Raw genomic sequence first — 114,007 nt, forward strand, 5'->3', positions numbered from 1 at the left:
GTCACCTGCCACCCCTCCTCGGCAGGCGTTGCAACGATCACGAGATCTGACCGTGAAAGTCCGGTACTCACCACGGCAGATCTGCCGTGGTCAGCAGGGGTCTTTCACGTAAACGTGAAAGTCCTGGGACGCGAGGGACGGCTAGAGCGAGGCGTTCATGCGGAGGAGCCGGACGATCGTGCCGAAGCCGCCCAGGACGCCGAACAGCACGAACAGGAAGATCGTCCGCGAGTACTCCTTGAGCACCGGGCCGTAGAAGAGGTTGTCCGCGACGAAGGCACCGCGGCCGGCGTACGAGGACGAGATCTCGGGGTCGAGCTGAGGGAACACGTCGTAGAGGTCGACGGCCACGGCGGCGAAGAAGCTCCCGGCGATGCCGACCGCGACGATCAGGGCGATCACGGGGATGCCCTTCTTGATCCGGCCGCCGGAACCGCGGGCGTAGAGCACCGACGCGCCCGCCGCCACGACGACGCCCGAGAGCGACGCGACGAACCCCAGCTTCCAGATCAGCGCGGACAGCACCACGCCGACGGGGATGGCGACCAGCGCGAGCAGCGCGCCGTGCCCGACCCGCTCGGGCGGGAGCACGGGGGTCGAGACCAGGCCCTCGGAGGTCCAGTGCTGCTCCTGCTCCCCCGGCTGCGCCGGCGGCTGCCCGTACGCGGCGGGCGCCGGGACCGGCTGACCCGCGTACGCCGGCGGCGCCTGTCCGGCCTCCGGCGAAGCGGGACCGGCCGGCTGGACGGGCTGCGCTCCGTACGCGGCGGGCCCGGTCGCGGGCTGGGCCGGGGGCACGAAGCCCGGGCCCGGGATGCCGGTCTCCGGCGAGTGTTCGGTGGCTGCGGTCTCGTTGCTCACGTCGGTCCTTCGGCGCGCAGGGGCGGTGGTCGCGAGCAGTGGACCATGATCACGGACCGCCTCGAGGGCGATCGAGGAGTTGTCCACCGGCCTGTGGAGAAGTTTTCTGCCGCCCTCAGCAACGCTTAGGCCGACGAAGCACTCCAGCGGGTCCGCAGCACCTCAGGACTTTCACGTTTACGTGAAACCCGGGTACTGACCACGGCAGATCTGCCGTGGTCAGTACGGGACTTTCACGTTTACGTGAAAGTCCTGGGGCGCGACGGACGAGCCCCCAGGCCAGCAAAGCCGACGAACCCCCGGAGCCGCAGTACGACGGGCGGGCGAACTCAGCTCGGCCAGGTCCAGCTGGAGACGGCCGGGTCGTCGATGCCGTGCTCGCGGGTGTAGGTGCGGGCGCGGAGGCGGGCGTCGGCCATCTCCTGGCGGAGGCCGGCGCAGCTGGCGCCGAGGGTCGGGACGCGGTCGATGACGTCCATGACCAGGTGGAAGCGGTCGAGGTCGTTCAGCATGACCATGTCGAACGGGGTCGTCGTCGTGCCGCGCTCCTTGTAGCCGCGCACGTGGAACTGGCTGTGGTTGGCCCGGCGATAGGTGAGGCGGTGCACGAGCCACGGGTAGCCGTGGAAGGCGAAGATCACCGGCTGGGTGGCGGTGAAGAGCGTGTCGAACTCCCGGTCCGCGAGCCCGTGCGGGTGCTCGTCCTCCGGCAGCAGCCGCATCAGGTCGACGACGTTGACCACGCGCACGCGCAGGTCGGGCAGCCGCTCGCGCAGGATCGCGGCGGCGGCCAGCACCTCCAGCGTGGGGATCTCGCCGGCGGCTGCGAGGACGACGTCGGGCAGCGTGTTGAGGTCGTCCTTGTTGCTGGCCCAGTCCCAGATCCCGGCGCCGCGCGCGCAGTGCAGGGCCGCGTCCTCCACCGACAGGTAGTCGAACTGCGGCTGCTTGCCCGCGACGACCACGTTCACGTAGTGCCGCGACCGCAGGCAGTGGTCGAAGGTCGACAGCAGCGTGTTCGCGTCCGGCGGCAGGTAGATCCGCACGATCGACGGGTCCTTGTTGAGCACGACGTCGAGGAAGCCCGGGTCCTGGTGGGTGAAGCCGTTGTGGTCCTGCCGCCACACGTGCGAGCTGAGCAGGTAGTTGAGGCTCGCGATCGGGCGCCGCCACGACACCTGCGCGCTGGCCTGCAGCCACTTCGCGTGCTGGTTGAACATCGAGTCGACGATGTGGATGAACGCCTCGTAGCAGGTGAACGCGCCGTGCCGCCCGCTCAGCAGGTAGCCCTCCAGCAGCCCCTCGCAGATGTGCTCCGACAGCACCTCGACGACGCGGCCCGAGCGGTCGAGGCGTTCGTCGTCCGGCCCGACCTCGACCTCCCACTTCCGCCCCGTCACGTCGAGGATGTCCTGGAGCCGGTTGCTGGCGAGCTCGTCGGGCGCCATGGTCAGGAAGCTCGTCGGGTTGGCCTGCGTGACGTCGCGCAGCCAGGCGCCGAGCACCCGGGTGGCCTCGTGCGACCGCGTGCCCGGGTTGTCGACCTCGACGCCGTACGCGCGCCAGTCGGGCAGCTGCAGGTCCCGCAGGAGGCTTCCGCCGTTGGCGACGGGGTTGTCGCTCATCCGCCGGGTGCCCCGCGGCGGCAGGTCCAGCAGCTCCGGGACGGGCCGGCCGTGCTCGTCGAAGAGCTCCTCCGGGCGGTAGGTCTTCATCCACTGCTCGAGCACCGCGCGGTGCGTGCCGTCGGTGCGGGCGCCGGGCAGCGGCACCTGGTGCGCCCGGAACGTTCCCTCGACCCGCTGGCCGTCGACCTCCGGCGGGCAGGTCCAGCCCTTCGGCGTGCGCATGATGATCATGGGCCAGGCGGTGCCCGCGCCGTCCGGCCCGGGCGCCTGCGCCGCGCCGCGCGCCTGCTGCTGGATGGCGTTGATCTTGTCGAGGCAGGTGTCGAGCGTCTGTGCGTACGCCTGGTGCACGGTCCCCGGGTCGTCGCCGGAGACGACGTGCGGGTCGTAGCCGTACCCGCGCATGAGCTCGAGCAGCTCGCTCTCGGGGATGCGGGCGAGGATCGTCGGGTTGGCGATCTTGAACTCGTTGAGGGCCAGGATCGGCAGCACGGCGCCGTCCCGCGCCGGGTCGATGAACTTGGCCGCGTGCCAGCTGGTCGCCAGCGGACCGGTCTCCGCCTCGCCGTCGCCGACGACGCAGAAGACGGTCAGGTCCGGGTTGTCGAGCGCGGCGCCGTACGCGTGCAGCAGCGAGTAGCCGAGCTCGCCGCCCTCGTGGAACGACCCCGGCGTCTCGGGCGCGCAGTGGCTGGGGACGCCGCCCGGGAACGAGAACTGGTGGAAGAACGCCTCCATCCCCCGCTCGTCCTGGGTGATGTGGCTGTAGAGCTCGGAGTAGGTGCCCTCGAGCCAGGCGCAGGCGTTCGGGCCGGGGCCGCCGTGGCCGGGACCCGCGACGAACACGGCGTCGAGGTCGCGGGCCTTGATCGCCCGGTTGGCGTGGGCGTACGCGAGGTTGAGCCCGGGCACGGTGCCGAAGTGGCCGAGCAGACGCGGCTTGACGTGCTCGGCCTGCAGCGGTTCGCGGAGCAGCGGGTTGGCCATGAGGTAGATCTGGCCGACGGCGAGGTAGTTCGCGGCCCGCCACCAGGCGTCGACCACGCGCAGCTCGTCGGCGTCCAGCACACCCTCGGGGGTGCCCAGCTCGTACGGCGTGGGCGGGACCGTGGGGCCGCCCCCGGCCGACTCGTTGTCCGAGGCGGTGTCGCCGCCCATGCTCGCCAGCTGCGTCATGGACTCACGTTAGGGCTCTTCGGCGGTTGCGCCGGGGGCGGGCGGGTGAACCCCCGGCGACGTCTCGGGGCGTGCCGGTCAGGCCGTCAGCACGATCTTCGGGTGCTGACCCGAGGACTCCAGCAGCGCGTGCGCACGCGAGGCCTCGGCGAGCGGGACGGTCGTCCGGGGCTTGAGCCGCAGGGCACCCGACGCCAGCATCGGCATCGTCACGTCCAGAGCGTCCGGCGCCCGGTCGGGACCCGGCTGCGAGAGGCGCACGCCGAGCGCGGCGGCGGTCGGGTCCACGAGCGTGACCACGCGCTCCGGGCCGCCGGCGAGCCGTACGGCAGCGTCGAGGCCGCCGGCCCCGGCGGCGTCGAGGACGGCGTCGACCCGGCCCGCGGAGGAGAGGGACGCCTCGAGGGAGGCGCCCTTCGCCACGAAGGTCGCGCCGAGCGAGGTCAGCAGCTCCTGGTCGTGGTCCCCCGCGACCGCCGAGACCCGCAGGCCGGCGGCGAGCGCCAGCTGGACCGCGATCAGGCCCACGGAACCGCCGGCCCCGAGGACGACGAGGTGCTCGCCGTCCCGGGCCCCGAGCTGGCGCAGCACGCCCACCGCGGCCTCGGCCGAGGCCGGCAGCGCGGCGGCGGCGTCCCAGGCGACGGAGGCCGGCTTGCGCACCCAGACGCTGGCGACGGCCCGTTCCGCGTAGCCGCCGAGGGCCGGCAGCAGCACGGCGACGTCGTCGCCGACCGCGACGCCCGTGGTGCCGGCACCGAGCGCGTCGACCGTCCCCGCCGCCTCGAAGCCGAGGACCACCGGCGGGGTGATCCCGAAGACGCCCGCCAGCTGCCCCGACCGGAGGTGGAGGTCGGTGGGCCCGACCCCCGCGCCGCGGACCTGGATCCGGATCTCCCCCGGACCGGGCTCCGGGTCGTCGACGTCGGCCCACCCGAGCATGTCGGGACCACCGAAGGCGGTGAGGACCGCGGCGCGCATCAGCGACCGGCCGTCGGCTGCGTCGGGCAGGGGGTGGGGACGGGCATCGGGATTCTCCTCGCGTGAGCAGACGGGCGGCACTCGCCCACGTGGCTCAGGATAGGTGATGTGTCACCTATCCGGCCAGAGGTGCTGGTGGCCGTCCCTATCCGGAGCCTCGGTCAGGGGTGGTCGACCGGGCGCGGCAACGTGCCCTGGGCGATCACCGACTCGTAGACGCGGTCGAGCGCGGCGGTCAGCGTGGCCAGGCCGTCGGCGTCGAGCGACGAGGTGAACATGGCCCGGACGAGGTCGATGTGCGCGGGCGTCGCGTCGCGCAGCACCTGGGCTCCCTCCGGCGCGAGCCGCACCTCGCGCACCCGGCGGTCGGTCGCCGCGACCGCGAGCACGACCAGCCCACGGTCGGCCATCCGCTTGAGGTGGTGGGACAGCCGCGAGCGCTCCCACCCGATCCGCGCGGCCAGGGCGGACACCCCCATGACGCTGTCCGGGTCGCTGGTCAGGGCGACGAGCACGTCGAAGTCGGCCAGCGAGACCCCGCTGTCGGTCTGGAGCTGGCGGTTCAGCTCGTAGCGCAGCCGCAGCTGCAGCCGCATGTAGGAGAACCAGGCCGCCCGCTCGACCGGCTCGAGCAGCGCGAAGGGCGAGTCGGGGTGCAGGGGGACGTCTGCTGGTGTCTCACGCATGGGGGAGCTTCCGGGATCCTGGAGGAGGACCGGTCGGGCGCACCGGCTGGCCCGATCCTCTCCCGAGCACCGCGAGCGCCACCGCATCGACGCCCAGGTCGGCCAGGCACGCGGGGTCGCCGCCGGTCAGCGGGCAGCGCGCCGACCACCAGCACTCCTGCTCGGTGATCGCGAGCGGGCGACGGACCTCGCAGCCGGGCAGCCCCTGCAGGGAGGTCCCCGCCCGCGGGTCCAGGCCGTAGCGGCCGGTGACGGTGGGGCCGAACAGCCCGACCGCGTACGCGCCCACCGCCGTCGCGAGCCGGACCGGGCCGGTGTCGCCCCCCACGACGACGCCGCCGTGCTCGCCGACGACGGCGAGGTTCGCGGCGAGCTCGCGGAGGTTGCCGGGCGGGAGCAGGGCGGTTCCGGGGACGGGCGTGCTGCCCGCCGCTCCCACGGTGAGGACCGGTCGCCCCGCGGCGGCGGCCCGGGCGGCCAGCTCGGCCCACCACTCGGCCGGCCACTCCTTCACCCGCATTCCCGACCCGGGCACCAGGACGACCGGAGAGCTTTCCTCCGCCTGACCGCCTCCCCGGTGGTCGGACGGCGGAAAGCTGAGCCGCGACCGGGCGGCAGCGAGCTCGGGAGCGGTGAGGGTGACCTCGAGGGGTTCGTCAAGGTACGCCGCGTCGACGACGCCGTCGGCGACGAGCAGCCGCAGGAACCGCCGGTCGATGCGCTCGTCGGCGGGCGGGTTCCGCCAGAGGTTCGTCACCGCGCGCGGCACCCGCGCCGCGCAGAAATCGCCGATGCCGTCGTAGGTCGTCGTGGTGACGACGAGGTCGTAGGGCCGTCCCTCGCCGGCGGCCGCGTCCAGCTCCGCCTCGACCGCCCGGCGCGGTGCCCCGTCGGCGTGGTCGCCGGTGGCGACGACCCGGGCGACGAGCGGGTCGTGGGCGAGCAGGACGTCCCCCGGCGTGAAGGTCAGGACGGTCAGCTCCGCGGCGGGGTGGCTGCGGGCCAGCGCGTGCACCGCGGGCAGGACGAGCAGCACGTCACCGAACCCGCCGAGCAGCTCGACGACGAGGATCCGCCGGACCGTGCTCATGCGCGGGCCCCGAGCGCGGAGGCGTAGACCGCCCGGTGCATCGCGGCGATGCCCGGCCAGCCGCGCCGGCCCGCGAGCTCCTGCCCGCCCCGGCCCACCGTCGCCGCCAGCCCGGGGGCGTCGAGCAGCCGGCGGATCGCCGCCGCGATGGCGGGCGGGTCGCGGCGCGCGTCGACGTCGAGGACGGTCACGCCGTCGACGAGCGCGGGGTCGCGGACGTCGGCCACCGTGGCCAGCACGGGCGCGCCGTGCTCCAGCGCCGCGAGCAGCGAGCCGCTCTTCGTCGTCACCCCCGCGGTGAACGGGAGCACGACCGCGTCCGCCGCCGACAGCAGCTCCGACACCTCCGTCCCGTCCACCCAGCCCGTCAGGTGGACCCGGTCGCCGACGCCGCGGTCGGCGACGCGCCGCTCGACCTCGGCCCGGAACGAGCGGGCCTCCTCCCCCGGCAGCGCGAGCGACGCGAACCCGCCCGCCACCTCCACGTGCACGTCCACCCCGGCGTCGCGCAGCAGCGCGGTCGCGTCGATCAGCTCGCGCACGCCCTTGACCGGGTGCACGAACCCGAAAAACACCAGCAGCGGGACCCCGTCGGCCAGACCGAGGCGGCGTCGTACGCGGTGCCGTGCGCCCGCGGCGTCGGCCCCCGGTCCAGGGACGTTCGGCCCGATCGGGATGAGAGTGGGCTCGCGTTGCAGCCGGGTGCGCACGACGTCCGCGTGGCCCTCGTTCGTCACCACCAGCGCCCGGCTCCGCGGGCCGAGCAGCCCGCTCTCCCGGTCGAGCCGGCCGCCGCGTTCCAGCAGCGGCCAGGCGGGTCCCGGCACCCAGCGCGGCCAGCCCCACCAGCCGTACTCGTGCAGCGTCGTCACCACCGGCGTCCGCAGCAGCGCCGGCAACCAGCCGACCGCGCCGGACCAGCCGTACGCCGACGGGGCCCACTGCACGTGCACGACGTCGGCCCCCAGGGCGTCGAGCGCGCGGGCGGCGCGAGGCAGGTCGCGCAGCGACCAGGTCGGGGTGACGGCGACGGCCCCGTCCGGCAGCGAGGCCTCGGGGTCGTCGCGGGCCGCGACCACGACGTCCGTCCCCGGGTCGCCGGTCCTGAGCTCGTCGGCCAGGCGCCGCACGTAGTCGGCGACCCCGTCGCGCTCGGGGGCGTACGTCCCGCAGACCAGGGCGACCCGCACCGAACTCCCCTCCTCGCCGGTCGGACGCGCACCGTCCGACCCGTCCGGCGTGCCACGATGCGCGGCGTGCCGGCCCCCGATCCTGCCTCGTCCCCGAACCGCACCGCGGCGGCGTCCGCGCGGCTCGGGGCCGTGCCGCACCGCGACGACCTCGACGTGCTCATCCCGACCCGCGACCGGGCGTCGGCCCTGGCGGTCACGCTCGCCGGGCTGCTGTCGCAGGACCTGTCGGCCCGGCTGGTGCTCGCCGACCAGACGCCGGGGTCGAGCTCGGCCGAGCAGCCCGAGATCGCCAGCCTCCTCCGCGTCATGCGGCTGCGGGGCTGGGAGGTCGAGGTCGACCACCGCCAGGGCCCGGGGCGCGGGGTCACCGAGCAGCGCCAGCACCTGCTCGACCGGGCCGAGCGGACGTACGTGCTGATGCTCGACGACGACGTGCTGCTGGAGCGGTGGGTGCTCCGCCAGCTGATCGAGGCCATGGACGTGCTGGGCTGCGGCTTCGTCGGGATGGCCCACGCGGCGGCGTCCTACCTGGACGACGTGCGGCCGCACGAGCTGGAGACGTTCGAGCTGTGGCCGGGCGGGAAGGTCGAGCCCGAGCGGATCCGCAAGGGCGACCCCGGGTGGGAGCGCTGGCGGCTGCACAACGCCGCCAACGTGCAGCACCTGCTGGACCGGCTGCCGCCCGGCGCGCTCGACGCGCGCGGGTGGGCGGCGTACAAGGTCGCCTGGGTCGCCGGCTGCGTGCTGTTCCGCGCGGACGCCCTGCGCGACGTCGGCGGGTTCGGGTTCTGGGCCGACCTCCCGCCCAACCTGCGCGGCGAGGACGTCGTCACCCAGCTCCAGGTCGCCGAGACCGCCGGCGGGGCGGGGCTGCTGCCGTCCGGCGCCTGGCACCTCGAGCTGCCGACCTCGATCGAGGACCGCTCGGTCGACGCGTACGCGGCGGTGCTCGAAGACTGAGCCGGGAGCGTGATCCGTCCGCCGGTCCGGGTATGGGTGGGGGAGGTGCGGCACCGTCCGGCGGCGCCGTGACCCAGCTCAACCAGACCAGCGAGAAGGAGATCAGCGTGACCGACGTCGCCAGCCAGGGACCTGCTGCAGGCGAGGAGGACCGTCCGGTCCTGACCAACCGGCAGGGCCACCCGGTCTACGACAACCAGAACCAGCGCACCGTCGGAGCCCGCGGGCCCGCGACGCTGGAGAACTACCAGTTCCTCGAGAAGATCAGCCACTTCGACCGCGAGCGCATCCCGGAGCGCGTCGTGCACGCGCGCGGCGCCACCGCGTTCGGCGTGTTCGTGGCCGACGGGACCGTGGGCGACGAGCCGGTCTCGAGGTACACCCGCGCGAAGCTCTTCCAGCAGGCCGGGAAGGAGACCGAGGTCGCGGTGCGCTTCTCCACCGTCGCCGGCGGCCGGGACTCCTCCGAGGCCGCGCGCGACCCGCGGGGGTTCGCGGTGAAGTTCTACACCGAGGACGGCAACTGGGACCTCGTCGGCAACAACCTCGGCGTCTTCTTCATCCGGGACGCGATCAAGTTCCCCGACTTCATCCACTCGCAGAAGCCGGACCCCGTGACCTTCGACCGGCAGGTCGCCAACCGGGTGTTCGACTTCGCGAGCCAGACGCCCGAGTCGATCCACATGTTCAGCCTGGTGTTCAGCCCGCGCGGGCTGCCGGCGAGCTACCGGACCATGCAGGGCTTCGGCGTGAACACGTACAAGTGGGTCAACGAGGCCGGCGAGACCCGGCTCGTGAAGTACCACTGGCTGCCGAAGCAGGGCGTGAAGTCCTGGACCGCGGCCGACGCCGCCGTCGCGCAGAGCCAGGATCTCGGCGTCCACACCAAGGACCTCTACTCGGCGATCGAGAACGGCGACCACCCGTCGTGGGAGCTGCACGTGCAGCTGATGAGCGACGACGAGCACCCCGAGCTCGACTTCGACCCGCTGGACGACACGAAGGTGTGGCCGGAGAACGACTTCCCGCTGCGCAAGGTCGGCACCATGACCCTGAACCGGGTGCCGGACAACTTCTTCCTGCAGAGCGAGCAGATCGCGTTCGGCACGGGCGTGCTCGTCGACGGGCTCGACTTCTCCGACGACAAGATGCTGGTCGGGCGGACGTTCAGCTACTCCGACACCCAGCGCTACCGGGTCGGCCCGAACTACCTTCAGCTCGGCGTGAACGCGCCGAAGACGCGCGTCGCGACCAACCAGCGCGACGGGCAGATGGCGTACGGGGTGGACCTCGGCGAGGGCCAGAACCCGCACGTCAACTACGAGCCGTCGACCCTCGGCGGGCTCCGCGAGGACGCCTACCCGACGCACGACGAGCAGGGCCCGGAGATCGCCGGGCGCGTCACCCGCAAGCGGATCCCGCGGACCGACGACTACACCCAGGCCGGCCAGCGCTACCTGCTGAGCGAGCCGTGGGAGCAGGACGACCTGGTGACGAACTTCGTCGACGCGCTGTCGCAGTGCGACCGGCACATTCAGGAGCGGATGGTCTGGCACCTGTTCATGGCCGAGGACGAGCTCGGCCGCCGCGTCGGCGAGGGCCTGGGCATCACGGCGGACGACGTCCGCGGGCTCGAGCCGCTGCAGACCCAGACGCTGACCGAGGCCGAGCTCGAGCGCGCGGCGAACCTGGGCAAGAACGGCCCGCGCGACGTGACGGGTCTGGTGATGACCCACTGCGTCCCGAACGAGCACGTGTCGCTGACCTAGGCCGCGCTCCCCGCCGCACGGACGCTCGTCCCACCTGTCCGTGGAGTTTCACGTTTACGTGAAACTCCCGTACTCACCACGGCAGATCTGCCGTGGTGAGTACCGGTCTTTCACGTTCACGTGAAAGACCGGGGACAGGTGGGACCGGTCTGCCGCTCGCGACGGTTCCGGGATCGTGCCCGTGTCCAGGGACTCAAGGCCCGCCCGGGCTCCACCAAAGGTCCTGGTGACGGTCGTCGCTCCTCTGCTAGACCCGGAAGGTCGGTCTCGCGGAAGGAACACACGATGAGCGCTCGTCGGACCCTGGGGCTCTGGGCCTCCACGCTCCTGCTGACCAGCTCGGCCGCCGGGCTCGGGACGCTCCCCGCCCATGCGGCAGCCCTGCCGGCGCACGCCGGCCCGCTCGACGCCGTGGCGCAGGCGGCGCCCGCCCCGCCGGGCCGGGTCCACCGCGGGACGCCGAAGGTCCTCGGCTACGAGCACCTGGTCGTGATCTACCAGGAGAACCACAGCTTCGACAACCTGTACGGCCGCTGGGGCAAGGTCGGCAAGAACCGCGTCGAGGGCCTGTCCAAGGCCGACCCCGCGCACACCGTCCAGGTGCGGCAGGACGGGACGCCGTACGCCTGCCTCCCGCAGAACGACGTGAACCTCACGTCGCCGCCGCTCCCGGGCACCTGCACCGACCCGCGGCTCCCGGCGCCGAGCGCCTTCACCAACCGCCCGTTCTCGATCGACGACCTCATCAGGCCGACCGACACGACCTGCCCCGAACCGGGCGTCTCCTCGGGCAAGGGCACCCTCAAGGGCACGGGCCGCCCGGGTGGGTGCACCCGTGACCTGGTGCACCGCTTCTACCAGGAGAAGTACCAGATCCACGGCGGCCGGCAGGACCGCTACGTGACGGGTTCCGACGCCGTAGGGCTCGCGATGGGCTACTACGACACGAAGCAGCTGCCGATCTACACCTACCTGCACTCCCCCGGAGCGCCGCACTACGTCGTCGCCGACCACTTCTTCCAGGGTGCCAACGGTGGGTCGTTCCTCAACCACCAGTGGCTGGTCGCGGGACGCGCACCCGTTGCGGATCCCCTCGGGCACCTGCCGCAAGGGCTGACCGAGCCGAAGGCCACGGTCGTCGACGCCAACGGGATGCCGAGCACGTACGACCAGTACACACCGACGAGGCCGGACGTGGTCAACGGACAGCTGACCGTGGCGTGCCCCGACCCCGCGACGGTCGCCGACGAGGCCCACGCCTGCGGCAGGTTCGCGGTCAACACGGTCCAGCCCGCGAACGCGCCGTTCGAGGAGGGCGACCCGGGGATCCCGCCGATCGACGACCGGACCTACCCCAACATCGGCGACCGCATGAGTGCAGAGGGAGTCAGCTGGGCCTGGTACGCGGGCGGCTGGGACGACGCCGAGGCCGGCCACCCGGGTGAGCTCTTCCAGTACCACCACCAGCCCTTCAACTACTTCGCCGACTACGCGAAGGGCGAGCCCGGTCGTGCCCACCTGCAGGACGAGCGCGACTTCCTGAACGCCGCAGCGATCGGCAACCTGCCGACCGTGAGCTTCGTCAAGCCGTACGGCTCCGAGAACGAGCACCCGGGCTACGCCAGCGCCAGCACGGGCAGCGACCACCTCGTCGACCTGCTGAAGGCCGTGCAGAGCGGGCCGGAGGCCGACGACACGTTGGTGATCGTGACGTACGACGAGTTCGGTGGGCAGTGGGACCACGTCCCGCCGCCCGGAGCGGGCAGCCCGACGAAGGGTGCCTACGACGCCTTCGGACCCGGCACCCGGATCCCGACCCTCGTGCTGTCCTCCCGGATGCGGCGGTCCGGGGTGGACCACAGCGTCTACGACACGACGTCGATCATCCGCACCCTCGAGCGCAGCCTCGACCTCGCGCCCGTCGGCATCCGGGACACCCGGGTGGCGGACCTGCGCGCAGCGGTTCGCAGGGGCCGCGGCTGAGGCTGGTGCCGCTCGTCCCACCTGTCCGCGGAGTTTCACGTTTACGTGAAACTCCCGTACTCACCACGGCAGATCTGCCGTGGTGAGTACCGGTCTTTCACGTTTACGTGGAAGACCGGGGACAGGTGCGACCGGCCTCCGGAACAGGACCCTCGAACGAGAGCGAGGGGTGGGGCTCGGCGGCGCGGCTAGCCTGGCCGCCCGTCCCAGGCCGCAGGAGTTCCCGTGCTCGACGCCCTCTCGCCGCAACGGCGGCGGCTCGTGCTCGGCGTCGTGGTCGCCGTGGGGGTCCTCGTGCTCGCGCTCGTCGCGGCGGCGGTGGTCCGGTCGGTGTCGCAGGCCGGCCCGGTCCCGCAGGACCGGCCGGGCCCGGTGCTGCTCGTGCCCGGCTACGGCGGGCGTACGGCCTCGCTCGACCCGCTCGCGGCCGCGCTGCGGGCGCAGGGCCGGGCGGTCACCGTCGTCAGCCCGCCCGGGGACGGCACGGGCGACCTCGACGCGCAGGCGGAGCACCTGGCCGACGTGGCGGACGACGTGCTGCGGACCAGCGGGGCGGGTTCCGTGGACGTGGTCGGCTACTCGGCCGGCGGGGTCGTCGTCCGGCTCTGGGTCCGGGACCACGGCGGCGACGCGCAGACCCGCCGCGTGCTCACGCTCGGTTCGCCGCAGCACGGGACGAGCGTGGCCGCGCTCGGGGCCGAGGTCGCGGGCGGGTGTCCCGAGGCCTGCGAGCAGCTCCTGCCCGACAGCGCGCTCCTCCGCCGCCTCAACGCCGGCGACGAGACCCCCGACGGGCCGCTGTGGGCCACGGTGCGCTCCGACGCCGACCAGGTGGTGACCCCGACCGCCTCGGCCGCCCTCGACGGCGCGCTGAACCTCCGCGTCCAGGACCTCTGCCCCTCCGCGACCACGCCCCACGGAGGCCTGCCCGGCGACCCGGTCGTGCTGGCCGCCCTCAGCACCGTCCTCGGCGTCGCCCCGCCGACCGCACCCGCCCCCACCTGCGGCTGAGGCCCGAGGCCGGCGCCAACACCGACACAACGATGCGGATCCGACCGCGTCTGCCCGGTCAGATACGCATCGATCCCAGCATCGACCTAGTCGTCCACGTCGGACGTCGCGAAGTTCGCCCAGGCGGCGAGGCTGAACACGACGAGGTAGCCGAGCTGGACGAGCGTCCCGCGCACCACGTCGTCCCAGAGGACGGGATCACGGAACAGGTCCACGAACGCGAGCCAGTAGCGCGTCGGCAGGTAGGGGTGCAGCGCCTGCGCGGCGTCCAGGCCGAGCAGCACGGTGGAGGCGATGAGGACGCCGACCGTGCCGAGGGCCGCGCCGATCGCGGAGCTGCTGACCGTCGACAGGAACAGCGCGACCGCGGCCACGCCGAGCATGCAGACGACCATGTACGCCAGCGCGAGGGCGGTGCGCCAGGCGAGCTGGGTCGGGGTGAGCGTGGAGCCGCTGAGGCTGACGGTCCCCGCCGCGGGGGCCGTACCGAGCAGCAGCCGGCCCTCCACGTACGCGACGACGGCGACGACGATCACGGCGATGACCACGAACGCGACGACCGTCACGAGCTTGGCCACGAGCAGCCGGAGCCGGCTCGCGGGCCGGACGAGCAGGTAGCGCAGGGTGCCGGACTGGACCTCGCCGGCCACGGCGTCGCCGCCGAGCACCGAGACGGCGATGGGCAGGAACAGCGGCAGCACGACGCCGAGCGCCGCGAGCGGGAAGAGGGTGCCGTCGCTCAGCACGGCCGACAGGAACGGCGGACCCTCGCCCGGACCCGGCGCGATGTCGGTGACGGCCAGCAGCACGGCGACGAGGGTCGGCAGGGCCACGAGCATGCCCAGGATCACCCAGGTCCGCGGCCGCAGGACCAGCTTGACCAGCTCGACCCGGATCACGTCAGCACCTCCACGCGGTTCGAGGGGACGGGCGGCTCGACGTGGCTCGCCTCGAGCACGACCTGCTCGAGGTCGCGCTCGTACGGGCCGAGCCGCGCGACCCGGACGCCGGCGCCGACCAGGTGCCGGTTGAGCCCGGCCGCGTCGTCGGCGCGGACCAGCAGCCGCTCGCCGGCCACCTCGACCACGGCCTCGCCGAGGAGCATCGCGGCCGAACGGGCGTCGGGGCTGTGCACCTCGACGAGGCCGGTCGGGCGGAGCAGGGTGTCGAGGCGCTCCTGCAGGACCAGCCGGCCGCGGTCCAGGACACCGACCGTCGTGCACATCTGCTCGATCTCGGCCAGCAGGTGGCTGGAGAGGAAGATCGTCGTGCCCGCGGCGTTCAGGGCCAGCAGCAGCGTGCGGATCTCACTGATGCCCTGCGGGTCCAGCCCGTTGGTCGGCTCGTCGAGCACGAGCAGCCGGGGCCGCCGCAGCAGCGCGGAGCCGAGCCCGAGCCGCTGCCGCATGCCGAGCGAGTAGGACCGCACCGGCCGCCGGTCACGGGGGTCCAGCCCGACCTGCTCGAGCACCTCGTCGATGCGCCGGCGCCGTTCCGCCCGCGGCAGCGCGTCGGGCCCCGCCGCGTCGAGCAGGGAGAGGTTCAGCCGGCCGGACAGGTGGTCGTACGCCCCCGGGCCCTCGACCAGCGCGCCGACCTGCGGCAGCACCGTCGACCGGGATGCCGGCATCGGCTCCCCGAGCACCTCGACCTCGCCGGCGGTCGGCAGCACCAGCCCGAGCAGCATCCGGACGGTCGTGGTCTTGCCGGAGCCGTTGGCCCCGAGGAAGCCGTAGACGTCGCCCTCGCCGACCTCGAGGTCGACGGCGTCCACGGCCCGCAGCTCGCCGTAGCGCTTGGTCAGCGCACGGGTACGGATCACCGGCCGGTCGCTCACGGCTGCTCCTGCAGGTCGGCCGCCGCCGCGGTCAGCGTCTCGGGCGTGACGGTCCCGGCCAGCAGGAACCCGCCGCCGCGTCCCGGCAGCCGGGTCAGCAGCACGGTGATCGGGCCGATCGGCGCGAGGGTCCCCGCCGCGGTCTGGGTGGTGCCGGCGTTGCGGTCCAGCTGCTCGCGCAGCGGGCGCGCGACCGACCCGCGGAGCGGGAAGACGATCATGGTCGTGGGCCCGCGCCCGTAGACGCCGACCGCACCGGGGTCACGGCCGTCGCGGGTCGCCAGGCCCGCGACGCTGACCGGCAGGTCGAGCTGCTCGAGCGCGTTGGCGGCGGCGGCCACGTCGGTCGACTCCTCGTAGGCGAGCGTGACGCCGGCGGGCGCCGAGAAGCGCACGGCGTCCGGGTCGGGCGCGTCGAGCGTGAGGTCGGTGAAGGCGGTGGTGAGCACCGGCAGGTCCGCGCCCTTCGCGTAGAGGTCGACCCGGAGCGGGAGCCCCGTGGCCGGCTCGAACCACAGGTCGACGTGGTCGACGGTCGTCTCGGTCCCGGAGGGGTGCAGCGTGAGCCCGACGGCGTCCACGCCGGCGACCCGTCGGCCGGCCAGCGCGGTGAGCTCGTCGAGCCGGGCGCCCTGGAAGAGGTCCCGGCCGAGGGTGGCGGGCAGCACGTCGACGGCGTCGGGGAGGCGGATCCGGGAGACCGGCGAGAACGTCGCCCGCTCCGACTCGAAGATCCAGCGCACCTGCCCGCCACCGTCACGGAACGTGTCGGTCTCGCCGGTGCTGCGGATCCGGTCGACGCGCCAGCTGCGCGGGCTCCGCCACCACGCCCGGAGGTCGACCTGCTCGCCGAGCAGCTGGCCGAGGGTGGCGAAGGAGTCGCTGCTCGGCAGGGCGAGCGAGCCCCGGCTGGTCGCCCGGCCGGACCAGCCGACGTCGCCGGAACCCTGGACCCGGGCCAGCAGCTCGGCGGTCGGCCGGGTCGGAGGACCACCCCCGGGCCGGTGCCGGACGGCGACCGGGAGGCTCACGAGCAGCACGGCGGCGAGCACCACCACGAGCCAGCGCCTCACGCGCGCCACCGTACGTGGGGACGCCTAGGGGGCTGCTGGACAACGATGTCCCGGCTGCGGCGCACCCGGACGGGCGACCGCAGCAGCCTCCTGGCGTGACGGCGGACTCAGCTGCGGGTCGGCGGGCGTGGGCAGCCACGCAAGCGCTTACAGTTCGAGGCGTGCAGGTCCACGTCGAGACCGAGGTCGGCGGTGCTGATCTCGACATCCTGCACCCCCTCTACCTGCGGGCCATGGCCCCTCTGGTCACCCGGGCGGCCGCCCGCCACGTCCTCACCCGCGACGAGTTCGACGGCGAGATGGCGGACGGGCGGATCCTCAAGCTGCTCGTCCGCGACGACGACGGCGTGCCGGTCGGGCTCACCACCCTGACCCGTGACCTCAGCGCGGTCCCGTGGGTCAACCCGTCCTACTTCTGGTCCCGCTTCCCCGACGCCGCCGGTCGCGACGCGCTGTTCTACCTCGGCTACACCCTCGTCGACCCCGACCGGCGCCGCTCGCAGGCGCTGCTGCTGATGGCGTCCGAGGTCAAGCACCAGCTGGAGTCGACCCGGGGCGTCGTGGGCTTCGACACCTGCGCCTACAACGACGAGCACGGGATCGGCCGCTGGACCGGCTGGCTCTTCGGGCCGCGCAGCACCGTCTCCGGGCTGGACACGCAGACCTACAGCGTGGCGGACTACCGCCACGGGCGGCTCCCCGCCGAGCCCGTCGTCGCACCCCAGGCGGCGGTGGACGACCTGCGGATCGTGACGCTGGCCGAACGGCCGGACCTCGTCGGCGAGATCGGCGCGCTGCTGCAGTCGCGGTGGCCCGTCTTCATGCTGGCCGGCCAGCCCGGCCACGACGAGGACCTCGAGGACCTGGTGCAGGCCTTCCCCGAGCACCAGCTGCTCGCGGTCGACGCCGACGACCGGGTGCGGGGCGTCGCCTCCTCGCTGCCGCTCACCTGGGACGGCACGCCCGAGGGGCTGCCGTCGGGCTGGGACGACGCGGTCAGCCGCGCCGCTGAGCTCCGCCGCACCGGCGGCACCCCCGACGCCGCGTCCGCGCTGTCGATCACCGTGGCCCCCGACGCCGCCCGCCGCGGGCTCGCGGTGCGGTTCATCGAGGCGCTCGCCGACGCCACCGCGCGGGCCGGCGGCCGCGCCCTCATCGCCCCCGTCCGGCCGGTGCTCAAGGAGCACTACCCGCTCGTCGACATGGCGGAGTTCCTGACGTGGCGCACGCCGGAGGGCGAGGCGTTCGACCCGTGGGTCCGCACGCACCTGCGCCTCGGGGCGCGGCTGATGGGCGTCGCACCCGTGTCGATGACCATCTCGGGCACGGTCGAGGACTGGCGCACCTGGATCGAGGACCCGCTGCCGGGTCCGGGGTCGTACGTGGTGCCCGGCGCCCTCGCGCCGCTCGTGATCGCGGACGGGGTCGGGACCTACCTCGAGCCGAACGTCTGGCTCGTCCACGACGTGGCGCCGCGCCCCACGTGATGCCCGCCGCCTGACGCCCGCCCCCTGACGCCGGCTCCCGCCGGGGAGGGGCTACCAGCCGACGGCGGCGTACGGGACGACGACCAGCGCGCACACGGGGTCGCGCTCGCAGCGGACCCCCTCGAGCACCCACTCCACGGGCCCGAAGGCGGGCACCTCGTCCTCGGTCATGTCGGCGAGGCTCGTCCGGATCTCGAGGCGCACCTCGTCGGCGGTCGCCCCGTGGTGCTCCACGAAGTAGCCGCCCTGGCCGTCGACCCGCTGCACCCAGCCGACGCCGGCCCAGACCTCCTCGCCGGGCACGTCGGTGCCGTGCTCGGCGTAGACGCAGTAGACCCGGTCGCCGTGGAAGCCGTCGACGAACCCGTCGGGCCGCGGGCCGTGCCAGCGCGCGGGCAGGGCCGGGCCCTGGTCGGACCGGCCGGGCCCGACGTCGGTGCCCGGCGGGATGACGCTGGACAGCCGGACGAGGTTGTAGTGCCCGAGCCCCACGGCGACGAGCGCGCGGTGGAACGCGGCGAGCCGGGTCCGCGCCGACGCCGTCGCCCCGAGCACGGGCAGCCGGAGCGGGACGAGGCCGGCGCCGGGCGGCCGGTCCGCGGGCGAGCGGGACGCGCCGGGGAGGGACGCGGCGGTGGGAGCCGCGCTCACGCGGCCCGGCCCGCGATGGCGTCGAGCTCGTGCACGGCCAGCTCGAGCTCGGTGGCCAGGTCGTCGAGGACGCCCGGCCGCAGCCGCACCACCCGCGAACCGCCGTGCTCCAGCTCGCCGCACAGGGCGGCGACCCGGACGGCGCCGATGGTGGCGGCCGAGCCCTTCAGCTCGTGCGCGGCCATGGCGAGCGCCTCGTCGTCGGCGCGGGCGGCGCAGTCGCGGATGGTGTCGAGCCGGTTGCCCGCCCGGCGCGTGAACGACGCGATGAACGTGGCGAGCAGGCTCGAGCCATCCGCCGTACGGAGCTCGGCGAGACCCTCGATCTGCCCGGCGTCGATGTGGCCGCCGTCGCGGACGACCGACAGCTCGGGACCGCCCGAGCCGCCGGAGGCCCCGGTCGTGCGGACCGCGGGCGCCCAGCGGTCCAGCACCGAGGCGAGCGCGTCGGGGTCGATCGGCTTCGCCACGTAGTCGTCCATCCCCGCCCCCAGGCAGCGCTCCCGGTCGGACACGAGCGCGCTGGCCGTCAGGGCCACGACGGGGGTCCTGGTACGGCCGCGCTCGACCTCGCGGATCCGTTCCGTGGCGGCGAAGCCGTCCATCACGGGCATGTGGCAGTCCATCAGCACGACAGCGTAGGTCGAGGCCGCGAGCGCCTCGAGCGCCTCCACCCCGTTGCGGGCGACGTCGGTCGTGAAGCCGAGGCGCTCGACCATGCCGCGGGCCACGAGCTGGTTGAGCTCGTTGTCCTCCACGACGAGCACCCGGCCGCGCTCGCCCCGGGGTTCCGGGGCCGCCACGAGCGCGCGGCGCCGCTCGGGCTCCGCCTCGTCCGTCCGCCGGCCGTGGTCCGCGACCAGCCGCACGACGGCGTCGTAGAGGGCGGCGGCGCGGACGGGCTTGTTGAGCCAGCGCGCCACCCCGACCTCCTGCAGCGCCTGCTGCGGCAGCCGCGGGGCCGAGCTGAGCATGATCATCGGCAGTCCGACGGTGGCCGGGTTCTCGCTGACCAGCCGGGCGAGCTCCAGGCCGTCCACGTCGGGCATCAGCATGTCGAGGATCGCGAAGTCGTAGCGCCGCCGCGAGGCCCGGGCGGTCCGCAGGGCGGCCAGGGCGGAGGCCGCCCCGTCCACGACGTCGACGGTGACGCCCCAGGAGCTGAGCTGCGCGGTGAGGATCGTCCGGTTGGTCGCGTTGTCGTCGACGACGAGCGCCCGGAGCCGGGGCGGCAGCGCGCCGGCGGCCGGCAGGTCGGGCACCAGCTGCGCCGGGGACTGCGCGCGCGGGAGCCGCAGGTCGAACCAGAAGGTGCTCCCGACGCCCGGCGTGCTGCGGACGCCGAGGTCGCCGTCCATCGCCTCCACCAGCCGCCGGGTGATGGCCAGGCCCAGGCCGGTCCCGCCGTAGCGGCGCGTCGTGGACGCGTCCGCCTGCGAGAAGGACTCGAAGACCCGGGGCTGGTCGGCCTCGGCGATGCCGATGCCGGTGTCGACGACCTCGACGTGCAGGCCGACGAGGTCGCCGGCGGCCGGCGCGCTCGTGACCTTGATCTGCACCTCGCCCTCGGAGGTGAACTTCACCGCGTTCGAGGCGAGGTTCAGCAGGACCTGGCGCACCCGGACGTGGTCGCCGCGCACCGAGCGCACCGCGGCAGGGTCGAAGTCGACGAGCAGCTCGAGACCCTTCGCGTACGCGGCGGGCGCGAGCAGGTCGCCGACCTCCTCCACGAGGCGGCGCAGGTCGAAGTCGTCGGAGTCGAGGACGAGCTTGCCCGCCTCGAGCTTGGAGAAGTCGAGGATGTCGTTGATCACGTCGAGCAGCGCCTGGCCCGCGTGGTGGACGCCCTCGGCGTAGTCGCGCTGCTGGGCGTCGAGGTCGGTGTCGATGAGGAGCGACACGAGCCCGATCACGCCGTTCATCGGGGTGCGGATCTCGTGGCTCATGGTCGCCAGGAACTCGGACTTGACCCGCGACGACTGGAGCGCCTCCTGGCGGGCCTGCTCGAGGATCTCGGCCTCCCGCTTGCGCTCGGTGATGTCCTGCGCCGAGAACGAGATGCCGATGACCTCTCCGCACGCGCTCCGGACCGGCGAGACGGTCATGGCGATCGGGACGGACGTGCCGTCGGGGCGGACCCACTCGTCCTCGATGCTCGGCAGCTCCTCCCCGCGCGCGGCCGACTCGAGCATCGCCCCGAGGATCTGCTGGACCGGCGCCGGGAGGAAGTCCGCGGTCCGGCCGATCACGTCGACCGCGCGGTGGCCGAAGAGCTCCTCCGCGGCCGGGTTCCAGGCGGAGACGGTGCGGTCCAGGTTCCAGCCGACGACGGCGTCGCGGGAGGAGGTGACGATCGAGCCCACCGTCGCGAGCTCGGCCGTCCGCTCGTCGACCTTCCGCTCGAGGTCACGGGTGAGGGTGAGGTTCTCGTAGACGATCATGACCTGCCGGCCCGCGACCGTGACCAGCAGCAGGACCCCGCTCAGGAGCAGGAAGGGGTCCTGGCTGAAGGGCCGCAGCGTCAGCACGACGGCGGCGCCGAGCACCGGCACGTACGGCACCAGCTGCGAGGCGAGGTCGAGGTTCCAGTGCCGGCGGGCCTCCTGGTGGCCGGCGGTCTGGGACGCCAGCCCGATCAGCACCGGGGCGGCGACCCAGCCGAGCACCAGCGGGGTGCCGGTGGCGCCGCTGACGCCGTCGGCGAGCAGCCGCACGTAGACACTGTCGGTGACCGCCAGGCTCAGCAGGCCGGTCCCCATGCAGAACCAGACGAGCCGGTCGGCGGGAGCCTGCCGCATGCCGAGCGTGAGGACGACCGCGCAGATCGCGACGTCGGCGACCGGGTAGGCCAGGGTGGCCAGGCCGCCGGGCGACGACAGGTCCATGGTCCGCCGCAGCACGCCCAGGACGGTGCCCTCGCTGACCAGCAGCACGGCCGTGGTGATGACGACCGCGTCGACGACCCCGCGGAAGCGCGAGATCAGCCGCTCCGGGGGGCGGGGGAAGAGGAAGAGCGCGACCAGCAGCGGCAGGGAGTAGCCGAGGTAGCTGAGGGTGTCCGTGAGCGGTGACGGCTTCGGCGGGGCGCCCTGGGCGATCGCCAGGGTGAACAGCACCTGGCCGAGCGCCCCGAGGCCCAGGGCGACCGAGATCATCACCCAGGCGCGGCGGTCGGGGGCCGGCCGCCGGGCGGCCAGCACGCAGCAGCCGACGCCGAAGACCATCGCGACGAGCAGCGCGACGTTGCCGACCAGGAGGCGCTGCCCGCTCTCGGGCGGACCGCCCTGGAGGTAGAGCCCGACCACGACGGCCACGACGACCCAGGCGGCGAGCTGGGCGACGACGGGCAGCCAGCTCGCGGAGGCCGCGCGCGGCAGGACCACGGGACGGGCGGCGACGGCGGTCACGCGGACCGGCCGGAGGCGCAGGTGGGGATCTCGGAGAACATCGGTGCTTTCTTTCGTCCATCCCCCGAGGACGGCGCACGCACGAATCTACTGCACCGGGCGACGTCGCACGTCCCCCGCGCTCAGGCCCGTGGCAGCGTCCGGACCCGGTCCCACCACAGCGACAGGCCGAGCGCGACGGCGACCAGGAGGCCACCCGCCCCGGCGAACCACGCCGCGACGTCGACGTTCTCGCGGGCCACGGTCACGTGGCTCGGCAGGTCCCCGAGCGCCTCCGTGAGCTGGTCGGCGTTCTCCGCGCGGTAGTAGGTGCCGCCGGTCGTCTCGGCGACCTGGCGCAGCGCCGGCTCGTCGATGACCAGGGGGCTCCGGCCGCCGCCGCCGAAGCCGCGACCGCCGCCACCACCGCCGTAGCCCCCGGCCCAGCCGCCCGCCTGCTGGCCGGTGCAGGCCATCCGGGTCGGCGTCGTGGTGCCGAAGCCGATGGTGAAGACGCGCAGGCCGCGTACGGCGGCGGTCTCGGCGGCGGTCGCCGGCTCGGGACCCTGGGTGTTCGCGCCGTCGGTGAGGACCACGATCACGTCGGGGGCGAAGCCCGAGCGTTGCGCGGACTCGGCGTCGACCCCGCTCGGCGCGACGGTCGGGTCGATCGCCGCGATGCCGTCGACCGAGGTCAGGATGGCCGACCCGATCGCCGTCCCCCGGGCCGTCGACAGGCCGTTGATCGCCGTCACGAGGGTGTCGGTGTCGGTGGTGGGCGGCACCTGGAGCCCGGCCACGCCGGCGAAGGCGACCAGCCCGATCCGGGTGTCCCCGCCCTCCGCCTCGATGAACTTGATCGCCGCCTGCTGCGCCACGGTGATGCGGTTCGGCTCGACGTCGGTCGAGCACATGGAGCCGGAGACGTCCATCGCGAGCATGATCGTCGTGGAGTCGGAGGCCACCGGGACGCGGGCCTGCGGCCGGCCCGCCGCCAGCCCCAGCGAGGCGAACCCGAGCAGCAGCAGGAGGCTCGGCAGCAGCCGCACCCACCGCGTACGCCGCGGCAGCGCGGCCCGCACCAGGGCGATCGAGGTGACCCGGACCGCGGCACGCCGCCGACGCCGGCGGAGCAGCCAGGTCAGCGCGAGCAGCAGCGGGACGACGAGCAGCGACAGCAGCGCCCACGGCCAGGTGAAGGTCATCGGTCCCCTCCGAGGGTGCGCATCAGACGAGCCGGCCGGTCCGGAGGGCGGTGAGCGCGGCCCCGGCGACGAGCAGCGCGAGCGCGAGCGCGGCGACCCCGCCGGCCAGCGGGACGTCCTGCTTCGCGACCGTCAGCCTCAGGTCGATCGTCGACGCGACCCCGTCGAGCTGGGCGGCGTCGGAGGCCGGGTGGTACGCGCCGCCCGTCGCCTCGGCCAGCGCCGTCAGCCGGTCGGTGTCCAGGGCGGTGTGGAGCTGGTAGCCGTCGACCTCGACGTTCGCCCCGGCCGCGGTGCCGACGCCGACGGTCTCGATGTGCACGCCGGCGTTCTGCGCGAGCGTCGCCGCCGCGGTCGCGTCGTCCTGGCTGCCGCCGCCCGAGGCACCCCCGTCGGAGAGCAGCACGATCGTCGCCGAACCCCAGTAGCCGAGGTCCGGGAGCGCGCCGTCCTGGCCGATCGTCACCGTCCGGCCGGTGATCGCGCTGAGCGAGCCGAGGATGGCGGCGGAGAGGGAGGTGCCGCCGGAGAGCCGGAGATTCTGGACGGCGGCCTTGGTGACCGTGCGGTCTGCGGTGGGCAGCGAGGTCGTCAGCGCACCCTGGTCGAAGCCGACGACGCCGATGTCCACGGTGCCCGGCTGGGCGTCGACGAAGGCGTCCGCCGCCTGCTGGGCCGCGGCCAGCCGGCTCGGCGCGACGTCGGTCGCCCCCATGCTGCTGGACACGTCCATGGCCAGCACGACGGTCCCGGCACTCCGCCCGACCGGGAGCGCGGCCGCCGGTCCGGCCCACGCGACCGCCAGCAGCAGGACGCCGCCGAGGCTGAGCCACCGGGCGACCGGCACCCCGCGGCGGCCGGGAGCGGCGACCCCGGCGGCGGCGAGGGCCGCGGACCGCCGCCGGACCAGGAGCACGGCGCCGGCGACCAGGGCCGCGACGACGAGCAGCCCCACGACGAGCAGGACCGGGTGCGCGAGGCTCACCGGGACCGCCCCCGTACGGGCCGGTTGGTCTCGGCGACGACGCCCACGAGGGTGGTCACGAGGTCGGTGCCCGTCTCGACGCGGTGCAGCGGCACCCCGGCCCGGCGCATCCCCGCCTCGAGCCCGGCGTCCCGCTCGTCCACGCCCTCCCGGAACCGCGCCCGGAACCAGGGGTCCGCCGAGTCGACCAGCACCTGCTCGCCGGTCTCGGCGTCCTCGACGACGACCAGCCCGACCTCCGGCAGCGCGTCGTCGGCCGCGTCGACCACCCGGAGCGCGACGACCTCGTTGCGGTGGGCGAGCTGCAGCAGCGGACGCTCCCAGTCGCCGGTGCCGATGAGGTCGGAGACGACCACCACCAGGTTCCGTCGCGCGAGCGTCGCCACGCTCGCGAGCATGGCGGCGAGGTCGGTGGTCGCGCCGGTGGCGGCCGCCGCACCCTTCTTCACCGGCGCGGCGGTCTCGGGCGGACGCTCCAGCTCCCGGCCGATGCGCAGGGCCTGACGCCGACCGGTGCCGGGCGGGACGATGCGCGGCCGGCCGCCGTCGTAGAGCACGGCACCCACCCGGTTGCCGCCGCGTCCGAGCAGGCGGGCGAGCACGAGCGCGAGCTCGGTCAGGACGGCGGCCTTGCCCCGCCCGCCGTTCGCGCCGCCGCCGACCTCCATGGAGGCGGATCGGTCGAGCACCAGCCACGAGGTCAGCTCGCGGTCCTCGCTGAACTCGCGCACCTGGGGTTCGTCGAGGCGGGCCGTCACGTTCCAGTCGATGTGCCGGGCGTCGTCACCCTCCACGTACGCCCGCAGCCCGGCGAAGTCGAGCCCGCTCCCCCGCCGCGCCGTCCGGTAGCCGCCCTGGACGCGCCCGTCCAGCTGCCGCACGACCCGCCACTCGAGGCGGTGCAGCAGGGCGTCGGACGTGCCGGTGGGCGTCACGGGGTCGGCTCCTCCTCAGCCCTGGAGGACGACGTCGGGCGAGCGGACGGCGCGCAGGACGCGGACGAGGACGGTGTCGGCGTCGAGCCCGTCGGCCAGCGCCTCGTACGAAAGCACGACCCGGTGGCGGAGCACGTCGAGCGCGAGCTCGTCGACGTCGTGCGGGAGCACGTAGTCGCGGCCGCGCAGGTGGGCCAGGGCACGTCCGCCGAGGACGAGGGCGATGGTGGCGCGCGGGCTCGCCCCGTACGTGACGTAGCGGTCGAGGTCGCCCTGCCCCACCGAGGCGGGCGAGCGCGTGGCCGCGACGAGGCGGACGGCGTAGTCGACGATCGCCGGGTCGACGTAGACCTCCGCGACCCGCTCACGCATGGCGACGAGGTCCTCGGGGCTCAGCATCACCTGGAGCGCCGGGCTGGGCACGAGCGCGCGGTCGACGATCGCGTGCTCCTCGTGGGCGCTGGGGTAGCCGACGACGACCTTCATCATGAAGCGGTCGACCTGCGCCTCGGGCAGCGGATAGGTGCCGTCGGACTCGATCGGGTTCTGCGTGGCCATGACGAGGAAGGGTTCGGGGACGCGGAAGGTCTCGCGCCCGATCGTCACCTGGCGCTCCTGCATGACCTCGAGCAGCGCGCTCTGCACCTTCGCGGGCGCGCGGTTGATCTCGTCGGCCAGCAGCAGGTTCGCGAAGACCGGGCCCAGCGACACCTCGAACTCGCCGGTGCGCTGGTGGTAGACCCGCGTCCCCACGAGGTCGGCGGGCACGAGGTCCGGGGTGAACTGGATCCGCTGGAACGCGCCCCCGATCGCCTCGGCGAGCGACTTCACGGCCAGGGTCTTGGCCAGCCCGGGCACACCCTCGACGAGCAGGTGCCCGCCCGCGAGCATCGCGACCGCCATGCGTTCGAGCAGCACGTCCTGGCCGACGATCGTGCGCTTGACCTCGAAGAGGACCTGCTCGAGCGGGTTCGTGCTCGACGCGTTCGTCTCGGCCGCGCTGCTCGGGCCGTCGGGGCGATCGCCGTCGGGGCGGTCGCCGGGCGGGCGCTGGTCGCCGGGCGGGCGGTGGCCGCCGGTCTCCACGCTCTCGCGCGACCACGGGTTCTGGGGGTCGGGGCTCATATCTGGGGTCCTCCTCCTGGGCCTGGCCCGTCGCCGCCACCGCCGAGGGCGGCGCCGATCGGCACGGCGAAGCCGATCCCGGCGAAGGCGTCGTCCTTGCCCGGGTCGGCGATGGACACGACGACCCCGACCACGAGGCCCTGGGCGTCGAGCAGCGGGCCGCCGGAGCTGCCGGGGTTCACCGCGGCGTCGAACTGGATGAGCCCGCGGACCGTGCCGGTGTCGGTCCGGCTCGTCCGGCCGAGCCCGGAGACGATCCCGCTCGTCGTGCTGTCCTGCAGGCCGAGCGGGTTGCCCAGGGCGACGACGTCCGCGCCGACCACCACGCCACCGCCGAGCGCGGCCGGCACGACGACCTCGGGCAGCTTCTGCGGCACGAGCGTGGCGGTGTCCTGCGCGGGGTTCGACGTGGCGACCGTCGCCGGCGCCTTCGTCCCGTCGGCGAAGACGACCGTCAGGTCGCCCCCGCCCGAGACGACGTGGTTGGCCGTGAGGATCGTTCCGGTGTCGGTGACGACGGTCCCGGACCCGAGCGACCCCTTCGAGGTCGTGATCAGCACGACCGACGGCACGACGCGGGTGTAGAGGTCGGGCACCGCGAGCGGCGTCGCCGTCGGCGCGGGCGTCGGGGTCGGTGACGGGCTGCTGGCGTCGGACGCCGCCGTCACGGACCCGAGCCGGAAGGCCAGCGTCGCGATGACCACGACGGCCACGACCAGCGCCGCTCCGGCCACGACCAGCCAGCGCCAGGAGCCCTTACGCCGCGACCTCTCCTGGACCGGCGGCCCGGCCTCGACGACGTCGACCCCGGCCACGTCCCCCGCGCGATCAACGACGTTCCCTGAGCCGGTCGACGGGCCCGGCACCTCGTCCGCGGCGGGCGCACGGAACCCCCGTAGCCGCCCAGCCCCGGTGGGGTCCATGCCGACAGCCTAGGGACGCTGCCTAGCAGCTGCCTGTGAGACCGCGGGCCGGCCGTAGACGGGAGCAGCACCGGCCGACCGGGGAAAAGTCGTTGCCCCGCGAGCGGCGGGACGCGTACGTTCGCGGGTTCACCGGCCGTCGACGGAAGGAGGACCTCATGACCCCACACCCATGACCCGGAAGGAGTCCTGCCGTGCCCAACCGCTACTACACCCGTCGCTTCCTCAACCGTCGCGGTCACCACGCCGGTGCGTACGTCCTCGCCTCCGTCGAGGACACCTCTCGGCGGCCCGACGACACCACCTGGACCGACGTCGACTTCGTGCTGTCCGACTGCGGCCGGCAGATCCAGCTCGACTTCGACGTCGACACCGACAGCCTGGCCAACTCGCTGCACAAGGTCGACGTGCTGCTCGAGACCCTGACGAAGTTCCGTGCCGCGCTCGTCGAGGAGGGCCGCCTCGCCGCCGAGCGCGACCGCCGGGTCAGGGCGGCGAAGGCCGAGGCCGCGGGAGTTGGCGTACCCCGGCACCCTGGGCAGGCCCGCTGATCGACACCGCCGACCAGCCCCGCCCGAAAGGCACGACCTCCTGATGCCCAGCCAGACCATCGTCATCACCGGGGCCAGCGACGGCATCGGCGCGGCCGCGGCCCGCCGGCTCCACGCCGACGGCCACGAGGTCGTGCTCGTCGGCCGCTCCAAGGACAAGACGTCCGCGGTGGCGTCCGAGCTGGGCGCGCCCTTCCACGTGGCCGACTTCTCCGAGCTCGACCAGGTCCGCCGTCTCGCCGACGAGCTCGCGACCGCCTACCCGCGGATCGACGTCCTCGCGAACAACGCCGGCGGGATCATGGGCCACCGCCAGCTGACGGTGGACGGTTCGGAGCTGACCTTCCAGGTCAACCACCTGGCCCCGTTCCTGCTGACGAACCTGCTGCTGCCGACCCTGACGGCCAGCCGCGCCAAGGTGATCCAGACCGCCAGCATCGCGGCACGGATGTTCGGCCACGTCGACCTCGACGACCTCGACCTGGAGCGCGGCTACAGCCCGGACCGCGCGTACGGGAACGGCAAGCTCGAGAACATCCTCTTCACCCGCGAGCTCGACCGCCGCTACGGCGACCAGGGCATCGCCGCCGCGGCCTTCCACCCGGGGGTGGTCGGCACGAACTTCGCCAGCGACACCACGCACCCGATGCGCTTCCTCTACCACACGCCCCTGGTCAGGAACCTGTTCACGATCAGCCCGCAGAAGGGCGCGCGCGGCCTGGTCTGGCTGGCCGAGAACGAGCCCCGGACGACCTGGCCGACCGGTGAGTACTTCGAGCACAACAAGGTCGCGCGGTCGAACCCGCAGGCCCGCGACGCCCAGCTCGCCGTCGGCCTCTGGGACCGCAGCGCCGAGCTCGTCGGTCTCTGACCCGGTCCCGCTCGATCCCGCCCCCTCGATGACCAGCCGGACGGCCCGCTGAGCGTGGGCCGAGGGCCCGGAGGTCGACGAGGGGGCGGAATCGAGCAGATCAGCTCGGCACCCGCTCGGGGCGCGACGGCTCAGGCGTCGAAGTCGGTGCTCCGGCTGAGCGTCTCCCACGTGTCGACCTCGTCGAGCAGCGTGTGCAGCGCGGCGCGGAACCCGTCGGACGCGTCGTTGCCGAGCAGCAGCATGAACGGCGGGCTCGCGGACTCGACGGCCTCGATCAGCGCGGTCGCGGCCTTGGCCGGGTCACCGGGCTGCTTGCCGTGCACGGTGTCGTTCTCCTTGCGGCGCTTGCCCGCCGTCTCGGCGTAGTCGGCGATCGGCTCGGCCGACTGGGTGAGCGAGCGGCCCGCGAAGTCGGTGCGGAACCCGCCGGGCTCGACGACCATCGCCGTGATCCCGAGCGGGGCGACCTCCTTGCGCAGCGACAGCGTCAGCGCCTCGACGGCCGCCTTGACGGCCGCGTAGTAGCCGGAACCCTCCGGAGAGATCCGCGCGCCGATCGACGAGAGGTTCACGATCGTCCCGGAGCGCCGCGCACGCATGCCGGGCAGCACCGCCTTGGTCGTGCGGACCGTGCCGAAGACGTGGGTCTCGAAGAGCGTGCGGACCGCCTCGTCCTCGCCCTCCTCGAGCGCGGCGCGGTAGCCGTAGCCCGCGTTGTTCACCAGGACGTCCACGCCCCCGAACCGCTCCTCCGCGGCCTTCACCACCGAGGTCACCTGCGCGTCGTCGGTCACGTCGAGGGCCAGGGCGAGCACGTTGTCGGGGTGCGCCTCGGCGAGGTCGGCGACCTTGGCCGCGTCGCGGGCGGTGGCGACGACGTCGTCGCCGTGGGCCAGGACGGCCTCCGCGAACGCGCGGCCGAGGCCGGTCGAGCAGCCGGTGATGAGCCAGGTGGCCATGGGGGTTCTCCTTCGTGCAGCGAGGGTGCGAGGCGGGCGACCGCGATGTCGGTCGAGCCCGCCGTGCCCCACGATGCCTCATCGGGTCAGACCGGCACCGCGCGCTCCTCCGACGCACGCCGGACGTCGATGTCGCCGAACTGGGTCCGGACGCGTACGGCCACGCTCGGCTCGCCGTCCGCGGGGGCCGCGTCGGCGTCGAGCCCGTTGCGGACCCGGCCGTTCTTGGACGACAGGTCGAGCCAGGCGGGCACGCCGGCGCGGACGCCGACCTCGACCTCGCCGTAGCCGCTCTGAGCCTCGACCGAACCGCTGCCGACCTCCTGCAGCCGGATGCTGCCGTACGCGGTCCTCGCCACGACCGACCCGAGCGCCCGGGTGACCTCGAGGTCCCCGTACGAGAGCCGGGCCTCCAGGTCGCCGCCGGCCTCGGTCACGCTGACGCTGCCGTGCGACGCCTTGAGGGTGGCGTCGCCGGCGACCCGGCCGACCCGGATCTGCCCGTGGTCGGCCACGACCTCCGCGTCGCCCTCGACCGCGGCCACCGTGACGGTCCCGTGGCCGGCCCGCAGCCACAGGTCGCCCACGACGTCGAGGGTGGAGCCGCCGGACGACGCCTTCACCCGGGTGGCCCCGAGGCGACCCGAGGTGCGGACCCAGCCGGCCGCGATCTCCGCGGTGAACCGGGAGCCGGTCGGCAGCTCCACGCGGACGTCGACCGACTCGTTCGGGCCGAGGATGCTGATCCGCGGCTTCGGCCCGACGACCGTGAGGCGCCGGCCGTCGAACGCGACCGTCGTGGCCTCGGCGCCGCGGCGGTCGGCGTCCTTGGCCGGGTTGGTGGGCGACACCGTCACGACGGCGTCCTGGCGGTCGCTGGCGACGACCTCGACGGCTCCGACGGCCAGGTCGACCGCGAGGTCGACGGGGCCGGGGGTGGGGTAGGTGGGCATGCTGACGCCTTCCTGTGGGCGTGCGGGTCCGACCGCGCGGGTCCGCGCGGCGGGTCGAGAGGGGCCGGTCCGGGTGGACCGGTCGTGGTTCCGGGCCGGCTAGCGGGCCCAGCCGGCGAAGCCGTCGCCGGTCCGTGCGGTGCGCTGGGCGGAGCGTCGCTGCCGGGGCTGGAGCGCGGCCGCGACCGCGCGGACCAGCCAGGCGTTGACGGACAGGCCGTCCGCCGTCGCCGCCTCGTCCACCCGCGCCTTGAGGGCGTCGGGCAGGCGGAGCGTGGTGCGGGAGGTGCTCACGTCGTCGAGCTCGAGCGGCGCCGCGGCGCGCTCGTCCCCGTCGGCCTCCCCGGCCGGGGCGTGGACCACGAGCTCGACCTCACGACCCCGCAGCCGCAGGTCGACGGACCCGGGAGCGAGGTCACGGGTGATCTCGCCCGCCGCGGCCGAGAGCAGGTCGAGCAGGACGACGCGGGTCGCGGCCTCGAGGGCGGCGGCGAGCCGCTGGGCCGCGACCTGCGTCTCCTCCGGCCCGTTCTCGGCGGCCAGCACCAGCTGCCGCTGCAGGTCGTCCACGTACGGGCTCAGGTCCATGGCACCATCGTGACACCACGAGTGGTGTCACGTCAAGACTTCGTGGTGTCACTGCGCCTCCCACTCGGCTGCGACGAGCGGGTGGGAACGATCCCGCAGGCGGTGCGACGCGGCGCGGTCGAGCCGGAGGGCGATACCTTGGCGCCCGCAGGACGACCGCACGACGCACGGACCCACGAGGAGCAGGCATGAACGATTTTCCGGGCGACTTCGTCTGGGGTGCCGCGACGGCCTCGTACCAGATCGAGGGCGCGGCGACCGAGGACGGCCGCGGCCCCAGCATCTGGGACACGTTCGCGCGGGTCCCGGGGGGGATCGTCGACGGCTCGAACGGCGACGTGGCCGACGACCACTACCACCGCTACGCCGAGGACATCGCGCTGCTCGCGAGCCTCGGCCTCACCGCGTACCGGTTCTCGATCTCCTGGTCACGCGTGCTGCCGACCGGTGCCGGCGAGGTCAACCAGGCCGGCCTCGACTTCTACCGGCGCATCGCCGAGACGTGCCACGAGCACGGCGTCACCCCGTACGCGACCCTCTACCACTGGGACCTCCCGCAGCCCCTCGAGGACGCGGGCGGCTGGCTGGTGCGCGAGACCGCCGAGCGGTTCCGTGACTACGCGGTGACCACCGTGGACGCGCTCAGCGACGTGATCACGCACTGGACGACGCTGAACGAGCCGTGGTGCTCGTCGCTGCTCGGCTACGGCGCCGGCGTGCACGCGCCCGGCAAGCAGCTCGGGTCGCGGTCCCTGCACGCCGCGCACCACCTGCTGCTCGGCCACGGCCTCGCGGTCGCGGCGCTGCGCGAGCGGCACCCCGAGCTCGCGCTCGGCATCACGGTCAACCTCTACTCGATCCTCCCGGCCAGCGGCTCGGACCTCGACGCCGAGGCCGTACGCCGCTCCGACGGCCTGCAGAACCGGCTGTTCCTGGACCCGCTGCTGCTCGGCCGCTACCCCGCCGACGTGCTCGAGGACACGGGCACGACCGCCTGGTTCGCGGAGCGCGAGGGCGACCTGGCCGTCATCGCCACGCCGCTCGACTTCCTCGGCATCAACTACTACAGCCGCCACACCGCCGCAGGGCCCGAGGACGGCGTGTTCGCGGACCCGTCGCAGGCGAGCATGCTGCCGGGAAGCGAGCGGGTGCGGTTCGTCGACACGGGCGCCCCGAAGACCGACATGGGCTGGGAGGTGCACCCCGACGGCCTCGTCGACGTGATCGAGATGGTCCACGAGCGCGCGCCCGAGCTGCCCGTCCTGATCACCGAGAACGGCGCCGCGTACCCCGACGTCGTGGAGGCCGACGGGTCGGTCCAGGACAAGGACCGTCAGCACTACTTCGAGCTGCACGTCGACGCCTGCCGCGAGGCCATCCGGCGCGGGCTGCCGCTGCGCGGCTACTTCGCCTGGAGCCTGATGGACAACTACGAGTGGGCCTTCGGCTACACGAAGCGCTTCGGCATCGTGCACGTCGACTACGACACCCAGGTCCGCACGGTCAAGGCCAGCGGACGGTGGTTCGCGGAGCTGCTGGCCTGAGCGGCGGGAGGGTCACGCCCTCTGTTCCCTGAGATCCCCTCACTCGATGGTCGAGGCAGCCGGGCTCCACGCTCGGGGAACGCCCGTCACGCCGTCGAGCGAGCGGATCTCAGGGCCGCGACGGTCGCCGGTCGGTCCAGTCGAAGACGAGGTCGCGCCGCGCGATGCGCCAGCCCTCGTCCGTCCGCCGGAACGTGTCGAGGTAGCGGATCGCCATGACGATCAGCACACGCTCGCCGTCCTCCTGCGTGAGGTGGTGCGCGAGGCAGTACGACTCGGCGCTCGCGGCGTCGCCGTCGACCGTGATCGTGCTCTGCCCGTTCAGGTAGGTCGTCGCGTCGTACTGGCTGATCAGGTGGTCGAACGTCGACGCCAGGTCGGCGCGGCCGGTGATCACCTGTTCCGGCTCGTGCGTCGACGGGTCGCCCTGGAACAGCCGGACCTGGCCGTCCTCGGCGAACACGTCCGCCTGCGCCTGCGGGTCGCGGCGGTCCGCGTGGTGCGCGTACGCGTCGACCAGGTCCTTGATCGACTTCCAGTCGGCGAAGGTTACCCCGCTCACGATCAGTCGCCCAGCAGCAGCGTGTAGACCTTCGTGATCAGCCCGTCCTCGACGAGCGCGACGTCGACGCCGCTCACCACCGGCGGCTGGCCCTCGGGGCCGAAGTCCCACGCCAGGTAGCCGAGGTCGTGGTTGACCCGGACCGGGCCGGCGGCGCGGAAGACGAAGCCGGGCGACGAGTCGAGGATCTGCTGCGCCTTCGCGCTCAGCGCCTCGTGGCCCACGACCGCCTCGTCCGGGTCCGCGAACGCGACGTCCGCCGTGTAGGTGCGTCGAACCGCGGCCATCCGCCGCTCCGGGTCGCGCTCGGCGAACACCTCGAACAGGTTCGCGTGCATGAGGTCCTCGATCGTGGCCATCGCCCAGCTCCGTCCGGTCGTCCCGCCGGTCCACCCGGCCTGGGCGTCGAACGCTAGAGCCCGGTGCATGACACGTCAAGCATCTGTACGCCGACCCGTTCGCTACCGTCGGGGCGTGGAGGAGCCGACCGACGGGCGCGACGGCGCGCTCGACCCGCTGGAGCTGCGCGCCTGGCGCGGCCTCATCGAGACGACCGCCCTGCTCCGACGACGTTCCGACCAGCTCCTGCTCGCCGACTCCGGGCTGTCCGGCAGCGACTACCCCGTGCTCGTGACGCTCCACGAGCTCGGCGACGCGACCGTCCGGTCGACCGAGCTGGCCGAACGCATCGGCTGGGAGCAGAGCCGCCTCTCCCACCACCTCGCCCGGATGGAGCGCCGCGGCCTCGTCGGCCGGCGCCGCCACGAGCCGGACAACCGGGGTTCCGAGGTCTTCATCACGGACGAGGGCCGGTCCGTGTTCCTGGCTGCGGCAAAGGCCCACTCGCAGACCGTCCGGACGCTCTTCGCCGACGTCCTCAGCCGCCAGCAGCTCGCCGCCCTGGCCGACGCGATGGAGACGCTGGCGCGGAACCTGACGGTTCCGGGGGCGGGCACGACGGAGGGCTAGCGGAGTTCGGCCGTCGGGTGGGCCCCGTGGGGATCGAACCCACAACCCGCGGATTAAAAGTCCGCTGCTCTGCCAGTTGAGCTAGAGGCCCCGGCCGCTCAGCCTAGGCGAGGGCCGGGACGGCTGCTCGCCCCCGGGACGCACCGGTCAGCCGCGCGGGGCGCCGAGGTCGGCGGCCCGGACGACCGCCCCGGGGCGGGGACGCACCGAGCGACGCAGGGCGGAGCCGGCGAGTGCGCCCAGGCCCACCGGGACACCGACCATGACCAGGAAGAAGGCGAGCTCGGACGGCAGGTCCTCGAGCGTGAGCTGGACGGCCTCGGCCCAGGTCGACCACTCCGACCCGTGGAGGACGTGGTCGAGCACCGGCTGTGCGACCAGCAGCAGGGCGAGCACGACCGTCGTGACCGACCAGACGAGCAGGAGGGGCCGGGTCCGGAGCACCAGGCCGTCGCCGAGCGAGAGCAGGAACGCCAGGGCGACGACGACGAGGAACGCGAGGAGGCCGGCGCCCAGCCCGTCGTCCTCCGTGCTGGCGACGAGGTTGCTGAGCAGCAGGATCACCGCCGGCCAGAGCAGGAGACGCAGAGCGATCGCCGCGGGGTGCCGGAGGAACGAGGAGGGGGTCATGACTCCAGGGTCGGGATCGTGAGCCCCCGCCGGATCCACCCAGGGGCGGATCTGACCCGACTGCGGGTGGAGCGGGTCCGACCGCGGTCGCAGGTCAGCCCGGGGAGGTGAGGCCGCTCCCGTACGCGAGGATCACCAGCGCGACGCGGTCGCGGCGTCGGGTCTTCGCGAGCAGGTGCCCGACGTGCGTCTTGACCGTGGCCTCGGACAGGAAGAGGTCGGCCGCGATCTCGGCGTTGCTCCGACCCCGGGCGATGGCGTCGAGGACCTCGCGCTCGCGGTTGGTGAGGCCCGCCACCACGCTGACGTCGGCGGCGGAGTGGGCGCGGTCGAGAGTCGCGGCGGCGTACCGCTCGACGAGGCGGCGGGTCGTGCTGGGCGCCACGACGGTCTCGCCGAGGTGGACCGTACGGATGGCGGCCAGCAGGTCCTCGGGCGGCGCGTCCTTGAGCAGGAAGCCGGACGCCCCGGCCTGGAGAGCGGCGAACGCGTGCTCGTCCAGGTCGAAGGTGGTGAGCACGAGCACCTTCGTCCGACCCCGACCGTCCTGGACCACGCGGCGGGTCGCCTCGACGCCGTCCATCCGCGGCATCCGGACGTCCATCAGCACGACGTCGGCCGGCTCGGCGCGGAGCCGGCTGACCGCCTCGGCCCCATCACGGGCCTGACCCACGACGAGCAGGTCCGGCTGCGAGGCGACGACGAGGGCGAGCCCCGCCCGCACCAGCTCCTGGTCGTCGACCAGGAAGACGGTGATCGGGGCGCTCACCGCGACACCACCGGAGCAGCCGCCGCGGGGTCGAGGGGCAGGCCGACCTCCACGGTGAACCCGCCGCGGGGATCCGCCGCCGCGCTGGCCCGGCCACCGGCGGCGGCGACCCGTTCGCGGAGCCCGACGAGACCGAGCCCCGGGGGGCCGTCGGATCCGTCCTCACCAGTCCGGCCATCGTCGTGCACCCGGACCACCAGCTCGGCCGCGTCGGCCACGAGGTCGACCTCGACGTGGTCCCCGCCGTGCCGCCGGGCGTTCGTCAGGGCCTCCTGCACGACCCGGTACGCCGTGAGCGCGACGACGGGCGGCACCCGGCCGAGGTCGCCCGCACGGCTCAGCACCACCGTCGCCCCGGTCGTCCGCGCCTGCGCGACGAGCGCGTCGAGGTCGTCGAGCCCGGGAGCGGGGAGCGTCGTGCTCGCCGCTTCCCCGGCGGGACCCGACCGCAGCAGCCCGAGCAGCTGGCGCATCTCGCCGATCGCCGTCCGCCCGGTCCGGGCCACCTCCTCGAGCGCCGCGCGCGACACGGTCGCGTCGGCCGGGAGGGAGTAACGGGCACCTTCGGCCTGCAGCACCATCACGGACAGCCCGTGGGCCACGACGTCGTGCATCTCCCGCGCGATCCGGGCCCGCTCGGCGGCCGCGGCGAGCTCGGCCTGCTGCTCCCGCTCGCGCTCGATCCGGGCCGCCCGCTCGCGCAGCGCCGCCGCGCCCTCGCGCGCGTGGCGCACCTGCTCCCCGTACGCCCACGCCGCGGCCAGCAGCACGAAGCCGCCGAGCATCCCTAGCACGTGCGCCGTCCGCGGGTCGGGGCCGACGCGCACGTCGATCCAGGACCACCACGGGGTGAGCGCGGCGCCGGCGACCAGGAGCACGGCCACCCCGAGCCCGACCAGGCCCTCGCGCCGGCTCGTCCACCCCGTCAGCGTGGCCAGCGCGACGAGCAGGGCCGCGTCGTGGAACCCGACGGGCGAGCCGACGACCACCTGGACCGCCACGACGACGCCCACGAGGACGGCGCAGGTGCGGGGCAGCCGGCGGCGGACGGCGAGCGGCAGGCCGACGAGCAGGACGAACCACCAGTCCACGGCGTCCGCCCCCGGCGACAGGACCTTGAGGAGCACAGCGGAGGAGCCCAGGACGATCGCGGCCATCACGAGGTCGCCGACGACGACGGCGCGCGGAGGTGCTTCCTTCGCGGTCGTCGGAGCACGTCGGCGCACGACAGGACCCTACGGGCGCGGGCTGCCCGCGGACCCGACGCAGCGCGGCGGTTCAGTCCCCCGTCTCGAGGAGCGCGAGGTCGCGCTCGGCGTAGCGGCGGTGCTCGTACTCCTCGTTCAGCACCACGCCGAGGCACTGCCGGACGCTCTCCCCCGGCGGCGGCCAGGCGGTGTCGTGCGCGACCTCGGGCACCGCGTCGAGCCGGGCGTCGGTGAGGTCGGCCAGCACGCGCCGCACCGTGGCCTGCTGCTCGGCCCGGACGGCCAGGACCTCGTCCAGCGTCGGCCGGGCCTCCCGGTCGCGCGGGAGCCCCCAGTCGTCGGGCGCCTCGTCCCACGGCAGCCCGAGCCGGTGCCAGGGCGCGGGGTCGTCGAGGATCCCGCGCCCGACCCACGACTGGGTGGCGAACACGAGGTGCCGCAGCGTCTCGACGAACGACCACTCCCCGTCGACCGACACGTGCAGCTGCTCGGGCGGGAGCTGCCGGGCGTGCGCGACGGTCTCGGCCCACCGCTGCTCGAGCAGGGCCCAGCCCCGACGGAAGCCGTCGGCGTCCTGCGGGTGCGCGAGCGCCCGGTCGGGGTCGCGACGGCTCAGCTCCGCGTCCACGAGCGGACCGATCTCGACGTCGTTGATCACGACGTTCTCGAGGTCGCCGGCGGTGATCGAGACGTCGACCAGGTCGGACTTCGTGATCGTCACGCGGCGGAAGTTCGCGCCCCGGAACGTCGAGCCGTCGAGGTCGACGTGCGTGAACGCCGCACCCGTCAGGTCGACCCCGTCGAACCGCGCCCCGAGCATCCGACGCCGTGCGAAGTGCGGCACGGCGGGCTCGTGCCCCTCGCCGTCCTCGACGGCCCCGACCGGCACCCAGTCCTCGGGCGGGTCCTCGCCGATCCGCCCGTCGACGGCCTCGCTGAGCAGGTCGGCGTGACCGGTGTGGCGGGCGTACTCCTCGAGCAGGTCGAAGAGGAGGCGACGCAGGCTCATGACGGGGCGCCCGGGTCCCAGGTCGAGCGGGGCGTCCAGGCCGCCCCGCTCCAGCGCGGCGGTGTACCGCCCGCGCGCCCGGGCGACCGCGCCGTCGTACAGGGCGTAGAGCGCGGCGGGCTCGAGCCCGGCCGCGGCGGACCACTCCAGGTCCGGGTCGTCGGGCATCGCGTCCCAGGGCTCGCCGAGCGGGGCCCCGAGCAGGCGCCGGGCCGAGTAGACGTCCTCGACCAGGGCGAGGTGCATGAGCAGCCCGCCCAGGGTCATGGTCGAGGCCCCGACCGTCGTGGTCAGGCCAGCGCGCCCCCGACCGTCCGCCTTCCACCGGAACGTCGCCCGCTGCCGGTCGAGCGCGCCGAGCAGGTGCTCGACCTCCGTGCCGCGCAGCGGCGGTTCCCAGGGGGCGGTGTCGGCCATGACGCGACGCTAGGACCGACCAGCGACACCGGGGAAGACCCTGAGCAGAAAACGCTCCTTGAGCCTGCCGAGAAGAGAACGCTCCCTGAGCCTGTCGAAGGGCCTCGAAGAGGTTGGCGCCTCGATCACCAGAGAGCCGACCCGTTCCGGGCCCTTCGACAGGCTCAGGGGGCGGTTCGCGGGGAGTGTTGCCTAGACGGAACGCTCGTCGTCGCGCCGGTGCTCGTTGGCGTCGGTGATCGCCTCGACCTCCTCGTACGAGACCACGTGCGGCGGCGTCGCACCCGGGTCGTCGACGTGGTGCGGGAGCGTCTCGTCCGCCGGCGGAGCTGTCTCGGTGGTGGCGACCGGCGTCTCGTCGGAACCCTTGCCGCTGGCGGCCACCGCCGCGACCCCCGCCGCAGCCGCGGCCGCGACACCCACGCCCGTGGCGACCGCCGCACCGGAGACCCCGGCCTTGCCGCTGTCCCCGCGGGACGCGGCCGCGTCACTTGCGTCCGGAGCGCCGACCGTCCCCGGAACCCGCGTCCCCTCGTTGATCGACCCGCGCCAGGCGCCGGAGGCGTAGCCCTCGTCCTCGATGAACGCCTTGAAGCGGTCGAGGTCGGACTCGGCCTGGTTCTCGACGATGTTCAGCTTGTCGCCGACCTTCTCCACGAGGCCCTCGGGCTCGTACTCCAGCGACAGGTGCACCGAGGTCTGGCCGCCGCCGACGTCCTCGAACGTCACCTCGCCGGCGTTCGTCGCCCCCTCCGTCGCGGCCCACGACACGCGGCGGTCGGGCACCTGCTCGAGGACCTTCGCCTCCCACTGGCGCTTGACGCCGGCGATCTCGGCGACCCACTCCAACCGGTCGTCGCTCAGCTGCGTGACCTTGGTGACGCCCCCCATGAAGCGGGGGAAGTCCTCGAACTGGGTCCACTGGTTGTAGGCCACGCTCACGGGAACGTTGACCAGGACGGACTTCTCGACCTTCGTCGTCATCGCATCTCCTTCGAGAAGAGGCGGCAGGCCCGAGCGGCGCTGCCCGATCCTGCCGACGATAGGACCGGAGAGCCGGTCGTGACGGTGCGCGGGCGACGGCCCGGCCGGCCGTCAGCGGGCGCTGCGGCGCTCCCGCCACCGGGCGACGACGGCGTCCACGTCGAGCGCCGCGGTGATCACCGGCGGGCCGTCGACGCGGCGTCGGTGGGAGTCGAGGATGCGGTCGTTCAGGGCGTCCACGACGTCGCGGACGGCGGCCTCGGTGCGGAGGTCGGCGACGGTCTCGTCGATCTCGCGGGCCTCCCGCCGCAGCTGCAGCGAGGTGGGCAGCGGCATCTTGATCTGCTCGCGCTCGAGGAGGCCCTTGACCCACCAGTTCGGGTCGCGGTCGCCGAGCTTGAGCGGCTTGCCCTGACCGGGCAGGTCGTCGAACTCGCCGCGCTCCATCGCCTCGCGGACCTTTCGCTCGGCTATGGACTCGACGTGCTGCGCGGGCTTCCCGAACCACCATCTCGCCACCCCTCCAGCCTACGAGCGGTGTGACAGGCTGGCCGGGTGCAGACCTGGGTCCTGGTGATGATCGCCGTCGTCGCCGTGGCCCTCGTCGCGACCGTCTACGGCGCCCTGTCCGACCGCGCGAAGAACCGCCGGAGGGCGGCCGAGATGCTCGGTCCGCCGCAGCGCGACATCCCGAACCTGCCCGCCGGCGCCCGGTCCCCGCGGTACGTGACCGAGGCCCAGGCCCGGCGTCGTCCCGCCACGGCCCCGACGCCCGAGCAGCTCGGCGGCCGGATCGAGGAGCTGAGGTCCCGGCTCGAGGTCGCCACGACCGAGCCCTTCCGCGCGTACGCCGAGCGGGAGATCGCGGTGGGCTGGGCCTCCGCGAGCTTCGCGACCGAGCCGGGCGCCCGCGAGGTCGTCCTCGACGACGCGCTGGTGCTCGTCTGCAGCGACGGCGTCGAGACGATCCGGGAGCTGCTGCCCGCCGTCGAGCAGGCGTTGAAGGCCGCCCGCCCGCTCGTCGTGGTCGCACCGACGATCGCGCCGGACGTGCTCGGGACGCTCGAGGTCAACGCGATCCAGGGGCTCGTCCCCGGGATCGCCGTGCTGGCCGACGACGCCGTACGCGCGCAGGTCCTCGAGGCGACCGGTGCGCAGCCGGTCGACGCCACGGACCGGCGTTCCGGCTGGCTCGACCCCCAGGCCCTCGGCTTCGTCGCCCGCTGGACCAGCTCGAGCCGGACGACCCGTGTCGTCCCCGCGTCCCGGACGGCGGCCGCGGAGTGAGCGAGCAGACCGAGGGCAGCCGCTTCGCCTACGTCAGCGCGCTGACCCCGTTGATCTTCGGCACCACCTACCTGCTGACCACGAACTTCCTGCCGCCCGACCGTCCCCTGCTCGCGGCCCTGATGCGGTCGCTGCCCACGGGCATCGCGCTCGTGATCGGCAGCAGGCTGCCGAGCCGGGTCTGGTTCTGGCGCTTCCTGCTCATGTCGGTGCTGTGGGCATCCGCGGTCTTCCCGCTGCTCTTCTTCGCCGCCTACCACCTGCCCGGCGGTGTGGCCGCGGTGATCAACTCCCTCGGCCCGATCTGCGTCATGATCGTCGCGGTGCCGATCCTCGGTACGGCGATCCGCCGTGTTCAGCTCATCGCCGGTGCGCTGGGCGTCGTCGGCGTCGCGCTGCTCGTCCTGCGCTCGAACGCCAAGCTCGACGTGCTCGGCATCCTGGCCATGGTCGCCGTCGTGATCATGATGGCGTTCGGCACCGTGCTGATGAAGCGCTGGGGCAACCCGCCGGGCATGGGCCCGATCCGCGTGACGGGCTGGACCTTCCTCTTCGCCGGCATCACGCTGCTGCCCTTCACGCTCGCGTTCGAGGGGCTGCCCCGATCGGTCACGCCCAAGGAGGTCGGCGGCCTCGTCTACCTCGTAGTGATCAGCGGGATCTTCGCGTACGCGCTGTGGTTCTGGGGGATCCGCCAGCTCACGGCGGCGTCGGTGACCTTCCTCGGCCTGCTGAACCCGATCATGGCCGCGCTGCTCGGCTGGTGGGTGCTGGACCAGCGCCTCAACGCCCTGCAGCTGGCCGGCGCCGCGCTCGTGCTCGTCTCGGTCGTGCTCGGGCAGCAGCGCCGCCGGCGGGTGGCCGAGCCGGAGGACCGGCCGGTCGAGGTCGCGGCCGGGGGCTGACCGCTCCTCCCCGCGGCGGGCCCGGCCGCCCGGACGCGGCCGTTACGCTGCGCCCGTGGACCTGGACGAGGGTGACCGGCGCTGGCCGCGGAGCCTCTACGGGGTCGGGACCGAGCCCGACCCCCGGTTCACGTTCGCCAACGAGCGCACGTTCCTGGCCTGGATCCGCACCGGGCTTGGGTTCCTGGCCGCCGGGGTCGCGATCGCCGCGGTGGCCGGGCTGAACGAGCGGCTGAGCCTGGAGGTGCGGCTCGCCTCGCTGCTGCTGGTGCTCTGCGGGCTCTCCTGCGCGGTGGGCGCCTGGCGCCGGTGGATCGCGAGCGAGCGCGCCATGCGCGAGGGCCGCGCCCTGCCGTCCTCCCCGCTGATCCTCGTGCTCGTCGGCGTTCTCGTGGTGGTCGCGCTGATCGCCGTGGCCGTCCTCGTCCTGGGCTGAGCCGATCGTGAGCCAGGACGAGGAACCCCTGCCCTGGGACGCCGGCCTGCAGAACGAGCGGACCGGGCTCGCCTGGCAGCGCACGATGCTGTCCGGCCTGGCCTCGGGGCTGATCCTCGCTCGGCTGCTGGCCGAGGTGTCGCTGACGCTGGCGATCCTCACCGGCGTCGTGTCCCTGGGCGCGGCCGCGGCCTTCGGCTGGGTGGCGCTGCGGCGGTTCCGGCTGAACGCCCGGGCCCTCGCTACAGGTCGGCACCTCGACGACGCGCGGCCCGCCGCGCTCGCGTCGGGGCTGCTCGTGCTCACCGCGCTCGCCGCCGTCGGCTACGTCCTCCTGGCCTGACCCACCCCGCAGGGCTCAGGCGTACCCGAGCTCGTGCAGCCGGTCGTCGTCGATGCCGAAGTGGTGGGCGATCTCGTGCACGACCGTGATGTGCACCTGCTCGACCACCTCCTCGTACGTCCGGCAGATCGCCAGGGTCGGCTCGCGGAAGACGTAGATCCGGTCCGGCAGCACCGCGGAGTAGAACTCGCCGCGCTCGGTCAGCGGGATGCCCTCGTAGAGCCCGAGCAGGTCGGACGGGGCGTCGTCCGGCGGACGGTCCTCGACGAGGACCACGCAGTTGTCCATCAGGTCGGCCAGCTCGGTCGGCACCTGGTCGAGCGCGAGCGAGACGAGCGTCTCGAACTGCTCGTCGTCGACGTCCACGAGCGGCTCGGCGTCCATGCCCCGAGCGTACGAGGGCTGGTGAGCGGCAGAAAGACGTCGCGACGAACCCCGAATAACAACCGTGAAACTACTCCGACGTCATCCGCGTGTCGCCTTGCAAAGTCTCAACCTGAACTACTCACACCCTTGCTGTTGTGCCTGAGACGTGATTAAAGTCCTGCGCAGTTTGTGGTTGTTGTGACAAAAGTGACCAGTTCGTCATCTATGGCGCACCACCTGAGCGACGCAGCCTCATGCACTCGGGATCGACGGAGGAAACCCCTACATGCGTTCGACCCTGATCCGCGCCGTCCTGGTCGCGGTCCTCTCCATCACGACCACCCTCGGTCTGATGGGCTCGATGACCGCGACGGCCAGCACGCCGGTCACCGCGACCACCGAGCTCAACGTCCGGGCGAAGCCCAGCACCAGCGCCAAGATCGTCGGCAGCCTGCACCGCGGGCAGACCGTGAAGGCCAAGAGCGACACCAACGGCTGGACCAAGATCACGTACAAGGGCAAGACCGCGTACGTCTCCAGCCGTTACGTCACCAAGGGCGAGGAGATGCCGGCCGGTGACGACGTCGACAAGGGCGCGACCGCCACGACGACGACCCAGGTCAACCTCCGTGAGGGCCCCGGCCTGACCGAGGACGTGATCACCGTCCTCGACGAGGGCACCAAGGTCACGAAGACGGGCAAGACGTCGAAGGGCTGGACCGAGGTCGAGGTCGGCTCCGAGCAGGGCTGGGTGAGCACGCAGTACCTGACCAAGGCCACGAGCGGGCTCCCCGAGGTCACCGGGACGCGCAAGGCCACGCGGGACCTGAACGTGCGGGAGACCAGCGAGGAGGACGGCGCGCTCGTCGGGCTCGTCCGCGAGGGCGACAAGGTGTCGATCACCGGCACCACGAAGAACGCCCGCGCCCAGGTGGTCTTCGAGGGCAAGGTCGGCTGGGTTCTGGCCAAGTACCTCTCGAACGGCGACACCGACGAGCCCACCGCCCCGCCGCTGCCCGCCGTGACCGGTACGCGCTACGCGACGGCCGACCTGACCATCCGCACCACGAGCGGCAGCGACTTCGAGGACCTCGGCGACATCCCCGAGGGCACCAAGCTGTCGATCACCGGCGTCACGGAGAACAAGCGCGCGCAGATCATCTGGGACGGCGCGGTCCGCTGGGTCACCGCGCAGTACCTGTCGAAGACCAAGCCCTCCAGCGGCGGCGGCGGCAGCACCGCCGGCTCCACGAAGGGCCTCAAGCCCAACGGCGTGAAGGTCCTCGAGGCGGTCCGCAAGAACTGGCCGCAGATCAAGACCATCGGCACCGTGCGGCCGGACGCGCTCCCCGACCACCCGTCGGGCCGCGCGCTCGACCTGATGATCCCGAACTACAAGTCGGCGGCCGGCAAGAAGCTCGGCCACGACCTGTCGCGCTGGCTCCAGAAGCGCCACACCGAGCTCGGCATCAACTACATCATCTGGGACCAGCACATCTGGAACGTGCAGCGCGACGGCCAGGGGTGGCGCTCGATGGCCGGCCGCGGCAGCGACAGCGCCAACCACAAGAACCACGTGCACGTCACGGTGCTCGCGAAGGGGTACGCGCCGATCTGATCGGAGCGTGCGAACGCCCCCTGAGCTTGTCGAAGGGCCCGGAACGGGTCGGCCTCGGCACGAGAGCAGGGCCGCTCGGCAACGACGCCGGACGGCCCGCCCCGCTAGAGTTGGGGCGGGCCGCAGGGCCCAGGGTCCCCATCGTCTAGCGGCCTAGGACTCCGCCCTTTCAAGGCGGCAACGCGGGTTCGAATCCCGTTGGGGGTACGACCGGCGGCTCCCGCTCAGCCCTTGCGGTCGACGACCCGGGTCGCCGTGAGCGTCTGCCCGTCGCGGGTGGCGACCACGCGGACGTGGTCGCCGACCGCGACGTCACCGATCGCGGCCTCCTTCTTGGCCACGCGGACCTTGGTCTTCGGCCCGACGACGTACGTGCCGTCGAAGCCGTCGGCGCTGCGCACGCTCACCGAACCCGCGCTGACGGCCGACACGGTGCCCCGCTGGACGTCGACGACCCGGTGCTTCTTGCCGCCGAGGGTGACCTCCCCGTGCAGCGCACGGCCGGCGAGGTCACGGTGCTTCTTCTTGGCCGGGTCCTGGCTCGGCTTCGCCTTGGCCGGGGTCGACGGTCCCGCCTGCGGGGTGGCCGAGGCACTCGGGGTCGGCGTCGGCGACGGGTCGGCGCTGGCGATCCCGACGCCGGCCGCGGCCGCGAGGGCGACGGCGGACGCGGCGGTCGCCAGGAGGACGATCGGCTTCTTCATGTGGTCTCTTCCATCCCGCAGGGACGGTCGTCCCTGCCTCCGCCGACAGTCTTGGCGCGCCGTCCCCCGGACCGCGACGACGGCGTCCGCACCTTCAGCGGGCCTTCAGGAGCCGGACGCCCGTGAGCGGCCTCCGGGCCGACCCGGGCTGGGGATGATGGGCGCATGGAGGCGACACGGATCCTCGTGGTCGAGGACAGCGAGACGATCCGGGTCGCGGTCCGCACCGCGCTGCGCGCCCAGGGCTTCGTGGTCGACTCGCGGCCCGACGGCGAGGACCTCGAGGTCGTGCTTGCAGCCTTCGGCCCCGACCTCGTGGTGCTGGACGTGATGCTGCCGGGACGGGACGGCTTCGCGCTGCTGCCCGTCCTGCGGGAGCGGAGCCAGGCCGCCGTGCTGATGCTGACCGCGCGCGACCAGCTCGACGACCGGCTGGCGGGACTCGCGGGCGGTGCGGACGACTACCTGGTCAAGCCCTTCGCCATGGCCGAGCTGGTCGCCCGGATCCAGGCCGTGCTGCGCCGCGCGGCGCCCGAGGGCGGGACGACCGCCCTCGGCGACCTGACGCTCAACCAGGACGCCAGCGTGGTGCGCCGGGCCGGACGGACGCTGGACCTCACCGACACCGAGCGGCGGCTGCTCCGCCACCTCGCCGCGCACCGGGACCGCGTGGTGACCAAGACCCAGCTGCTCGTCGCGGTCTGGGGCTACGAGGGCTTCGACCCGAACGTGGTGGAGGTCCACGTGTCCTCCCTGCGGCGCAAGCTCGAGGCCGGCGGGGAGGCCAGGCTCGTCCACACCGTGCGCCACCAGGGCTACCGCCTGGCGACGGCCCCGTGAGCGACCCCGGGCGGCCCGTACGCCCGGAGCCGTCGGCCGAACCCGTCGCCGCCTCGCCGGACGCGGGCCCTCGGCCCCGCGCGACCGGCCGCCGGGCGATGGGCTCGGTGTCCATCCGCGTGCGGGTCGTCGCCGCCGTGATGGCGGTGCTGGCCGTCGTGCTGGTGGCCCTGTCGTTCTCCGTGCAGGCCGTCTTCACCGCGCAGTCCGACCGCAACGTCGACGCGCTGCTCAGCGGCCGGGCCCAGCTGGCCCGTCAGCTCGCCCGCTCGGGCGTACGGCCGCAGCAGGTCGTCAACCGGGTCGGGGTCGACGGCGTCCTGGCCTCGCTGCAGCTGCGCGACGGCACCGTGCTCGGCAGCGCGCTCCCGGTCGGCTCGGGCGTGCAGACGGTGACGACGCGGCTGGTCGGGCCCGGACGGGCCGACGGCGCCCAGCTCACGCTGAGCGTCAACTCCTCCCTCGTCGACGGAGCACGCCAGACGCTGCGGCGCATCCTGCTCCTCGGCGGGATCGCGGCCCTGGTGCTGAGCGCGCTGCTCGTGTCCTGGGCCGTCCGCCTCGCCCTGCGTCCGCTGACCTCGATGGCCGCGCTCGCCCAGCGCATCACCGCCGGCTCCCGCGGCGAGCGCCTCTCCCCCACCCGGACCGACACCGAGGTCGGCGGAACGGCCCAGGCGCTCGACACGATGCTCGACGAGCTCGAGGGGGCCGAGGCGCACGCGCTGCGGGCCGAGGCGCAGGCCCTCCGCGCCGAGGCGCAGGCCCTCCAGGCCGAGCAGCGCACCCGGGCCTTCCTGGCCGACGCGGCCCACGAGCTCCGGACGCCCCTCGCCGGGATCCGCGCGGCGACCGAGACCCTCGTGCAGCACGGGAGCTCCCTCGAACCCGCCGACCGCGACCGCCTGGAGCTCCTCCTCGTGGGCGAGGTGCAGCGGGCCGGACGGCTGGTGGAGGACCTGCTGGCGGTGGCGCGGCTCGACGCCGGGCTGCCGGTCGCACTCGCGAGCGTCGACCTCGGTCAGCTCCTCCGGGAGGAGGTCGACCGGTCCCGGCTGCTGTCACCCACCGCGCAGATCTCGTCGCGGGGAGAGGCCCCGCCCGTCGACGGCGACGCGGCGGCGTTGCGGGGGCTCGTCCGCAACCTGCTCGACAACGCCCGCCGGGCCGCCGGACCCACGGGTGCCGTCGAGGTCACCCTCGCGACGTCCGGACCGCTCGTGGTCGTCCACGTCCGCGACGACGGTCCGGGCGTACCGGCCCACGAGCACGAGCGCATCTTCGACCGGCTCGTCCGCCTCGACGCCGCCCGCGGGGCGGACGACGGCGGGAGCGGTCTGGGGCTCACCATCGCCCGCGCGACGGCGCGGGCCCACGGCGGTGACCTCGTGAGCCTGGCGGTGGAGCCACCCGCCCGCGGCGCGGACTTCCTGCTGACCCTGCCGTCGCCCCCCGTCAGACCTCGCCCTGCAGATGGGGCTGGATGCTGACGGAGCCGACGCCGTCCGAACCCGTGTCGGTGGCGTCGTCGCCCGGGTCGGTCTGCACCGGACCGGCTCCCGGCTCGGAGCCGCTCCCGCTGGCGGTGCCGCGCGAGGAACGCTCGGGGTCGTCGACGTCGGTGGTGGTCGGTGCGGAGCCGATCCGCTTGGCCGCCTCGCCGGTGCCGACGTCCTCGAGGTCGCCCCGGCCGGCGTCGTCCGCGTCCTGCGTCATGGTCGCTCTCCTTCGTTCGAGGTTGTCGCGGTGCCGACCCGGACGCGCGGTCCTCAAGCGGTCGGACGACCACCGCGGCGCCGACGTCAGAGCCGGCGCCGCGGAGGCCTGTCCTCAGGCCTCGGCGACCAGGACGACGACCTTGCCGGAGATGCCGCCGGTCAGGGCGCGCGCGTGCACGGACGCCAGGTCGGCCAGCGCGACCCGCTCCGCCACGTCGACGTGGAGCTCGCCCCGGTCGACCCGGGCCACCAGCTCGGACAGCTGGTCGGTGTCGCTGCGGACGAAGAGGTCGACGCCCCGGACGGCGCGTGCCTCGTCGGACGGGGTCGGCATCCACACGGTCGTGCTGACCACGACCCCGCCCGGGCGTACGAGCGAGACGAGCGCGGCGAGCTGGTCGGGATTGACGGGCGCGAGATTGAGCACGACGTCCACGGGCTCGGTCACGGCCGTGCGCACGTCGGTCGTGGTGTGGTCGACGACCTCGTCGGCGCCGGCCGCCCGGACCCGCTCGGCGCTGCGGGGGCTCGCCGTGGCGACGACGTGGACCCCGGCCGCCTTGGCCAGCTGCACGGCGTAGCCGCCGACCGCTCCTCCGGCACCGTTGACCAGCACACGCCGGCCGTCCGTGAGGCCGCCGTGGTCGAAGAGCGCCTGCCAGGCGGTCAGTCCGACCACCGGCAGGGCGGCCGCGTCGGCCAGCGGGATGCTCGTGGGCGCCGCCGCCAGGACGTCGGCGGGCACGACGACGTGCTCGGCCGACGCCCCGTCGGCCACCATCGGCAGGAAGCCGACGACCGGGTCCCCGACCCGCAGCCCGGTGACCCCCTCCCCCAGCGCGTCGACCGTCCCCGCGACGTCGATGCCGGGCGTGTGCGGCAGCTCCACGGGGATGGGCCCCTGCATGTAGCCGCCGCGGATGTTGCCGTCGATGCCGTTGAACGACGTCGCCGCGACCCTGACGCGGACCTGGCCGGCGCCGGGCTCGGGGACGTCCACGTCCTCCTGGCGCAGGACCTCGGGGCCGCCGAACTCGTGGAACCGCACTGCCTTCATGGCGTACCTCTTCTTGTGGTCGTGGTGGGGGTGGAGCGAGGCGGTCGTGCTCGGCGGGGACGCCGGGCTCAGCCGAGGAGTCGGGACCGGGCGAGGCGCCGTTCGGGGTCGACGGCGTCGGCGACGGCGCGGGCCCGCTCCCGTACGTCGACGGGGAGCGCGTCGGGCACGGAACCGGCGCCCTCGACCCAGGAGCCGGGCGTGAGGCCGGTGTCGGCCGCCTCCCAGACCGACCGGGCCCGCGCGAACCCGGCGTCGATCTCGGGACGCGGGGAACGGCCGAGGGCACCGACCGCGTGGAAGATGAACGCTCCCGGCGGCGTGACGACGGCGCCCGCGCGTCGCGTCGGTGCGCCGGCCAGGTGGCGCAGCTCCAGCATCACGATCGGCGAGTCCGCAGCGGCGGCGGTGCTCAGCAGGTCCGCGGCCAGGGCGGGCGTGGTGGCGTCCAGCCAGCGCGCGTCCCCGATCGCGGGCGTGGCCGTCGGCGGGTCGAGGTGGATCCGGGCGAGGCCGGCGGCGTCCGTACGCCCCCAGCCGTCGGCGACCGGCGTCGTGGCCGCCCGCACGGCCTCGAGGAGAGGCGTCGCGGCGTCGGGCCCGTCCGGCGCGGCGACCGCGAGGTGCACGGCGACGGAACCCCGCAGCGCCTCCGGGAAGGTCGGCAGGGGCGGCACGTGCAGCACCGAGACGCTCGACGAGACCCCGGGGCCGAGGCCGGGGACCGTCCTCGACCACGCCTCCAGCACGGCGGGCAGCGCGTCGGCGGACCACAGCAGCGCCCCCGCGTGCAGGTCGGGCGCCGGGACGAGGTCGAGCTCGAGCGTGTGGGCGACCCCGACGCCGCCGGCCCCGCGGAACGCCCAGATCGCGTCGCGGTCCACCGGGTCGGGTGCGTCGTCCGCGGCCCGGCGCAGGCGCCCGTGACCGTCGACGTAGCCGACGGCCCGCAGGCTGCCGCTGGCCAGGCCGTCACGCCGGACGAGCCAGCCGACGCCCCCGCCGAAGGTGTAGCCCGAGACGGACACGCTCGGGGCCGAGCCGGCCAGCCCCAGCAGCCCGTGCTGCTGGGCCACGGCGTTCACGTCCGACCAGGTCGCGCCCGCGCCGACCCTCGCCACCCGCGTCTCCACGTCGACCTCGACCGAGCGGAGGCCGGACGTGTCGAGCAGGACCACGTCGTCGTCGACGATGGCTCCGGCGCCGTGCCCGGTGGCCTGCGGCACGACCGTCAGCGCCCGCCCCCGGGCGCGCGCCAGGGCCGCGACCTCCTCGAGAACCTCCGGCAGCCGGTCGGGCTGGTCGACGACGGCGACGCGCGCCGGGCGTTGGGTGACGGAGGAGGTGTGGGGCTGGGTCGCCCGGGTGTAGACGTCCGAGCCGGCGTCGAAGAGCATGCTCCTAGACTACGCACGATCCGGACGATTTCGTCCGGATCGTCTCGTCCTTCTCCTTCGGAGGCCTCATGCCCAGCTCGGACACCCCGCCCGTCGCCGTCGTCGGCGCCACCGGTCAGCAGGGCGGTCGCGTCGTCGACGCGCTGCTCGAGGCCGGCGCCCCCGTACGCGCCCTCGTCCGCGACCCCTCCTCCGCCGGCGCCCGCGCGCTGCAGGCCCGTGGCGTCGAGCTGGCGACGGCCGACCAGGAGGACGGGGACGCGCTCGCCCGCGGCCTCGGCGGGGTCGGCGCCCTCTTCTTCCTCACGACGTTCGCCGGGCCGGACGGCACGGACGGCGAGGTCCGGCGCGGGACCGTGGTCGCCGAGGCGGCGGCGCGGGCCCGGGTGCCGCACGTCGTCTACTCGTCGGTCGGCGGGGCGGAGCGGGCCACGGGCATCCCGCACTTCGAGAGCAAGCGACGGGTCGAGGAGCGCCTGACCGACCTGGTGCCGGCGACGTTCCTGCGCCCGACCTTCTTCATGGAGAACCTGGCCGCGCAGCTGGCACCGGGCCCGGACGGTGACGTGGTCGTCCGGCTGCCGATGCCCGGCGACGTGCCCCTGCAGATGGTCGCGGTGCGCGACATCGGCGCGGCGGCCGCACGGCTCCTGCTCGACCCGGACGCGCTCGCGGGCGACGCCGTGGAGATCGCGGGCGACGAGCTGACCCTCGACCGCGTCGCCGCCGAGGTCCGGGACGCGACGGGCCGGGCCGCCCGCTTCGAGGAGGTGCCGCTCGCGGCGCTCGGCGACGACACGGACCTGCAGGCGATGTTCCGGTGGTTCGCGAGCCCGCCCGCCTACCGGGCCGACCGCGCCGCGACCCGTCGGCTCGTGCCGGACGTGAGCGACCTGCGGACCTGGCTGGGCCGGCAGGCCGGCGCGGGTTCCGGGAACTAGGCGGAGTCCGCCGGACCGATCCCGGTGGCGATGCCGCGCAGGAAGACGGCGCGCTGCTCGGCGGCGGCGGTCGCCCAGCCGGGGACGTTCGACATCGGCTGGGCGAGCATCGCGCCGAAGCGCACGACCGTCCCGGCGTTCACCTCGGGGCGGAGCGTGCCGTCCTCGTGCCCGCGCCGGACGATCGCGCTCATCGTCTGCTGCATGCGTCCGCGGAGCTCCGCGGACTCGGTCCCCTCGGTGACCGGCGCCCCGTGCAGGGGGAGCACCAGCTCGTCGCGGTGGACGAAGGTCTGGCGCAGGAAGCGCCCGACCGCGTCCAGGCCGGACGTCCCGGAGGCCAGCGCGTCCTCGGCCTCGGCCAGGATCAGGCGGTAGGCGCGGACGGCCATGGCCTCGAGCAGCGCCTCGCGGTTGGGGTAGCGCCGGTAGAGGGTGCCGACCCCCACGCCGGCGTCGGCCGCGATCTGGGCCATCGGGACGAACCTGCCCTCGGCGAGGCCGGAACGGATGGCGGCGGCGATCACGCGCTCGGCGTTCTGCTCCGCGTCTTTCCGGGGCTTGCGGGGCGGGTCGGCGGGCATGTTCCGGCCGATCGTACGCGGGTCGTACGCGGGGCGCCCGGTGCCGGGACGGGGCCCCGGCGACCACCCCGTGGCCACCGTGACGTGTTCTGGTTCGGAGTGCCCCCGCTCCTGCGCTATAGTTTCGCGGGCGCCTGGAAGGGCGTTCAGGGCCATGAGGCCCCGTAGCGCAGTTGGTTAGCGCGCCGCCCTGTCACGGCGGAGGTCGCGGGTTCGAGTCCCGTCGGGGTCGCGGAAGGCGACATCAGATTCAGGTCTGGTGTCGCGGCGGTCAGGGCATCCGGCCTGACTTTTGGCCAGGTAGCTCAGCTGGTAGCAGCGTTCGCCTGAAAAGTGAAAGGTCGCCGGTTCGAACCCGGCCCTGGCCACGTACAGTCGCGGTGCCCACCGCACCGGGAGGAACCACACGCGTGACACTCGCGCCAGACGAAGATCGCGACGCTCTCGTCGCCGCGTTCCTCGCGGGTGACGAGCGGGCGCTGGAGCAGGTCTACAAGCGCTACTCGGCTCTGGTCTACAGCGTGTGCCTCCGTTCGCTCGGTGAGGTCACCGAGGCCGAGGACGTCACCCAGAAGGTGTTCGTGGCGGCGTGGGACAAGCGCCACAACTACAAGCCGGAGCGGGCGAGCCTGTCCGCCTGGATCATGGGCATCACGCGGAACAAGATCGTCGACGCCCACCAGGGCCGCGCCCGGCAGCGCCGGATCGCCGACCAGGTCGCGTCCAACTACGACGCCCCGCGCGAGCCGCTGGACGTCGCCGAACGGCTGATCGTCGCGGACGAGATCGCGCGGCTCGACGAGATGCCCCAGCGGGTGCTGCGCCTCGCGTTCTACGAGGACCTCACCCACATGCAGATCGCGGAACGCCTGCAGCTGCCCCCGGGCACGGTCAAGAGCCACATCCGGCGGAGCCTCATCAAGATCAGGAAGAGATTGGAGGAGTCCTACGATGGCTCATCCGACTCCTGACGACCTCGCCCTGGTCGCGCTCGGCGAGGACCCCGACGCCGGCACCACCGCGCACGTCGCGGAGTGCCTCGCCTGCGTCGCCGAGGTGGACGCCCTCCGTCACGTCGTCGACGTCGGCCGGTCGCTCGGGCCCGACGACGCGCTCGTCGCGCCGGACCCCCGGGTCTGGCGACGCGTTCTCGCCGAGGTCGGCGGCGCGCCGACGCTCGCTCAGGGCGGGTCCACGGCCGGCACCACTGACGCGACGCCCGACGAGCTGGCGGCCCGTCGGGACCGCTCACGTCGAGGCCGCCGCTGGCGCACCGCCGCCGTCGCGGCCGCCGCGGCCCTCGTCGTCGGTCTGGGCGGCGGGTTCCTGCTGCGCGGCGTCCTGACGCCCGGCCCCTCCAGCGACAGCGCGATCCAGCTCAACGCCCTGCCCGGCTGGCCCGGCGCGAACGGCACCGCCGCGGTCGAGGACGGCCCCGGCGGGCAGCGCACCCTGGTCGTCTCCATGGCCATGCCCGCGGGCACCCCGGTCGACGGGACGTTCGAGGTCTGGGTCAGCGACACGAAGGCCGAGGACATGGTCCCGATGGGGTCCATGACGGGCGACTCCGGACGGTTCCCGATCCCGGCGAGCATGGACCTCGAGACGCACCCCGTCGTCGACGTGTCCCTCGAGCCGCCCGGCGACACCGACCCGCACCACTCCGACGTCTCGGTCGTCCGCGGCCGGCTCCGCGTCTGACGGACGCCCGCGCGCCGATGCCGGAGCCGTACGTCAAGCACGCGTCGCCGAGCACGCCGCCCGACTACTTCCCGGTCGAGGCCGCCGGCCTGCGCTGGCTCGCCGCCGCGCCCGACGGCGCCCGCGTCGTCGGGGTCCGGGCGGTCGACGCCCGCCGGATCGAGCTGGAACGGCTCGACACCGTCCGTCCCACCTCCGAGGCCGCCGATGCCTTCGGGCACGCCCTGGCCCGCACCCACGCCGCGGGTGCCCCGGCCTTCGGCGCACCACCCGCGGGCTGGGAGGGCGAGGGGTTCATCGGGCGCCAGCGCCTGTCGCTGCGCCCCGACGACCGCTGGGGCACCTTCTACGCCGAGCAGCGCGTGCTCCCGTACGCCCGCGAGGCGTACGACGTCGACCACCTCTCGGCCGCCGCCCTGGCCGCCGTCGAACGGGTCGCCGAGCGCCTGCGCGCCGGTGACTTCGACGACGACCGGCCGCCGGCCCGGATCCATGGGGACCTCTGGTCGGGCAACGTGATGTTCACCCCGGACGGGGTCGTCGTCATCGATCCCGCGGCGCACGGCGGCCACGGCCTGACCGACCTGGCGATGCTGCACCTCTTCGGGGTCCCGGGGCTGGACCGGATCGACGACGCGTACGCCGAGGAGGCCCACCTCGAGCCGGGCTGGCGGGAGCTGGTCGGCCTGCACCAGCTGCACCCGCTCCTCGTGCACGCCGTCAGCCACGGCCCCGCGTACGGGCGCGAGGCGGCGTCGGTCGCCCACGGGTACCGCTGACGGGTCAGCCCTGGTTCAGCGGGTAAGAAGGTCCGTGGCGCCGCGCACCCGAGCGGCGCCCGGAACTGGAGACGCCCCATGAGCCTGGTCAACCCCGTCACGCAGTACCCGGACAACCCGGACAAGGAGAGGCAGGCCGGCACCGGGCTGGACGCCGACCTCGACGTCAAGGCCGAGCACGGCGAGGGTTCCTACGTCGGCAGCGCCAAGCTCGTCGGCCGCCGCGCGCTGATCACCGGCGCCGACTCCGGCATCGGCCGGGCCGTCGCGATCGCCTACGCCCGCGAAGGCGCGGACGTCGCCATGAACTACCTCCCCGCCGAGCAGGAGGACGCCGACGCCGTCGTGGCCGCCGTCGCCGACACCGGCCGCAAGATGGTTCAGCTGCCCACCGACATCACCGACGAGCAGGCGGCCCGCAAGGTCGTCACCGACGCCGTGGAGCAGCTCGGCGGCCTGGACGTCCTCGTGATCGTGGCCGGCAAGCAGCAGGCCGTCGAGGACATCCTCGACATCACCTCGGAGCAGTTCGACGAGACGTACAAGACGAACGTCTACGCCATGTTCTGGATGATCCAGGAGGCGGTCAAGCACCTGCCGGCCGGTTCCAGCATCATCACGACCTCGTCGATCCAGGCCTACAGCCCCAGCCCGCACCTCGTGGACTACGCGTCGACCAAGGCCGCGATCAACACGTTCAGCAAGGCCCTCGCGCAGCAGCTGGCCCCCAAGGGGATCCGCGTGAACGTCGTCGCCCCGGGCCCGGTCTGGACCCCGCTCCAGGTCTCCGGCGGCCAGCCGACCGACGCCCTGGACAGCTTCGGCGAGGACACCCCCCTCGGCCGCATGGGCCAGCCGATCGAGATGGCCCCGGCGTACGTCTTCCTCGCGTCGCCCGAGTCGAGCTACGTCGTCGGCGAGACCCTCAACCTGAACGGCGGCATGCCCACCCCGTGACCCCTGGTCCTGCGGCGCGGTGAGGGCTCCCTGCTCGTCCCTCGCGTCCCAGGACTTTCACGTTTACGTGAAAGACCCTTGCTCTGCACGGCAGATCTGCCGTGCAAGGTAGGGGTCTTTCACGTTTACGTGAAACTCCCGAGGCTCGACCCGCGGACGCGCGCCCCGGTCAGACGGAGGCAGGGCGTACGAGGTCGCGCCACCAGGCGGTCGTGTCAGGGGGGAGCGTGCGTCCCGCGTGGGGGTCGCTGCTGAGCAGGACCTCGGCGTCGCGCGGGAGGTCGACGTCGGTGGTGCCGATGTTCGCGGTGACGCGGACGTCGCCCAGGGCGAAGGCCAGGACGTCGGAACCGGGCTCAGAGGTCCAGCGCAGCTCGGCGGCGCCGAGGCCGAGCTCACGGCGGAGGCGGAGCGCGGCGGTGTAGAGAGCGAGCATCGACGTCGGGTCCGCGCGCTGGCGGTCGCGGGCGAGGGCGCGGTACGCCTCCGGGTGCGGCAGCCAGGGACGTCCGTCCCCGAACCCCAGGTTCGGCGCGTCGGCTTCCCACGGGAGCGGGACGCGGCACCCGTCGCGGCCGAGGTCCTCCCCCGCCGTCCGCCGGAACGCCGGGTCCTGGCGGTCCGCGTCGTCGAGGGTCGTGTGCTCGGGCAGGCCGAGCTCCTCGCCCTGGTAGACGTACGCCGACCCGGGCAGCGCGAGCAGGAGCAGGGCGGCGGCACGGGCCCGACGGAACCCCAGCGCGACGTCCGGCTGCGGGGACCGCGGGCCGACCCGGCGCGGGGCCTGCCCGGGCGCGTAGCCGAAGCGCGTGGCGACGCGGAGGGTGTCGTGGTTGCCGACGACCCAGGTCGGCGCCGCCCCGACCCCGCCGTACGCGGTGATCGACTCGTCGACGACGGCCCGCAGGGCGACCGCGTCCCAGCCCGTGACGAGGAACGGCCAGTTGAAGACCTGGTGCAGCTCGTCGGGGCGCACGTAGCGCACGGCCCGCTCGACGGGGACGTTCACCTCGCCGCAGAGCATCCGCGGCCGGTCGGCGTAGGAGTCGGTGATGCTGCGCCAGCGGCGGTGCAGGTCGTGCACGCCCTCCTGGTCCCAGTACGGCGCCTGCTCCTTGGCGCCCGAGGCCAGCGGCGAGCCCGGGAACGAGGGGAAGGTCGGGTCCTTGACGAGGCCGTGCCCCACGTCGATGCGGAAGCCGTCGACACCGCGGTCGAGCCAGAAGCGGAACACGGCGTCGAAGTCGGCCAGGACCTGCGGCGAGGTCCAGTTCAGGTCGGGCTGGGCGGAGTCGAAGAGGTGGAGGTACCACTGCCCGTCGGGCACCTGGGTCCACGCCCGGCCCCCGAAGACGGACAGCCAGTCGGTCGGCTCGTCGCGGAAGACGTAGCGGTCGCGCTCCGGCGAACCCGGTCCCGCGGCCAGCGCCGCCTGGAACCACGGGTGCTGCGACGAGGTGTGGTTGGGCACCAGGTCGGCGATGACCCGCAGGCCGAGCGCGTGCGCGCGCTCGAGCAGGGCGTCGAGGTCGGCGAGCGTCCCGAGCAGCGGGTCGACGTCGCAGAGGTCGCTGATGTCGTAGCCCCCGTCGACCTGGGGCGACGGGTAGAAGGGCGACAGCCAGACGGCGTCCACGCCAAGGTCGGCGATGTCCCCGAGGTGCGCGGTGACGCCGTTCAGGTCACCCACGCCGTCGCCGTCCGCATCCGCGAACGAGCGGGGGTAGACCTGGTAGACGACGGCCGTCCGCCACCAGCCGCCGTCACCGGTCAGGGCGACGGCGGCGGGACCTGCGGTGCTCAGCGGCGGTCGACGGCGCCCGCGCGGAGCTTCGGCGTCTCCATGACGTCGCCCACGATCGCGTTGCTGCGACGCGGGAGCAGGTAGCGCGAGGTCAGGCTGAGCAGGGTCTGGAGCCGGTTGCGGCCGCCCAGGATGTAGACGATGTGCAGGCCGATCCAGCCGAGCCAGGCCAGGACGCCCTTGAGCTTGAGCCCGAACGGCGTCTGCAGGACGGCGTCGCCGCGGCCGATGGTGGCCATCGTGCCCTTGTTGTGGTACTCGAACTTCTCGGTCGGCACACCGCGGTGCAGGCGCGCGATCTGCTTCGCGGCGAACCGGCCGGTCTGGATCGCGGGCTGCGCGAGCTGCGGCAGCGGGCTGTCGACGGTGAGGCTGATGTCACCGATGGCGAAGATGTTCTCCTCGCCGAGCACACGGAGGTCGGAGTTGACCTCGATGCGGCCACCTCGGCCGATCGGGATGCCCCACTCGCGCAGCGCCGGGTTGCCGGAGACGCCGGCGGCCCAGATGACCAGGTCGACCGGGATCGACTCGCCACCCTTGAAGTCCACGCGGTCGGCGTGCACCTCGGAGATGGCGGTGTTCAGCCGGACGTCGACGCCGCGCTTGATCAGCTCGGCCAGCGCGTACTTGCGCAGCGAGTCGTCGAACGGCGCGAGCAGGAAGGGGGCCATCTCGACGAGGACGACGTGGACCTGCGCCGGGTTGAGCTCCGGGTAGGTCTTGGGCAGCGCCTCCTGCTTGAGCTCGGCGAGCTGCCCGGCCATCTCGACGCCCGTCGCGCCGCCGCCGGCGACCACGACGGTGAAGCCACCGCTGTTGGGGTCGGAGCGGCCGGCGATGATCTCCATGCTGCCGAAGATCGTGTCGCGCACCCGCAGGGCCTCGGCCCGCGTGTACATCGACATCGTGAACTCGGCCGCCCCGGGGATGCCGAAGTGGTTCGTCGTGATGCCGGTCGCGAGGACGAGGTAGTCGTAGCCGACCTTGACCCCGTCGTCGCAGAGGACCTGCTTGGCCTCGTGGTCGATGCCGGTCACCGCCGCGCGACGGAACCGCACGCCCTGGTGCCGCGCCGCGAAGTAGCGCAGCGAGTAGGTCACGTCGCCGGCGTTCAGGCCGCCGGTGGCGACCTGGTACAGCAACGGCTGGAACGTGTTGTACGGGTGCCGGTCGATCAGCGTGACCCGGAACCCCTCCTTGGCCAGCTCGCTCGACGCCGAAACGCCACCGAACCCTGCGCCGACCACGACCACATGCGGCATCTCACTCACAGGCATCATTCAACCAGCCGCAGTGTGGTGCCCGACACCACGGTCGGTCCCGGGGCTGCGAGAAGGGCCACACCACGGCTCCGGATGCAGCCGCCGGACCCGCCCGATGTGGCGAGCGCCACTCCGCAGAAGGGTCTTCGACGGGAGAACGAGCGCCGACGCGCGAGGGTTCCGGAGCCGGTCAGGGGGCCGAGGGCGGGACGTAGCCGCGCGTGAAGCGCGCCATCTCCGCGAACACCTGCGCGCGCACGGGCGCCGCCGAGAGGACGAGGTCGTGCATGCCCTCCTCGATCCGCACCACGACCACGCAGCGCCCGAGCCGTACGGCGCGCGCGGAGATCTGCTCGACGTCGAGGACCGTGTCGACGGTCCGCAGGTCCTCGCTCCACCGCCGCGCGAAGCTCGTCCGGGCCGACGCGAGGACGAGCACTGGCACGCCGATGGCGAGCCCGGCCGCGACCCGGCGCTGGCCCTGCAGCACGGCGCGGAGCCAGCCCACCCTGACCGGCGGGCCGGGCGAGAGCTTGATGTCGAGGTCGTAGTCCCACTCCCCCTCCAGGGAGCGGTGCAGCGTCCGCGCGTAGTGGCCGGGGTCGGGCGCCCGCAGCACGCTCGTGGGCGACCGCGCCCCGAGCGCCTCGATGACGGGCGCGCCGACCGCTCGGACGAGGGCCGAGCCCTGCAGGTCCAGCCAGGGCGAGTTCAGGACCAGCGCGTCGACGCGGCCGGGCCGGCGGGCGGACCACAGCGACGTGATGAGGCCGCCGGTCGAGTGCCCGACGAGCACCAGCTGGTCGTGGTCAGCGGCGATCAGGTCGGCCGCGGCGTCGAGCTCCTCGTCGTACGCGCCGAGGTCGGTGGTGAAGCCGGGCAGGTGGCCCCGCCGCAGGCTGCGGCCGTAGCGGCGCAGGTCGAGGGCGTAGAAGTCGAAGCCCTGGTCCGCCCAGAAGTCGGCCAGGTGGGTCTGGAAGAAGTAGTCGTTCCAGCCGTGCACGTAGAGCACGGCCCGGCGTGAGCGGCGCGGCTCGTCCCGCCGGACCAGCGTCGCGACGACCTCGACGTCCTCCGGCTCGCCCGGCATCCGCGGGGCGTCGGGCAGGGCGATCTCGGTCGAGACGTACCCGTCCAGCAGGTCGGCGTCCCAGACCACCGCCGTCGGCGCGGCTACTTCACCACCCGCCAGCTGAGCGGGTAGCGGTAGACCTCGCCCTTGTTGCCCGCGATCGCCGCGAGGACGCACAGCACGATGGCGCCGATGTAGACGACCGGGAGCAGCACGTAGCCGACGAGGATCACGGTGAGGATGCTGCTGACGAGGATGGCCAGGGTCGTCGTGATCGAGAAGTTCAGGGCCTCGGTGGTCGCCCCCTTGAGGAACGGGCTGCGGTCCTTGAGGAGGAGGTAGGCCACGAGCGGGCCGATGAACCCGACCACCAGGGTGCTGATGGGGGTCAGCGTGGCCCAGAGGCGCTGGTCGCTCTCCGACATCGGCGCCTGGGCGGCGTAGGGCTGGGGCGGGTAGCCCTGGCCCGGGTAGGGCGGCTGACCGGGGTAGGGCTGCTGCCCCTGCGGCGCGTACGGCTGCCCGGCGTACGGCGGCTGGCCCGGGAAGGGCGGCTGGGCCGGCGGCTGCCCGGGGTAGGGCTGCTGGGCGTAGGGCTGCTGGGGACCGGTCTGCGGCTGCTGCTGCGGCGGGTAGGGCTGCTGGCTCCCGTAGGGCTGCTGCTCGTAGTCCGGGGCCTGGGGCGCGAACCCCTGGTCGGGTGCGCCGTAGCCCGGGGCGCCGCTCACCGGCGGCTGCCCGTAGCCGGGCGTCGACGGCTCGTAGCCCCCGACGCCGGTCCCGGGTGCGGGGAAACCCTCCTGGGCGTACGACGCCTGCCCGTGCTCGGGCTGGCCGTACTGCTGCGGGCCGTTCCCCTGCACGGGGGCCCACTGACCGGGCTGGTCGGTGTCCGGCGGGAGGTAGCCCGTGGCCGGCGGCTGACCGTACTGCTGCGCACCGGTCGGCACGTCGTACGGCTGCTCCGGGCTCGGCTGCGTCTGCTCGGCGGCCGACCAGCTCTGCTGGTCCGTCTCCGGGTGCGCCACCGCTCCGCCCTCGGCCGACCCGTTCTCGGGCACGTCAGCAGGGCGGGAGCCGGAGGGGTCGCTCATGGTCACCAGCGTAGTGGTGGAGCGGCTCGACGGCGCCGCCGGTCAGCCGGACTTGCGCAGCTCGGTGTAGCGGTCGTCCTCGTCGTCGTCGCCCTCGGCCTGGTAGGCGGCCGGACGCTCGTCGTCGTCGGTGTCCGGGCCCGGGGTCACCTCAGCGAGGTCCGCGTAGGCCGGGGGCACCTCGGTGCCCTCGTGACGCAGCTCGGCAGCAAGCGACCCGAAGTCGGTGCCGAAGGAGCGGTACTTGAGTTCGCGAGCGACCTTGGTCTGCTTCGCCTTTGCACGGCCGCGCCCCATATCGGGTCGACCCCCTCGCTCTGGTCAGCCGCCGGCGTGGCCGCGGCTCCTCTTGGTCAATGTCGTGGGTCAGACACTACCCAATGGACGAAGCCTGGCAAAGCAACTCTCACGCGGTCGTCCTCGGACGTGGCGAAGGTCGCACGCGACCGACCTCGTCCGACCCCGGTCAGCGGTGCCGGCCGACCAGCTCCACCCGCGCCGCCGCAGCGTCCGTGGACGCCTCCACCGACCCGCAGGCCCAGGCCCGCAGACCGCGTCCGGCGAGGAGCTCGACCGCCGCGTCCACGGCGTCGGGCGGGAGCAGCGCGACCATGCCGACGCCCTGGTTGAGCGTCGCCTCGAGGTCGGGCTGCGGCACGCCGCCGAGAGCCTGCACGACGCCGAAGACGGGCGCGGGCGACCAGGTGCCGCGGTCGACCGTCACGTGGCAGGAGTCGGGGACGACGCGGGCCAGGTTGTTGGCCAGCCCGCCGCCGGTGACGTGGCTCATCGCGTGCACCTCGACGGCCTCGATCAGCGCGAGGCAGTCGCGCGCGTAGATCCGCGTCGGGACGAGCAGCTCCTCCCCGATCGTCCGACCGAGCTCGTCGACGTGGCGGTCCAGGGACCAGCCGGCGCCGGCGAGCACGTGCCGGACGAGGGAGTAGCCGTTGGAGTGCAGGCCCGACGACTCCATGGCCAGCACGACGTCGCCCGGCCGGACGCGGTCCGGGCCGAGGATCAGGTCGCGCTCGACGACGCCCGTCGCGGCGCCGGCCACGTCGTACTCGTCGGGGGCCAGGAGCCCGGGGTGCTCCGCGGTCTCGCCGCCCAGGAGGGCGCAGCCCGCCTCGGCGCACGCCTCGGCGATGCCCTTGACGATCGCGGCGATGCGCTCCGGCACGACCTTGCCGCAGGCGACGTAGTCGGTCATGAACAGCGGCTCGGCCCCGGTCACGACGAGGTCGTCGACCACCATGCCGACCAGGTCGAAGCCGATGGTGTCGTGCACGCCGAGCGCCTGCGCGATCGCCACCTTGGTGCCGACCCCGTCCGTGGACGTCGCCAGCACCGGGTGCCGCATGCCCTGCAGGGCGGAGGCGTCGAAGAAGCCGGCGAACCCGCCCAGCCCCCCGAGGACCTCGGGGCGCCGGGTCTTGGCGACCCAGGTCTTCATCAGCTCGACAGCGCGGTCTCCCGCCTCGATGTCGACGCCGGCTGCGGCGTACGCGCTGGTCATCGCCCCGTCCTCAGGGCCGGCCGAGGGCGTCGCCGCCGCCGACCCCGGCCACCGCCACGGCGAGGCCGTCGACGTCGGTCCGCGAGGACTCGAGCCGCGCGCCGTCCTCCAGGATGCTCTTGCCGAGGCGCTCGGCCAGCGGGAGCTCGATCGGGTAGATCCCGTCGAAGCAGGCCCGGCAGAGCTGGTCCTTGGGCTGCTCCGTGGCCGCGACCAGGCCGTCCAGGCTGACGTAGGCGAGCGAGTCCGCGCCGATGGACCGGCAGATCTCCTCGACGTTCAGCCCGGTGGCGATGAGCTCGGCCCGGGAGGCGAAGTCGATGCCGTAGAAGCACGGCCACTTCACGGGCGGCGACGAGATCCGGACGTGGATCTCGGCCGCCCCGGCCTCGCGCAGCATCCGCACCAGGGCGCGCTGCGTGTTGCCGCGGACGATCGAGTCGTCGACGACCACGAGGCGCTTGCCCGCGATCACGTCGCGCAGCGGGTTCAGCTTGAGCCGGATGCCGAGCTGGCGGATGGTCTGGCTCGGCTGGATGAACGTGCGCCCGACGTAGGAGTTCTTGACCAGGCCCTGCCCGTACGGGATCCCCGACTGCTCGGCGAAGCCGATCGCGGCGGGCGTGCCCGACTCGGGCACCGGGATGACCAGGTCGGCCTCGACCGGGTGCTCCTTGGCCAGCGTGCGACCCACCTCGACGCGGGTCGAGTGCAGACGACGGCCGCTGATCATGGTGTCGGGCCGCGCGAGGTAGACGTACTCGAACAGGCAGCCCTTGGGGTCGGGCTTGGCGAAGCTGCGGGTGCGCAGCCCGTTCTCGTCGATGCTGATCAGCTCGCCGGGAGCGACCTCGCGGACGAAGGAGGCGCCGACGATGTCGAGCGCCGCGGTCTCGCTGGCGACGACCCAGCCGCTCTCCAGCCGACCCAGCACCAGCGGGCGGACGCCCTGCGGGTCGCGGGCGGCGTACAGGGTCTCGTCGTCCATGAAGACCAGGCAGAAGGCCCCGCGCAGCCGCGGGAGCACTTGCATCGCGGCCTCCTCGGTGCTCGAGCCCGGGAACGTGGCCATGAGCGCGGTGATCAGCGAGGTGTCCGTGGTGGCCTCGGAGAGCAGCGAGCCGGGGACGAGCGAGTCGCCCTCGTCGTCACGCTCGGCCAGCCAGGACTGGAGCTCGAGGGTGTTCGTCAAGTTGCCGTTGTGGCCGAGCGACAGGCCGCCGGTCGCGGTGGAGCGGAACGTCGGCTGCGCGTTCTGCCAGACGCTCGCGCCGGTGGTGGAGTAACGGCAGTGGCCGATGGCCAGGTGCCCGCCGCCGAGCGACTCGAGGGTGGACTCGTTGAACACCTGCGAGACCAGGCCCATGTCCTTGAAGACCATGGTCTGCGAGCCCTTGGCGACGGCGATGCCGGCCGACTCCTGCCCGCGGTGCTGCAGGGCGTAGAGACCGAAGTAGGTGAGCTTGGCGACCTCCTCGCGGGGGGCCCAGACGCCGAAGACCCCGCAGGCGTCCTGCGGACCTCGATCCTGGGGGTCGAGATCGTGGTTCAGCAGACCGTCTCCACCAGGCACTACGCAATGGTAACGGGCCGGGCCCGTCACGTCGTCGTCACGCGGCTGGGTCAGAGTGCCCTGATGAGCGCCGAGGGCACGACGATCATCGAGCACGCCCACGTCTACACAGCCGACGCGGAGCGGCACGAGCACGCGGACGGGCACGTGGTCTGCGCGGACGGCGTCGTGGTGGCCGTGGGCGACGGACCCGCGGACGCGTCGTGGTCCGGGCGGCGCGTGAACGCGCAGGGGTGCCTGGTCACGCCCGGCCTCGTGAACACCCACCACCACCTCTACCAGTGGGTGACGCGGGGGTTCGCGGTCGACGGGACGTTGTTCGAGTGGCTGACCACGCTCTACCCGGTGTGGGGCCACCTCGACGAGGACACCACCCGTACGGCGGCCACGGGCGCGCTCGCGACGCTCGCCCTGAGCGGGTGCACGACGACGACGGACCACCACTACGTCTTCCCCACCGGCGGCGGCGACCTGCTGGCGGCGGAGGTCGACGCGGCGCGCACCGTCGGGCTGCGGTTCCACCCGACGCGCGGTTCGATGGACCTCGGCCGGAGCCAGGGCGGGCTGCCGCCGGACTCGGTCGTCGAGGACATCGACACGATCCTGGCGGCGTCGTCCGACGCGGTCGACCGCTTCCACGACCCTTCCCCCGGCTCGATGCTCCAGGTCGCGCTCGCCCCCTGCTCCCCGTTCTCCGTGACGGCCGACCTGCTCCGGGCCTCTGCCGGGCTGGCCCGCGAGCGCGGCGTACGGCTGCACACGCACCTCGCCGAGACCCTCGACGAGGAGGACTACTGCCGCGAGCACTTCGGCTCGACGCCCGTGCAGTACATGGAGTCGCTCGGCTGGCTCGGTCCGGACGTGTGGTTCGCGCACGCCGTGCACCTCGACGACGCGTCGATCGCCACGATGGCCGCGACCGGGACCGGCGCCGCGCACTGCCCCTCGTCGAACGCCCGCCTCGGCGCGGGCATCGCCCGGGTCCGCGACCTGCGCGACGCGGGCGTCCCCGTCGGGCTCGGGGTGGACGGCGCCGCCTCGAACGAGGCCGCGTCCCTGTGGGAGGAGGTCCGCCACGCGGTCCTCTTCGCCCGGGCGCGCGGCGGCCCCCAGGCGCTGTCGGTGCGCGACGCGGTCGACCTCGCGACCGTGGGCGGCGCGCGGGTGCTCGGGCGTCAGGACGACATCGGTTCGCTCGAGGTCGGCAAGCAGGCCGACCTGGCCGTCTGGGACCTCTCGACCCTCGCGCACGTCGACGTGGCCGACCCCGTCGCCGCGCTCGTCCTCGGCGGACCACCGCCGCTGCGCCTCCTCCTCGTCCGTGGCGAGGCGGTGGTCTCCGGCGGTGCCCTCATGACGGTCGACCCCGACGCGGTGGCCGCCGAGGTCGCCGCCTCCAGCCGGGCCCTCCTCCAGCGCGCGGGGTTCGTCTCGTGACGCCGCCCCGGCCCCTCGCCCCCGCCCCGCACCTTGCGCGAGCGGTACCTCCTCCCGCTCTGCGGGTGGTCAGGACCGGGAAGGGGTACCGCTCGCGGAACCCGCGTACCGGTCGTTCCCTAGGGTCGGGCACATGAGGCTCACCGAGGACGACCTGGCCGCCGTCGACCGACGCCTGGCGGCGTCTGACGCGCAACGCGTCGCGACGTACCCGGGCGACCGTTCCGACCGGCAGCCGGTGCACACCGTGTACGTGCCCGCCGACCGGTTCGTCGCGCAAGGTGGGCCGGAACTGCCCGCGGCCTGGGGCGCCGAGGCCACGGCCGTCCTCGCCCGGCACGCGCCGCGGGCCGACGACCTCGCCCGCGCGTGCGACCTCGACGTCGAGGAGGTCCGCGAGGTCTGGGGCGCGGTGGTCGCCAAGCTCGAGACCGAGCCGGTCGAGGACCTGCGCGTCGACCTCGAGGACGGCTACGGCACCCGGTCGGACGCCGACGAGGACACGGACGCCCTCGCCGCCGGCCGGGCACTGGGGGCCGCGGTCGCCGCCGGGACCTGCCCGCCGTTCGTGGGGATCCGCTTCAAGTCGCTCGAGGGCTCCACCCGGCGCCGCGGCCTCCGCAGCCTCGACCTCGTCCTCGGCGAGGTGCTGGCCGCGGGCGACCTGCCTGCGGGCTGGGTGGTCACGCTGCCCAAGGTCACGTCGGTCGACCAGGTCGAGGCGATGGTCGACGTCTGCGGGCGGCTCGAGGCGGCGTACGGGCTGGCCGAGGGGCGGCTGCGGTTCGAGGTGCAGGTCGAGACGCCGCAGGCGGTCCTGCTGGCCGACGGGACCGCCGGCGTCGCACGGATGGTCCACGCGGCGTCCGGGCGCTGCACCGGGCTGCACTTCGGCACGTACGACTACAGCGCCGCCCTCGGCATCTCCGGAGGGCAGCAGGCCCTCGACCACCCGGTCGCCGACCACGCGAAGCAGGTCATGCAGCTCGCGGCCGCAGGGACGGGCGTACGGGTGAGCGACGGTTCGACGAACGTCGTCCCGGTCGGCGACGCCCACGCGGTCCACGCGGCCTGGGCCCTGCACGCCCGGCTCGTCCGGCGGGCGCTGGAGCGCGGGCTCTACCAGGGCTGGGACCTGCACCCGGCCCAGCTGCCGACCCGGTTCGTGGCGACCTACCTGTTCTTTCGCAGCGGCCTCGAGCGGACCGGCGACCGGCTTCGCGCCTACCTGGCCCGCGACGAGGGCGGGGTGCTCGACGAACCCGCGACCGCGCAGGCGCTGGCCGCCTTCCTGCTGCGCGGCGTGCACTGCGGCGCCGTGAGCGAGGCGGAGGTCATCGACCTCACCGGCACCGATCTGGCGACCGTCTCCAGCCTTGCCGCCCGACGCGTGGGCTGACCGCGAGGAACGGGGATGATTCGGCACCTCAGGGGTGCCGGATCATCCCCGATCAGTCGGCCAGGAGGGCCCGGGCGGTCGCGACGTCGGTGACCAGAACGTTGACCCAGCCGCCGAGCAGGGCGGCACGGACGGCCTGACGCTTGCGCTCGCCGCCGGCGAGGCCGACCCGGCGCGGGATCTCGCGGAACGTCGTCGGGTCGATGCCGACCACGCGGTCGTCGAGCTCGCTCGCGACGAGGGAGCCGTCGGCGGCGAAGAAGCGGTTGCACACGTCGCCGACGGCGCCGGCCTCGCGCAGGTGCTGCTGCTCGAGCGGACCGCCCGCGTTGCCGCTGTCGAGCAGCAGCCGGGACGGCGCGAGGCTGCCGATCCCGACGAGCGCCATGGTCAGCTCGCGCCACTGGCTCGCGATAGACCCCATCGCCGGGTCCTGCAGCAGGCCGGCCCGGACGTCCGGAGACCCGACGAGCCCCGGCGCGGGGACGAAGGTCGGGCTGGCGCCGACGACCGACGCCAGCTGGCTGAGCAGACGGTTGGCCTCGGCCTGCACCGAGGCCACGCCGACGCCGCCGACGAGCTGGATGATGCTGTCCGCCCCCGGCGTACGGAAGGGGTGCAGCCGGTCGGCCACGGCGAGCAGGGTCGCGCTCCACGAGGAGATGCCCAGGCGCTCACCGCCCGTCAACGTCGTCTCGAGGTAGCCGGCCCCCGCCGAGCCGAGGGCCGCCAGGACGTCCTGCTCGTCACCCTCGGCGTCGACGACGACTGCCTCGAGCAGGCCGTAGCGGGCCTCGAGCTGCTCCTCCAGGTCGGTGTGCACGCCGGCGGTGACGACGACGACCGTCCGCACGATCCCGAGCTCCGCCGCCCGCTTGAGCAGGCGTGACACCCGGGCCTGCGACAGGTGCAGCATCGAGGCGATCTCGGTCTGCCGCACCCCGCGCTCGTGGTAGAGCCGGGCGACCTTGGTGAGCAGGCGGACCTGACCGTCGGCGCTGAGCCGTGGCCCGGTGCCCGGTGCTGGTGCCATGTGTCCCTCTCGTGCCGCCGCGTCCGAGGAACACCCTCGCACCCCGGCACGCCCCTGCGCCCCTCCGTCACGCCCGACGAACGCGAGCGGCTTGACACCTGACCGCTCACTGATACGTTATGCACAACTGAATGGTTATGCTCATCGCTGAGAGAGGTCGACCCCGTGTCTGACTTGCCCGTCTTCGGTGCCGGAATCTGGCACTTCGCGACCTACGTCGACCGCTACGCCACCGAGGGCTACGGCGAACCCGTCGGCCTGCTCGAGCAGATCGACAAGGCGGGCGCGGTCGGCGACCTGTCCGTGGTCGACCTGAACTGGCCGTTCGCCGGCTTCGACGGCACCCTCGACGACGTCAAGGCCGCCCTAGCGCGCAACGGCCTCCGTGCCGTCGCGATCACGCCGGAGATCTACAACCGCGACTACATCAAGGGCTCGATCACCAACCCCGACCCCGCCGTCCGCGCCCAGGCCCTCGCGCTGCTGAACGAGGCGGCCGACCTGGCCAAGGAGCTGGGCTGCGACTACGTGAAGCTGTGGTTCGGCCAGGACGGCTGGGACTACCCCTTCCAGGTCAACTACCACGACGTCTGGACGCTGGCCGTCGACGCGCTGCGCGAGCTGTGCGACGCGCACCCCGACATCAAGTTCGTGATCGAGTACAAGCCGCGCGAGCCGCGGAACAAGATCATCTTCCCGAACGCCGCCCGCACGCTCCTCGCGATCCAGCAGACCGGCTGCGACAACCTGGGCGTGCTGCTCGACTTCGGGCACTCGCTCTACGGGCTGGAGACCCCGGCCGACGCCGCGCAGCTGTGCATCGACGCGGGCAAGCTCTTCGCGATCGACGTCAACGACAACTTCCGCGGCTGGGACGACGACATGGTCGTCGGCTCGGTGCACCTGGTCGAGACGTTCGAGTTCTTCCACACGCTGCGCCGCAACGGCTGGGAGGGCGTCTGGCAGCTCGACCAGTTCCCGTTCCGCGAGGACAGCGTGCAGGCGGCCAAGCAGGCCATCACGTTCCTCAAGGCGATCCACCGCGCGCTCGACGCGCTCGACGAGGAGGCGCTCGCGGTGGCCCAGGCCAACCACGACGCGCTGGCCGCGCAGAAGCTCGTGCAGAAGGTCCTGCTCAGCTCCATGATCGGCGCCGACGAGGACGACGCCTCGTGACCGCGCTCGCCGCCGAGCACGTCACCCTGCCGGTGCTGGGACGCCTCGCGCCGCACGCCTCCCGGGTCGACCAGGTCGCGCACATCGCGGAGGCCGCGCGCCAGATCCGGCTGCAGGACCTCAAGCTCGTCCACTACGCCGGGGCCGGCCACATCGGCGGCGACTTCTCCGCGATCGACGTGCTCGCCACCCTGTACGGGGCCGTGCTGAACGTGACGCCCGAGAACGTGGACGACCCCGAGCGGGACCGCTTCATCCTCTCCAAGGGCCACGTCGCCGGCGCGCTCTACACGACGCTCGCCGCCTTCGGCTTCCTGCCGGTGGAGGAGCTGGCCACGTTCCTCAAGCCGCTCTCGCGGCTGAACGGGCACCCGAACCGCAACAAGGTCCCCGGGGTCGAGGCCAACACCGGTCCCCTCGGGCACGGCCTCCCGATCGCCGTCGGCCACGCCCTCTCGGCCCGGCTCGACGTGTCACCGCGCCGGACCTTCGTGCTCACCGGCGACGGCGAGCTGCAGGAGGGCAGCAACTGGGAGGCGATGATGGCCGCCTCGCAGTACGGGCTGGACAGCCTGACGGTGATCGTCGACCGGAACCGGCTCCAGCAGGGCGCCACGACCCGCGAGACCAACGACCTCGACCCCCTCGACGCGAAGGCCGCCGCGTTCGGCTTCGCCGTCGTCGAGGTCGACGGGCACGACCACGGGGCGCTGCTCGACGTGCTCTCCGCCGTGCCGCACGAGCCCGGGAAGCCGACGTTCGTCATCGCGCACACCCACAAGGGCCACCCGATCTCGTACATGAGCAACAACGTCGCCTGGCACCACAAGGTCCCCGACGAGGCCCAGCTGCAGCAGGCCCTCACCGAGCTCGACCGCGCGCAGGCGCAGCAGAAGCAGGACGAGGTCGAGCAGGCCAGCACGCCCACGAACGCCGAAGGACGGCCGGCATGACCACCACCAGCACGACCACCCCCGCGGCCGCCCCGATCACGGGTCCGATCAGCGAGCAGCCGCGCTTCGACTGCCGCAACGCCTACGTCGAGACGCTGGCCGACCTCGCCGAGCACGACCACCGCATCGTCGGCGTCGTCAACGACTCGGTCGGCTCCAGCAAGCTGGACGCGTTCAAGAAGGCGTTCCCGGACCGGTTGATCAACGTCGGCATCGCCGAGCAGGACATGGTCGGCGTCGCCGCCGGCCTCGCCAACGGCGGGCGGATCCCCTTCGTCTCCGCCGCCTCCTGCTTCCTCACCGCCCGCGCGCTGGAGCAGATCAAGGCCGACGTCTCCTACTCCAACCGCAACGTCAAGCTCTGCGGCATGAGCCCGGGCGTGGCGTACGGCGAGCTCGGCCCGACCCACCAGTCGATCGAGGACATCGCCTGGCTTCGGGCGATCGACAACATGATCATCGTGGTGCCGGCCGACCCGGTCGAGACCGCCGCGGCCATGCGCTGGGCCGCCGAGGTCGACGGCCCGGTCTTCGTCCGGGTGAGCCGGATGAGCGTCCCGCAGGTGTACGCCGACGACTACGAGTTCGTCCCGGGCCGCGCGATCACCGTCCGCGACGGCGACGACGTCACGATCATCAGCAACGGCACCATCCTGTGGCGCGCGATCGCCGCCGCCGAGCAGCTCGAGGCCGAGGGCATCTCCACCCGGGTGATCTCGATGCCGACGGTCAAGCCGCTCGACACGGAGGCCGTGATCAAGGCCGCCCGGGAGACGAAAGGCATCGTCACCGCGGAGGAGTCGACCCGCGCCGGCGGGCTGGGGGGCGCGGTCGCCGAGACCGTCGTCGCCGAGCACCCGACCCGCGTGACGATCCTCGGCTTCGACGAGTTCCAGCCGACCGGCTCGGCCGGCTTCCTGATCGACCGCGCCGGCATGTCGCCCGAGGGCATCGCCGACGCCGCCCGTCGCCTGGTGCGCTGACGCCCGACCCGTGTCGCAGCGGGTGCGAGGACCGGTCCGCTAGGGCTGGTCGGTCGTCCCGTTCGCGGCGCGGTAGGCGCGCCAGCCGCCCGAGGCCGTGATGTCACGGTGCCGGTCCCGTTCCTCGGGCCGCAGGACCATGCCGAGCACGGCACGCCCGTCCGCGAGCTCGACGACACCGAGCTCGAGCTCGGAGGGTTCACCGGGCAGGAAGCGGTCGAGCAGCGTGCGCAGCTCGACCTCGTACAGCTCGCCCGCGACCGCGCCGCCCTCGTCCGTCCCGACGTCGACCACGCCGGGGAACTCGTCGCGCACCGAGAAGAAGCGGTAGCGCGGCGCCGTCGTCACCTCGCCCAGGAACGGGTGACCGGCGAGGTTCTCGTGCACGGCCCCGCCGCGCATGCCCTCGCCGTTGCAGAACAGTGCGGTCATATCAGCTCCACGCATCTCTCGATCGACGGACGAGCAGCGGATGCCGCGTCCACGTCCCCTGAGCTCGTCGAAGGGCCTCGAAGAGGTCGACGCGGACGCCGACCACTGCGTGGCCCTTCGACAGGCTCAGGGAGCGTCCGCTCGGAAGCGGAGCCAGAGTTACTGCTTCTTGGTGCGCCAGGCGCGCTCGAACGGCAGGCGCCAGGCGTGCGGGGCGATCAGCTGGTGGATGGCGTTCGGGCCCCACGAACCGGGCGCGTACGGCTTCACCGGCGGCGGGTTGTGCAGCAGCGGCTCGGAACGCTCCCACAGGCTCTCGATGCCCTCGGCCGTCGTGAACAGCGTGTGGTCGTCGCGCATGGCGTCGAGGATCAGCCGCTCGTACGCCTCGAGGACGTCGCCCGCCTGGTCGGTCTCCTGCGTGGAGAACTGCATGCTGAGCTTGTCGAGCTTCATGCCCGGGCCGGGGCGCTTGCCGTAGAAGGACAGCGACACCTTGGACTCGTCGGCCAGGTCGAAGGTCAGGTGGTCCGGACCCGAGGCCCCGACGCCGGAACCGGCCGGGAACATCGACTTCGGCGCCTCCTTGAAGGCGACCGAGATGATGCGCTGGCCCTCGGCGAGCTTCTTGCCGGTGCGGCAGTAGAAGGGGACGCCCGCCCAGCGCCAGTTGTCGATGCCGGCCTGCAGCGCGATGAACGTCTCGGTGTCGGAGTCGCGGGCGACGCCCTTCTCCGAGCGGTAGCCGGTGTACTGCCCGCGGACGACCTTGTTCGGGTCGATCGGCAGCATCGAGCGGAAGACCTTGTTCTTCTCCTCGCTGATGGCCCGCGGCTCCAGGGCCGTCGGCGGCTCCATCGCGACGAACGCCAGCACCTGGAAGAGGTGCGTGACGACCATGTCCTTGTACGCGCCGGTCACCTCGTAGAAGGAGGCGCGGCGGTCGAGGCCGAGGGTCTCGGGGATGTCGATCTGGATGTGGTCGATGAAGTTGCGGTTCCAGATCGGCTCGAACAGCCCGTTGGCGAAGCGGAACGCCAGGATGTTCTGCGCCGCCTCCTTGCCCAGGAAGTGGTCGATGCGGAAGATCTGCCGCTCGCGGAACGTCTGGTGCAGCTGGTCGTTCAGCGTGATCGCGCTCTGCAGGTCGGTGCCGAACGGCTTCTCCATGACGACCCGCGAGCGCTCCACGAGGTTCGCGTCGCGCAGCGTCTGGATGACCGCGGGAGCGGCGACGGGCGGCACGCTCAGGTAGTGCAGCCGGCCCACGTTGCCGCCGAGCTTCTCCTCGGCGAGCTTCACGGCGTCGCGCAGCCCGTCGGGACCCTGGCCCTGCGGGACGTAGGTGAGGCGCTGCTTGAACTCCTCCCACTGCGCCGCGCTGAGCGGGTGGTGGGTGAACTCGTTCACCGCCTGCTTGGCGAACGCGCGGAACTCCTCCTCCGTCATGTCCTCCAGCGAGGTCCCGATCACCTGGATGTCCGGCGCGAGGGCCGAGAGCGCGAGGTGCGCGAGCCCCGGGAGCAGCTTGCGGCGGGCCAGGTCACCGGTCGCACCGAAGAGCACGATGACGTGGGGGACGATCGCCTCCATGCCGTTGCGGGTGGCGCGGGCGCCGATCGCCGGGTACGCGATGGTCTGGGCCTCGAGTGTCACGTGTGTGATGTTCCCACTCCCTCCGGACCCGAACAAGGACGGGGCGGGCGACCGGCCGACCGTGCGTCCATCTGTCACACGACGGCAACGATCCCGACGTCTGCCGGACGCGATGATGGCGGACGTGACCGCCTCCTCCCCGCAGCCCGGCCCCTCCGCCCCGGCCGACGTCGAGCTCGTGCTGCGCGGCCGCGTGCTCACCGACGACGGCGTCGTCCTGCGCCGCGTCGTCGTCAGCGGCGGCCGCGTCGTCACGGTCGAGTCGGTCTCGGACTGGTCGGACACCGAGCACGGGCCCGACGAGGTGGTGCTCGCCGACGACGAGGTGCTGCTGCCCGGCCTCGTCGACACCCACGTGCACGTCAACGAGCCCGGGCGTACGGGGTGGGAAGGGTTCGCCAGCGCCACCCGCGCCGCGGCGGCCGGCGGCGTCACGACCCTGCTCGACATGCCCCTGAACTCGATCCCGGCGACCACCTCCGTCGCCGCCCTCGAGACGAAGCGCGAGGCGGCCGAGGGCCGGTGCAGCGTCGACGTCGGCTTCTGGGGCGGCGCGGTCCCCGACAGCCTCGGCCACCTGGCCGAGCTCTGGGACGCCGGCGTCTTCGGGTTCAAGTGCTTCCTCCTCGACTCGGGCGTGCCCGAGTTCCCGCCCCTCTCGACCGCCCAGCTGCGCGCGGCGATGGCCGAGATCGCCGCGTTCGACGGGATGCTCGTCGTGCACGCGGAGGACCCCGAGGTCATCGCCGCGCACGGCACGGGCGCGAGCCGCGCGTACGACGACTTCCTCGCCTCCCGCCCGCCCGAGGCCGAGACGACCGCGATCGGGACGGTGATCGAGGCGGCGCGAGAGACGGGCTGCCGCACCCACGTCGTGCACCTGTCGGCCGCCGAGGCGCTGCCGGCGATCGCGGCCGCCCGCGCCGACGGCGTCCGGCTGACCGTCGAGACCTGCCCGCACTACCTCACGCTCGCCGCCGAGGCGGTGCAAGACGGGCAGACCCAGTTCAAGTGCTGCCCGCCGGTGCGCGGCGCGGCGAACGCCGACCTGCTGTGGCAGGGGCTGGTGGACGGGGTGATCGACTGCGTCGTCTCCGACCACTCCCCCTGCACCGTCGACCTCAAGGGCCTGGAGGCGGGCGACTTCGGGGCCGCCTGGGGCGGCATCTCGTCGCTGCAGCTCGGGCTGCCGCTCGTCTGGTCCGAGGCCCGCCGTCGCGGGGTCGCGCTGGAGACCGTCGTCGGCTGGATGTCGGCCGCGCCGGCCCGGGTCGTCGGCGTGCCGCGGCGCGGGCACGTCACGGTCGGCGCACCCGCCGACCTCGTCGTCTTCGCGCCCGACGAGACCTGGACCGTGCGCGCCGCCGAGCTGCAGCACCGCAACCCGATCACGCCGTACGAGGGCCGCACCGTCACCGGGCGGGTCCGGCGGACCTACCTCGCCGGTGCGACCGTCGGGGAGCCCGCGCCGCCGCGCGGGCGTCTCCTCGACCGCGCCGACCCCCGTTAGAGTCGCGCGGATGCCGCACTTCACCGCGTACCCCGACCTGGCCTCCCGCGCCCTCGCCGGGCGGGTGGTGTCGGCGAACGACGAGCTGTTCGCGCCGCGGCAGAGCCTCAACCTGCCCGCCCCGGCCGTGCACGCGGTCGATGAGTTCGGGCACCTGGGCAAGGTCTACGACGGCTGGGAGACGCGGCGGCGCCGCTCCCCCGGCTCCGACTGGGCGATCGTCCGGCTCGGCGTGCCCGGGATGGTGCACGGCGTCGTCGTCGACACCGCCTTCTTTCGGGGCAACTACCCGCCCTCGATCTCGGTCGAGGGGCTGTCCGTGGAGGGCTACCCCGAGGACCACGTGCTGGAGCAGCTCGAGTGGACGACGCTCGTCGAGCGGTCCGCCTGCGAGGGCGACTCCGAGAACCACTACGAGGTCACGAGCGACCGCCGCTGGACCCACGTCCGCCTCTCGATCCACCCCGACGGCGGCGTCGCCCGGTTCCGGGTGCACGGCGAGGTGGTGGTCGACCCGCGCTTCCTGACCACGACCGTCGACCTGCTCGCCCTCGAGAACGGCGGCCGCCTCCTCGACACCTCGGACGCCTTCTACGCCTCGCCCGGGAACCTGATCCTCCCCGGGCGCGCCCGGACGACCGGCGAGGGCTGGGAGAACGCCCGCCGCCGCGGCGACGGCAACGACTGGGCGACGTTCGCCCTCGCGGCCCGCGGGGAGGCCACCCTGGTCGAGGTCGACACCTCCTTCTTCATCGGCAACGCCCCGGGCGAGGTCCGCGTCCAGGCCGCCGACGCCGCCGCGGGGCCGGTCGAGGAGGGTTCCTGGTGGGACGTCGTCCCCCGCACCCCGGTGCTCGTCGACACCCGCCACCAGCTCCTCGTCGGCACCCGCCGCCCCGCGACCCACCTCCGCCTCGACGTCTACCCCGACGGCGGGCTCACCCGCCTGCGCTGCTTCGGCGAGATCGACGAGGCCGAACGCCGCCGCCTGTACGACCGCTTCTTCGCCTCGCTCCCGGCCGCCCACCGTGCGTTCCCGTCGACCATGCCCGCCGAACCCGCCCGCGTCCTCCCCGCCGACGAGGTCTGACGCCCCTCGGTCTGAGTGGAGCCCCCGGACGCGCCCGGCCGGGACCCTCGCCCGCGCCGTACGCCGGCTCGTCCCTCGCGTCCCAGGTCTTTCACGTAAACGTGAAAGACCGGTACTCACCACGGCAGATCTGCCGTGCTCAGCGGGGACTTTCACGTAAACGTGAAAGTCCTGGGACACGAGGGACGAGCCCGGCTGCGGTAGGGGCGGGCTCGCCGAGGGCCCTCAGCGCGTCACGTTGTGCACCGAACTCGGTGCACAGGTCGCCACACTCTGGCCAGGACCGACCCCGTACCTGATCCACCCCGACCCCTCGCTACGGTTTGTCGTGACAAAGCAGTCGTAGCGGAGGAGCGGAACAGTGGTCGGCAGCAACGGGGTCGTACGTGTCGGGATCGTCGGAGCCGGGATCATGGGCGCCGACCACGCGCGGCAGGTGGCGCGGTTCGTGTCGGGGGCCGAGGTGACGCTGCTGGCGGACCCGGACCTGCAGCGCGCCACGGCCGCGGCGGAGGCGGTCGGGAGCGGCGTCCTGGACGACCCGTTCGCGCTCGTCGCCTCGTCGGAGGTCGACGCGGTGGTCATCGCCTCCCCCGACGCGACCCACCCCGCCCTCGTCCGGGCCTGCGTCGAGGCCGGCAAGCCGGTCCTCTGCGAGAAGCCGCTGTCCCCCACGCTCAGCGACTCCGCAGCCCTGCTGAACGACCTCGGCGCGGACGCCGCGCTGGTCTCGCTCGGCTTCATGCGGCGCTTCGACCCCGGCTACACCGAGCTCCGCGCCACGATCGTCGCCGGCGCCCTGGGTGACCCGGTGACCGTGCACAGCACCGGCCGCGGCGTCACGTCCGGACCCGGCGCGACGTCGGAGTCCAGCGTGACGAACTCCGCCGTCCACGACCTCGACATCGTCCCGTGGCTGCTGGGCTCGCCGGTCGTGGAGGTCAGCTGGCACGCGCCGCGGCCGACCTCGGGCGCCGACTTCGCCGACCCGCAGCTGATCCTGCTGCGCACCGCCGACGGCGTCCTCTCGACCGTCGACATCTTCCTGAACGCCCGCTACGGCTACGACGTCCGCTGCGAGGTCGTCGGCGAGACCGGCACGGCGAGCCTGCGTGAACCCGCCCGCACCGAGGTCGACACCACCCTCAGCCGGGGCCTGGCGTACGGCGCCGACTGGCGACCGCGCTTCGCGGAGGCCTACCGCCTCGAGCTGCAGGCCTGGGTCGACTCCCTCGGCGGCGGCGACCGCGGCCCGCTCGCCACGGCGTACGACGGCCTGGTCGCCAGCGCGGTCGCCGACGCCGTCATCAGCTCGATGCACAGCGACGGCGCCCGGGTCCGCGTCGAGGTCCCCCGCGTCGCCGGGGTCGGCGCATGACCTGGCCGACCGCCCTTCCCGCCTCGCGCGTCCCCGACCCGCGGGACGCGCCGGGCCTGCGCTGGGGCGTGATCGGGACCGGCTGGATCGCGGAACGCTTCGTCTCCGCGCTCCAGCGCCTGACGACCCAGGAGGTCGTGGCCGTCGGCAGCCGGACGCTGGGCTCCGCGCAGACCTTCGCGGAGCGGTTCGAGATCGCGCGCGCCCACGGGTCGTACGAGGACCTGGTCGCCGACCCCGAGGTCGACGTCGTCTACGTCGCCACCCCGCACAACCGGCACCGCCCGCACGCGGGCCTCGCGCTGGAGGCGGGCAAGCACGTCCTCGTCGAGAAGCCGATCACCCTGAACGCGACCGAGGCGCAGGAGCTCGCCGACCTGGCGTCCGCCCGAAGCCTCTTCTGCGCGGAGGCGCTCTGGCCGCTGTTCACGCCCAAGTTCGACGTGATCCGGCAGGTGCTCGACGCCGGCGTGCTCGGCGAGATCAGCACGGTGATCGGGAGCTACGGCACCTGGTTCGACGCGGACCACCGCATCCAGCGGCACGACCTCGCCGGCGGGCCGCTGCTCGACCTCGGGACCTACCCCCTCTCCCTCACGGGCTGGGTGCTGGGTGCGCCGGACGAGGTGGTCGCCCGCGGCACCGAGGCCCCGAGCGGCGTGAACGGCCAGGTCAGCGCCCTGCTCGGGTACGCGTCCGGGGCCCGCGGGATCGTTCACACGTCGATCCTGGCGAGCACCCCCGTCCTGCTCGTCATCGCCGGGTCGGAGGCGACGCTGACCATCCCGGACGGCTTCTCCCTCCCGGGCCCGTTCTCGGTGCTGCGCACCGACGGGGAACGCCTCGACTACACCGAGCCCCTGATCGAGTACGACGGTCTCGCCTACCAGGCGGCCGACGTCGCGCGCCGGATCACCGCGGGCGAGCTCGAGACGCCCTACCGACCGCTCCGCGAGTCCGTCGCGACCATGGCGCTGATCGACGAGATCCGCCGTCAGATCGGGCAGGTCTGGGACGAGGAGCGCTGACACGGCCGCCGACGGGGCGCCGTCGGGCGGCGGGGACGTCCTGACCGGTCGGTCACGTCCGAACTTTCCCCGCTCTTCCCGCAACGGCCGGGAGTTCTGTGGATATCTCCCGAAAGATTCGTGGGCTGGCCTTTCCGCTGCTTAGCATGGCGGCGCCTAGGCGTCGTGGAGGACGGGTCAGGCGTGTCTCCCGACGGAAGGACAGGTGCTCGTGGCCGGCGGTTCCGCCCTGCTCAAGAAGCGCCCGCTGCTGCTCGGGGGCCTCGTGCTGCTGGTCGCGCTGGCGATCGCGGTCTCCCTCGCGGTGACCCGGCCGTGGGCCGGCACCAAGGACCGTGACGACGTCGCCGCGCCGGCTCCCGGCGACCGCGTCCTGCAGTCCGTCGACGTGACGATGCAGGGGGACGGCGCCCTCACCCGCGTCGGCGACACCGTCGTCGTCGCCCGTGCCCAGGGCGGCAGGGCCGACACCTACTCCACGACGTACGACCCCACCGCGGTCGTCGACCAGCTCCCGGTGCGCGTGCTCACGGCCTACCAGACCGACCAGGGCTCGGGCACGGACCTGGACGACCTCAAGGGCTACTCGGGCCGCGTCGCGATCCGGCTGACCGTGCAGAACCTGACCGTCCGGTCGCAGGAGATCACGTACGACGTCGCCGGCCGGTCGCAGACAACCACCGCCCTCGTGGGCGCGCCCCTGACCGTCGTCGCCTCCGCCGCCCTGCCCGGCATCGACCCGGCCACCGTCGTCACCGCGCCGGCCGACGCCCCCGCCGACGCCGGCTCGGAGGACGGCAGCACCAACGGGGTGCTGAGCAAGGCTGCGGACGGCGGCACCCAGGTGCAGTGGGCCAGCATCCTCGCGCCGCCGCAGCTCGACCCGACCGCGACGTTCCGGGTCGTCCTCGACGCCAAGGACCTCGTCGTCCCGACCTTCGACGTGAGCGTGCAGCCCGGTCTGGTGACCGACCCGTCGGTCGGCGCCCTGATCGACGCCGCGTTCAACCCGAAGAACTCCGACGAGCTCGCCCTCGAGACGCGCACGATCGCCCTGATCGGCGACGTGAACGACGTCCTCGGCCGGGCCAGCGGCACGATCTCCTCGGTCCGCAAGACCCTGGACGCCTCGTCGAAGACGCTCGGCACCAAGACGGTGCAGTCACTGACCGAGGACACCAAGACGATCAGCACCTCGCTCAAGTCCTCGAGCGACAACATCGACTCCCTCGGGGACGACCTCAAGTCGTCGCTGCAGACGACCCAGTCCTCCACGCTCGAGCGGATGTCCGAGACCGTCTTCGGCCTGCAGGACCTGATCGGCGACACCTCCGCGTCCGAGCCCGCCGTGAAGACGGACGGCGAGGGCTGCGAGACCACCGTCACGGCCGACGGGGCCAAGGGCGGGGTGTACGGGAGCCTGCTCGCCGTGACCGCCCAGCTCGACGGTTACAAGGCGGCGACCGACGCCTGCAAGGAGGCGATCCAGGCCGAGATCACCTCCACCATCGGCCCCGCCGTCCCGGACGCCACCAGCTGCCCGGTGGACGCCGAGACCCCCGCCGTGACCTGCTCCCTCGCCCGCGCCCGGGAGCGCTTCGCCGCCGTCACCGCCTCCATCACGGCGAGCCAGGACGCGTCGAAGGCCCTGGACCTGACGACGCTGAACCCCGTCGAGACCTCGATCGCCAACCTGGGCAAGCAGCTCGGCACGGTGGGTGCCGCGACGGACGCGCTGCTCGACGACGACCCGAAGGACGGCGCCCCGGCGCTGGCCCGGGTCGACGCCGCCCTCGACGACGCCACGACGTCCCTGACGTCCGCCACCGGGACCCTCGGCGACCTGACCGACGCGATCGACGGCGTCCACGGCGAGGCGGTGGCGAACCAGAAGAAGGTCGTCTCCATGCGGGCGCAGAGCGGCGACCTGGCCGCGGCGCTGTGCGACGTCGTCGGGGACGGGACCCAGCCCGGCCGCCTGAGCGCGGCGCAGGCCGAGTCCCTGCGGGCCTACCTCGTCGACGAGGGCTGCGACGGCACGACCGACCTCGACCCGCCCGCCAAGTGGGACACGTCCCTGGCCGACCGGCTGGACGGCCAGGCCGACGCCTGGGCGACGGTCGCCGCGGCGCTCGACACCTCCAGCGACGACCACGCCATCGGTCGCCGGATCACCGACCTCACGGCCCGGCTGGCCGATCTGCGCACCGAGCTGCGCACGGCGTCGTCCGACCTCGACGACAACCGGAAGGTGCTGGCGGAGATCGACCGCGACGTGACGGCCGCGCAGGCGTCGCTGAAGCTCCTCGGGACCAGCGTGGGTGGCGTCCAGGACAGCTACGCGGCCGCGAAGGAGGCGCTGGACGGTGCGCTCGAGCAGGCCGCGGAGCAGGCGGACAAGGCGACGTCCGAGAGCCTCACCGCCGACGCCATCAAGCGGGTGGCCGACCAGGGCCAGACGTCAAGCAAGGAGCTCGGCGTGGCCTTCGACGAGTCGGCCAAGGGGCTGCAGGCCGCCGCCGACAAGCTCCGCGACGGCACAGCGAAGACCCTCAAGCAGCAGCAGGACGACCTCGCCGACCAGGAGAAGGCCGACGAAGCCGAGCTGACCGGCAAGACCAAGGCCGGCCTGACCTCGATCTCGAGCAGCGTCACCTCCGCGACCCGGGACATCGACACGACCCGGACGTCGTTGACCAAGGACCTCAACAACGTGCTCCTCGACCTGGGCAACCCGGAGCAGCCGGGCAAGGGGCTGCTGGGGACGCTGGGCAAGAGCGCCCGCAGCGCCGACTCCGCCGACTACCAGCTGGGGCTGGCGTCGGACAAGACCAGCGCGTACGCCTCGGTCCGCAGCCAGGAGGTCGGCGGGATCATGCTGCGCCAGGCGCAGGCCGAGGCCGCTCTGCAGCGGCAGGCGGAGCTCCCGGCCTTCGCCACCGAGCTGCCGCCCACCACCACGCACCGCACGATCTACCTGTTCCACGTGGGCGGGGACCGTTGAGCCCTCGGCCGGTCCGTACCGCCGCCGCGCTCGCCGGTCTCGGCCTCCTCGCCACGACCGCGTGCAGCGTGAGCCCGCCGCCGACCGGGCTCGCGCAGCCGGTCCCGGTCGAGCTGCGGGCCGAGCTGCCCGGCCAGCTGAACATCGGCGTCGAGGTGACGCTGACCGGCGCACCGGGCGAGGGCGCCGAGTGGCGTGACGCCGCGCAGGGTGCCGTCGTCGCCGCGCGGCGCTTCGCCCTCGGGGGCACGAAGATCACGCTCGTCCCGGTCAACGACCGTGGCACCAGCGACGGAGCCGCCGCGGCCGTGAAGACGCTGGCGGGCCGCGACGTGGCCGCCATCGTCGTGGCGACCACCGGTACGCACGTCGCCGCCGGGCTGGCCGAGGCGGCGGCCGACGAGATCCCGGTCCTCGTGCCGTACGACCTCGGTGCCGCCGGCGCAGAGGGTCAGGTCTGGTCGACGGGACCCGGGCGCCGCGCGACGGACGCGCGGCTCGTGGCCACGATGGCCGACCGCGGCCTCGACGCCGCCCTGCTCGTGGACGAGGGCGGCGGACCGGTCACCGGCCTCACGCCCCGCGAGGAGCTGACGTACGCGGCCGGCGGGGACGCGGCCGCGCTGGCCCGCGGCGTGGCGCGCCGCCAGCGGCAGCTCGACACCCGCGTCGACAGCATCGTCGTGTCGGGCGCGCCCGAGCTGCAGGCCGCCGTCGTGGCCGCGCTGCAGGGCGCCGACGTGGACGTCCCCGTCCTCCTCACCGCGCAGGCGCTGAGCCCGGCCTTCCCGCCGGCGCTGGCCGCGGCGGGCGGCTCGCTCTCGGGCCAGCTGTTCTCGGTCGGGCTGGACGACGGCGACGCCACGGCGCTCGAGGCGACCGGGGCGGGGCGGGCGCTGGCGGCCTACTTCTCCGCCCTCCAGCTCACCGCGTCGGACCCGGGCGCCAAGGACCTGTTCGGGGACCGCCCCTTCGCCGAGGTCGCGTCGGCGGCGGACGTCTCGAGCCACGACGCCGTCGTCGCCGTGGTCCGCGCGGCCGTCGCGGCCAAGAGCACGGACCCCGCCGAGGTCGGCCAGGCCCTGCCCGGGCTCCGGGTCGGCGCGGCCGACGGCGTGGCGGGCCCGGCCCTCGACTTCAGCGGCACGGAGGCGGTCGGGGAGGACGCCGTCGTGCCGCTCGCCTCCACGGCCGTCTCGCCCGGCGTCCGGCCGGCGTCCGACACCCCGTCCCTGTACTGGTTCGAGAGCACGAAGTCCTGATCCCGGTCCCCGTCACCGGGGTGCCGGTTCCTGTCACACCAGACCCCCACACTCCTTAGGGTTGGGTCAGCGACGAACGAGGAGACCCGGTGCACCTGGTGATCGAGGTCGACGGCACCCGCCGCGAGGTCGAGCTCGCGCAGGCGGCCGAGCCGGCCACGCTGGGTGACCTCGTCGAGCACGCCTGCGGGGTGCCGCTGCCGGCGGACGTCCCGCTCTGGGTCGACGACCGCCGCCACGAGGCGGGCGACCTCGTCCGCGACGTCGCCCTCATCGAGGGCAGCCGGATCGGCCGCTCGCCGGCGGAGCAGGCGGTCCCCGTACGCGGGTGGGCCGCATCGCTCTCGGCCGGTCTGGACGCCGGCTGGACGGTGCCCGTGCCCACCGGCCGGCCGCTGCTGATCGGCCGCTCGCCGCAGGCCGACATCACCCTCGACTCGCCCAGCGCGTCGTGGAGCCACGCGACCGTCGAGCACGACGGCGAGGGCCTGCGGGTCCGCGACGGCGGTTCGACGAACGGCACGTTCGTGCGCGGCCAGAAGGTAGAGGACGAGGGCGTCACGGTCGAGGACGGCGACGTGATCGTCTGCGGCGGGTCCGCGATCACGGTCTGGCGCGGCGCCGACGAGGCGCTCGCCCCGGCCCCCGGCACGCTGCACAACCTCACGCACCAGGCGACCGTGCCGTTCAACCGGCCGCCGCGGCCCGGCCTGCCACCCGAGCCCACGCCGTTCGAGCCGCCGACCCGCAAGCCCGAGCCGCCGCCAGCCCGGTTCGGCATCGCCACGATCGTCGCGCCGCTGCTGATGGCCGCGGTGCTCGTGTCGGTGATGCGCGACCTGCGCTTCGCGATCCTCGCCATCCTCAGCCCGGTCCTCGTCCTGGGAACGACGGTCGAGCAGAAGCGCCGCCGCAAGAAGGACATCCAGGAGAACGACGCCACGTTCACCAAGGCCTTCGACGCCTTCAAGACCGAGCTGGTCGAGGCCGGCGACGTCGAACGCGCCCGGCGCCGCGACCTCGCGCCCGACCCCGCCCGTACGCTCCGCCGCGCGGCCCTGCCCACGACGACGCTGTGGCAGCGCCGCGCCGAGGCGCCGGACTTCCTCACGCTGCACGCCGGCGTCGGCAACGTCCCGTGGAAGCCCCCCGTCGACGCCAGCGCGGTCAAGCGGTCCGGCGACGACGTGGCGCAGGTCGTCACCGACGCGGTCCTGCCCGCGGCCCCCGTCGAGGTGGAGCTCACGCACGCCGGCGTGGTCGGCATCGTCGGGGAGCGCGCGAACGCGCTGGCCGTCGCGCGGAGCCTCCTCTGCCAGGCGGCCACGCACTGCGGTCCCGCCGACCTGACGATCGGCGTGTTCTGCGACCCGGGGCGCGAGGAGGAGTGGACGTGGACGGGGTGGCTGCCGCACGTGCGGCGGCTGGGCGACGGTTCGGGGGGCCAGTGGCTCTCCACCGAGCGCTCCCGGAGCGAGTCCATGCTGCGCGCGATGCGGGACGGCATCGAGACGTTCCCGACCCCCGCGGTCCTGCTGCTCCTCGACTCCGACGTCCTCACCGAGGGCCGGGACGCACCGGCCCGCCGCCTCCTCGGCCACGGGCGGCCGATGGAGGGCGGGCTCGTCCAGCAGCGCCCCGAGACCCAGGTGTCCGGCATCGTGATCGCGGCGACGGCCGAGCAGCTCCCGGCCGCCTGCACCACGGTCATCCACGTCGGGCACGACGCGACCGGCAGCGTCAACCGGCCGCTCGACCGCCTCACGATCCCCGACGTGGTCCTGGCCGGCGTCGGCCTCGACGGCGCGCGGACGTGCGCGGCCGACCTCGCCCGGTTCGACGACCCGGAGCTGTCCGTGCCGGGCGCCTCCCTGCCGGCGCTCGTACGCCTGCCCCCGCTGCTCGGCATCGACGAGGTCAACGCCGCCGCCATCCGCCGCAGCTGGTCGTCGTCGACCCGCATCTCGACGCCGCTCGGCGTGGGCGAGGACGGCGTGTTCGGCATCGACCTGGTCCGCGACGGTCCGCACGGCCTCGTCGGCGGCACGACGGGTTCGGGCAAGAGCGAGTTCCTGCGCTCGATGGTCGCGGGGCTCGCCGCCCGCAACGACCCGACGCGGTTGACGTTCATCCTCATCGACTTCAAGGGCGGCGCGGCCTTCAAGACCTGCGAGCGCCTGCCGCACACGATCGGCACGGTCAGCAACCTCGACGAGCAGCTGGCGGACCGGGCGCTCACCGCGCTCGAGGCCGAGCTGCGGTACCGCCAGGAGGTCTTCGCGCGGGCCGGGGAGGGCGTCGACAACCTCGACGCCTACCTCGCCACCCGGCCCGAGGTGCCGATGCCGCGGCTGCTGCTGGTGATCGACGAGTTCGCGATGCTGGCCAAGGACTACCCCGACGTCCTCAAGTCGCTGGTGAGCGTCGCGGCCGTCGGCCGGACCCTCGGGGTCCACATGATCCTGGCGACCCAGCGGCCCGCCGGCGTGGTGAACGAGGACATCCTCGCCAACACCAACCTCCGCGTCGCCCTGCGCGTGCAGAGCCGCGACGACTCGAACAACGTCATCGGCGTGAACGACGCGGCGGCCATCGGCCGCACGCAGTGGGGTCGCGCGTACGTCAAGCTCGGCCAGGACGACATCAGCCCCGTGCAGACGGCGCTCGTCACCGGCCGCGCCGAGAGGCAGACCTCCCAGCTGGTCGACCTGCACCCCGTGCACTTCGGGCACGACGAGCAGCGCGAGACCGGCGCGACGGAGCGGGACGACGAGGCCACCGACCTCGACCTGCTGATCGACGCCATCGTCGAGGCCAACCAGGAGCTCGGCTACGCCGCTCCGCGCCCGGTCTGGCCCGAGCCCCTGGGGACGCGGGTCTCGCTGACCGTCGCCGGCGAGCAGCCGGCCGAGGGCCAGCCCTCCGTCGGGCGGGTCCGCGGCTCGCTGGTCGAGTTCGCCGTCGCCGACGACCCGCGTCGTCAGCTGCAGCTGCCCGTCGGGTGGGACCTCGACCGCGGCAACCTGCTGATCCTCGGGATCCCGGGCAGCGGTACCACGACCACCCTGTCCACCATCGCGCTGACCCTCGCCGACGCGTACGCCCCGGAGGACCTCGACCTGATGGTGCTCGACCTCGGCACGCGTGAGCTCGCCCCGCTGGACGACCTCCCGCACACCGCCGCGTACGTCGGCGCCGGCTCGGGCACCCGCGAGCAGCAGGTGCGGTTCCTCAAGTTCATCCGGGCCGAGCTCGACCGGCGCCGGTCGACGCCGGGGCCGCACCGCAAGATGGTCGTCCTCATCGACGGGCTCGGCGTGCTGAAGGACGAGTACGACGACTTCGAGGGGCTGCGGCTGCTCGACGGGCTCTACCGGGTCTTCTCCGATGGTCCGGACGTCTCGATGTGGACCGCGATCACGACGTCCCGCTCCAAGGCCGTGCCTAGCGCGATCGAGGAGGTCGCGACCCAGCGGTGGCTGTTCCGGCTGGCCGACCCGTACGACTACAGCATCTCCGGAGTGCCGACGAAGCTCGCGCCGCCGCCGATCCCTGGCCGCTGCGTGCTCGCGGAGACCAAGCTGCACGCCCACGTCGCGACGGCGGACGGGACCCTGCCGGAGACGGTCGCCATGATCACCAAGCGCTGGGGTGACGTCGCCCCCAAGCCGCAGGTCGTCGGCCAGCTTCCCACCGCGGTCACCGTCGCCGAGCTCTCGACGCCGGCCCGCCTCGACGCCGAGCCCTGGCACCTGCCGGTCGGCGTCCGCGAGTCCGATCTGGGCGTCGCCGAGCTCGAGGTGTTCGAGGGCGAGCACGTGATGTTCTGCGGGCCGGCGCGGTCCGGCAAGTCGACCCTGCTGCTCGCCGTCGCCGAGCTCGTCGCCGCCCAGGGCGCCACGGTCTGGGGCGTCGGCGGGCGGCGGTCACCGCTCGCTCAGGCCGGCCTCGAGCGGTTCGCCGTCGGCGAGGACGAGGCGACGGCCCTGCTCGCGTCCGCCCGCGTGCACACCGGGCGTCTGGTGCTGCTGGTCGACGACGCCGAGCAGTTCGCGGACAACGACCAGGCCTTCGCCGGCCTCCTTGCCGGGAAGACGACCGACCTCCTGGTCGTGGCCGCCGGACGTTCCGACGACCTGCGCACCATGTACTCGCACTGGACCAAGACGGTTCGCAAGGCCCGTTGCGGGGTGCTGCTGCAGCCGAACGTCGACCTCGACGGCGACCTCCTCGGCGTCACCCTCCCCCGACGCGCCCCCGTCGAGCTCACCCCCGGCCGCGGGTACGTGATGTCGAGCGGTTCGATCGACCTGCTCCAGGCCGTGAGCCCGACTCAGCCGGCGTGAGCGGGGAGCAGGAGGCGGAGATCAGCTCTCCGGTCGCACGCTTGGGTAAGGGGCGCTGCGAGCGCTCGGGTCTGAGCCCGGCAGCTGCACACCGAACCACCAGGGAGCGTGGGTCGTGAGCTCGTTCGGCTCGCCGTCGACCCACAGCAGCTGGTCCTCCAGCGTCACCTCGAGCGCCCCGCCGACGACTCGCACCGCGTCCACCGTCAGCAGGTTGACCCGCTCCAGCGCCGGGAGGAGTCCGTCGTCGTCCTGCCGGAACACCGAGGGGTCAGGAAGCACGCGAAGGGGAGCGTCGACGTACAGCCGGACCTCCCTTCCGGAGGCGTGGTCGGCGAAGGTCAGGAACGGGTGCACCTGCCGGATGCCCACCTCGACCACGTGCCGACCGACGAGCAGGGTCGGGTCGCTCTCCTCTGGTTCCACGCGCCCAGTCTCGGCGCCGTCCCGTGCGGAAGAAGGATCGCTGCGGATCTGACCGCGTCTGCCCGGCCGGATCCGCATCGATGTCGGCTCGCGTCAGCTCCCCCGGGTCGTGATCTCGAACGGGTCGCTGGTCAGGTCGGTGAAGTTGCCGACGCGGGCGCCGATCTGGCAGTCCTGCGCGACCGACTGCGCAACGACGACGAGGCCGTCCTTGGAGACGTCGAGCGCGCCGGAGCACCCGTCCGAGAAGCGGACCCCGCTCGTGCCGCCCGCCACCGCGACGAGCGCCTGGGCCGGCTTGCCCTGGGGCGGGCTCTGGAACAGGGGGTGCAGCTCGTCCGGGCCGCTCGGCCAGACCGGCAGGAGCGAGATGGTGAGGGTTCGGCTGCTGACCGTGCGGGCAGGCCCCTGGACCCGGATGTCGGTGAGGCGCTGGGCCGGGTAGGCGGTGCTCGTCACCTCGGCGTCGCTGGTGGCCCCGTCCGTCGCCTCCCCGGCCGACCTGAGCCACTCCTGCAGGGCCGAGGTCGGGTCGGCACCGCCGAGCGCAAGCGGGACGCTCGCCGTCGCCGTCACGCTGCCCTGCGCAGCGATTGCACCGGGGTCGACCGACCAGGCGCAGGGCGTCTCGATGCCGGTGACGGAGCGGACGTTCGGTCGGGCGGTCCCCTGCTGCCAGCTGACGGCCGGGCAGGCGGAACCAGCCGGGTCGAGGCCGGGCAGGACCTCCAGGAACGGCCCCCGCAGCGGTGCGGCCTGCGCCGAGTAGGTGATGGTGACCTGCGCGGTCGCGCTCGACGGGTCCCAGGTGGCGGAGCGGCTGATACCCAGCCCGGACGGGCGCACCGTGCTCTGCTGCTGCGCCTGGACGGGTGCGGCCGAGGGTTGGGCCACCGGCCCCGACGAACCCGCCGTACGCACGACCCAGAACACGCCGAGCGCCACGAGCACGACGCCCGCGGCGATCAGCGCCAGGGAGCGACGGTCGCGGAGGCGCCAGCGCCGGGTGCCCTCCGAGGTCGACGTCGGCCGGGGCGTCGTCTCCGCCGGAAGCACGGGCATCGCCCGGAGCATCGTGTCCTGGCTCGACGTCCCGAGCTCGGGGAGCGGCTCGGTGGGGGTGTCGGTGGTGCTGGACCCGTCGGTCGTCGTCGCTCCGGCGTCCTCCTCGGCCCCGGCCTTGCCGGTCGTCGGCGGGACGAGCCCTCGAACCTCCGTCGCCGGGCCACCGGCCGACCGGAAGTCCTCGGGCGTGGCCTGCGCGTCGAGCGCCTCGAGCCCGCTGACGCTCGGCGCGAGCCGCCGGAGCAGGGCGGCGGCGACGCGGGCCGTCGGGCGGCGCGCGGGGTCCTTCGCCAGCATCCCGGCGATCGCGTCCCACACGGGGTCGGGGACCGGCAGGCGCGGCGGCTCGCTCGTAACGTGCCGGTGGGCGACCGCGTACCCGGTGCCCGGACCCGCGAAGGGCGTCCGACCGGCCAGCAGCTCGTACAGGAGGATCCCCGCGCCGTACACGTCGGCCGGCAGGTCCCCGCCTCCGGTCACCAGCAGCTCGGGAGCCATGTACTCGGGCGTGCCGATCAGCCCGGAGCTGGTGCCCGTCCGGTCGGCGACCATCTCCGCGATGCCGAAGTCCGACAGCTTGACCGCGCCCGGACCGAGGTACTCCCAGGCCGACGCCAGCAGCACGTTGTCGGGCTTGAGGTCCCGGTGCACGACGTGCCGGTCGTGCGCCGCCGCGAGGCCGTCGAGGACGGACGCGACGACCCGGAACGCGACGGCCGGGCGCAGGGGTCCGCGTTCGCGCAGGGTGTCGCGCAGCGAACCCCCGCCGACGTGCTCCATGACGATCGCGAGCCGGTCGCCCTCGACGACGAGGTCACGGACGGCGACGACGTTCGGGTGCCGGAGGCCGACCAGGATCGACCGTTCCCGGACGAACCGCTCGACGAGCGTCCCGTCCTCGAGGTGCTCGCGGTGCAGGACCTTGGCCGCGACCGTCTCGCCGGTCCGGCGGTCGGTCCCGCGCCACACCTCGCCCGTCGCCCCACGCCCGATGCGCTCGTCGAGCACGTACGAGGCGCCGAGGGCGCTGTCGAAGGCCTCGGGGGGCACGCTCCACCAGCCTCTCGACAGCACCCGTTCAGGACGCGCCAACGGTAACCGGGCCGGAGGTCTCCCGAGCCCGCTCTGCACAGGCCGATCGGGAGCGTCAGCCCTGGTCGGGGCTCTGAACCACCGCGAACCGCTCGAGCATCAGCGCCTCGGCCACGCAGGCGCGCTCGAGATCGTTCAGGTCGAGCGACTCGTTGGCGCCGTGCGGACGGCTGTCGGGGTCGGCGACCGCGGTGACGAGGACCGTCGCGTCCGGGAAGGCGTCACGGAAGGCGGCGACCATCGGGATGCTGCCGCCCTGCCCCAGGAACACGGCGTCGGTCTTCCACGCCTCGCGGAACGCCGCCTGCGCGACCTCGGCGTACGGGCCCTCGAACGGGATCCGCGACGGCTGCCCGGTGTCGCCGCGCGCGACGTCGACGCGGGCTCCCCAGGGCGCGTGCTCGCGGAGGTGCCGTTCCAGGTGCTCGAGGGCCGCGTCGGCATCGTCGCCGGGCGCCACGCGGAGGCTGATCTTGGCCTGCGCGGACGGGATCAGGGTGTTGGACGCCTGGGCGACCGGCGTCGTGCTGAGCGCGATGACGGCCAGCGCGGGCTTGCACCAGAGACGTTCGGCGACGGTTCCGGTGCCGGTCAGGCTGACGCCGTCCAGGAGGCCGGACTCGGCGCGCAACCGGTCCTCGGGGTAGTCGAGGGCGGGCCGCTCGGCCACGCCCAGCCCGGCGACGGCGACGTCCCCGCGCTCGTCGTGCAGGGTCGCCAGCAGGCGGCAGAGCGCGGTGAGCGCGTCGGGCACCGGCCCGCCGAAGCTGCCCGAGTGGATCGCGTGGTCGAGCGTCGAGACGGTGACGACGCAGTCCGCGAGGCCGCGCAGCGACGTGGTGAACGCGGGCGTGCCCACCTCCCAGTTCCCCGAGTCGGCGATCACGAAGACGTCGGCGGCCAGGGCATCGTGCTCCTGCGCGAGGAGGCGCTCGAGGCTCGGCGAACCGATCTCCTCCTCGCCCTCGACGAACACGGTGACCCCGACGGGCGGACGCCCGTCGAACGCCCGGAGCGCGGCGAGGTGCACCGCGAACCCGCCCTTGTCGTCGGCGCTCCCCCGCCCGTGGAGCCGGTCGCCCCGCTCGGTGGCGACGAACGCGGGCGTCACCCAGGCGGCGGGGTCACCCTCGGGCTGGACGTCGTGGTGCGCGTAGAGGCAGACCGTGGGCCGGCCAGCGGGTGCCGGGTAGCGGCCGATGACGGCGGGCATGCCGCCGGCCGCCACGATCCGGACGTCCGGGCAGCCGGCGTCGGTGAGCAGCGCCGCGACCGTCTCCGCCGACCGGTGGACCTGGTCGACGCGGGCGGGGTCCGCGCTGACCGACGCGATGGCGACGAGGTCGGCCAGGTCGGCACGGAGGCGGGGCTGCTGGGCGTGGACGGTGTCGTGGAGGCTCACCGCGGCAGCCTACGAAGACGTCCAACGCCCTCGGCCCGCGAGGGTTGCCACGTGTGCACCGAACTCGATGCACAAGCGGGAGGTCTGCGGACTAGGAGGCGAGGACGGCCGGGATCGTGGCTTCCCAACCGGCGCGGATCTGGGCCAGCGAAAGCTCGAACTGGCCGGCGACGGCGACCGTCGGACCGGACGGGGTCGTCACCGTCCCGAGCCGGGCGAGCGGGATGTCGGCCCCGCCGCACAGCGCGACGAGGTCCTGCTCGAGGTCCGGCGACAGCGAGACGAGCACGCGGCCCGTGCTCTCCGAGAAGAGCGCGACGAACGGGTCCGCCCCCTCGGGCAGCGTGACCTCCACCCCGTGGTCGCGGCGCAGGCAGGACTCCACGAGCGCCTGGGCGAGGCCGCCGTCGGAGAGGTCGTGCGCGCTGCGCAGGAGGCCGTCGCGGCTGGCGCGGACCAGCACCTGCGCGAGGCGCTGCTCGTGGAGGAGGTCGACCCGCGGCGGGAGCCCGCCGAGGTGGTCGTGGACGACGTCGGCCCAGGCGGAGCCGTCGAGCTCGTCGCGGGTCTCGCCGAGCAGGTAGACCGCGTCCCCCTCGGCCGCGAAGCCGACCGGCGTCCGCCGGGTCACGTCCTCGATGACGCCCATCACCCCGACGACCGGCGTCGGCAGGATCGGGGTCGTGCCCGTCTGGTTGTAGAAGCTGACGTTGCCGCCGGTCACGGGCGTGCCGAGGGTCTGGCAGGCGGCGACGAGCCCGTCGATCGCCTGCGTGAACTGCCACATGATCGCCGGGTCCTCCGGCGAGCCGAAGTTCAGGCAGTCGGTGATCGCGACCGGCTCAGCGCCGCTGCAGGCGACGTTCCGGTAGGCCTCGGCCAGGGCGAGCTGCGCGCCGGCGTACGGGTCGAGCAGGGCGAAGCGGCCGTTGCAGTCCGTCGCGAGCGCCACGCCGAGACCGGTCTCCTCGTCGATGCGCAGCATCCCGGCGTCCTCGGGCTGCGCGAGGACGGAGTTGCCACGGACGTACCGGTCGAACTGGTCGGTGACCCACGACTTGTCGCAGAGGTTCGGGGAGGAGGTCAGGCGCAGCAACGTCTCGGCGAGCTCGTCCCCGGTGCCGGGACGCGCGAGGGAGTCCGAGCCGTTCGCCTGGACCTCGTCCTGCCAGTCGGGGCGGGCGTACGGGCGGTGGTAGACGGGCCCCTCGTGCGCGACGGTGCGCGGGTCGACGTCGACCACGGTCTCGCCGTGCCAGTCGATGATCAGCCGGTCGTCCTCGGTGACCTCGCCGACGACGGTGGCGAGCACGTCCCACTTGCGGCAGATCGCCATGAAGGCGTCGACGTCGCCGGGCTCGACGACGGCCATCATGCGTTCCTGCGACTCGCTCATGAGGATCTCCTCGGGGCTGAGCGAGGGGTCGCGCAGCGGCACGAGGTCGAGCTCGACGTGCATGCCGCCGTCGCCCGCCGCAGCCAGCTCGGAGGTGGCGCAGGAGATGCCCGCGGCGCCGAAGTCCTGGATGCCCGTGACGATCCCGGCGGCGAAGAGCTCGAGCGTGCACTCAATGAGGAGCTTCTCCATGAACGGGTCGCCCACCTGCACGGCCGGCCGCTTCGACGGCTTCGTCGCGTCGAACGTCTCGCTCGCGAGGATCGAGGCCCCGCCGATGCCGTCCCCGCCCGTCGCCGCGCCGTACATGATCACCTGGTTGCCCGCGCCGGTCGCCTTGGCGACGTGCAGGTCCTCGTGGCGCAGGACGCCCACGCAGAGCGCGTTGACCAGCGGGTTGCCGAGGTAGGTCCGGTCGAAGACGACCTCACCGCCGATGTTCGGCAGGCCGAGGCAGTTGCCGTAGCCGCCGACGCCCGCGACGATCCCCGGCAGCACGCGCGCCGTGTCGGGCTCGTGCAGCGGGCCGAAGCGCAGCGGGTCCATGATCCCGATCGGGCGCGCACCCATGGCGAGGATGTCGCGGACGATGCCGCCGACCCCGGTAGCCGCCCCCTGGTAGGGCTCCACGTAGCTCGGGTGGTTGTGCGACTCGGCCTTGAACGTGACCGCGTAGCCCTGGCCGATGTCGACGACGCCCGCGTTCTCACCGATGCCGGCGAGCAGGTGGCTCCCGTTCGGCGTCGTGTCGGGCACCTCGCCGAAGCGGCGCAGGTGCACCTTCGAGGACTTGTACGAGCAGTGCTCCGACCACATCACCGAGTACATCGCCAGCTCGGCGCCGGTCGGCCGGCGCCCGAGGATGGTGGTGATGCGGCCGTACTCGTCGGCGGTGAGCCCCAGCTCCGACCACGGCTGGGCCTGGTCGGGGGTGCGGGCAGCGTTCTGGACCGTGTCGACCACGGCCTCACCGTACCGGTCGGTTATCCACAGGAACCTGCGCTCACGTGGCGTGAACTCGGTAACGTGTCCATCCTGACCGGGGGGTTGTCGGATGACGCGCAAGGTGGCGGGGCGGTGGTTCGTCGTGTCCGCCTGCCTGGCGACGCTCCTGGGCAGCGCCTGCACCCCCGCCGACCCGCCCGCCCCGCCGGCCACGAGCAGCGCCCCGACGCCCACCGAGAACGCCCAGGAACGCGAGGAACGCCTCGCCTACGCAGCCGCGGAGACCAGTTACCGGGAGTTCCGCGCGGAGTTCTACCGGGTGCTGGGGGCCGGAGGCTCCAAGTCGGCCACGACCAAGATGAAGGCGACGGCGGCCGGGCCCTACTTGAAGTACTTCACAGAACTTGCGCAGGCCTACCGCGGTGAAGGAGTGCACTCCACCGGCACCGAGCGCACCGGGTACGTGCGGCCCGAGGGCTACTCGGCCGACAGTCTGCTTCTGGACGTCTGCGAAGACAGCACCAGCGTCAGAGACTTCGACCGTCAGGGCAAGCAGACCGGAAAAGGAGAAATCCGCACTGCTCGCGTTGAAGTGCGGAAGATCGATGGCGTTTGGCGGGTCTGGGATGGCACCGGGAAGAAGGCCTCATCGTGCGAGTGAAGAGGGTCTTTGCGGGGTTGGTCGCAACGACTGCGTTAGCGACCATGCCGACTCAAGCTCAAGCCGTCGATGGCCTTGGAACCGATAGCCAGGGAGCCACGCTCTCGGCACACAGCCATCACAACAAGAAGGGCACAGGAGGGCGCAAGGCCGAGGGCTCGAAGCGTTCTGCTCCCGTAAGCAAGCAACAGCGCTTGGCCACTAGCAATCGCCCGACGAGCGACTACCTCGCGTACACCACCCAACGGAACTCGTACGACGTCTGCTCGAGCGCGGGGCTGACGTTCTGCACGGTGCCAAGCGACCTGACGGGGACGATCAGCCCGGTGCAGCAGGGTCAGCTCGCGGGCGTGCCGCAGATCAGCCCGCAGGAGGCGGCGTACGCGGCCGTCGCGCAGCTGCGCCTGACGCCGCCGGAGCCGGTCATCGGCCCCTCGCCGGAGGTCAACGAGTGGAAGATCGCGGCGGTGGGCTACCCGTACTGGTTGTGGGCGGAGGGTGACCTCGACCCCGCGCCGGTGTCGACGACGGTCGCGGACCTGACGGTGAGGCTGGACGCGCACCTGGAGAGCACGTCGTTCGACCTCGGCGACGGGACCCGCCTGACGTGCACCGACCTCACGGCCCGGTGGACCCCGGCCGTGGAACCCGCCGCTCCGTCACCGGCCTGCGGCCACACCTACGAGAAGCCGTCGCTACCTGGGGGCGACTACACGATCACGGCCACCAGCACCTGGGCGGTCGACTGGTCGGTCAACGGCGTCGGCGGCACGATCCCGCTGACCCAGCAGGCGTCGACCACGCTCCCCGTCGGCGAGCTCCAGGTCCTCACGCACTGAGCCAAGGCCCAAGAAAGAACAACGGGGAGGATCCGGCACCACAGAGGTGCACGATCCTCCCCGTTGTCGGAGAAGCGTGATCAGACGGTCGGCAGGACGAGGTCGGCGTAGACCATGTTGTGGTCGGAGTTGCGCGCCGGGTCGGACTGCTTGACGACCTGCGTGAACCGGTTCGCCCCGGGTGCCCCGTAGACGAGGATCTGGTCGACGCGGCGGGCGTAGCCCTGCGGGTCGGCCTTCAGGACCTTGTCGAAGTGGTTGAGGCTCGGCAGCTCGAGGTTGACCTGCTGCACAGCCCCGGCGGCGTCGTAGAAGCCCTGCTCGACGAGGAAGTCGTGCGGGCCGTTGCCGCCCTTGTCGGCCTGGCTGGCGTTGAAGTCACCGGCCACGATGACGGGCTCGTCGACCTGGCGGATCGAGTTCATGTTGGCCCAGATGGTGGCGGCCTGCAGGCGGCGGAGGTCGTTGAGCCGGCTCTCCGTCGCGCGGTTGTCGCTGTGCCGGTAGTCGAGGTGCGCCGACACGACGAGGAACCGCTTGCCGGTGGCCAGGTCCGCGAACTCGGCGTACGCGGCGCTCCGCTTCCACGTCGGCGCGTCGTCGGGGAGGACGGGCAGGTCGAAGCTGCAGGAGACCGAGTAGTCGATCATCCTGCCGTTGACCAGCGTCGCGTCCGGGCAGGGCGTGAGCAGCTGGTAGCGCGTCGCGTCGTAGAGGATCCGCGCGGCCTGGCTGCCGTGCGGGGTCCCCGGCGGGTTGTAGACCGTGCTCCGCGTGATCGTGTAGCGGGCCATCGTCGGGTCGGCCTTGATCAGGGCCGCCTGCAGGCTCTCGGTCTGGCGCAGCGCGCCGAACCGCCCGGGGCTGGCCTCCTGGATCGCGACGATCCCGGCCTTGGAGGCCAGGATGTCGGCCGCGACACCCGAGGCCCGCTGGGCCCAGTCGCGCTTGTCCGCACCGTCGTACTTGGCGCTGCGGATGTTGTAGCTGGCGATGCGGAGGGGCACGCCGACCGTGGGCGCCGGCAGGGCCCGCGCGGTGGTGGCCACGAGGGCCGAGGCCTTGCCCTTGCGGGAGCCGTGCTTGGTGACGTCGACGGCGACCACGCGGATGTAGAGGTGGTTGCCGGTGGCCGGGGCTGCGCCGGCCTTGGCGACGGACTTCGCGCTGAGGGTGGTCGAGCGCTTGGAGCCGCTGACCGTGAACGACTGCGCGCCGCGCCCGTCGTTCGAGGAGCCGAACGGGGTCAGCGCGGTCTCGATGCGGAACTTGTCGGTGCGGGAGCCGCTGGCCTTCCAGCTCACCTTGATCTGGCCGACGGCCGCGCCCGGGCTGGCCACCACGCTCTTCACGGAACCGGGCTTGCCGGCGGCCGAGGCCGACGTCGGCAGGACCGCCGAGAAGACGGCGACGAGCGCGGCCATCGCCACCGCACCCCGGACTGCAATACGCACTTGTGCTCCCTGCTGGCGGGCGCTCGCGCACCACGGCTCGACGACGCCCCCGATCGCCTCGCCAAGGTTAAGCCCTCGGGTGCCGTCGCTGCAGGGGTCCGGCCGAACTCGATCCGCGCGACCTCGCCCGCAGCTGGGCCGCCCAGAGGCAGCCGACGGCGGTGGTGGCCACGGCGGTGGCCGGCTGCCAGACGCCGATGCCGCCGTCGTTCACGAGGGTGCCGACGACGGCCACGAGCAGGATCGCCACGAGCGTCGCCCGCAGCGTCGTGAACCCCGGGCTGAGCCGCGGCACGGCCCACCGGAACATGACGAACCACAGCGCGACGCCGACGAGGATCGAGCCGACGCCCAGCGGGGAGGCGATGGTCTCGTACGAGGCGACGGCCTTGCGGCTCACGACGTCGAGGGCGTCGCCGTCGATGACGCGCTGGACGAAGTTCCCGAGGTGGCTGCGCCGGTCCGGCCCCCGCGCCCAGTCCGCGAGCGAGATCGCCGCGACGGCGACCACCGCGGCCGCGCCGACCAGGAGCAGCCGCAGCCAGGTGATGCGGACCCCCGACAGCGTCAGGCAGAGCCAGAGCACCGCCGGCACCAGCCCGATCACGCCGCCGAAGTCGCTGCCCATCGAGGGCCAGCCCTCGCAGACCACGGCGCCGAGGCCGATCGCCGCCACCGCGACGACCGCCGCCCGGCGTCGGTCGCGCAGCAGGAACCGGTGCGCCACCCAGCCGGCGAGCACCAGGACGGCGCCGGCGTACGCGGCGAAGGTCACGTTCCCGAAGCCGTACCAGCGCAGGCCGTAGACGGGGCGGGAGTTGAGGAGCGAGCCGGGTTCCATCGGGCCGCCGAGCGCCGCGTCGACGGTGAAGGCGACGACCGAGATCAGCGCGCCGGCCACGGGCGGCGGCAGCGACGTGCGGCGCGAGACCGCGACGGCCAGGAGGGTGAGCACGCCGATCACGCCCCAGACCGTGAGGCCGACGGCGAGCCCGGGCGACGAAGAGCGTGCCCACGGGACCGCGCCGGTCAGCATCATCCCGGCCAGCAGCACGGAACCGAGCGTCAGCACGCCCTCGGGCAGGATCCACCGACGCCGGAAGGCGCCGACCAGCGCGACCAGGGCCAGCAGGGTGCCGCCGGCCGCGAGGAAGAGGTAGCCCGTGACCGACGCGTCGGAGAGCGCGGCGACCTCGCGGTTCTGCCCGTCGATCGCCGCGACCGAGAGGTCCGAGGGGTAGACCGCGAGCGGCGAGCCGTCGATGGTCGCCACGGCGGCCGCCGAACCGCGCCCCGCGTCGACCAGCTCGCGCGTGAGGTCGGTGAGCGTGACGATGCCCTCGCGGCGGGTGCTGGCGGAGGTGACGAAGCCGGGCAGCGTCGTGCCGATCCGGTAGAAGGCGCCGAGGCCGGGGTCGTCGGAACCGGCGGCCGGCCCGACCCCGCTGACGAACAGCGTCACGTCGTCGCGCGCCGCCAGGGCCGCGACCACCTGGTCCGAGGCGGCGCCCGCGTCGACGACCGTCACCGGGCACGTGAGCTTCTCCCCGCCGGCCACGAAGGCCTCGGGCGTCACGTACGCGGCGACCGTCCCGTCGGGGCGGGCGGCGGCGAGGGCCGCTCCGGGCCCGACCGCGGCGACGCAGCCCGGTACCGACCCGGCCAGGGTGCCCAGCCGGGCGTCACCGCGCCGGGCGGCGGCCGTGGCGAGCCGCGCGTCCCAGTCGACCACCGTGGCCCCGGTGCCCTGGACGGTGACGGCCGGGTCGCACAGGTCCCCGACGGCAGCCCGCCGGCCGGCGCCGAGCGTGGTCCAGCCGGCCGCCGCGCACGCGCCGACGTAGCGCGGACGGGTCGAGACGACGCCGGCCTGGGCGTCGTCGAGGTGGGCGGCCAGGACCGTACGGTCGGCGTCGGTCAGCTGGAACCGGCCCGGCACGCCGACCAGCACCACGTGCTCGGTGAAGACCGCGCTCTCGGTGGGTTCCGGGGCGAGCGCGTGCACGCCGCGCAGCAGCGCGAAGACGACGGCCGCGAGGACCAGCAGCGCGACGACCCGACCGCGCCGGGGCAGGCGTACGCGGACGGGTTCAGGCGCCTGACGCGCTCTCGGCCGGTTGCCCATGGGCTGCGGACCGGCGCTCAGACGCGCGTGGCCAGGAAGTCCAGCACGCTCGCGAAGATCGGCCGCCCGTCGAGCGAGGGGCCGGTGAGGGCGTCCACGTTGTGCTCGGGGTGCGGCATCATCCCGACGACGTTGCCGCGCTCGTTGGCGATGCCGGCGATGTCGTTCAGCGAGCCGTTCGGGTTGCCGCCGGTGTAGCGGAACACGACCCGGCCCTCGCCCTCGAGCCGCTCGAGGGTGTCGGCGTCGGCGACGAACCCGCCCTCGCCGTTCTTGAGCACGATGGTGATCTCCTGGCCGACCTCGAGCCGGCTGGACCACGCCGTCCGGTCGGACTCGACGCGGAGCCCCTGGTCGCGGCAGACGAAGGTACGGACGTCGTTGCGGATCAGCGCGCCCGGCAGCAGGTGCGCCTCGCAGAGGATCTGGAAGCCGTTGCAGATGCCCAGCACGGGCATCCCCGCCCCGGCGGCGCGGACGACCTCGTCCATGACGGGCGCGAAGCGGGCGATCGCGCCGCAGCGCAGGTAGTCGCCGTACGAGAACCCGCCGGGCAGCACGACCGCGTCGACGCCGTCGAGGCTGTCGCTGCCGTGCCACAGCGGCAGGGCCTCGGCGCCGGACAGCCGGATCGCCCGCAGGGCGTCCGTGTCGTCGAGCGACCCCGGGAAGGTGACGACCCCGACCCGCGCCGCCATCAGACGGTCTCCTCGTTCAGGTGGTCGATCGTGTGGCCCGGGTGATCGGTGCCGCCGAGCGAGGTCGGCGCGTCGGCGTCGACCGTGCCCTCGACGTCGGTCTCGACGCGGACGTCGTACGTCTCGATGACCGTGTTCGCCAGCAGGGTGCTCGCCGCGCGGTCGATGTCGGCCAGCCGCTCGGGGGTGACCTCCCCGTCGACCTCGATCTCGAACCGCTTGCCCTGGCGCACGGCGATGCCGGAGAAGCCGAGCCGCCCGAGCGCCCCGGTCACCGCCTTGCCCTGCGGGTCCAGGATCTCGGGCTTGGGCATGACGTCGACCACCACACGTGCCATGGGGGTGAGTCTAGGGAGTGAGCCGCCCTGCCTGGAACGACGAACGCCCCCTGAGCCTGTCGAAGGGCCCGGAACGGGTCGGCTTCCGAGGAAGAGAAGCCGACCTCTCCGAGGCCCTTCGACAAGCTCAGGGGGCGTACCTCGGGACATGCGCCCTAGGCGCCCTTCACGTTCACGAGCTGGCGGAGCGTGTGGCGGACCGTCACCAGGTCGGCGGCGTCGGCCATGACCTGGTCGATGTCCTTGTACGCCCCCGGGATCTCGTCGACGAACGCCTCCGTGTCCCGGAACTCGATCCCGACCATCGCCGCGCGCAGGTCCTCGACGCTGAACCGCTTGCGCGCCGCCGACCGCGAGAACGCCCGGCCGGCCCCGTGCGGCGACGAGCTCAGCGACACCGGGTTGCCGAGCCCCTCGACCACGTAGCTGGCCGTCCCCATCGAGCCCGGGATCAGGCCGGGCTGCCCGGGTCGGGCCTCGATGGCCCCCTTGCGCGACACCCAGACGTCACGCCCGAAGTGCCGCTCCTGCTCGGTGAAGTTGTGGTGGCAGTTGATCCGCTCCTGCTCCTCCACCGGCGTACCCGTCCAGTCGGCGACGCACCGGACGACCCGGTCCATCATCTCCTCGCGGTTGAGCAGGGCGAAGTGCTGCGCCCACCGCAGCTCGCGCACGTACGCCGCGAACTCCTCGGTGCCCTCGACCAGGTAGGCCAGGTCGGGGTCGGCGAGCGGGATCCACCACTGCGTGGCCAGGGCCTGGGCGACCTTGACGTGGTGCGAGGCGATCCGGTTGCCCACCCCGCGCGACCCCGAGTGCAGGAACAGCCACACGCGGTCCTGCTCGTCGGCGCTGACCTCGATGAAGTGGTTCCCCGAGCCCAGCGACCCCAGCTGCAGGTCCCAGTGGCTCCCGTAGCGCTCCGGGTCGACGCCCGTCTCCTCGGCGAGGGCGACGAGCTCGGCGACCCGCGGCTCCGCGGTCTCGCGCACCTTCCGGTTGCTGTGACCCGCCGACAGCGGCACGGAGCGCTCGATCGACTTCCGCACGACCGACCGGTCCGCCGGCAGCTCGGACACGTGCAGCTGCGTGCGGACCGCGATCATGCCGCAGCCGATGTCGACGCCGACCGCGGCCGGCATGAGGGCCCCGAGCGTGGGGATCACCGAACCGACGGTCGCCCCACGGCCGAGGTGCGCGTCGGGCATCAGCGCGACGTGCGGGAAGACGAAGGGCATCCGGGAGGTCCGCTCCGCCTGCTCGCGCGTGCTCGCCTCCAGGATCGATGCCCAGCTCCACAGCTTGTCCTCGAGCTTCTCCACGTCCCTGCCTCCGTCTCTCCTGCCGTCCGCCCGGTGGGGCGACGGCACAACCTAGGCAGCCGAAAACGGCTCGCGCGCCCGGTTTACGCGGTGCTACGCGGCGGCGACGGGGAGCGTCAGCGCGGCCCGGTCCGCGCAGAACGGCGTCAGGTCCTCGGTCGTCGCGCGGGTCGTGGCGAGGTCGGCCAGCACCCGGCCGAAGGTCGGCGTGAACTTGAACGCGTGCGCCGCCCCCAGCCCGAGCAGCAGGTCCGGGTGGCCGGGGACCGCGTCGATGACGAAGTCCCGGTCGGGGGTCAACGTGTACTGGCAGGTGACGGTGCGCAGCGGCGGTCCGCTGCAGGGGACCGTCGCGGCCATGAAGTCGCACAGCTCCTGCAGGCGCCCCGGGTCGGGCACGAAGGTGCGCCGGTCCGGGTCGGTCAGCAGCTCGGAGACGTCCCGCGCCGCCTTGACCGTCGGCTCCCCGTACGTCGGGAAGCCGTAGTAGCAGACCTCGCCGTCCCAGATCCACACCGGGAACCGGCCCGGCGCGAGCTCGGCGGGACGTTCCGCGGCGAAGTAGGTGACCTGCTCCTGCATCACCCGCAGCGGGACGGCGGCGCCGAGCGGGGCGAGCAGGTGGTTGGTCCAGGCGTCGGCGCAGAGGACCACGGTCCCCGCGTGCACCGGCCCCGCCGCCGTGGTCAGCACCACCCCGTCGCCGTGTGAGTCGTCCAGCGCGGTCACCGGGCAGCGGGGCCGCAGCCGCGCGCCCGCCATCCGGGCGTGCAGCTGCAGGGTGGCGACCGTCCGGCTGGCGTGCGCGATCCCCGACGACGGGTCGTAGACGGCCGTGACGCCGTCCGGCACCCGGAACCCCGGGAACCGCTCGCCCACCGCCGCCGCGTCCAGCTCCTCGACCTCGCACCCGACGAGACGCAGGCTCTCGACGAAGTCGCTGGCCGGGCGGCGGGCGTCCGGCGGGCAGAACGTGAGCCCGCCGGTCGGCGTCAGCAGCGTCTCGCCGGTGGCGGCCTCGAGGTCGGCCCAGTCCCGGAACGCGGCGTCGGCCAGCCGCACGTACTCGGGCCGCTCGTACGCCCGGCGCACGATCCGCGAGGTGTCGTGCGAGGCGCCGCGGACGTGGCCGAGCTCGAACTGCTCGAAGCCGACGACGTCCAGCCCGCGTCGCGCCAGCTGGTGGGCGGTCGCGCTGCCGAGGGCCCCCAGGCCCACGACCGCGACGTCGACGTGCTCCATGCCCCGATCCTGCACGAGACGGTCCTGCCCGCGTGGGTCCTCCTGCGGGACCGGGCGGGCCGTCAGAGGACCCGGGCCAGGAACGCCCGGGTGCGCTCGTGCTGCGGGGCGTCGAAGACCTGCGACGGTGGCCCGGCCTCGACCACCACGCCGCCGTCGAGGAACGCGACGGTGTCGGCGACCTCGCGGGCGAAGCCGATCTCGTGGGTGACGACGACCATGGTCATCCCGTCGTCGGCGAGCCCGCGCATGACGTCGAGGACCTCCCCCACCAGCTCGGGGTCGAGCGCGGAGGTCGGCTCGTCGAACAGCATCAGCTTGGGCTGCATCGCCAGCGCCCGGGCGATGGCGACGCGCTGCTGCTGCCCGCCGGACAGCTGCCGCGGGTAGGCACCGGCCTTGTCGGCCAGCCCCACGCGGTCGAGCAGCGCGAGCGACCGCTCGCGCACCGGACCGGCGGCCTCGCGCCGGACCCGCAGCGGCGCCTGCATGAGGTTCTCCAGCACCGACAGGTGCGGGAAGAGGTTGAACTGCTGGAAGACCATCCCGATCTCGCTGCGCCGCCTGGCGATCTCGGCGTCGCGCAGCTCGTAGAGCCGGCCGCGGTGCTCGCGGTAGCCCACCAGCTCGCCGTCGACGCTGATCCAGCCGGCGTCGATCTGCTCGAGGTGGTTGATGCAGCGCAGGAAGGTCGACTTGCCCGAGCCCGACGGCCCGAGCAGGCACAGCACCTCGCCCGGCGCGACCTCGAGGTCGACGCCCTTGATCACCTCGTGCGCGCCGTAGGACTTGCGCACCCCGCGGGCGACGACCATCGACCGCGTCTCGACCGCGGGCTGCGGGGTGCTCACGCGACCCCCCTGCGGCGCGACGCGTCGCCGCGTCCCAGGCGACGCTCCAGGAACCCCTGGCCGATGCTCAGCACGGTGGTCAGCGCGAGGTACCAGAGGCTCGCGGTGATCAGGAGCGGGATGACCTCGTACGTGCGGGCGTAGATGATCTGCGCGGCGAAGAGCAGCTCGGGCAGCGCGATCACGCTGACCAGCGAGGTCGTCTTGAGCATGGAGATCGTCTGGTTGCCCGTCGGCGGGATGATCACCCGCAGCGCCTGCGGCAGCACGATGCGCGAGAACACCTGCCGGCCGGTCATCCCGAGGGCCTGCGCGGCCTGGGTCTGGCCGGCGTCCACCGACTGCAGGCCGGCCCGGACGATCTCGGCCATGTACGCGGCCTCGTTCAGCCCGAGCCCGAGGATCGCCGCCACCCACGGGGTGATCAGGACGTTCGCGCTGCCGAGCGCGAGCGACGGCCCGAAGGGCAGGCCCAGCGAGATCACCGGGTAGAGCGCGGACAGGTTGAACCAGAAGATCAGCTGCACGAGCAGCGGGGTCCCGCGGAAGAAGCCGACGTACGCGCCGGCGACCCCGGACAGGACCGGGTTGCGCGACTCGCGGGCGACCGCCAGGAGGACCCCCAGGAGCACGCCCACGACCATGGCCGCCACGGTGAGCAGCAGCGTGTTGCGCAGCCCGAGCAGGATCGAGCCGCTGAAGAGGTAGCCGAAGACGACGTCCCAGCGGAAGCGCTCGTTGGTGACCAGGCTGCTGACCAGCGCGACCAGCAGCACCACGACGACTCCGGCGGCGATCCAGCGCCCGGGGTGCTTGAGCCGGACGACCTGCAGCGGGAGCGCCGAGGAGCCGGCGCCGGGGACCGCGGACGCGTCAGCCACGCGTCACTGCCGGGTCCTTGATCGCGCCCGCGCTCACGCCCCACTTCTCCAGCGTCTTCGCGTAGGTCCCGTCGGCGACGAGCGCCTCCAGGGCCTTCTCGATCGCCGGGGCGAGCTCGGAGCCCTTGGGCACCGCGAGGCCGTACGGGGCGGGCGAGTAGTTGGCGTCGAGGACCTCGAACTTGCCGTTCGACTGCTGCGCGACGTACGCGAACGGGCCGAAGTCGCCGATCGTGGCGTCGGCGCGGCCGCTGCTCACGGCGAGGGTCGCGGCCGGCTGGTCGGGGTAGGTCGAGACGTTGATCGTCGGCTGGCCGCCGTCCGTGCAGGCCTTGATGAACGTCGGCAGGTAGTCGGTGGCGTAGATCGTGCCCTGCTGCACGGCGATGGTGTGGCCGCACATCGTGTCGAGCGTGAGCCCGAGCGGGTTCCCGGCCGGGTACATGATCGACGTCCCGCCCTGGAAGTAGCTGACGAAGTCGACGACCTTGTTGCGGGCCGGGGTGATGCCCATGGCGATCGCCGCCACGTCGTAGCGCCCGCCCTGGAGGCCGGGGATGACGCCGTCGAACTTGAGGACCTGCAGCTCCGGCTGGAGCCCGAGGCTCTGGGCCACGGCGGTGGCGATCTCGGGGTCGACGCCCTGGAGGGTCGTGTTGTCCTCGGCGTAGAACTCGAACGGCGGGTAGCCCTCGCCGGTCGCCACCGTCAAAGTGCCCTTGGTCTTCGCGGCCTCGGGCACCAGCGCCGCCGCCTCGGGCACGACGGCGTGGGCGGTGGCGGCGGACGCTGCCGGGGCCGCCCCGGCCGGTGCGGGCGCGCCCCCGTCCGCGGCGCCACCTCCGCAGGCCGAGAGGAGGAGCAGGGCGGTGGTGGCAAGCAGGGTGGTGGTGCTGCTGACCAGCCCCGAGGGGCGGCGTCCGGCGGTCTGGGCACGGGTGGGGCGAGTCGTCCGGTTCACGGGTCGTCTCCTGCGGTGCGACGTCTGGACCGGAGAGTGTGGTCCAGAGACGCCGTCCGCCCCGGGGCGCGACGGTTCAGGCGGGGCGGAAGGGGGTACCCGTCAGCCGCTCGTACGCCTGCAGGTAGCGCTCGCGGGTGGCGCTGATCACCTCGGCCGGGACGGGCGGCGGGGCGCCGCCGGAGGCGCGGTCCCAGCCGGACTCGTGCAGCAGCCAGTTGCGGATGAACTGCTTGTCGAAGGCGTCGAGCCGGGCGCCGGGCTCCCAGGTGGCGGCGTCCCAGTAGCGCGAGGAGTCCGGGGTCAGGACCTCGTCGCCGAGCACGAGGGTTCCGTCGACTCGTCGCCCGAACTCGAGCTTGGTGTCGGCGAGGATCAGCCCGCGACCGCGCGCGACCTCCTCGGCCCGTGCGTAGACCGCCAGCGTCAGGTCGCGCAGCTGCTCGCCGAGCTCGAGCCCGGTGGTCTGCACCATGGTCTCGAAGTCGACGTTCTCGTCGTGCTCGCCGAAGGCGGCCTTGGTCGCCGGCGTGAAGATCGGTTCGGGGAGGCGGGAGCCGTCGACGAGGCCCTCGGGCAGCGGCACCCCGCACACCGACCGGCTCTGCTGGTACTCCACCCAGCCCGACCCGGTGAGGTAGCCGCGGGCGACGCACTCCACCGGGACCATGTCGAGCCGCTCGCACACGACCGCGCGGCCGAAGACCTCCTCCGGCACGTCGTCGTCGCTCAGCACGTGGTTCTCGACGATGTCGTCCAGCTGCGCGAACCACCACTGCGACAGCTGCGTCAGCACCGCGCCCTTGTCGGGCACGAGGCTGTCGAGCACGAAGTCGAAGGCGCTGATGCGGTCCGTCGCCACCATCAGCAGGCCCTCGCCCTGGCCCTCCGGCAGGCCGTACGCGTACAGCTCGCGCACCTTGCCGGCGTGGACCAGCGGCAGGTCCAGCACCCCGGCGAAGCTGCCGAGGGAGGGCACGGATGCTGACCCTGGCTCGTCCATGATCACGCCACCCTAGCCTGGTGCGGAGAGCCTGCCGCACGGCACAGTGGAGGTCAGGACGGCTCGTCCCCACCACTCTCGAAAGGGCTCTCATGGCCTCGCTCTCCCGCCCCCGCAACGGTCGCGTCATCGCGGGGGTGTGCGCCGCCATCGCCCAGCGTTTCGGGGTCAGCCCCTTCCTCGTGCGGGCGGCCTTCCTCGCGAGCCTGCTGCTGCCCGGCCCGCAGATCCTGATCTACGTCGCCGGCTGGGTCCTCATCCCCGACGAGAAGTTCTGACCGTCCGCGGGGCCGGCTGCCGCAGCGGCCACAGTCCCGCGACGAGCGCCGCCAGCCCGGCCACCGCGAGCTGGGGGCGGGGGTCCGTCCGGAACCCCACCCCCGGCAGCGTCGGCAGCCCCTCGGTCGCCACCGGCTGCGCGCCCCGCACGACCGCGTCCGGCGGGTAGCCGCGGCGGACCCAGTCCGACACCCGTTCCGCCCAGCCGGACGCCACGGGCACGCGGTGCCCCGCACCACCCACCACCTCGACCCGGCCGCGCTCGCCGGTCGCCTCTCGGAACCGTCCAACGGCCACCCGCACGGGCACCGTCGGGTCGTCCGCACCCCAGACCGCGTACGTCGGCTGCGGCATCGCGGCGAGCGCCGGCCGGACGTCGATCCCGAGGTGGCCGAGCAGCGGCCGTCCCATCGCCAACCCGCTCCCGACCGCCGCCCGCACCCGGAGAGGCGCGGCAGCGAGCCGCCGGTCGAGCGTCCACGACGCCTGGTCGAGCGGGCTCACGACGGGCGCCGACAGCAGCACGGTGAACGCGACCCGCCCGGGCGCCCGCTGCGCGGCGAGCGGGACGACCCAGCCGCCCTCGCTGTAGCCGAGCAGCCCGACCCGCTCGGGGTCCACCCCGGGTTGCCGAGCGACGACGTCCAGCGCCGCGAGCGCGTCGTCGGCCAGCCCGGCGTACCCGGGCCGGAGCACCGAGGAGCCGCGCCGCTTGTCGTACGTGAGCACCGCGAGCCCGCCGCGCGCGAGCGCCTCCGCCTCGTCCGCCAGGTCCTCGCGCGTCGTCGCCCCCGACCCGGCCACCAGCACGATCCCGGGGATGGTGCCCTCGGCGCCGCGCGGTCGGACCACCCGCGCCCGCGCACCGTTCGCCGTCGTCGTGCTCGACCGGTCGACGGCCGCGTACGGGAGGTGCCGGTCGACGGGTTCGACGGCGGGGTGCGGCGCGACGTCGAGCGGGGGAAGTTCAGCGGGCGGACGCCAGCCCGGGGCGGTGGCGAGCGACACGACCAGCAGCACCAGAGCGCTCGACGCACCCACCAGCAGGGCGCGGGCCAGACGCCGACGACCCCGGTGCCCGCGACCGACCTGCGGGCCCGCGACGAGCCGGTCGGGCCCCGGTAAGCTCACGTCCCGGCCCGCACGAGCCCGACGCCGGAAGCCGTCCGGTCAGTGCTCGTGAGGGTCATCGGGGTCCGGGTCACGTCGCAGGTCGAGCAGGGAGGTGGCCTGCAGCACGAGGCGGCGCAGGTCGTCGGGCCCGTCGCCGACCAGGTGGTCGTGGGCGAGGGCGCCGCTCAGGGCCAGGGTGGCCAGGCCGTGGACCAGGGCCCAGGCGGCCGCGGCCCTGACTGCGACCTGCTCAGGGGTGCCGGGCGAGAGCGTCGCGACGCCGTCGCGGAGCCGGCGGTTCGTCCGGTCCGCCGCCGCCACCAGCCCCGGGTCGTCCGCGTGCACGAGGTCGGGCGCGTGCATCACGGCGAAGTGCCCGGGGTGGTCGACGGCGAACCGCACGTACGCCACCCCGACCTCCCGGAACCCGAGCGGCCCCGCCGCGGCGAGCGCCTCGTCGAGCAGCGCGTACCCCTCGGTCGCCAGCGCCGTGAACACGCCCTGCCGGTCCCCGAAGTGGTGCCGCGGCGCCGTGTGGCTGACCCCGAGCTCGGCCGCGACCGCCCGGAGGCTGAACGCCTCCGCCCCGTCCCGCGCGACGAGGACCGCCGCCCGCGCCAGCAGCTGCGCACGCAGGTCCCCGTGGTGGTACGACCGCACACCGGCAACTTACCGCCGACAACTTGCCGTCACCTGGTGGGCGCGAGTCCCCAGGTCTTTCACGTAAACGTGAAAGACCTCGCTCTGCACGGCAGATCTGCCGTGGTCAGTACGGAACTTTCACGTTTACGTGAAAGTCCTGGGACACGAGGGACAGCGGCCCGAGCCAGCGACCAGGGCTAGAGGACCGGGCGGGGCTCGTACGCGGCGGCGGCGGGGTGGGTGGCGGCGACGTCGGCGATGCGGGCGACGAGGGTGGCCACCTGCGTACGGGCCGTGCCGGTGAGGTCGATCGGGTCGGCGAGGGCGGCGTCGAGGGCGTCGCGGCTCATGCCCAGGCGGTCGTCGGCGGCGAGGCGGTCGAGGAGGTCGTTGCCGCCGCCCGTCTCGCGCATCCCGAGGGCGACCGCGACCGCGTGCTCCTTGATCGCCTCGTGCGCGGTCTCGCGGCCGGTGCCGTGCCGGACGGCGGCCATCAGGACCTTGGTCGTGGCGAGGAACGGCAGGTAGCGGCGCAGCTCGGCCTCGATCACGGCGGGGAAGGCGCCGAAGTCGGCGAGCACGGTCAGGAACGTCTCGAAGAGCCCGTCGATCGCGAAGAACGCGTCCGGCAGGGCGATCCGGCGGACCACGGAGTCGGAGACGTCGCCCTCGTTCCACTGGTCGCCGGCGAGCTCGCCGACCATCGAGACGTAGCCGCGGACGACCACGGCGAGGCCGTTGACGCGTTCGCAGGAGCGGGTGTTCATCTTGTGCGGCATCGCGCTGGAGCCGACCTGGCCCGGCTGGAAGCCCTCGGTCACGAGCTCGAGCCCGGCCATCAGCCGGATCGAGGTGGCGAGGTTCGACGGGGCGGCCGCGACCTGCGCGAGCGCCGTGACCACCTCGTAGTCGAGCGAGCGCGGGTAGACCTGGCCGGTGCTGACGAGCACGTTCGCGAACCCCAGGTGCTCGGCGACGCGCTGCTCCAGCGCGGCGAGCCGTCCGGCGTCGCCGTCGACGAGGTCGAGCATGTCCTGCGCCGTGCCGACCGGACCCTTGACGCCGCGCAGCGGGTAGCGGGCGAGGAGCTCCTCGACCCGCGCGTACGCGACCAGCAGCTCGTTCGCCACCGTCGCGAAGCGCTTGCCCAGCGTCGTCACCTGCGCCGCGACGTTGTGCGAGCGCCCGGCCATCGGCAGGTCGGCGTACTGGGCGGCCCGCTCCCCCAGCCGCACGAGCGCGGCGACGACCCGGTCGCGGACGATCTCGAGCGCGGAGCGGATCTGCAGCTGCTCGACGTTCTCGGTGAGGTCGCGCGAGGTCATGCCCTTGTGGACCTGCTCGAAGCCGGCGAGGGCGTTGAACTCCTCGATCCGCGCCTTCACGTCGTGCCGCGTGATCCGCTCGCGGGCCGCGATCGAGGCGAGGTCGACGTCGTCGACGACGCGCTCGTACGCGGCGATCACCACGTCGGGGTCCGCCCCGCCGAAGTCGACGCCGAGGTCGCGCTGCGCGGAGAGCACGGCGATCCACAGCCGCCGTTCCGCGACGACCTTGTTCTCCGGGGACCAGACGGCCCGCATCTCCGGGGACGCGTAGCGGTTGGCGAGCACGTTGGGCACGCTCATCGCGCGGTCTCCTCGTCGATCGTGGGGGCTGCGGCGGTGCGGGCGGCGGCCGCGGCGATGTCGTGGCGGTAGAACGACCCGGGCAGACCGATCCGTTCGATGCCGGCGTACGCGACCCCGCGGGCCTGCGTGAGGTCGGCGCCGGTCCCCACCACGGTGAGGACGCGGCCGCCGCTGCTGACGACCGTGCCGTCGGCCCCGGCTGCGGTTCCGGCCTGCACGACGAGCGCGCCGTCAGCGGCGGCCTCGTCGAGGCCGGTCAGCACACCGCCGGTCACCGGCGTCCCGGGGTAGCCCGCGGCGGCCAGCACGACGCCCACCGCCGCGTCGTCGGACCAGACCAGCTCCGGCTCGTCGGCCAGCCGCCCGGTCGCCGCCGCGTGCAGCAGCCCGCCGAGCGGCGTCTCGAGGCGCGCGAGCAGCGGCTGCGTCTCCGGGTCGCCGAACCGGGCGTTGAACTCGACCACCTGCAGCCCGCGCGACGTCAGCGCGAGACCGGCGTAGAGCAGCCCGCTGAACGGCACCCCGCGGCGGGCCATCTCGGCCACGGTCGGCTCGAGGACGCGCCGGGTGACCTCCTCGACGAGGTCGGCCGGCGCCCAGGGCAGCGGGGTGTACGCGCCCATGCCGCCGGTGTTCGGCCCGCTGTCGCCCTCGCCGACCCGCTTGAAGTCCTGCGCCGGCTGCATCGCGCGGACGGTGGTGCCGTCGGTGACCGCGAACAGGCTCACCTCGGGCCCGTCGAGGTAGGCCTCGACGACGACCCGCTCGCACCCGGCCGCGTGGGCCAGCGCCTCGGCGCGGTCCTCGGTGACGACGACCCCCTTGCCGGCGGCGAGGCCGTCGTCCTTGACCACGTACGGCGGCCCGAACGCGTCCAGCGCGGCGGCCACCTCGTCGGCGTCGCGGCACAGCCGGGAGGCGGCGGTCGGCACTCCGGCGAGCTCCATCACGTCCTTGGCGAAGGCCTTGCTGCCCTCGAGCTGCGCCGCCGCGGCCGACGGTCCGAAGCAGGCGATGCCGTGGGCCCGGACGGCGTCCGCGACGCCGAGGACCAGGGGCGCCTCCGGCCCGACGACCACCAGGCCGACGTCGAGCCGTGCGGCGAGCGCGGCGACCGCGGCGCCGTCCAGGGGGTCCACCGCGTGGTTGGTCGCGACCTCGGCGGTGCCGGGGTTGCCCGGCGCCACGTGCACCTCGACGACCTGCGGGTCGCGGGCGAGGGCCAGGGCGAGGGCGTGCTCGCGGCCCCCGGACCCGAGGACCAGGACCCGCAGCGGCGTACGGCCGTCGGGGTCGACGGACGCGTCGCGGGGTTCGGGCACGTCGCGGAAGCCTACTCAGGTGGGCGCCCGCGCACTATCGTGCTGCGATGCCCGAGACCGAGCCCGGTCGTGACTTCCCCCGCCTGCACGTACGCCCGCGGCGGGGGTGGCTGAACGACCCGAACGGCCTGGTGCGCGTCGACGGGACCTACCACGTCTTCTTCCAGCACAACCCGGACGAGCCCGTGCACGACCGGGTCGGCTGGGGCCACGCCAGCTCGACGGACCTGCTGCGCTGGACCGAGCACCCCGTCGCCCTGGCCCCGCGTCCCGGCGGCCCCGACGCCGCCGGCTGCTGGAGCGGCTGCGTCACCGACGACGACGGCACCCCGACGGCCGTCTACACCGCCGTCCCGGACCACCCCGACCACGCCCGCGCGGCGGGGGCGCTGCTCGCGCGGAGCGACCGCTCGCTGCTGGGCTGGACCGCCGACGACCGCTTCGTGGTCGGCACGCCGTCGCTCGTGGGGGTGGAGGAGGTCCGCGACCCCTTCGTCTTCCGTGTGGACGGTCACCGCTACGTGGTGCAGGGTGCGGGCGCGCGGCAGGGGCGGCCGCAGCTGCTGCTCTGGGCCGCCGACGACCTCGAGCACTGGGTGGACCTCGGTCCGCTGCTCACCACGGACGACCCGGTCGCGGCCGCGGTCGCGGAGGCGAACCTCTGGGAGTGCCCGAACCTCGTGCGCGTCCCGGCGGTGGACCCGACGGCAGAGGACGCCTGGGTCCTGCTGCTGTCGCTGTGGCGCTGGGTCGACGAGCGGCACGAGCTCGCGGGCGTGCGCTACCTCGTCGGCGACCTGCAGGCCGACGGCCCGGGGCTGCGGTTCGTGGCCTCCTCGGGCGGGGTGCTCGACGACGGTCCAGCGTTCTACGCCCCGCAGGTCCTGCCCGACGGCGACCGGGTGCTCGTGTGGGGCTGGGCCTGGGAGGTCGGGCGGAGCGAGGAGCAGGTCCGCGCGGCGGGCTGGGCCGGCGTCCTCACCTTCCCGCGCGAGCTGGCCGTGGCCGACGGGGTGCTGACGTCCCGGCCCGCGGCCGAGCTGGTGGGGCTGCGCGACCGCCCGCTGCGGGGCCTCGTCGACGGCCCCCTCGACGTCACGGCGTTCGAGCTGCGCTCGGTCTGCTCGGCCCGGCTGCGGCTGGTGGACGACGGCCGGGAGCTCTTCAGCCTCGACGTCGGCGGCTCGTCGAGCGTCCCCACGACGGTCCTGGTCGACGGCAGCCTCGTGGAGGTGTTCCGCGGGGGTGCGACGCGGACCGAACGGGCCTACCCGACGCCGACCAGCACCTGGCTCGTGGACGCCGACCCCGCGATGGTCCAGGGCTGGTCGCTGGCCCTGCCCTGACACCCCGGGCGCCGCCTCCCGGACCGGGAGGAACGGGCGCGTCGTCAACCGGCGTGCAGGGCGCGGAGCCGGGGCGGGGCGACGGAGGCACCCTGGCGCACCGGGCAGACGAAGGTGAGGCGCCGGACGGCGGAGTGGCCCTGGCGCAGCTGCTCGACCAGGAGGTCGAGGGCGTGCGTCGCGATGACCCGGTCCGGCCGTTCGACGAGGTCGATCGCGGGGACCAGCCGCCCGGCGAGGTCCTCGCCGTCGTCGAGGCTGACCAGCGACAGGTCCTCCGGCACGCGCAGGCCGAGGTCGGCGACGGCCAGCAGCGCGCCGAGGGCCAGCCGCTCGTGGGTGCAGACCAGCGCGCTCGGCACCTGCTCGGATTCCAGCAGCCGCCGCGCCGCGGCGTGGCCGTCCTCGATCTTGTGCCCCGCCCGCAGCACCACCGGCGGAGGCAGCCCGGCGCTCTCGACCGCCCGGACCACGCCCTGCACCCGCCGCTCCGAGGCCAGGCCCGCGGTGCCGGCCAGCACGCCCAGACGGTGGTGCCCGGCGGCGAGCAGGTGCTGCGCCGCGCTGGCCCCCGCTCCGACCTCGTCGGGCACCAGGGAGGAGGCGCCGAGCGAGGGGTCGAGGCAGTTGACCATGACGGTCGGCACGGCGGTCACGGTCTCCGGCAGGGGGAAGTCGACGAGCTCCGGAGCGACCACCACGAAGCCGTCCACGCGGCGGTCGAGCAGCGCGTCGACCTGCCAGGGACGCTGCAGCGCGTCCACCATCATCAGCAGGTAGCCGGCGCTGCTCGCGGCCTCGTAGATGGCGCCCAGCAGCGACAGCGGCATGTGCCGGTGGTCGGGCCAGGTCAGCACCCCGATCGTCTCGGTGCGCTTGCTGCGCAGGCTCAGCGCGACCGCGTTCGGGGTGTAGTGCAGCTGCAGCGCGGCCTCGCGCACCGCCTCCTGCTTGGCGCGGGAGATGTTGCCGTCGGCCCGCCCGTTGAGCACGAGCGAGACCGCGCTGCGCGAGACGCCCGCCAGGTCGGCCACGTCCTGTGCGGTCGCGCGACGCGTCATGCGGTCAGACTAGGGAATAATTTCCTTCGACGCCCGCACGAATCTGGCGAGAGCATGGGGGGAGGGGTCTGGGGTCAGAGGAGGCTGCGGATCACGATCGACTGCTCACGGTCCGGACCGACGCCGATGCCCGAGATGGGGGCCCCGCACAGCTCCTCGAGCCGGTTCACGTAGGCCTGCGTGTTCTTGGGCAGGTCGTCGAACGAGCGGCACCCGCTGATGTCCTCGCTCCAGCCGTCGAGCTCCTCGTAGACCGGCACGGCCCGCGCGAACTCGGACTGGGTGAGCGGCATCGAGTCGAGCACCTTGCCGTCCACCTCGTAGCCGACGCAGACCGGGATGCGCTCCCAGCCGGTGAGGATGTCGAGCTTGGTCAGGAAGATGTCGGTGAAGGCGTTCGCCCGCGCGGCGGTCCGCACGACGATCGCGTCGAACCAGCCGCAGCGGCGCGGCCGACCGGTCGTGGTGCCGAACTCGGCCCCGGCCTGGCGCAGCGTCTCGCCGTCGGCGTCCAGCAGCTCGGTCGGCATCGGACCCTCGCCGACCCGCGTCGTGTAGGCCTTCGCGATGCCGATGACGCGGTCGATCCGGGTCGGCCCGACCCCGGAACCGACGCAGGCACCGGCCGCGACCGGGTTCGACGAGGTGACGTAGGGGTACGTGCCGTGGTCGACGTCGAGGTGGTGGGCCTGGGCCCCCTCGAACAGCACGACCTTCTCCGCGTCGAGCGCGTCGTTGAGGAGCTTGGAGACGTCGACGACGTGCGGGGAGACGCGCTCGGCGTACGAGAGCAGGTGCTCGGTGATCTCGGCCGGGTCGATGGCCCGCCGGTTGTAGACCTTGGCCAGCAGGTGGTTCTTCTGCTCCAGCGAGGCCTCGACCTTGTGGGCGAGGAGCTCGGGGTCGAAGAGGTCCTGCACGCGCAGGCCGATGCGGTTGACCTTGTCGGCGTACGCCGGGCCCACGCCGCGACCGGTGGTGCCGATGCGCCGCTTGCCCAGAAACCGTTCGGTCACCTTGTCGATGACCTGGTGGTAGGGAGCGATCAGGTGCGCGTTGGCCGAGATCAGGAACGACGACGCGTGCACGCCGCGCGCCTCGAGCCCGTCGACCTCGGAGAACAGCACGTCGAGGTCGACGACCACGCCGTTCCCGATGACCGGGACGCAGCCCGGGTTGAGGATCCCCGACGGGAGCAGGTGGAGCGCGTAGCGCTCGCCCCCGACGACGATGGTGTGGCCCGCGTTGTTGCCCCCGGAGTAGCGGACGCAGAAGTCGACACGGTCACCCAGCTCGTCGGTGGCCTTGCCCTTGCCCTCGTCGCCCCACTGGGACCCCACCACAACGATGCCCGGCATGTGATCGCCGCCCTTTCGAGACGCGCGCCTGCGCGCCGAAGAGTGAAGTCCCTCGGGCGACTGCCCGGGGGACTCTTGCGCTCGGACTTTACCGGACCCGGGCCCCCGACCGCGAGCGCGCGCCCGCGGCGGGAGCCAGGCCCAGGTGGCCCGGGTCCTAGCTGCGGGCCAGGACCTCGTACGCGGTGGCGGAGGAGTCGCGCAGGAACTGCGCGCAGCGCTCCTCCTCGACGGCCTCGCCGAAGCGGCCGGCGGCCACGGACAGCGCCCACAGCGCCCGCAGGAAGCCGCGGTTCGGCTCGTGCTCCCACGGCACCGGCCCGGCGCCGCGCCAGCCCGACTTCCGGAGCGCGTCGAGGCCGCGGTGGTAGCCGGTGCGGGCGTACGCGTACGCCTGGACGTCGGCGCTGTCGCTGCCCTGGGCCAGGGCGGCCTCGGCGAGCAGCGCCCACGCGAGCGAGGAGTCGGGGTGCGCGCGCACGGCGGACACCAGCCGCGCCGCCTCGGGCGAGCCGGCCAGCTCGGTGGCCGCGGGGTCCGGCGGCAGCAGGGTGTCGGGGGTGCCCGGGCCGTGCGCCATCAGGTTCTCTCGGGTGCGGTCGCTCATGCCGCCGAGGTTAGTGCCGCGCCGGCACGCCCCCGCGCGGCTAGACCCAGCGCTTGACGCGGAAGACCACGAAGAGGACCGCGGCGACGACGACCATGATCGCGAGGGCGACCCAGAAGCCGGCGCGGCTGCCCTCGAGGGGGAAGGCGACGTTCATGCCGACGAAGCCGCTGATCAAGGTGGGCACGGCGATGATCGCCGCCCAGCCGGACAGCCGCTTCATCGTGTCGTTGCCCTGCGCGTCGGACAGCGAGAGGCTCGTCTGGACCACGGACTGCAGGGACTCGCGCAGCGCGTCCACCCCGTTGGCCACGCGGGTGTGGTGCTCCTTGATCATG

Annotated in this window: 100 protein-coding genes, 4 tRNA genes and 2 pseudogenes (1 of these 106 cut by a window edge); 40 read left to right on the forward strand and 66 right to left on the reverse strand. The window is 73.6% G+C overall.

What is annotated here, in order from left to right; translation table 11 throughout:
- Window positions 1-141: 141 nt before the first annotated feature.
- The 6 genes from ABD665_RS08995 to ABD665_RS09020 form a co-directional block, all read right to left on the reverse strand.
- The gene (locus ABD665_RS08995) at window positions 142-861 is read right to left on the reverse strand and encodes a hypothetical protein (protein ID WP_204910961.1); all 720 of its coding nucleotides are present in this window, start codon (window positions 859-861) and stop codon (window positions 142-144) included.
- A 329-nt stretch (window positions 862-1,190) separates the two neighbouring features.
- Window positions 1,191-3,665, reverse strand: coding sequence for a phosphoketolase family protein (locus ABD665_RS09000; protein ID WP_344742001.1), 2,475 nt, complete (start codon window positions 3,663-3,665; stop codon window positions 1,191-1,193).
- Between the two features lie 78 nt (window positions 3,666-3,743).
- Complete coding sequence (locus tag ABD665_RS09005; protein ID WP_204910960.1) at window positions 3,744-4,646, reverse strand: alcohol dehydrogenase catalytic domain-containing protein; 903 nt, start codon at window positions 4,644-4,646, stop codon at window positions 3,744-3,746.
- 161 nt (window positions 4,647-4,807) lie between these two features.
- Window positions 4,808-5,332 (reverse strand): MarR family transcriptional regulator, encoded by a 525-nt coding sequence (locus ABD665_RS09010; RefSeq protein ID WP_204910959.1) that lies wholly within the window; start codon window positions 5,330-5,332, stop codon window positions 4,808-4,810.
- Window positions 5,325-6,422, reverse strand: a complete 1,098-nt coding sequence (locus tag ABD665_RS09015; protein WP_204910958.1) for a glycosyltransferase family 9 protein — start codon at window positions 6,420-6,422, stop codon at window positions 5,325-5,327. The genes ABD665_RS09010 and ABD665_RS09015 overlap by 8 nt, the downstream gene beginning before the upstream one ends.
- On the reverse strand, window positions 6,419-7,612 hold the full coding sequence (locus tag ABD665_RS09020) for a glycosyltransferase (RefSeq protein ID WP_204910957.1): 1,194 nt from the start codon (window positions 7,610-7,612) through the stop codon (window positions 6,419-6,421). The genes ABD665_RS09015 and ABD665_RS09020 overlap by 4 nt, the downstream gene beginning before the upstream one ends.
- Window positions 7,613-7,678: 66 nt before the next feature.
- Here ABD665_RS09020 and ABD665_RS09025 point away from each other — a divergent pair, with 66 nt between their 5' ends.
- The 4 genes from ABD665_RS09025 to ABD665_RS09040 all read left to right on the forward strand — a co-directional run bounded on the left by ABD665_RS09025 (window position 7,679) and on the right by ABD665_RS09040 (window position 13,338).
- The gene (locus ABD665_RS09025) at window positions 7,679-8,575 is read left to right on the forward strand and encodes a glycosyltransferase (protein ID WP_204910956.1); all 897 of its coding nucleotides are present in this window, start codon (window positions 7,679-7,681) and stop codon (window positions 8,573-8,575) included.
- Window positions 8,576-8,643: 68 nt separating this feature from the next.
- On the forward strand, window positions 8,644-10,344 hold the full coding sequence (locus tag ABD665_RS09030; RefSeq protein ID WP_344742008.1) for a catalase: 1,701 nt from the start codon (window positions 8,644-8,646) through the stop codon (window positions 10,342-10,344).
- 285 nt (window positions 10,345-10,629) lie between these two features.
- Window positions 10,630-12,327 (forward strand): alkaline phosphatase family protein, encoded by a 1,698-nt coding sequence (locus ABD665_RS09035; RefSeq protein WP_204910954.1) that lies wholly within the window; start codon window positions 10,630-10,632, stop codon window positions 12,325-12,327.
- 225 nt (window positions 12,328-12,552) lie between these two features.
- Window positions 12,553-13,338 (forward strand): alpha/beta fold hydrolase, encoded by a 786-nt coding sequence (locus ABD665_RS09040; RefSeq protein ID WP_204910953.1) that lies wholly within the window; start codon window positions 12,553-12,555, stop codon window positions 13,336-13,338.
- An 86-nt stretch (window positions 13,339-13,424) separates the two neighbouring features.
- Here ABD665_RS09040 and ABD665_RS09045 read toward each other — a convergent pair whose 3' ends face one another.
- Genes ABD665_RS09045 through ABD665_RS09055 form a run of 3 tightly spaced genes read right to left on the reverse strand, consistent with a single transcriptional unit; the run spans window position 13,425 to window position 16,248 of the window.
- Window positions 13,425-14,237, reverse strand: coding sequence for an ABC transporter permease (locus ABD665_RS09045; protein ID WP_204910952.1), 813 nt, complete (start codon window positions 14,235-14,237; stop codon window positions 13,425-13,427).
- Window positions 14,234-15,175: an ATP-binding cassette domain-containing protein gene (locus ABD665_RS09050; RefSeq protein WP_204910951.1), complete on the reverse strand. Its 942-nt coding sequence runs from the start codon at window positions 15,173-15,175 to the stop codon at window positions 14,234-14,236. The genes ABD665_RS09045 and ABD665_RS09050 overlap by 4 nt, the downstream gene beginning before the upstream one ends.
- Window positions 15,172-16,248: a hypothetical protein gene (locus tag ABD665_RS09055; protein WP_204910950.1), complete on the reverse strand. Its 1,077-nt coding sequence runs from the start codon at window positions 16,246-16,248 to the stop codon at window positions 15,172-15,174. The genes ABD665_RS09050 and ABD665_RS09055 overlap by 4 nt, the downstream gene beginning before the upstream one ends.
- A 161-nt stretch (window positions 16,249-16,409) precedes the next feature.
- Between ABD665_RS09055 and ABD665_RS09060 the strand changes: the two genes are divergently transcribed.
- Window positions 16,410-17,735, forward strand: a complete 1,326-nt coding sequence (locus ABD665_RS09060; protein ID WP_204910949.1) for a hypothetical protein — start codon at window positions 16,410-16,412, stop codon at window positions 17,733-17,735.
- Window positions 17,736-17,786: 51 nt separating this feature from the next.
- Here ABD665_RS09060 and ABD665_RS09065 read toward each other — a convergent pair whose 3' ends face one another.
- The 7 genes from ABD665_RS09065 to ABD665_RS09095 all read right to left on the reverse strand — a co-directional run bounded on the left by ABD665_RS09065 (window position 17,787) and on the right by ABD665_RS09095 (window position 26,945).
- Window positions 17,787-18,386: a pyruvoyl-dependent arginine decarboxylase gene (locus ABD665_RS09065; protein ID WP_204910948.1), complete on the reverse strand. Its 600-nt coding sequence runs from the start codon at window positions 18,384-18,386 to the stop codon at window positions 17,787-17,789.
- Window positions 18,383-21,793, reverse strand: a complete 3,411-nt coding sequence (locus ABD665_RS09070; protein ID WP_204910947.1) for a response regulator — start codon at window positions 21,791-21,793, stop codon at window positions 18,383-18,385. Before ABD665_RS09070 ends, ABD665_RS09065 begins: the two co-directional genes overlap by 4 nt.
- A gap of 122 nt (window positions 21,794-21,915) precedes the next feature.
- Window positions 21,916-22,977, reverse strand: a complete 1,062-nt coding sequence (locus ABD665_RS09075; protein ID WP_204910946.1) for a VWA domain-containing protein — start codon at window positions 22,975-22,977, stop codon at window positions 21,916-21,918.
- 22 nt (window positions 22,978-22,999) lie between these two features.
- Window positions 23,000-23,962, reverse strand: a complete 963-nt coding sequence (locus ABD665_RS09080) for a VWA domain-containing protein (protein ID WP_204910945.1) — start codon at window positions 23,960-23,962, stop codon at window positions 23,000-23,002.
- Window positions 23,959-24,897, reverse strand: a complete 939-nt coding sequence (locus tag ABD665_RS09085) for a DUF58 domain-containing protein (protein WP_344742014.1) — start codon at window positions 24,895-24,897, stop codon at window positions 23,959-23,961. Before ABD665_RS09085 ends, ABD665_RS09080 begins: the two co-directional genes overlap by 4 nt.
- A 15-nt stretch (window positions 24,898-24,912) precedes the next feature.
- Window positions 24,913-26,022, reverse strand: coding sequence for an AAA family ATPase (locus ABD665_RS09090; RefSeq protein ID WP_204910944.1), 1,110 nt, complete (start codon window positions 26,020-26,022; stop codon window positions 24,913-24,915).
- On the reverse strand, window positions 26,019-26,945 hold the full coding sequence (locus tag ABD665_RS09095) for a trypsin-like peptidase domain-containing protein (protein ID WP_204910943.1): 927 nt from the start codon (window positions 26,943-26,945) through the stop codon (window positions 26,019-26,021). Before ABD665_RS09095 ends, ABD665_RS09090 begins: the two co-directional genes overlap by 4 nt.
- Before the next feature lie 194 nt (window positions 26,946-27,139).
- Between ABD665_RS09095 and ABD665_RS09100 the strand changes: the two genes are divergently transcribed.
- Window positions 27,140-27,496 (forward strand): hypothetical protein, encoded by a 357-nt coding sequence (locus ABD665_RS09100; RefSeq protein ID WP_204910942.1) that lies wholly within the window; start codon window positions 27,140-27,142, stop codon window positions 27,494-27,496.
- Window positions 27,497-27,539: 43 nt separating this feature from the next.
- Complete coding sequence (locus tag ABD665_RS09105; protein WP_204910941.1) at window positions 27,540-28,367, forward strand: SDR family NAD(P)-dependent oxidoreductase; 828 nt, start codon at window positions 27,540-27,542, stop codon at window positions 28,365-28,367.
- Between the two features lie 131 nt (window positions 28,368-28,498).
- Here the strand turns inward: ABD665_RS09105 and ABD665_RS09110 are convergent, their stop codons facing one another.
- The 3 genes from ABD665_RS09110 to ABD665_RS09120 all read right to left on the reverse strand — a co-directional run bounded on the left by ABD665_RS09110 (window position 28,499) and on the right by ABD665_RS09120 (window position 30,870).
- Window positions 28,499-29,329, reverse strand: coding sequence for an oxidoreductase (locus tag ABD665_RS09110; RefSeq protein WP_204910940.1), 831 nt, complete (start codon window positions 29,327-29,329; stop codon window positions 28,499-28,501).
- 86 nt (window positions 29,330-29,415) lie between these two features.
- The gene (locus tag ABD665_RS09115) at window positions 29,416-30,282 is read right to left on the reverse strand and encodes a DUF4097 family beta strand repeat-containing protein (RefSeq protein WP_204910939.1); all 867 of its coding nucleotides are present in this window, start codon (window positions 30,280-30,282) and stop codon (window positions 29,416-29,418) included.
- Between the two features lie 99 nt (window positions 30,283-30,381).
- Window positions 30,382-30,870 (reverse strand): toxin-antitoxin system HicB family antitoxin, encoded by a 489-nt coding sequence (locus ABD665_RS09120; protein ID WP_204910938.1) that lies wholly within the window; start codon window positions 30,868-30,870, stop codon window positions 30,382-30,384.
- Window positions 30,871-31,058: 188 nt separating this feature from the next.
- Between ABD665_RS09120 and ABD665_RS09125 the strand changes: the two genes are divergently transcribed.
- Window positions 31,059-32,414: a GH1 family beta-glucosidase gene (locus ABD665_RS09125; protein WP_204910937.1), complete on the forward strand. Its 1,356-nt coding sequence runs from the start codon at window positions 31,059-31,061 to the stop codon at window positions 32,412-32,414.
- Window positions 32,415-32,523: 109 nt separating this feature from the next.
- On the opposite strand, the gene ABD665_RS09130 is transcribed toward ABD665_RS09125, so the two are convergent.
- Window positions 32,524-32,976 carry a nuclear transport factor 2 family protein gene (locus tag ABD665_RS09130; protein WP_204910936.1) on the reverse strand — a complete coding sequence of 151 codons (453 nt, stop codon included), beginning with the start codon at window positions 32,974-32,976 and terminating at the stop codon, window positions 32,524-32,526.
- A 2-nt stretch (window positions 32,977-32,978) separates the two neighbouring features.
- Window positions 32,979-33,335: a nuclear transport factor 2 family protein gene (locus ABD665_RS09135; RefSeq protein ID WP_204910935.1), complete on the reverse strand. Its 357-nt coding sequence runs from the start codon at window positions 33,333-33,335 to the stop codon at window positions 32,979-32,981.
- Window positions 33,336-33,450: 115 nt separating this feature from the next.
- On the opposite strand from ABD665_RS09135, the gene ABD665_RS09140 reads away from it, so the two are divergent.
- Entirely contained in the window at window positions 33,451-33,945 is a 495-nt protein-coding gene (locus ABD665_RS09140; RefSeq protein ID WP_204910934.1) for a MarR family transcriptional regulator, read from the forward strand.
- 18 nt (window positions 33,946-33,963) lie between these two features.
- Here the strand turns inward: ABD665_RS09140 and ABD665_RS09145 are convergent.
- From ABD665_RS09145 to ABD665_RS09175, 7 genes are all read right to left on the reverse strand, one after another.
- Window positions 33,964-34,036 (reverse strand) — tRNA-Lys (locus ABD665_RS09145).
- Window positions 34,037-34,092: 56 nt separating this feature from the next.
- On the reverse strand, window positions 34,093-34,575 hold the full coding sequence (locus tag ABD665_RS09150) for a hypothetical protein (RefSeq protein WP_204910933.1): 483 nt from the start codon (window positions 34,573-34,575) through the stop codon (window positions 34,093-34,095).
- Between the two features lie 94 nt (window positions 34,576-34,669).
- On the reverse strand, window positions 34,670-35,344 hold the full coding sequence (locus tag ABD665_RS09155; protein ID WP_204910932.1) for a response regulator: 675 nt from the start codon (window positions 35,342-35,344) through the stop codon (window positions 34,670-34,672).
- Window positions 35,341-36,570 carry a histidine kinase gene (locus tag ABD665_RS09160; protein ID WP_204910931.1) on the reverse strand — a complete coding sequence of 410 codons (1,230 nt, stop codon included), beginning with the start codon at window positions 36,568-36,570 and terminating at the stop codon, window positions 35,341-35,343. Before ABD665_RS09160 ends, ABD665_RS09155 begins: the two co-directional genes overlap by 4 nt.
- 52 nt (window positions 36,571-36,622) lie before the next feature.
- On the reverse strand, window positions 36,623-37,978 hold the full coding sequence (locus ABD665_RS09165; protein ID WP_344742023.1) for a mycothiol transferase: 1,356 nt from the start codon (window positions 37,976-37,978) through the stop codon (window positions 36,623-36,625).
- A gap of 192 nt (window positions 37,979-38,170) precedes the next feature.
- Complete coding sequence (locus tag ABD665_RS09170) at window positions 38,171-38,962, reverse strand: SRPBCC family protein (RefSeq protein WP_204910930.1); 792 nt, start codon at window positions 38,960-38,962, stop codon at window positions 38,171-38,173.
- Window positions 38,963-39,073: 111 nt separating this feature from the next.
- On the reverse strand, window positions 39,074-39,481 hold the full coding sequence (locus ABD665_RS09175; protein WP_344742025.1) for a DnaJ family domain-containing protein: 408 nt from the start codon (window positions 39,479-39,481) through the stop codon (window positions 39,074-39,076).
- A gap of 36 nt (window positions 39,482-39,517) precedes the next feature.
- Here ABD665_RS09175 and ABD665_RS09180 point away from each other — a divergent pair, with 36 nt between their 5' ends.
- The 4 genes from ABD665_RS09180 to ABD665_RS09195 are packed head-to-tail and all read left to right on the forward strand — an operon-like array spanning window position 39,518 to window position 41,933.
- Window positions 39,518-40,249 (forward strand): TCP-1/cpn60 chaperonin family protein, encoded by a 732-nt coding sequence (locus ABD665_RS09180; protein ID WP_204910929.1) that lies wholly within the window; start codon window positions 39,518-39,520, stop codon window positions 40,247-40,249.
- Window positions 40,246-41,154 (forward strand): EamA family transporter, encoded by a 909-nt coding sequence (locus ABD665_RS09185; RefSeq protein WP_204910928.1) that lies wholly within the window; start codon window positions 40,246-40,248, stop codon window positions 41,152-41,154. Before ABD665_RS09180 ends, ABD665_RS09185 begins: the two co-directional genes overlap by 4 nt.
- A gap of 55 nt (window positions 41,155-41,209) precedes the next feature.
- Window positions 41,210-41,590, forward strand: a complete 381-nt coding sequence (locus ABD665_RS09190) for a DUF202 domain-containing protein (RefSeq protein WP_204910927.1) — start codon at window positions 41,210-41,212, stop codon at window positions 41,588-41,590.
- A 7-nt stretch (window positions 41,591-41,597) separates the two neighbouring features.
- On the forward strand, window positions 41,598-41,933 hold the full coding sequence (locus ABD665_RS09195; protein WP_204910926.1) for a DUF202 domain-containing protein: 336 nt from the start codon (window positions 41,598-41,600) through the stop codon (window positions 41,931-41,933).
- A gap of 15 nt (window positions 41,934-41,948) precedes the next feature.
- Here the strand turns inward: ABD665_RS09195 and ABD665_RS09200 are convergent, their stop codons facing one another.
- On the reverse strand, window positions 41,949-42,317 hold the full coding sequence (locus ABD665_RS09200; protein ID WP_204910925.1) for a metallopeptidase family protein: 369 nt from the start codon (window positions 42,315-42,317) through the stop codon (window positions 41,949-41,951).
- A 268-nt stretch (window positions 42,318-42,585) separates the two neighbouring features.
- On the opposite strand from ABD665_RS09200, the gene ABD665_RS09205 reads away from it, so the two are divergent.
- Window positions 42,586-43,917 carry an SH3 domain-containing protein gene (locus ABD665_RS09205; RefSeq protein WP_204910924.1) on the forward strand — a complete coding sequence of 444 codons (1,332 nt, stop codon included), beginning with the start codon at window positions 42,586-42,588 and terminating at the stop codon, window positions 43,915-43,917.
- Between the two features lie 134 nt (window positions 43,918-44,051).
- Window positions 44,052-44,124: transfer RNA gene (locus ABD665_RS09210), tRNA-Glu, on the forward strand.
- Window positions 44,125-44,141: 17 nt separating this feature from the next.
- Here the strand turns inward: ABD665_RS09210 and ABD665_RS09215 are convergent.
- Complete coding sequence (locus ABD665_RS09215; RefSeq protein ID WP_204910923.1) at window positions 44,142-44,621, reverse strand: hypothetical protein; 480 nt, start codon at window positions 44,619-44,621, stop codon at window positions 44,142-44,144.
- Between the two features lie 165 nt (window positions 44,622-44,786).
- Here ABD665_RS09215 and ABD665_RS09220 point away from each other — a divergent pair, with 165 nt between their 5' ends.
- Window positions 44,787-45,461, forward strand: a complete 675-nt coding sequence (locus tag ABD665_RS09220; RefSeq protein ID WP_204910922.1) for a response regulator — start codon at window positions 44,787-44,789, stop codon at window positions 45,459-45,461.
- Window positions 45,458-46,951, forward strand: coding sequence for an ATP-binding protein (locus ABD665_RS09225; RefSeq protein WP_204910921.1), 1,494 nt, complete (start codon window positions 45,458-45,460; stop codon window positions 46,949-46,951). Before ABD665_RS09220 ends, ABD665_RS09225 begins: the two co-directional genes overlap by 4 nt.
- Here ABD665_RS09225 and ABD665_RS09230 read toward each other — a convergent pair.
- The 3 genes from ABD665_RS09230 to ABD665_RS09240 form a co-directional block, all read right to left on the reverse strand.
- On the reverse strand, window positions 46,917-47,177 hold the full coding sequence (locus tag ABD665_RS09230) for a hypothetical protein (RefSeq protein ID WP_204910920.1): 261 nt from the start codon (window positions 47,175-47,177) through the stop codon (window positions 46,917-46,919). The two genes, ABD665_RS09225 and ABD665_RS09230, sit on opposite strands and share 35 nt — an antisense overlap.
- Window positions 47,178-47,291: 114 nt before the next feature.
- Window positions 47,292-48,236: a zinc-binding dehydrogenase gene (locus ABD665_RS09235; RefSeq protein WP_204910919.1), complete on the reverse strand. Its 945-nt coding sequence runs from the start codon at window positions 48,234-48,236 to the stop codon at window positions 47,292-47,294.
- Window positions 48,237-48,304: 68 nt separating this feature from the next.
- On the reverse strand, window positions 48,305-49,633 hold the full coding sequence (locus tag ABD665_RS09240; RefSeq protein WP_204910918.1) for an FAD-binding protein: 1,329 nt from the start codon (window positions 49,631-49,633) through the stop codon (window positions 48,305-48,307).
- Window positions 49,634-49,701: 68 nt separating this feature from the next.
- On the opposite strand from ABD665_RS09240, the gene ABD665_RS09245 reads away from it, so the two are divergent.
- Window positions 49,702-50,574, forward strand: coding sequence for an NmrA family NAD(P)-binding protein (locus tag ABD665_RS09245; RefSeq protein ID WP_204910917.1), 873 nt, complete (start codon window positions 49,702-49,704; stop codon window positions 50,572-50,574).
- Here the strand turns inward: ABD665_RS09245 and ABD665_RS09250 are convergent.
- Window positions 50,571-51,158: a TetR family transcriptional regulator gene (locus tag ABD665_RS09250; protein WP_204910916.1), complete on the reverse strand. Its 588-nt coding sequence runs from the start codon at window positions 51,156-51,158 to the stop codon at window positions 50,571-50,573. The two genes, ABD665_RS09245 and ABD665_RS09250, sit on opposite strands and share 4 nt — an antisense overlap.
- A gap of 158 nt (window positions 51,159-51,316) precedes the next feature.
- Here ABD665_RS09250 and ABD665_RS09255 point away from each other — a divergent pair.
- The 6 genes from ABD665_RS09255 (at window position 51,317) to ABD665_RS09280 (ending at window position 54,595) form a co-directional block, all read left to right on the forward strand.
- Window positions 51,317-51,390, forward strand: a tRNA-Asp gene (locus tag ABD665_RS09255).
- A 62-nt stretch (window positions 51,391-51,452) separates the two neighbouring features.
- Window positions 51,453-51,526, forward strand: a tRNA-Phe gene (locus ABD665_RS09260).
- 42 nt (window positions 51,527-51,568) lie between these two features.
- On the forward strand, window positions 51,569-52,129 hold the full coding sequence (locus tag ABD665_RS09265; RefSeq protein WP_204910915.1) for a sigma-70 family RNA polymerase sigma factor: 561 nt from the start codon (window positions 51,569-51,571) through the stop codon (window positions 52,127-52,129).
- On the forward strand, window positions 52,110-52,859 hold the full coding sequence (locus ABD665_RS09270; protein ID WP_204910914.1) for an anti-sigma factor domain-containing protein: 750 nt from the start codon (window positions 52,110-52,112) through the stop codon (window positions 52,857-52,859). The genes ABD665_RS09265 and ABD665_RS09270 overlap by 20 nt, the downstream gene beginning before the upstream one ends.
- A 17-nt stretch (window positions 52,860-52,876) precedes the next feature.
- The gene (locus ABD665_RS09275) at window positions 52,877-53,638 is read left to right on the forward strand and encodes a fructosamine kinase family protein (RefSeq protein WP_204910913.1); all 762 of its coding nucleotides are present in this window, start codon (window positions 52,877-52,879) and stop codon (window positions 53,636-53,638) included.
- A 78-nt stretch (window positions 53,639-53,716) separates the two neighbouring features.
- The gene (locus tag ABD665_RS09280; RefSeq protein WP_204910912.1) at window positions 53,717-54,595 is read left to right on the forward strand and encodes an SDR family oxidoreductase; all 879 of its coding nucleotides are present in this window, start codon (window positions 53,717-53,719) and stop codon (window positions 54,593-54,595) included.
- Between the two features lie 169 nt (window positions 54,596-54,764).
- Here the strand turns inward: ABD665_RS09280 and ABD665_RS09285 are convergent, their stop codons facing one another.
- The 7 genes from ABD665_RS09285 to purF all read right to left on the reverse strand — a co-directional run bounded on the left by ABD665_RS09285 (window position 54,765) and on the right by purF (window position 62,922).
- The gene (locus ABD665_RS09285) at window positions 54,765-56,399 is read right to left on the reverse strand and encodes a glycoside hydrolase family 13 protein (RefSeq protein WP_486348146.1); all 1,635 of its coding nucleotides are present in this window, start codon (window positions 56,397-56,399) and stop codon (window positions 54,765-54,767) included.
- Window positions 56,396-57,664, reverse strand: a complete 1,269-nt coding sequence (locus tag ABD665_RS09290) for an NAD(P)/FAD-dependent oxidoreductase (RefSeq protein ID WP_344742408.1) — start codon at window positions 57,662-57,664, stop codon at window positions 56,396-56,398. Before ABD665_RS09290 ends, ABD665_RS09285 begins: the two co-directional genes overlap by 4 nt.
- A gap of 190 nt (window positions 57,665-57,854) precedes the next feature.
- Window positions 57,855-58,823, reverse strand: a complete 969-nt coding sequence (locus ABD665_RS09295) for an alpha/beta hydrolase (protein WP_344742039.1) — start codon at window positions 58,821-58,823, stop codon at window positions 57,855-57,857.
- Between the two features lie 14 nt (window positions 58,824-58,837).
- Window positions 58,838-59,830, reverse strand: coding sequence for a magnetosome magnetite crystal formation protein family (locus tag ABD665_RS09300; protein WP_204910910.1), 993 nt, complete (start codon window positions 59,828-59,830; stop codon window positions 58,838-58,840).
- Between the two features lie 42 nt (window positions 59,831-59,872).
- A complete protein-coding gene (locus tag ABD665_RS09305; RefSeq protein WP_204910909.1) occupies window positions 59,873-60,127 on the reverse strand; it encodes a DUF3073 family protein in 255 nt (84 codons plus the stop codon).
- Window positions 60,128-60,296: 169 nt separating this feature from the next.
- A complete protein-coding gene (gene purM / locus ABD665_RS09310) occupies window positions 60,297-61,349 on the reverse strand; it encodes a phosphoribosylformylglycinamidine cyclo-ligase (protein ID WP_204910908.1) in 1,053 nt (350 codons plus the stop codon).
- Between the two features lie 10 nt (window positions 61,350-61,359).
- Window positions 61,360-62,922 (reverse strand): amidophosphoribosyltransferase, encoded by a 1,563-nt coding sequence (gene purF, locus ABD665_RS09315; protein WP_204910907.1) that lies wholly within the window; start codon window positions 62,920-62,922, stop codon window positions 61,360-61,362.
- Between the two features lie 63 nt (window positions 62,923-62,985).
- Between purF and ABD665_RS09320 the strand changes: the two genes are divergently transcribed.
- Window positions 62,986-64,359, forward strand: a complete 1,374-nt coding sequence (locus ABD665_RS09320; RefSeq protein ID WP_204910906.1) for an 8-oxoguanine deaminase — start codon at window positions 62,986-62,988, stop codon at window positions 64,357-64,359.
- A 133-nt stretch (window positions 64,360-64,492) separates the two neighbouring features.
- Window positions 64,493-65,758, forward strand: coding sequence for a DUF6986 family protein (locus ABD665_RS09325; protein WP_204910905.1), 1,266 nt, complete (start codon window positions 64,493-64,495; stop codon window positions 65,756-65,758).
- 52 nt (window positions 65,759-65,810) lie between these two features.
- Here ABD665_RS09325 and ABD665_RS09330 read toward each other — a convergent pair whose 3' ends face one another.
- Window positions 65,811-66,791, reverse strand: coding sequence for a sugar-binding domain-containing protein (locus ABD665_RS09330; protein ID WP_204910904.1), 981 nt, complete (start codon window positions 66,789-66,791; stop codon window positions 65,811-65,813).
- A 165-nt stretch (window positions 66,792-66,956) separates the two neighbouring features.
- Between ABD665_RS09330 and ABD665_RS09335 the strand changes: the two genes are divergently transcribed.
- The 3 genes from ABD665_RS09335 to ABD665_RS09345 are packed head-to-tail and all read left to right on the forward strand — an operon-like array spanning window position 66,957 to window position 69,903.
- Window positions 66,957-67,967 carry a TIM barrel protein gene (locus ABD665_RS09335; RefSeq protein WP_204910903.1) on the forward strand — a complete coding sequence of 337 codons (1,011 nt, stop codon included), beginning with the start codon at window positions 66,957-66,959 and terminating at the stop codon, window positions 67,965-67,967.
- The gene (locus ABD665_RS09340) at window positions 67,964-68,920 is read left to right on the forward strand and encodes a thiamine pyrophosphate-dependent enzyme (RefSeq protein ID WP_204910902.1); all 957 of its coding nucleotides are present in this window, start codon (window positions 67,964-67,966) and stop codon (window positions 68,918-68,920) included. The genes ABD665_RS09335 and ABD665_RS09340 overlap by 4 nt, the downstream gene beginning before the upstream one ends.
- Window positions 68,917-69,903 carry a transketolase C-terminal domain-containing protein gene (locus tag ABD665_RS09345; RefSeq protein WP_204910901.1) on the forward strand — a complete coding sequence of 329 codons (987 nt, stop codon included), beginning with the start codon at window positions 68,917-68,919 and terminating at the stop codon, window positions 69,901-69,903. The genes ABD665_RS09340 and ABD665_RS09345 overlap by 4 nt, the downstream gene beginning before the upstream one ends.
- A 39-nt stretch (window positions 69,904-69,942) precedes the next feature.
- On the opposite strand, the gene ABD665_RS09350 is transcribed toward ABD665_RS09345, so the two are convergent.
- Both ABD665_RS09350 and zwf read right to left on the reverse strand, forming a co-directional pair.
- On the reverse strand, window positions 69,943-70,335 hold the full coding sequence (locus ABD665_RS09350) for an allophanate hydrolase-related protein (protein WP_204910900.1): 393 nt from the start codon (window positions 70,333-70,335) through the stop codon (window positions 69,943-69,945).
- Window positions 70,336-70,494: 159 nt separating this feature from the next.
- Entirely contained in the window at window positions 70,495-71,928 is a 1,434-nt protein-coding gene (gene zwf / locus ABD665_RS09355; protein ID WP_204913767.1) for a glucose-6-phosphate dehydrogenase, read from the reverse strand.
- Window positions 71,929-72,115: 187 nt separating this feature from the next.
- On the opposite strand from zwf, the gene allB reads away from it, so the two are divergent.
- From allB to ABD665_RS09390, 7 genes are all read left to right on the forward strand, one after another.
- On the forward strand, window positions 72,116-73,501 hold the full coding sequence (allB, locus tag ABD665_RS09360) for an allantoinase AllB (protein WP_344742046.1): 1,386 nt from the start codon (window positions 72,116-72,118) through the stop codon (window positions 73,499-73,501).
- A 10-nt stretch (window positions 73,502-73,511) separates the two neighbouring features.
- The gene (alc, locus tag ABD665_RS09365) at window positions 73,512-74,591 is read left to right on the forward strand and encodes an allantoicase (RefSeq protein WP_204910898.1); all 1,080 of its coding nucleotides are present in this window, start codon (window positions 73,512-73,514) and stop codon (window positions 74,589-74,591) included.
- 361 nt (window positions 74,592-74,952) lie between these two features.
- Window positions 74,953-75,969 carry a Gfo/Idh/MocA family oxidoreductase gene (locus tag ABD665_RS09370; protein WP_344742049.1) on the forward strand — a complete coding sequence of 339 codons (1,017 nt, stop codon included), beginning with the start codon at window positions 74,953-74,955 and terminating at the stop codon, window positions 75,967-75,969.
- Complete coding sequence (locus ABD665_RS09375; protein ID WP_204910897.1) at window positions 75,966-76,997, forward strand: Gfo/Idh/MocA family oxidoreductase; 1,032 nt, start codon at window positions 75,966-75,968, stop codon at window positions 76,995-76,997. Before ABD665_RS09370 ends, ABD665_RS09375 begins: the two co-directional genes overlap by 4 nt.
- A gap of 211 nt (window positions 76,998-77,208) precedes the next feature.
- Entirely contained in the window at window positions 77,209-80,001 is a 2,793-nt protein-coding gene (locus ABD665_RS09380; protein ID WP_204910896.1) for a hypothetical protein, read from the forward strand.
- A complete protein-coding gene (locus ABD665_RS09385) occupies window positions 79,998-81,263 on the forward strand; it encodes an ABC transporter substrate-binding protein (protein WP_204910895.1) in 1,266 nt (421 codons plus the stop codon). The genes ABD665_RS09380 and ABD665_RS09385 overlap by 4 nt, the downstream gene beginning before the upstream one ends.
- An 89-nt stretch (window positions 81,264-81,352) precedes the next feature.
- Window positions 81,353-85,609 carry an FtsK/SpoIIIE domain-containing protein gene (locus ABD665_RS09390; protein WP_204910894.1) on the forward strand — a complete coding sequence of 1,419 codons (4,257 nt, stop codon included), beginning with the start codon at window positions 81,353-81,355 and terminating at the stop codon, window positions 85,607-85,609.
- Between the two features lie 21 nt (window positions 85,610-85,630).
- Here ABD665_RS09390 and ABD665_RS09395 read toward each other — a convergent pair whose 3' ends face one another.
- The 4 genes from ABD665_RS09395 to purL form a co-directional block, all read right to left on the reverse strand.
- Complete coding sequence (locus ABD665_RS09395; RefSeq protein ID WP_204910893.1) at window positions 85,631-86,113, reverse strand: hypothetical protein; 483 nt, start codon at window positions 86,111-86,113, stop codon at window positions 85,631-85,633.
- A 15-nt stretch (window positions 86,114-86,128) separates the two neighbouring features.
- Window positions 86,129-88,150: a protein kinase domain-containing protein gene (locus tag ABD665_RS09400; RefSeq protein ID WP_204910892.1), complete on the reverse strand. Its 2,022-nt coding sequence runs from the start codon at window positions 88,148-88,150 to the stop codon at window positions 86,129-86,131.
- Between the two features lie 97 nt (window positions 88,151-88,247).
- On the reverse strand, window positions 88,248-89,594 hold the full coding sequence (locus ABD665_RS09405; protein ID WP_204910891.1) for a M20/M25/M40 family metallo-hydrolase: 1,347 nt from the start codon (window positions 89,592-89,594) through the stop codon (window positions 88,248-88,250).
- Window positions 89,595-89,685: 91 nt separating this feature from the next.
- Window positions 89,686-91,953, reverse strand: coding sequence for a phosphoribosylformylglycinamidine synthase subunit PurL (gene purL, locus ABD665_RS09410; RefSeq protein WP_204910890.1), 2,268 nt, complete (start codon window positions 91,951-91,953; stop codon window positions 89,686-89,688).
- A 91-nt stretch (window positions 91,954-92,044) separates the two neighbouring features.
- Here purL and ABD665_RS09415 point away from each other — a divergent pair, with 91 nt between their 5' ends.
- Complete coding sequence (locus tag ABD665_RS09415) at window positions 92,045-92,596, forward strand: hypothetical protein (RefSeq protein WP_204910889.1); 552 nt, start codon at window positions 92,045-92,047, stop codon at window positions 92,594-92,596.
- Window positions 92,597-92,790: 194 nt separating this feature from the next.
- A complete protein-coding gene (locus tag ABD665_RS09420) occupies window positions 92,791-93,435 on the forward strand; it encodes a hypothetical protein (protein ID WP_204910888.1) in 645 nt (214 codons plus the stop codon).
- An 80-nt stretch (window positions 93,436-93,515) separates the two neighbouring features.
- Here the strand turns inward: ABD665_RS09420 and ABD665_RS09425 are convergent, their stop codons facing one another.
- The 10 genes and pseudogenes from ABD665_RS09425 to ABD665_RS09470 all read right to left on the reverse strand — a co-directional run.
- Complete coding sequence (locus ABD665_RS09425) at window positions 93,516-94,889, reverse strand: endonuclease/exonuclease/phosphatase family protein (RefSeq protein ID WP_204910887.1); 1,374 nt, start codon at window positions 94,887-94,889, stop codon at window positions 93,516-93,518.
- Between the two features lie 67 nt (window positions 94,890-94,956).
- On the reverse strand, window positions 94,957-97,014 hold the full coding sequence (locus ABD665_RS09430) for a hypothetical protein (RefSeq protein WP_204910886.1): 2,058 nt from the start codon (window positions 97,012-97,014) through the stop codon (window positions 94,957-94,959).
- A gap of 17 nt (window positions 97,015-97,031) precedes the next feature.
- Window positions 97,032-97,712: a phosphoribosylformylglycinamidine synthase subunit PurQ gene (gene purQ, locus ABD665_RS09435; protein WP_204910885.1), complete on the reverse strand. Its 681-nt coding sequence runs from the start codon at window positions 97,710-97,712 to the stop codon at window positions 97,032-97,034.
- Between the two features lie 101 nt (window positions 97,713-97,813).
- Window positions 97,814-98,050: pseudogene (gene purS / locus ABD665_RS09440) on the reverse strand (phosphoribosylformylglycinamidine synthase subunit PurS); the annotation flags it as partial.
- Between the two features lie 155 nt (window positions 98,051-98,205).
- The gene (locus tag ABD665_RS09445; protein WP_204910883.1) at window positions 98,206-99,372 is read right to left on the reverse strand and encodes an RtcB family protein; all 1,167 of its coding nucleotides are present in this window, start codon (window positions 99,370-99,372) and stop codon (window positions 98,206-98,208) included.
- A 93-nt stretch (window positions 99,373-99,465) separates the two neighbouring features.
- Window positions 99,466-100,614 (reverse strand): N-methyl-L-tryptophan oxidase, encoded by a 1,149-nt coding sequence (solA, locus tag ABD665_RS09450; RefSeq protein ID WP_204910882.1) that lies wholly within the window; start codon window positions 100,612-100,614, stop codon window positions 99,466-99,468.
- 62 nt (window positions 100,615-100,676) lie between these two features.
- A complete protein-coding gene (locus ABD665_RS09455; protein WP_204913765.1) occupies window positions 100,677-101,429 on the reverse strand; it encodes an ATP-binding cassette domain-containing protein in 753 nt (250 codons plus the stop codon).
- Window positions 101,430-101,461: 32 nt separating this feature from the next.
- Window positions 101,462-102,346 (reverse strand): ABC transporter permease subunit, encoded by an 885-nt coding sequence (locus ABD665_RS09460; RefSeq protein WP_204910881.1) that lies wholly within the window; start codon window positions 102,344-102,346, stop codon window positions 101,462-101,464.
- Window positions 102,339-103,307, reverse strand: coding sequence for a transporter substrate-binding domain-containing protein (locus tag ABD665_RS09465; protein ID WP_204910880.1), 969 nt, complete (start codon window positions 103,305-103,307; stop codon window positions 102,339-102,341). Before ABD665_RS09465 ends, ABD665_RS09460 begins: the two co-directional genes overlap by 8 nt.
- 97 nt (window positions 103,308-103,404) lie before the next feature.
- Window positions 103,405-104,310 (reverse strand): annotated as a pseudogene (locus tag ABD665_RS09470) (phosphoribosylaminoimidazolesuccinocarboxamide synthase); the annotation flags it as partial.
- Between the two features lie 92 nt (window positions 104,311-104,402).
- Between ABD665_RS09470 and ABD665_RS09475 the strand changes: the two are divergent.
- Complete coding sequence (locus ABD665_RS09475) at window positions 104,403-104,588, forward strand: PspC domain-containing protein (RefSeq protein WP_204910878.1); 186 nt, start codon at window positions 104,403-104,405, stop codon at window positions 104,586-104,588.
- On the opposite strand, the gene ABD665_RS09480 is transcribed toward ABD665_RS09475, so the two are convergent.
- The 4 genes from ABD665_RS09480 to purD form a co-directional block, all read right to left on the reverse strand.
- Window positions 104,566-105,720 carry an alpha/beta hydrolase gene (locus tag ABD665_RS09480; protein ID WP_204910877.1) on the reverse strand — a complete coding sequence of 385 codons (1,155 nt, stop codon included), beginning with the start codon at window positions 105,718-105,720 and terminating at the stop codon, window positions 104,566-104,568. The two genes, ABD665_RS09475 and ABD665_RS09480, sit on opposite strands and share 23 nt — an antisense overlap.
- Before the next feature lie 39 nt (window positions 105,721-105,759).
- Complete coding sequence (locus ABD665_RS09485) at window positions 105,760-106,362, reverse strand: WHG domain-containing protein (protein WP_204910876.1); 603 nt, start codon at window positions 106,360-106,362, stop codon at window positions 105,760-105,762.
- A 179-nt stretch (window positions 106,363-106,541) separates the two neighbouring features.
- Window positions 106,542-107,972: an adenylosuccinate lyase gene (purB, locus tag ABD665_RS09490; RefSeq protein ID WP_204910875.1), complete on the reverse strand. Its 1,431-nt coding sequence runs from the start codon at window positions 107,970-107,972 to the stop codon at window positions 106,542-106,544.
- The gene (gene purD, locus ABD665_RS09495) at window positions 107,969-109,249 is read right to left on the reverse strand and encodes a phosphoribosylamine--glycine ligase (protein WP_204913764.1); all 1,281 of its coding nucleotides are present in this window, start codon (window positions 109,247-109,249) and stop codon (window positions 107,969-107,971) included. The genes purB and purD overlap by 4 nt, the downstream gene beginning before the upstream one ends.
- A 95-nt stretch (window positions 109,250-109,344) precedes the next feature.
- On the opposite strand from purD, the gene ABD665_RS09500 reads away from it, so the two are divergent.
- Window positions 109,345-110,643, forward strand: a complete 1,299-nt coding sequence (locus tag ABD665_RS09500; RefSeq protein WP_204910874.1) for a glycoside hydrolase family protein — start codon at window positions 109,345-109,347, stop codon at window positions 110,641-110,643.
- A 44-nt stretch (window positions 110,644-110,687) separates the two neighbouring features.
- Here the strand turns inward: ABD665_RS09500 and ABD665_RS09505 are convergent, their stop codons facing one another.
- The 4 genes from ABD665_RS09505 to ABD665_RS09520 all read right to left on the reverse strand — a co-directional run.
- Window positions 110,688-111,704, reverse strand: coding sequence for a substrate-binding domain-containing protein (locus ABD665_RS09505; RefSeq protein WP_204910873.1), 1,017 nt, complete (start codon window positions 111,702-111,704; stop codon window positions 110,688-110,690).
- 74 nt (window positions 111,705-111,778) lie between these two features.
- Window positions 111,779-113,062, reverse strand: a complete 1,284-nt coding sequence (locus tag ABD665_RS09510) for an adenylosuccinate synthase (protein ID WP_204910872.1) — start codon at window positions 113,060-113,062, stop codon at window positions 111,779-111,781.
- 157 nt (window positions 113,063-113,219) lie between these two features.
- Window positions 113,220-113,669 carry a DUF3151 family protein gene (locus ABD665_RS09515; protein WP_204910871.1) on the reverse strand — a complete coding sequence of 150 codons (450 nt, stop codon included), beginning with the start codon at window positions 113,667-113,669 and terminating at the stop codon, window positions 113,220-113,222.
- Window positions 113,670-113,709: 40 nt separating this feature from the next.
- A protein-coding gene (locus ABD665_RS09520) for a CorA family divalent cation transporter (RefSeq protein WP_204910870.1) crosses the window boundary here: on the reverse strand, window positions 113,710-114,007 show its end. Its footprint extends 728 nt past the window's final position; the window shows 298 of its 1,026 coding nt (coding positions 729-1,026); its start codon lies beyond the right edge, outside the window — the gene reads right to left on this strand; the stop codon is at window positions 113,710-113,712.

The sequence above is a fragment of the Microlunatus spumicola genome (assembly GCF_039536445.1).
Classification (GTDB): domain Bacteria; phylum Actinomycetota; class Actinomycetes; order Propionibacteriales; family Propionibacteriaceae; genus Microlunatus; species Microlunatus spumicola.

Excerpts from the sequence above, each read along its gene's own strand:
- ABD665_RS09000 (WP_344742001.1), bottom strand. The coding sequence starts at position 3,665 with ATGACGCAGCTGGCGAGCATGGGCGGCGACACCGCCTCGGACAACGAG.
- ABD665_RS09005 (WP_204910960.1), bottom strand. The coding sequence starts at position 4,646 with ATGCGCGCCGCGGTCCTCACCGCCTTCGGTGGTCCCGACATGCTCGGG.
- ABD665_RS09010 (WP_204910959.1), bottom strand. The coding sequence starts at position 5,332 with ATGCGTGAGACACCAGCAGACGTCCCCCTGCACCCCGACTCGCCCTTC.
- ABD665_RS09015 (WP_204910958.1), bottom strand. The coding sequence starts at position 6,422 with ATGAGCACGGTCCGGCGGATCCTCGTCGTCGAGCTGCTCGGCGGGTTC.
- ABD665_RS09035 (WP_204910954.1), top strand. The coding sequence starts at position 10,630 with ATGAGCGCTCGTCGGACCCTGGGGCTCTGGGCCTCCACGCTCCTGCTG.
- ABD665_RS09075 (WP_204910946.1), bottom strand. The coding sequence starts at position 22,977 with ATGACCTTCACCTGGCCGTGGGCGCTGCTGTCGCTGCTCGTCGTCCCG.
- ABD665_RS09090 (WP_204910944.1), bottom strand. The coding sequence starts at position 26,022 with ATGAGCCCCGACCCCCAGAACCCGTGGTCGCGCGAGAGCGTGGAGACC.
- ABD665_RS09095 (WP_204910943.1), bottom strand. The coding sequence starts at position 26,945 with ATGGACCCCACCGGGGCTGGGCGGCTACGGGGGTTCCGTGCGCCCGCC.
- ABD665_RS09105 (WP_204910941.1), top strand. The coding sequence starts at position 27,540 with ATGCCCAGCCAGACCATCGTCATCACCGGGGCCAGCGACGGCATCGGC.
- ABD665_RS09110 (WP_204910940.1), bottom strand. The coding sequence starts at position 29,329 with ATGGCCACCTGGCTCATCACCGGCTGCTCGACCGGCCTCGGCCGCGCG.
- ABD665_RS09115 (WP_204910939.1), bottom strand. The coding sequence starts at position 30,282 with ATGCCCACCTACCCCACCCCCGGCCCCGTCGACCTCGCGGTCGACCTG.
- ABD665_RS09120 (WP_204910938.1), bottom strand. The coding sequence starts at position 30,870 with ATGGACCTGAGCCCGTACGTGGACGACCTGCAGCGGCAGCTGGTGCTG.
- ABD665_RS09125 (WP_204910937.1), top strand. The coding sequence starts at position 31,059 with ATGAACGATTTTCCGGGCGACTTCGTCTGGGGTGCCGCGACGGCCTCG.
- ABD665_RS09135 (WP_204910935.1), bottom strand. The coding sequence starts at position 33,335 with ATGGCCACGATCGAGGACCTCATGCACGCGAACCTGTTCGAGGTGTTC.
- ABD665_RS09150 (WP_204910933.1), bottom strand. The coding sequence starts at position 34,575 with ATGACCCCCTCCTCGTTCCTCCGGCACCCCGCGGCGATCGCTCTGCGT.
- ABD665_RS09165 (WP_344742023.1), bottom strand. The coding sequence starts at position 37,978 with ATGGCCGACACCGCCCCCTGGGAACCGCCGCTGCGCGGCACGGAGGTC.
- ABD665_RS09170 (WP_204910930.1), bottom strand. The coding sequence starts at position 38,962 with ATGACGACGAAGGTCGAGAAGTCCGTCCTGGTCAACGTTCCCGTGAGC.
- ABD665_RS09200 (WP_204910925.1), bottom strand. The coding sequence starts at position 42,317 with ATGGACGCCGAGCCGCTCGTGGACGTCGACGACGAGCAGTTCGAGACG.
- ABD665_RS09205 (WP_204910924.1), top strand. The coding sequence starts at position 42,586 with ATGCGTTCGACCCTGATCCGCGCCGTCCTGGTCGCGGTCCTCTCCATC.
- ABD665_RS09215 (WP_204910923.1), bottom strand. The coding sequence starts at position 44,621 with ATGAAGAAGCCGATCGTCCTCCTGGCGACCGCCGCGTCCGCCGTCGCC.
- ABD665_RS09220 (WP_204910922.1), top strand. The coding sequence starts at position 44,787 with ATGGAGGCGACACGGATCCTCGTGGTCGAGGACAGCGAGACGATCCGG.
- ABD665_RS09230 (WP_204910920.1), bottom strand. The coding sequence starts at position 47,177 with ATGACGCAGGACGCGGACGACGCCGGCCGGGGCGACCTCGAGGACGTC.
- ABD665_RS09235 (WP_204910919.1), bottom strand. The coding sequence starts at position 48,236 with ATGAAGGCAGTGCGGTTCCACGAGTTCGGCGGCCCCGAGGTCCTGCGC.
- ABD665_RS09240 (WP_204910918.1), bottom strand. The coding sequence starts at position 49,633 with ATGCTCTTCGACGCCGGCTCGGACGTCTACACCCGGGCGACCCAGCCC.
- ABD665_RS09245 (WP_204910917.1), top strand. The coding sequence starts at position 49,702 with ATGCCCAGCTCGGACACCCCGCCCGTCGCCGTCGTCGGCGCCACCGGT.
- ABD665_RS09250 (WP_204910916.1), bottom strand. The coding sequence starts at position 51,158 with ATGCCCGCCGACCCGCCCCGCAAGCCCCGGAAAGACGCGGAGCAGAAC.
- ABD665_RS09270 (WP_204910914.1), top strand. The coding sequence starts at position 52,110 with ATGGCTCATCCGACTCCTGACGACCTCGCCCTGGTCGCGCTCGGCGAG.
- ABD665_RS09275 (WP_204910913.1), top strand. The coding sequence starts at position 52,877 with ATGCCGGAGCCGTACGTCAAGCACGCGTCGCCGAGCACGCCGCCCGAC.
- ABD665_RS09280 (WP_204910912.1), top strand. The coding sequence starts at position 53,717 with ATGAGCCTGGTCAACCCCGTCACGCAGTACCCGGACAACCCGGACAAG.
- ABD665_RS09290 (WP_344742408.1), bottom strand. The coding sequence starts at position 57,664 with ATGCCGCATGTGGTCGTGGTCGGCGCAGGGTTCGGTGGCGTTTCGGCG.
- ABD665_RS09300 (WP_204910910.1), bottom strand. The coding sequence starts at position 59,830 with ATGAGCGACCCCTCCGGCTCCCGCCCTGCTGACGTGCCCGAGAACGGG.
- ABD665_RS09305 (WP_204910909.1), bottom strand. The coding sequence starts at position 60,127 with ATGGGGCGCGGCCGTGCAAAGGCGAAGCAGACCAAGGTCGCTCGCGAA.
- purM (WP_204910908.1), bottom strand. The coding sequence starts at position 61,349 with ATGACCAGCGCGTACGCCGCAGCCGGCGTCGACATCGAGGCGGGAGAC.
- ABD665_RS09320 (WP_204910906.1), top strand. The coding sequence starts at position 62,986 with ATGAGCGCCGAGGGCACGACGATCATCGAGCACGCCCACGTCTACACA.
- ABD665_RS09325 (WP_204910905.1), top strand. The coding sequence starts at position 64,493 with ATGAGGCTCACCGAGGACGACCTGGCCGCCGTCGACCGACGCCTGGCG.
- ABD665_RS09330 (WP_204910904.1), bottom strand. The coding sequence starts at position 66,791 with ATGGCACCAGCACCGGGCACCGGGCCACGGCTCAGCGCCGACGGTCAG.
- ABD665_RS09345 (WP_204910901.1), top strand. The coding sequence starts at position 68,917 with ATGACCACCACCAGCACGACCACCCCCGCGGCCGCCCCGATCACGGGT.
- ABD665_RS09350 (WP_204910900.1), bottom strand. The coding sequence starts at position 70,335 with ATGACCGCACTGTTCTGCAACGGCGAGGGCATGCGCGGCGGGGCCGTG.
- zwf (WP_204913767.1), bottom strand. The coding sequence starts at position 71,928 with ATGGAGGCGATCGTCCCCCACGTCATCGTGCTCTTCGGTGCGACCGGT.
- alc (WP_204910898.1), top strand. The coding sequence starts at position 73,512 with ATGCCGCACTTCACCGCGTACCCCGACCTGGCCTCCCGCGCCCTCGCC.
- ABD665_RS09375 (WP_204910897.1), top strand. The coding sequence starts at position 75,966 with ATGACCTGGCCGACCGCCCTTCCCGCCTCGCGCGTCCCCGACCCGCGG.
- ABD665_RS09395 (WP_204910893.1), bottom strand. The coding sequence starts at position 86,113 with ATGCGGATCCGGCCGGGCAGACGCGGTCAGATCCGCAGCGATCCTTCT.
- ABD665_RS09415 (WP_204910889.1), top strand. The coding sequence starts at position 92,045 with ATGACGCGCAAGGTGGCGGGGCGGTGGTTCGTCGTGTCCGCCTGCCTG.
- ABD665_RS09430 (WP_204910886.1), bottom strand. The coding sequence starts at position 97,014 with ATGGGCAACCGGCCGAGAGCGCGTCAGGCGCCTGAACCCGTCCGCGTA.
- purQ (WP_204910885.1), bottom strand. The coding sequence starts at position 97,712 with ATGGCGGCGCGGGTCGGGGTCGTCACCTTCCCGGGGTCGCTCGACGAC.
- solA (WP_204910882.1), bottom strand. The coding sequence starts at position 100,614 with ATGGAGCACGTCGACGTCGCGGTCGTGGGCCTGGGGGCCCTCGGCAGC.
- ABD665_RS09455 (WP_204913765.1), bottom strand. The coding sequence starts at position 101,429 with ATGGTCGTCGCCCGCGGGGTGCGCAAGTCCTACGGCGCGCACGAGGTG.
- ABD665_RS09475 (WP_204910878.1), top strand. The coding sequence starts at position 104,403 with ATGGCCTCGCTCTCCCGCCCCCGCAACGGTCGCGTCATCGCGGGGGTG.
- purB (WP_204910875.1), bottom strand. The coding sequence starts at position 107,972 with ATGAGCGTGCCCAACGTGCTCGCCAACCGCTACGCGTCCCCGGAGATG.
- ABD665_RS09500 (WP_204910874.1), top strand. The coding sequence starts at position 109,345 with ATGCCCGAGACCGAGCCCGGTCGTGACTTCCCCCGCCTGCACGTACGC.
- ABD665_RS09505 (WP_204910873.1), bottom strand. The coding sequence starts at position 111,704 with ATGACGCGTCGCGCGACCGCACAGGACGTGGCCGACCTGGCGGGCGTC.
- ABD665_RS09510 (WP_204910872.1), bottom strand. The coding sequence starts at position 113,062 with ATGCCGGGCATCGTTGTGGTGGGGTCCCAGTGGGGCGACGAGGGCAAG.
- ABD665_RS09515 (WP_204910871.1), bottom strand. The coding sequence starts at position 113,669 with ATGAGCGACCGCACCCGAGAGAACCTGATGGCGCACGGCCCGGGCACC.